Origin of the sequence: Pedobacter sp. CAN_A7 (assembly GCF_015752175.1) — a bacterium.
GTDB lineage: Bacteria > Bacteroidota > Bacteroidia > Sphingobacteriales > Sphingobacteriaceae > Pedobacter.
On sequence record NZ_JADOUW010000001.1, the window covers coordinates 1 to 115,343 of the forward strand.

Sequence of the window (115,343 nt, forward strand, 5' to 3'; positions counted from 1 at the left end):
TTCCGCTTATGGGGTTGGTTCTCTTTGTTAATCATCGGTTTTCTACCTTTAGCACGAGGTTCCAATCCTACCAATCCAAACTTATCCAGTTTTTTCCGCCAACCAAGGATCATGGCATCACTGGAAAGGTCAAAGCGTATGCGAGCCTCCCTTAAAGATAAGTTTTCTTCTCGAACTACCTGAAGTACATTCAACTTAAAGGATGAGCTAAAATTCCGTTTCCCTCTTCTTGGAAGCAAACCCAATGCCCCAAGATGTTTGTGTGCCAGAAGCCAATCTTCAATCAAAGAGGATGATATTCCGTATTCTTCAGCGATTGAGTTTGCGGAACGATGGTGTTCCATCATTTGTTTTAAGCAATCTAATTTGAATTCAAAACTGTGTTTCTTTTTCTTTATCATAAAAATGCCCCCAGAAAGTGTCTAACTTTTTGGGGGCATTGCAATTCGACGCTGTAGCCTTTTTTGTTTTAATACTTTGTGGTAAAGGTGGAAAGTACCTATTTCACGGTCCGTATATACACTCTATTTTCATAAAACCGTTCGTTTCTTTAAACCTTTTCCTCCGCTAACTCCTTATTAGTAAAGTTGTTTAACAATTAACGAATCGCCATTTTTCATTAATAAGCGGTGATTGTAAACGTTTAATTAAATCAGTCAGCAGATGGAAACGTTAATAGGTTTAAGCGAAATTTAAAGGATCTTTTATGTTAAGTACGCTAAGCCGACCAAAACTTCGTGTCTTTACCTGGCATATTCATGGTAGCTATCTGTTTTACCTGTCGCAGGGAAATTATGATCTTTACATTCCGGTTAAGGATGAAAAATCAACGGGTTATTATGGACGCGGGGAAACATTTCCATTTGGTGATAACGTTGTGGAGGTTCCTGCTGCTGAGGTTAAAAATATGGAGTTCGATTTGATCCTTTTTCAGACCGATGAGAATTATTTTGAAGACCAGTATGAAATTCTTTCGGAAAGTCAGCGTAAACTTCCCAGGGTTTACCTGGAACATGACCCACCATGGGGGCATCCTACCAATAGCCGCCATCCTTTAAATGATCCTGATGTTATCCTTGTTCACGTAACACATTTTAACCAACTCATGTGGGATAACCATCACCTCACCGCTCGTGTAATTATGCATGGTGTGACTATGCCAGCGCAAACCTATACTGGAACCTTGAACCGCGGCCTGGTGGTCATCAACAATTTGCCAACCAGAGGCCGCTTGCTCGGACTGGATATATTTAACGAAGTACGTAAGCATATTCCTTTAGACGTGGTTGGTATGGGGGCAGAAGAATATGGTATCGGCGAAGTGTTACATCCCAATTTGCCTGCATTTATGAGTCAGTACCGCTTTCTGTTTAACCCCATCCGCTATACAAGCTTAGGTTTAGCGGTTTGTGAAGCCATGGCACTGGGCATGCCTATTGTTGGCCTGGCGACTACGGAGATGGCTGTTGCTATAAAAGATGGGCACTCGGGATTTATTCACACCGACGTCGATTACCTTATTGAACGGATGAAATTCTTATTAGACGATCATTCTGCAGCAATGGCGATGAGCAAACACGCCAGAGAAATTGCACTGGAAAAGTTTAATATTAATCGGTTTACACAAGAATGGGAAGCCTTGTTCCAGCATGTGATCGATGGCGACTATGCTTCTGAATACACGAAAATATTGCCCTGACCGCTAAATCAAATGATGATGAAAAAGAAAATTGCAATGATCAGCGAACATGCCTCGCCACTAGCATCTTTAGGTGGGACAGATGCTGGCGGACAAAATGTGTATGTTGGGCAATTGGCCATTCAGCTTGCTCATCAAGAATATGATATTGATATCTATACCCGATGGGAAGATGCTAATTTACCCAGGGTGGTCAACTATCATCCAGGCGTTCGGGTTATCCATGTTCAGGCTGGACCAGTGAAATGGATTGCCAAGGAAGAACTTCTAGGATTGATGGAAGAGTTTAAACAAGATATGCTGGCATTTATCGCAAGTCAGCAACTGGAATATCAACTTATTCATGCTAATTTCTGGATGTCGGGCCTGGTGGCCATGCGGCTTAAAACACTGTTAAATATTCCATTTGTAATTACCTTTCACGCTCTCGGGCATATCCGGATGCGCTATCAAAAAGAACAAGATAAATTTCCTCCAGAGAGATTGGTTATTGAAGAGGCAATAGTTAGGGAGGCTGACCGTATCATCGCAGAATGTCCACAAGATTTTGAAGACCTGCTCCATGAATACCACGCTGATCCTGCAAAACTGGCGATTATTCCATGCGGCTTTAATCCAAATGAATTTTTCCCGGGGGATAAAAACATGGCTAAACTACGGCTAAACCTGCAGCAACAGGATGTTTTGATTTTACAACTGGGACGTATGGTACCACGTAAAGGAATTGACAACGTTATCCGAGCCCTGCCATTACTACATACGCCCGGTAAAAAGGTGAAGCTGATGGTTGTAGGAGGTGAGGCTGGAGAACCACATGATGAATTATGCCGTTTAAAAACGCTAGTAAGCCAGTTGGGACTGGAGGAACAGGTTATTTTTTACGGCCGTCAGGACAGGGCAGTGCTCCAAAATTTTTATGCTGCTGCAGATGTCTTTATCACTACCCCCTGGTATGAGCCTTTTGGTATTACCCCATTAGAGGCTATGGCCTGTGGTACACCCGTGATCGGATCCAATGTAGGTGGCATAAAACATACCGTTGTTGATGGAAAAACAGGGTTTTTAGTGCCCCCAAAACAGCCGGCACTGCTTGCTGACCGTATTTCACTGCTGGTAAATAACCAACGTCTGGTAGTACACATGAGTAAACTGGCCTTAGAACATGTTCATCAACATTTTACTTGGGAAAAGGTAGCGGCAAAGATGCTGGATTTATACCAGGGTTTGATTGTCAAAGAGGAGGACAGCCAACGCGAAGCAGAACTGCAGGTGATCAACCAGGCCTTCGAAGATGCTGCTGCCACTTTTAACAGGTCTGCTGCTAGCTTGAGTAATCAGGTATGTGAAGCTGCGGCAATGATGAGTAAAGCCCTGCAGGATGGCGGCAAGATTTTGGTTTGCGGCAATGGTGGGAGTGCTGCTGAAAGTCAGCATTTCTCTGCAGAATTACTCGGCAGGTTTGAAATACCTTACCGAAAGGCACTACCAGTTATTGCTTTAACATCCGACAATGCGTTGCTAACGGCTTGGGCAAATGATTTCGGCTTTGAAGAGATTTTTGCCCGTCAGGTTCAGGCTTATGGAAATGAAGGTGATGTTTTATTATGTTTAAGCACCAGTGGCCAATCACCTAATATTATCAAAGCACTCCATACAGCACGAAAACAAGGTATGTTTTGCATCAACATGCTGGGAAAAGATGGAGGCGAGGCTGCAGGCCTGGGTCATGTGAATTTAATTGTTCCTTCTCCTAGTACCCAACGTATTCAGGAAGTTCATTTGCACCTGGTTCATCTGCTTTGCGGCTTGATTGAGAAAAGGATGTTTGGCGAACAACCAGTACAGAAACCAGCTGCCAGCGAAAGTTTTCCATTTAAAGTAATTATTAACAACAAAGTTCAACAGCACTATGGCAGTTAGAAAAGCCATATTTCTGGATAAAGATGGGACTTTGATCCCTGATCGGCCCTATAACGTTGACCCCGATAAAATTTCATTGTCGGCCAATACCATCGATGGTTTAATTGCCCTGCAAGAAGAAGGTTTTATGTTGTTGATCATATCGAACCAATCGGGTATTGCCAGAGGTTTTTTTGATCATGATGACTTGTTACACGTGGAGCATAAAATTAGAAGCTTATTACAAGCTAAGGGTTTGAGTTTAGCTGGTTTTTATTATTGTCCTCATCATCCGGAAAGTGAAATCGCGGAATACAGGCAAGATTGCTCCTGCCGTAAACCTAAACCTGGACTTCTTTTAGAAGCAGGACTTGATCACCAGATTGACCTATCCCAATCCTGGATGATTGGTGATATTCTGCATGACATTGAAGCTGGGCATAGGGCAGGTTGCAGAGCCATATTGATTAACAACGGTAATGAAACTGTCTGGGAAATGAATGCAGCGCGTATACCTGATGCGTTGGTTGACAACATTGATGCGGCGGCCAAGTACATTTTAAACAAAATTAAAAGAACGGATGAAGATGAGAAAGGATTACCAGCAGCTCAGCGCTAGATTTAAGAACCACCAGGTATTGGTGATAGGCGATTTTATGTTGGATGCTTATTTTGAAGGCAGTTGTACCAGGGTTGCCCCCGAGGCACCTGTACCCGTTATTGATATACATCATAAACATTATTGCCTAGGAGGTGCCGCTAATGTGGCAGCTAATCTTTGCGCTATGGGTTGTGAAGTGATATTTTGCACCGTAATTGGGAGTGATGAGCATGGCGAAATGGGACGGCAATTGTTAATAAAAGCAGGTTTGCCTGATAGGCTAGTGATTTCAGATCTCCAACGAACGACCTTACTGAAAACCCGGATTTCTACGCCCCGACAAACATTGTTACGCTATGATGAAGGTACAATCACACCACTGACTGCAGATACAGAAACCATATACCTTGATCACATTAAATATGTATATGATCAGTGTGATGCTATTATCATCGCTGATTACGGGAAAGGCATCATCACCAGTGGCGTTATCAATTGTCTGGGAAACCTGAAAGCAGGAAAGCAAAAAATTATAGCTGTAGATTCGAAGCGGATTGAAGCTTTCTCAGGTTTAAAACCCGATCTGATCAAGCCAAATTATGAAGAAGCCATAAAACTTTTGGGTTTATCTTTTGAGGCTGATCATAGAAAAGCGCAGTTAAGGCCTTATGGCCAGGAATTGTTTCGTTTGGGGCAGGCGAAGGTTACGGCACTGACTCTTGATAGTGAGGGTTCCATGTTGTTTAACGGCGCTGATTGCGTTTACGAAAGTGTTGCACCTGCGGTGATGAGCCGGCAGCAGGTTAGTGGGGCTGGCGACACTTATATCAGTGCCGCTTTATTGGCCCTGCTCAGCGGTGCAACAATGGAACAGTTGGCAGAATTGGCAACCATGGCCGCCAGCATTGGGATAGAAAAAGAGCATACTTCGATATGCACGTTGTCAGAATTGCAGGAAGTTTACGGTGAGGCAGATAAATTTATGGTGTCCGCAACACTGGTGCGAGAGACTTTTAAAAAGTATAAAGCACAGGGAAAACGAATTGTATTTACGAACGGCTGTTTTGATATTCTGCACAGCGGACATGTAAGTTACCTCCATCAGGCTAAACAATTGGGTGATATTCTGGTGGTTGGCTTGAATAAGGATGAGAGCATCAGGCGATTAAAAGGAAATAACCGACCGGTTAATACCTTGCCAAACAGGACCGCTGTGCTTGCCGCTTTAGCCTGCGTAGATCATGTTATCCCTTTTGGGTCCGTAAAAGACGATACCCCTATTTCGCTCTTAAAAATGATACAGCCGGATGTATTTGTCAAAGGAGGAGATTATGAAAACAGGTTGCTTCCGGAAGCGGAAACCCTCCGCAAACTTGGGTGTGAAATAGCCTTTCTTCCTTATGTTTCAAATCAATCTACTACAGAGGTAATTAGCCGGATGGATGATCAGGCACGCCGGAAGTTATCCTTATTGAATTAATATGGAGGGGTGGAAGGCTTGTCGCAACATCCTTGTGGTAAGGGCAGATAACATGGGCGACGTATTGCTTTCCACGCCGGCAATCAGGGCGCTAAAAGAAACATTTTCCGCTAAAATTACTCTGCTAACATCAACGAAGGCGCAAGGGCTTAACACTTTATTGCCCGAAATAGATGAATTTTTGGTGGTGGATGTGCCATGGGTACAAAATGATGAAGCGCATGACCCGGGGGCTTACCTAAATTTATTGGTTAAGCTACGGGAGCGGACCTTTGATGGCTGTGTTATTTTCACCGTGTACAGTCAGAATCCTATGCCCGCCATTTTGCTAGCTTATCTATCGGCCATTCCACTGTGTCTGGCATATTGCCGCGAAAATCCTTATCACCTGCTAAGCCATTGGATTCCAGATCCTGAACCTTACCAATTAATTAAACACCAGGTGACAAGAGATTTAGACCTTGTGGCCGCCATTTCTGCATACACAACGGATGAGCGGCTGAAGATTAAGCTGCAACCTGGCCTCTTTGAACAAGTACAAATGAAAATGAAGCAAACTGGGGTTGCCATTACAGCAAAGAACTATTATGTGTTACATCCCGGCGTAAGCGAAGAAAAAAGGAAATATCCCAAGGAACGGTGGATCGCCTTGGCAAGAAAGTTAAGTGCGCAAGAATCGCTGCCCGTCCTTCTTAGTGGCAATAAGTCGGAAGCAGGGTTGGTCTGGGCTATTGCCGAAGCTACGGGGTGTACACCCATTGCCGGACTGCTGGCACTAGATGAATTTGCAGCTTTGCTTGAAAATGCAAAAGCGGCAGTTTCTGTAAATACCGGCACTGTACACCTGGCTAGTGCAGTGCAAACACCAGTAGTGGTTTTATATGCGCAGACCAATCCACAGCATATTCCCTGGTTAGTGGATCATAAGGTATTGCCATACGGTGTACCTGCCCATTTAAAAAGCAGGAATGAAGTGCTGCGGTGGGTTGATCAACAGCTTTATTCGGCAGCGGCTCCTTTTCCCGAGCCTGATGAAATACTTTTAGCATTGAAAACTATAACCGGAAAAACAACGCAGTAACCTCTTTTAACACGGCATGATAATCTGTAGTTTTCGTCCAGTCGATGGTGGCATGTAGGTTTTTGTCAAGAGGAGCCCAACGTTCTGTTTCCCCATCCATGCTGATGATCACACTTTGAGTGGCCAGCGCTGATGCCAGATGAGAGACACCGGTACAATTAGCAATTAAAGCATAAGCATGATCGATTAAAACGGCTACTGAACCGATGGTGGTTTTGCCAGCGGCAACGATGGGTGGATATTTCATGAGTTTAATCACTTCATTAATGATTGGAATTTCATCTTTAGTGCCTGTAATAACCACCTGATAACCAGATTTCTGGCAATAGTCGCCCAACGACGCAAAATAAAGTGAGGGCCATTGTCGCCAGTTACCCCTCGACCCGGGATGGATAACTATATAGCGTCCATTATTTACTGGTAATTTAAGTTGATGAAAATCATCTTCATCTTGTTTGGTTGTTGGAAATTCCAGGTCTGTACCTGTTGAAGGTATACCCAGAAAAGCCATGAGCTCCAGGTGTCTGTTAATTTCGTGTCCATGGTTTGGGTAAGGCATGAAAAATAAACCAGGGTTTAATGGCTGAGGAGTTGGAGAAAATCCTGCGACATACCGTGCACCGAAAGTTTGGAGTAATTGGTTAACAATGGTGCCGTTTCCTTGCATTTGCAACACCATATCAAATTGATGTGCTTGTACACGTTTTAAGAAAGTATCAAATAATGTTTGGTTAAAGTTCTGTTCTGGTAAACCCGGGTAACCTGGAAAGGCGATGAAATCATCAAAATAATTAGGAAAACGTGGTATTAATTCTTTTGCCCAGGGTAACCCGATTAAGGTAATATGTACCGAAGGATGTGCTTTACGTAAAGACCGGATAGCTGGAATAGCGCATAACATATCCCCCAATTGTAGGGCTCGGAAAATTGCGATTGTTTTTACTGTTGAATCTATCATATTATATAAAGACTATGCGATATTTTACAGATCCATATACCCGCCAGAAAATGGAAAGAAAAGGGATGAAAAAAGAGGTGATGATCATTTCTGTAACCTGACTAAAAGATTTATGCCGGTTTTGCAGCCGTAAGCCAATGAATTGACCAACAAGCAGTGTAAATAACAATGCATTGATGACAGCTAAGTATTGATGTTGCTGTATGATGCACCACAGGAGTAAACTTAAAAAAAGCAGCATGAAGTAATATCGGCCAATGGAAGAGTGTATTTTCTGGCGGTATAAATCTGGATATTTTTTGAAAAGCAGCGCATCGTACAAGCCTTTTTTTTGTTCTTTTAGGCTGATGCCCCATGGAACTGCCCTTACGGGATGTATAACCAGGGCCTGATCTACTTTCACAATTTCTACCAGGTTACGGATGAATTTAAATTGAAGATCACTGTCTTCACGCCAGGCCATCTTAAACCTTTCATCAAACCCACCAACTCGTAGTAAAGCAGCTCGTGTGCAGGCACAATTGGCTGTAATAAATTCTGCCTGCGTTAAGTGCGCAAGGTTAATGGCAAAGTCGGTTTTCTTTGCTGGTAAAGGAACGCGGGTTTGTCCGGTGTAAGCGATAAATGTTTGACCCTGTTCAGCATGCAGGAAGGCAGCAAGCCAATGAGGCGAGGGAACGCAATCGTCGTCTGTAAAGGCAATAATGCGCGATTTTGCCTGTTTCCAGCCATGATTCCGTGCTGCTGCCGGGCCTCCTTTTTCGATCTGCAGGAAGTTAAGGTGGAGGTTTACAGAAGTCAACCAGTTTTCGATAATATTTTTTGTAATTAAATCAGGGCCATCGCTCACCACGATGACCTTATAATCATTTTTATTGATCGATTGTGCTTCAAGTGCTTGCAAACACCTAATCAATAGCCTGGGTCTTTTGTAAGTAGGAATGATCACTGTGATTTTTTCGATCATGATATTTTTCAATTAAAAAAGAACCCATAACCAGGGCATCAAAAGGTGAACTCCAAAAACAAGCGATGGCATCACGGGGACTGCATACGATGGGTTGACCCAGGGTATTAAAAGAAGTATTGACTAAAACAGGAACTCCGGTTTTCTCTTTAAAAGCTTTTAACAGCTTATAATAAGCAGGATGTTGAGTTTCGTTGATGGTTTGAATGCGTGCCGTGCCATCCACATGAGTGACGGCGGGAATTTGTCCGGCTTTGTGTTCAGAAACATCATAAATAAAAAGCATAAATGGAGAACTTTGGGCGTGATTAAACCATTCAGCGGCATCCTCTTCCAATACAACGGGAGCCACGGGACGGAAATCTTCGCGATCTTTCACTTCATTTAAGCGGCTTTGCATTTCCATATCAATCGGGGAGGCAAGGATAGAACGGCTTCCCAATGCCCGGGGCCCAAACTCCATGCGGCCCTGGAACCATCCAACAATCTTATTTTCTGATAAAAGCTGTGCCGTTTCCACAGCAATGTCAGCCATTTTGTGATAGGGTACTTTGGCCCAGTTAAGAAATTTTTCAATCTCCTGGTCTGTAAATTCAGGCCCCCAGTAGGCATGGTTCATGGTGAATGATCTGGCAGCATGTTTACGTTCTTTAGTATCCACCCAAAGGGCAGCACCCAAGGCAGTTCCTGAATCACCGGCAGCTGGTTGTACCCAAATGTTCTTAAATCGACTGCGGTCCCGAATACGGCCGTTTAACACGCAGTTAAGTGCTACACCACCAGCGAGGCACAAATTATCTTCTCGTGTGGTTTCCTGAAGCCAGTTGCATATTTCTACAACACTTTCTTCCAGAACCACTTGCAGCGAATGGGCAAGGTTAAAATGGTGGCTGGTAAAGGCGTCATCTCTGTTGCGTGCAGGGCCAAACCATTCTTCAAAAGGCTCTTGTTTGATGCTATACTGCCCATGGTTGCCTAGTTGGATAATTTCTCTGAAGTCATTTACAAACGCTGGTTTTCCATAAGAAGCAAGTGACATGACTTTGTATTCATCTGATGAATGCAGAAAACCTAAATAGGTGGTTAGTTTCTCATAGAGAAGTCCGAATGAATGAGGCAGGTTAACCTGACCTAATCTATCGAGCGTAGTACCATGACCAACATTATAGGTAGTAGTGGCAATTTCACCCCTGCCATCTAAAGTAATTACTGCTGCATCCGGATACGGTGAAGGAAGGAAAGCACTGGCTGCATGCGCAATATGATGTTCTACAAAATGCCACTGCCAGTCATTTTCTGTAGTTCCTTTAAATCTGTTTTGCAAATGGTGAGGGTAGCCATCTACCAATTGCGCAGGCGCATTCAGGATGGAGGATAGAAAAAGGTTATCCCATGAATTATCTACAACCTGATTCTCTAGTGAAGGATAAAATGGAATCTTAATCGAAGTAGCATTCACCTGCGATTTAGGTATCACTAAGTAAGGGTTAAAGGAATAGGCAATATGGTCAACATCTTTCAGGTGTATGCCAGCAACCTGCAGACAATAGTCAATGGCATGGAAAGGTAGTTCGTAAGTGGAAAAAGGAACCGGACGTTTTCCATGTTTGATATGTGTGAATCTTTCGTCCTCTACAGCAGCCAGAAGCTGGCCATCTTTAATAATGCATGCGGAAGAATCATGAAAAACCGCGTTAATTCCAAGTGTATACATTTAAAGTGATTTTTGATGGGCATGTGATAGTTAAACGAACCACATATACAATTGATTTGGAAAGTTTAAAATCAGGTATTATCACTGTATATTGAGTATTTCTACTCATTTAATTTTGATTTAACGCATACAAAATGAGTAGTTTATGTGAAAAACAATGTTAGCTATTGGCTTGTTGAAAAAGCAGTAATCATCAATTGTCACTGATTGTTACTATAGACCATATAGCGTAAACAAAATGAAAAATAATATGTCTTCACCACCTCGCCACCTCCTTTGTTTTTCCCATTTAAGATGGGATTTTGTATTTCAAAGACCACAACACCTACTATCCAGATTTGCTAAAGACATGCAGGTCTACTTTTTTGAAGAGCCCATATTCGACACCGTGGGTGATGCATACCTGGATATTTCTAGCAGAGCAAAGCAGCTGGACATAGTCGTACCCCATCTTCCACAGGGTTTAGACGGAAAAACCATTAATCAGATACTTGTGCAATTATTAGATGATTTTCTTGGTGCCGGAGTTCTTGACGATTGGACTTTTTGGTATTACACGCCAATGGCATTAGCTTTTACTGAAAAATATAAGCCGAGAATGGTTATTTACGATTGTATGGACGAGCTTTCTGCTTTTGATTTTGCACCTCCGGAGCTCATCGGGCTTGAGAAAAAACTCATGGCTAAAGCAGATTTAGTTTTTACTGGGGGTTATTCTCTTTATGAAGCTAAAAAGCAACAACATGCCAATATCTATCCATTTCCAAGCAGCATAGAAAAAGAACATTTTGCTAAAGCGAGATCTTGTCAGGTGGCTCCAGCTGATCAAGCCGATATCGCGGGCATCAAGTTGGGGTTTTTCGGTGTTATTGATGAACGTTTTGATATTGAACTCATCAGGGATATTGCAATACGGCGCCCGGACTGGCAGATAATACTCATTGGACCAGTGGTCAAAATTGCAGAAGATGTGTTACCTAGAAACAAAAATATACACTATCTGGGGCAGAAAAGTTATCAGGAACTTCCCGATTATTTATCAGGATGGGATGTGGCATTGATTCCTTTTCAACTTAATGAGTCAACGCGGTTTATTAGTCCGACCAAAACGCCAGAATATCTGGCCGCCGGGGTTCCTGTGGTATCCACACCTATTAGGGATGTGGTGAAGCCGTATGGAATTAGAAAATTAGTTCATATCGGTGAAAATGCTGGGGAATTTATCGAAGCCATAACATCCGAATTGTCGCATACGGGACGTAAAAAATGGTTAAAAAGTGTAGATAATTTTTTATACACCATATCCTGGGATGACACTTATAAGAGAATGAACAGACACATTCAGAATCAAATTAATGATCATAGTATTTCCATAGCAAGTTAAATATATGTACGACTATCTAATTGTTGGCGCCGGATTTGCCGGTAGTGTGTTAGCAGAGCGCCTCGCTAACCAATCGAATAAAAAAGTCCTGATCATTGACAAGCGTAACCACATTGCTGGAAATGCTTATGACCATTACGATGATCACGGGATTTTGGTTCATAAATACGGACCGCATATTTTCCATACCAATAGTAAAGAAGTATTTAACTATTTGTCAAGGTTTACGGAGTGGCGTAATTATCAGCATCGTGTATTGGCTAATGTTGACGGACAACTATTACCGATTCCAATAAACCTGAATACCATCAATAAACTGTATGGTTTAAACCTGAATAGCACTGAGGTGAAGGAGTTTTTTGAATCAAAAGCAGAAAAGAAAAATGAAGTATTGACTTCTGAAGATGTGGTGGTATCAGTGGTGGGAAGAGAATTATATGAAAAGTTTTTCCGTGGATATACCAGAAAACAATGGGCACTTGACCCCTCAGAACTTCATGCATCAGTCACTGCAAGAGTGCCTACAAGAACCAATCTTGATGATCGATACTTTACGGATACTTTTCAGGCCATGCCGCAACATGGCTATACACGAATGTTTGAGAAAATGTTAAACCATCCAAATATTCATGTGATGCTCAATACTGATTACCGTGATGTGGTGGGCGACCTTGTCTTTAAAGAACTGATTTTTACCGGTCCTATAGATGAATTTTTCGACTACAAATACGGGAAACTGCCTTACCGCTCGATTGATTTTAAGTTTGAAACACTGGATCAGGAGGTATTTCAGGAAACCGGAACCATTAATTATCCAAACGATTATGCCTTTACCCGGATTACGGAATTTAAACACCTTACCGGGCAAAAACATCATAAAACCTCGCTGGTGTATGAGTTTCCAACAGCAGTAGGAGATCCGTATTATCCAATTCCAAAGGCCGAAAACCAAGCTATTTATCAAAAATACCATAACCTAGCCTCAAAGATGAAAGCAACTCATTTTGTGGGCAGGCTGGCCACTTATAAATATTATAACATGGACCAGGTGGTTGCCCAGGCCTTGACTGTTTATAAAAAAATAATCAATCAAGAGATCCTGGTTAATTAAAGTCTACAGTTTAGCATAAATGTACAGACATGGAGTTATGGGGTGGAATTGAATGTACCATAAACAGGGTTGGTGATCAATATTTTAACCAGCTGCACTATCAGGGGCATTATGATCGAAAAAACGATCTGGTATTGCTGGACGATTTAGGCATTAAAAAGTTAAGGTACCCGATATTATGGGAGTACCACCAACTACAGCAGCACCAACCGCCACAGTGGGGGGTGATCGAAGCAAATTTACTGGAGCTGAAAGCACGGAACATAGAGGTGATTGCCGGATTGGTTCATCATGGCAGTGGGCCGTCATTTGTTAACCTGCAAGAGGTTAATTTTGCTGAGGGTTTAGCAGCCTTTGCGGCGGAGGTTGCGAGGCGCTTCCCATGGATAACTTATTATACGCCTATTAATGAGCCACTTACTACAGCGCGGTTCTGTGGTTTATATGGCCTGTGGCATCCGCATGAAAGTAATGATGTTTCGTTTCTACGTATTCTCTATCAGGAGTGTAAGGCGACGATCATGGCAATGGAAGCCATTAGAAAAGTGAACCCCAATGCCAGATTGATCCATACCGAAGATCTGGGGAAGGTACATAGCACAAAGAACCTAAAATACCAGGCTGATTTTGAAAATGAAAGGCGTTGGTTAGGTATAGACTTATTATGTGGTCGCCTAACGCCTGTGCATCCCTTATGGCGCTATTGCATGGACAACGGATTGACAGCAATGGAGCTTCAGTTTTTTATTGATCATGCCATGCCACCAGACATTCTTGGTTTTAACTATTATGTTACTTCCGAGCGTTACCTGGATGAAAGATTAGAACAATATCCTGTATCTAGTCATGGTGGCAATAGCAGACAGGCTTATGCGGATGTAGAAGCAGTACGGACAGGCGATATCACTTTGGATGGCTTGCCAAATTTATTGCGTGAGGCCTGGAATAGGTTCCACTTACCACTAGCTGTAACAGAAGCACATTTATATTGTGGCCGCGAAGATCAGTTACGTTGGATTAAATCAAGCTGGGACGCCGTAAAAAAACTTAAATCTGAGGGTATAGCTATTCAGGCATTTACCATTTGGTCTATTTTTGGCGCCTATGGTTGGGACCGGTTGTTAACACAGGCACATGGTAATTATGAGAGCGGTGTGTATGATATTCGCTCCCTGGAACCCAGACCTACAGCACTTAAAAATCTGGTTAAAAGTTTAGCCGCTGGAGAGGATTTTAAACATCCCTTAATGCAGGGAAAAGGTTGGTGGGAACGGCAAGGTCGGCTGCTATATCCGCAAGCTATAAATTTTTCGGTATTGCAGCCGCAAGTTACTTCACCTGTACTCATTATTGGCGCTACAGGTACCTTAGGTAAAGCATTTTCCAAAATTTGTGTGCAGCGAAATATCTTTCATATCTCCTTAACCAGAGCTGAATTAAACCTTGTTAATCCAACTCAAATTGCGGAAACGATTGAAATGTATAAACCCTGGGCGATAATTAATGCCGCTGGTTTCGTTAGGGTCGATGATGCTGAGATTGAGTTTGAAGACTGCTTTCTAAGTAATACAGAAGGGCCGGTTAAACTGGCAAAAGCCTGTCGTCAATACGGAATTAAGTTTTTGACCTTTTCATCAGATCTGGTATTTGATGGGGAGAAAAAGGAAGCTTATGTAGAGAACGACCCTGTGAATCCTTTAAATGTTTATGGCGCAAGCAAGGCTATTGCCGAACAGGAAGTCCTGGCAAATGATCCCCATGCATTGGTCATCAGAACAAGTGCTTTCTTTAGTCCCTGGGACAATTATAATTTCGTATCTCATATACTTGATTTTCTGGGTAAAGGCGAGCAGGTCAAAGTAGCTTCCGACGTCTATGTTTCACCAACTTATGTGCCTGATCTGGTTAATGCTAGTTTAGATCTATTAATTGATGATGAGAAAGGCATCTGGCATCTGGTAAACGATGGAACGGTAAGTTGGTCCGATTTAGCGAAGGACGTCGCATTCCGTGCAAATTATAATGCTTCTTTATTGCAGCCCATCCCTATTGCTGAATTAGGCTATCCAGCGATGCGGCCAAACTTTAGCGCATTAACCAGCAGGCATGGCTTGATTTTACCCACCTTAGACCATGCTTTAAGTCGTTTTTTTTCTGAAAAATATGCATCCTGATACTTATGACATTAAAAGATCCAGTCTTAAAAATATTAAATAAAGTATACGAACCTTCCACAATGGTCGAAACCACATTCGGGCGCTATGACTTATCCTTTAAAACAGATGCTGAAGGCAGACCCATACTTTTATTTATGGGTCAAAAAGATGAAAAGGGAAATGTCAAAGGAGAACGTTATGCCCGTCGTTTAAAAGTTTCAACCGATGGCCAAGTCATCAAAGACCATTGGGAACATAAAGGGAAAGCCACATAAGCTTTAGTATAAATACCTGATATGATTAATTTATAAACAAAAAATAGTATTGTACTGTCATACAGTTAGTTAATTCATCTATAATTAAAATTAAATAAAATGGACGCAACGGAAAATTCAAAACACAAAGAAGGGCCGATAGCCAGAAACATTGAGGAACAAACGGCCAAAATACCTTCAGATTTATTTTTATGGGCAGCTTTAGCCTCTATGGGTGTATCCTTAACGCTAAAGTGTCTGGGAAAGAAACATAATGCCTTATTTGTTGGCCAGTGGGCGGCACCCTTTCTACTTTTAGGCGTTTACAATAAAATTGTAAAAACTGAAGGGCACGATCAAGCAGAATAACTAGACCTTAAACTGTAACATTATGTTTTATCACGCTAAAGAATTACAATTTAATGCCAGGGTATCTCAACCAGACCCTCGGTTTGCACGCCTGTTGCTGGAGCAGTTTGGCGGTGCCAATGGCGAATTAAAGGCAGCCATGCAATATTTTACCCAAGCTTTTACCTGCAAACAACCCTTTCCTGATAAGTACGATATGCTGATGGATATTGCTACAGAGGAATTTAGCCACCTTGAAATTGTTGGTGCAACCATTCAGATGTTATTGACTGGAATAAACGGTGAGTTAAAAGATGCTTCTGAGCAAGACGATATTTCTACTTTGCTGGATGGTAAAGCTTCTAAAGAAAGTTACATCCATGAAGCGATGATTAATCCGCATTTTTTTGCCGTATCCGGTGGCGGTCCTACGGTAACAGATTCAAATGGGTATCCATGGTCTGGGCAATACGTAGATGCAAATGGAGATCCCACGGTAGACATGCGTTCAAACATGGCGGCAGAGTCACGTGCGAAAATTGTTTATGAATATTTGATGAAATACACTGACGATCCTTATGTGAAGGATACGTTAAGGTTCCTGATGACCAGGGAGGTAGCACATTATCAAATGTTTGAGGCTGCATTGGCCACTATTCAGCCAAACTTTCCTCCAGGCATTTTACAAAGTGATCCCCGTCACAGCAATACCTATTATAACCTGTCTAAAGGTCAGGAAGCTCGCGGTCCCTGGAATGAGGGAACCAGTTCTCAATTAGGTGAAGGATGGCAATATATTGCCGATCCATTATCCTTAGTCAAAGAAACCGATGGCTTAACGACCCTTGAAGCTAAAGGTACAGACCGTACCATGAATACGGTGGCTGATGCTGATGAAATGCTTGCTGCAGAACGCAGTGGGGAGATTAAAGCGGCTACACCTCCAGGTGCTAACCAGTGGAGCGAGTACGACAAATTATAATAATTCTCTTTCTATATTCCCTCTACAAATTGATATGTTTTGTCTGTTTGTTAATTTGAAAACAGGCAAAATATATCGTCTATTTTACCTTACTTTAGCGCAAACATCGTAGATTAAAGCATGGTATCATCAAGTAAAACACAAGGACAAATATTCCCAATTATTGGAATGGGCGGCTCAGCAGGTTCATTTCATGCATTTGAGACTTTCTTTTTGCATTTGCCGGTTCCGAGTGGGTTCGCCTATGTTATCATTATGCATTTAGATCCCAGTCAGCATATGGACGTGGCTGGATTATTACAAACGGCAACACCCATGCCAATTGTGGAAGCGGAAGATGGCATGGAGGTGCAGCCAGACCACGTATACGTTATTCCATCTGGGAAGGATATGGGAATCCATAAAGGTCAGTTGTTATTAATGCAAGCCACACGAAAAAGGGGGGCACATATGGCAATTGACTATTTTTTGCAGAGTTTAGCTGAGGACAGGAATAACATGGCTGTGGCGATCATATTCTCTGGCATGGGTTCCGACGGTGAAACCGGCGTCCGGATGATTAAAGAAAAGCTTGGCATGACCATGACCCAAGATCCCGAAAGTGCTGAATATAGCAGTATGCCTTTAGCAGCTATTAAGACAAATATGGTCGATTATGTGCTTCTGCCGCAAAATATGCCTTTGAAATTGATACAATATTTAACTCATCCTGCTATCAATTCTTTAAATGGGGGTTCGTTTGATTCTGAACGTAATCAGGCAACACAATTCCAAAAAATACTAATGATGTTACGGTCGCATACTGGCCACGATTTCAGTCTATATAAAAAAAATACCATTACAAGAAGATTGGAACGGCGTATTGCCTTTCATCAACTTCCTGATTATACTTCTTACGTGAACTATTTGCGTGAAAACCCCGACGAAGTATCCCTTTTATTTAATGAGTTATTGATAGGCGTAACCAAATTTTTTAGGGATTATCAGGCTTTCGATACCTTAAAAACATACCTTCAGCAGTTATTTAAAATCAAAGCTCAGGCAGATCCAATCCGGGTTTGGGTTGCTGGGTGTTCTACAGGGGAAGAGGCCTATTCTATCGCCATTTATGTTCTTGAATACCTGGATAGCCTGCAGATCAAACAAAAACCTAGAGTACAAATTTTTGCCACAGATTTAGATGCAAATGCCATAGAGCATGCTCGTGCAGGCTACTATTTTGGTAATATCGTTTCAGAAGTTTCCACTGCGCGGCTGGAGCGTTTCTTCATCAAAAAAGACGAAGGTTATGTGGTTAAAAAGGAGGTAAGGGAAGTAGTGGTTTTTGCACAGCACAACCTGATTAAAGACGCTCCTTTTACTAAGCTAGATCTGATCTGTTGCCGCAACGTGATGATCTATTTGACCATAGAATTACAGAAGAAGATAATCCCTATATTTCATTATTCGTTGTTAAACAGAGGACTGCTATTTCTCGGCCCAGCTGAATCACTTGGCGTGTATAGTGACGCATTTGTAACCTTAGATGCTAAATGGAAAATATATGAAAAAAAAGAAGGTTCATCAGTGGCCAATAAAATTGCGGACTTTCCATTTGACATTTCCAATCAAACTAAAAATATCAAATTGGAGTTGCAACAAAAACAGAAAAGTCCAATTTCAGAAACTTTTAACAAACTTATATTAGCTAAGTACACCCCGGCATCCTTATTACTTACAGATAAGGGAGAAATTTTATACATCAGCGGACAGGTAGGCAAGTATTTGCAAATCAATTCGGGCGAAGCAGTCATGAATATTCATCGGATGATCAGGGAAGAACTCAAACATGTATTAGGGAATGCGATTTATCAGGCACATGAGCGAAGACAAAACATCTCCGTTAATAAGGTAAAGTTTAATTTGGATTCCAAAATAGAATTAGTAACCATTACGGTCGATTACCTCACCGATATTCATTTACAAGGCCTGCTGTTGGTCACTTTCCAGGATTTGGGCCCTTACAAAAAATTACGGAATACTTCAAAATCTACCGAATACGCTAATGGCGGCGCATTGGATGAATTGGAAAAAGAATTAATTTATACTAAACAGCAATTACATACCACTATTGAGCAGATGGAAACCTCTTTAGCAGAACTAAAATCGACCAATGAAGAGTTACAGAGTACGAATGAAGAGTTGCAAAGTACTAATGAGGAGGCCTTGACTACCAAAGAAGAAATGCAGTCGCTCAATGAGGAGTTAATGACGATTAACCTGCAATACCAGATCAAAGCAGAAGAAAGTACGCAACTCAACAACGACATGAAAAACTTGTTGGACAGCACTGAAATTGGAACAATATTTTTAGATCATCAACTTAATATTTTACGATTTACACCACAGGTATCTAAGTTGTTTAATTTAATACCCACAGATGTGGGGCGGTCGATCATGCATATCGTAACTAATTTTGATTATCCTGACCTGGATAAAAAGATTGCTGAGGTCATTGAGAAATTAAATGGCAGACAAATACAGGTTAAAACAAAAGAAAAAGAGTGGTATAATTTACGAATTATGCCCTATCGTACCATAGATAATTTCATTGGCGGTGCGGTGCTCACATTCACAAAAATTACGTCTAATAAAAAGATGGAGCTTCAGCTGTCGACGTTAAAAAGTTTTGCACAGCAAATTATTGATCAGCGCAGTGAAGGTGTCCTCATTCTGGATCAGGAAAGTAAGATTATGGTTGTTAATCAGCTATTTTTACAAACTTTTCAAATGCAGGAAGTGCAGTTGATCGAACAGTTTTTTACAGACATTTGCCATAAAAAATGGCGTACAAACAAATTTGATAAATTACTGTTAAACAATAAGCCACAAGCGTTTGAAACGCTCATACAACAGGAAACTGCTGGAAAAGGATTAGCCTTGTTTACGGTTCGGATAGAACCATTTTACGCTATCGAGGAGCAAAGTTTTCAAGCCATGATGGTAACATTTAAAGCTCAACATCGTGAAGGATTGGAATGAGTTTGCTAAACGTAGCACAACTTCCTCAATAGGCAAACAGGCTGAAAAAATATTACGCAAATTTGATGCTTCCGCTGATGTTTCTATATCTAGGGATGAGGTAAAGGTGTTGCTTAATGAGCTTCAGGTTTTTCGTCTGGAACTCGAAATGCAGAATGATGAGTTAAAAGTATCCTACCAGTCTTTAGAAGAAGAGCGTGCAAAATTTGTCAGTTTATACGACCTGGCCCCGGTAGGCTATTTCATACTGGATTACTTAGGACATATTACTGATGTAAACCAACGTGGCTTAGACCTGTTAAAAATTTCGAAAAATCAGGTGATCATGAAACGCTTTCAAAGTTTTATTACAACAGATTCCTGGGAAGATTTTTACAGTTTCCTCTACAAAATGCAGAACTCTGATTCCCGACAATCGATCGAGATGAAACTACAATTGGGAAACAATGAGTTTACCTACGCTCGTGTGGAAGGAATTATCGTGCAAAATATAGTTCCTTCCCAGGTAAAGTATTACATCGCCGTAATTGATATTAAGGAAAGCCGTGATGCGCAGATTAATCTTCTGGCCACCAAGGATAGGCTGGAAATGACTTTAAAAGCATCCTCAACTGGCACCTGGACAGTTGATACTTCGAAAGATAAAGTTTATTTTGATGATTATAGTTATGCCATTTTCGGCTTAAAACCATGGGAATTTGATGGGCACCTCAGTTCATTTTATAAATTAGTACACCCTGAAGATCTGGATGAGATTAAAGAAAGCTTAAGAACGCATGGCAAAGAAAAAGAGATTAATGTGGAGTTTAAGGTTTTTACTAAAGCAGGACAATTAAAGCACATCCTATCTCGAGGCCACGAAGTGGATAATGCCAATAAAGATGAAAAATGTTTCGCAGGGATATTGATGGATATTACCGAACGGAAACGTTTAAGTCAGGAGGCAGATGATTTACGTAATGGTCAGCAACGTCTTATTTTATCTGCCACCCTCATGGCACAAGAAAACGAACGCTCGGCTATCAGTAATGCACTTCATGATAGCGTCTGCCAGATTCTATATGGCATCAAATTAAATCTTCAAAACATTCAGCTTAAAAACGACCTTAACAATGCTTTCGTAAACATTAATCAATTGCTTGATCAGGCTATTCAGGAAACACGACAGATTTCTTATGAACTGACCCCATCCGTACTTAAAGATTTTGGCTTTACCGCAGGCATTAAAGAAATGGCCCAACGATTAACGACATCAAGTTTCGAGGTTAAAACTAATATAAAGACTACCGCCGACTTATTGCACCCCAAAGTGCAGTTGTATTTGTTTCGTATTATACAGGAATTGGTTAATAATTCTATTAAACACGCTAATGCCAGTCGGGCAGAAATAAAAGTTCATATTGATCAGCATTTGGTAAAGATTATTGTTTCTGATGATGGTGGAGGTTTTCAGGGTAATCTTGACGACCTGCTGAGAAAAGGATCAGGTTTAAGAGGTATTAAAAACCGTGTTTTCCTTTTAGATGGGGAAATGGACATGAACAGCACGGTAAGTGGAACCAAAATAACCATTGTTTTTAGAAACGATAAGGGCTTATCTGATATTGACAGCATCTAACCAATTATGTATGAAAGCGGAAACAGTAAAAAATATTATCGTGATCGGCGCTTCCGCTGGAGGTATTGCTGCTGTATCCCGTTTGGCTTCCACTTTTAAATCAGATCTGGACGCTGCTATTTTTGTGGTCATCCACTTGTCTCCCTTGTCAAAATCAGATGTAATTTTAAACTTTATCCAAAAGCAAACGTTTCTAAAATGTAAAATAGCTAAAGAAGGGGAAAGGATGGAATTAGGAACTATCTACCTGGCGCCAACAGATTACCACATGATGGTAGAACGGAACTACATACGCGTTAGAAAAGGAGGTTATGAAAACCATTGGAGACCTGCTATAGACGTTTTATTTCGTTCTGCGGCTTTAGCTTACAACTCCTGCGTAACGGGAATTATACTTTCTGGTCTTTTAGATGATGGAACATCGGGTATGCTGGCCATTAAAAGGTGTGGGGGCAAATGCATGGTTCAGAATCCTGATGAAGCTGAATTTCCAGATATGGCTCAAAATGTGCTTCAGCAAGTGGAGGTTGATTACAATGTGTCCATTGATGAAATGATTTATATATTGCTAGACCTGTATGCACAAGGCGCATGTGTGCCAGCACCTGTGCCAGATGACATTAAATTAGAAACGTCAATTGCGCTGCAAATGACCAGCAGTTTTGATGACCTGGTTAAGTTAGGTGATCTTACTCCGTTTACTTGTCCGGATTGTGGTGGTATCCTGGCTAAAATTACGGATGGTAGTTTTATACGTTACCGTTGTTATACTGGGCATGCTTTTACACTAAAGAGTCTGGAATTGAAGCAGATCAAAGCAGTGGAAGAATCGTTATGGGTAGCGATAAGAATTATGGAAGAACGTAAAAATTTGTTAAATAAAATGGCCTCAGGCAGCTCCAGGTCTCAGGAAATCGATATACAAATTGATCGCTTAAAATTGCTCCTGTTGGAAGTAGGTAAAAACACGGAAATTAACTAACCAATATAAAGATGTTGAATGTAATATTAGCTGAGGATCATAATATCGTTCGCAATGGCATTAAGATGCTGTTGGAAATGGATAAGAGTATAAACGTGGTTGGTGAAGCCATGAATGGACTTGAGGCATTAGAGATGGTCCAAAAAGGAATGGTCGTAGACATTGTTCTTGCCGATATCAATATGCCCGAAATTGATGGAATCGCGTTGATTAGTAAAATCAAGTCGATAAATCAGAACATCAAAGTCATGATTTTATCCATGATGGATAATGAAAAATATGTGGCACAGTCCTTTATGGAAGGAGCTTCTGCTTATTTGCTGAAGAGCGTAAGCGCAGATGAGCTGATTTTTTCCATTAAACATGTGGCCAGCGGAAATAAATACCTTTGTACCGAATTATCCATCAGGCAGCTGGATCGTTTAATTCAAAAATCGAACATGGAATACGGCGGCGTAGATATTAGTAAAAACTTCTCCATGAGAGAAATTGATGTATTACACCTTATTGCAGAGGGTCTAACCAATTCTGAAATGTCGGATCGGCTATTTATTAGTAAGCGGACAGTAGAGGGGCACCGCCAAAGCCTGATTGAGAAAACAGGATCACGCAATACTGCAGCTTTGATTAAATATGCCGTTTTAAACGGCATTGTTCAATAAAATCTTTATTAGTATTTCACGCAAGATTATTACGTAATTGTACCTTTTATTATATTAGAAACTTTGTTATATTTACTCATCAGATATGGATGTTAATTTAATATTCATTTAGAGTGCATTTAAACGATATCGCTATGAATAAAGTACTGTTAATAGATGATGATGTAGCTATGCTGGATGTCATGGAATCTACCTTGACCTACTATGGTTATCAGGTAGTCACAAGTACCTATACAGACGACATATTCGCCATGGTGTATGTACATCAACCCGATCTTGTTATTTTAGATTATTTAATTGGCGGCTTAAATGGGGGAGAACTCTGTGCGGCACTCAAGCGAAATCAGGCAACCCGTTCTCTGCCGGTCATTATTATTTCAGCTTACGAGCGAATCATTCAATCTTTAGGGAATTATGGCTGCGACGCCTTTATTTCTAAACCATTTGACATGACTCATTTATTAAACGTCATTCAAAAGACGATCAAAAACTCACCCGTTCCTTATCAAAGCTTAAAAGAATCCTATCCCCGATACCGACAGGAATAGGCGATTAGGCCTTACTAATCACTAAACTATAGCTATACAAAGAAGCGTAAGGGGAAAAGCCCTTACGCTTCTTTTGTTTTAACCAATCCATTAACCAGGCTTTTCCATTGTGGAAAGGATAAACCCAGTTTAGCCGACCAGCCGACCAGGGTATTTCTAATATTATCTGTCAGTTGTTCTGTATTGGTATTTGCTTTTTCATTCCGGCCATGTACTTCCGCATGTACACTTGTTCCTATTCTTTTCACTTGAAAGGTAGAAGTGGCGCTATCTTCAAAAAAGTGCGCTGTATCATCATCTACGTTTAGCGGATTAGAGGCAGGCCTTACCGTGATGGAGGTGACATCCGTATCCAGAGTTGATTCTTCCAAAACAGATTCTACTTTTACCCAGTCGTAACCTTCACCTGTAGATGTGCCCGGCCCAGGGATATCAATCTTTAGGTAATCACCTTCCTGCGCCCACCGTTTTACTTCCTCCCCTGTGCTGTCTGTAAGCATAAAAGTAGAAACAGGCACTTCGCATACTTCATACCATCGGTATACTTCCATTAACTTGTTTTTAGCTATGGCATAATACGCCTTCGCTGCTGCGGTGCTATCAAAATCTGTTTGGGCATAAATATCCATTTTGCTGCCTTCTTGTTGTTCGGGAATATGGCTTTCCATAGGTCTAATTTTAGGTTTTCTGATTAAAGTATTTCAGATAAGGAAAACTGTTTATAATAGATATTGTTTTTTCTTTTTAAGCTCAGCAACATGGAAAATAATAAAGTAAAACAAATACACGACTATGGCCAAAGTATCTGGCTTGATTTTATTGACCGGGAGATTATCAAATCCGGCGCCTTACAACGGTTAATCGACGAGGATGGGGTGCGGGGTGTAACGTCTAATCCTGCAATCTTTGAAAAAGCCATTACCGGAAGTTCAGATTATGATGCGGATATTCAACAGTTATCGGCAGAGCAAGCCGACCTTGAACTACTTTTTTATCAATTAGCCATTGCTGATATTAAAAAGGCCGCTGACTTATTTAAACCATTGTACAACCAAGAAGAAGTGGAAGGTGCCGACGGTTATGTGAGCCTGGAAGTTTCGCCTCGTCTCGCCCTGGATACCCAAAGTACCATTGCACAGGCCCTTCGGTTATGGAAAGAAGTAGATCGTGAAAATGTGATGATTAAAATTCCAGGTACAGAAGAAGGCCTGGAAGCCATCCGTTACTGCATTGAACAGGGAATTAATATTAATGTCACCTTATTATTTGGACTAGATCGTTATCAGGCGGTCACCGAAGCCTATATTTCTGGATTGGAGTCCCGCCATAACCAGGGACTACCGATTAATAATATTGCTTCTGTGGCCAGCTTTTTCCTCAGCCGGATTGATGTGCTCGTTGATCCCATGTTAGATGAAAAAGGTTTAGGCGAATTAAAAGGAGAAGTGGCCATAGCTTCTGCAAAAACCGCATACCAGCTTTATAAAGATATTTTTAGTACGGAGCGCTGGCGTAGGCTGGAAGCTGCAGGTGCTAAACCCCAACGCCTGCTTTGGGCTAGTACCAGTAGCAAAAATCCCGCTTTTAAGGCCACAAAATATGTAGATGCCTTAATTGGTCCGGATACGGTGAATACCGTGCCATTGGAAACCATCGAGGCTTTCCGAAAAGAAGGTACACTGGCAAATACCCTGGAGTTTGACGTGGATAAAGCTACCGACACCCTGCAGCGTATAAAAGCCGCCGGCATTAACCTCGATGATATTACCAGACAACTCGAAGAAGAAGGTATACAAAAATTTATAGCCCCTTATAACAAGTTAATTGATGCGATTGAACAACAAATAAAACGTTTATAAAACCTAGCTTATGGAAAACAAGAATTCAAATCCCCACACTAAATATCCTGTTCCACCATTTCCGCAACAAGACCAGGAAACCCCAGGAACTGAAGAACAATTGATGCCTACCGCTGATCATGGCGAAACTAGCTATAAAGGTTCAGGAAAACTTACTGGTAAAAAAGCAATCATTACTGGTGGCGATTCTGGAATTGGCCGGGCTGTAGCGATAGCTTTTGCCCGTGAAGGGGCCGATGTGCTTATTTCTTACCTTGATGATGTGGAAGATGAGGATGCCAACGATACCGCTAACTATATTCGAGAGGCCGGTCGCAAAGCTGTGCTGGTTAAAGGCGACATTAGTAAGGAGGATCATTGCAAAACCCTGGTAGAAAAAGCAGTGGAAGAATTTGGACAGCTGGATATCCTGGTCAATAATGCAGCCTTTCAAATGGCTAGAGAGACCCTGCAGGACATTCCAGCAGAAGAATGGCGCTACACCTTCGATACCAATATCCATGCTATGTTTTACCTGTGTAAAGCAGCAGAACCACACCTTAAACCGGGAAGCAGTATTATTAACACCACATCAGTTAATGCTTATTCACCATCCGCACAATTATTACCTTATGCGGCTACAAAAGGTGCCATCCAAAACTTTACGGCTAATTTAAGTCAGATTTTATTGGATGCAGGCAAGGGCATCCGGGTAAACTGTGTGGCCCCAGGGCCGATCTGGACACCTTTGATTCCGTCGACCATGCCTGATCCCGAAACTTTCGGCCAGGATACGCCAATGGGGCGACCGGGACAACCTGTTGAAGTGGCACCAGCCTATGTATTCCTGGCTTCCGATGAAGCCAGTTATATAGCCGGCGCTACCATACCCGTAACCGGGGGTAGGGTTACCATATAAACTCCTTAAGTTTTACGCCAGGGGCGCTGTTACAAACAGCTTAAGCTTATTGCAATTTAAAGCATTGTATAAAGCTTAAGAAGGTTTGTAACAGCGCCTTTTTTATGTTTGAGATAGTAGTGCCAGTTCCTTAAACAATTCTGTCTGTTTAGGACTTAATTTATCAGGTATCTGGATTTGAAAGGTCACGTATAGATCACCAAATTCACCCTCTTTTTTATATACAGGGAAACCTTTGCCCTTCAAACGTACTTTAGTGCCATATTGAGTACCCGCTGCCACCTTTAATTTCACCTTACCATTCAAGGTATCCACCGTCGTATCGCCACCCAACACCGCAGTATAAAGGTCAAGGTTAGCCGTCATCATCAAATCACTCTGTACGCGTTTAAAAACGGGATCTTCTCCAATCACCATGGTAATAAATAAATCGCCTGATGGGCCACCTGCCTGACTTGGCGCTCCCTGGCCTTTCAATTTAATGACCTGGCCATGGGCTATGCCTGCCGGAATGGTAATCCTGATCTGTTTACCATTTACCGTTAACGTTCTTTGATGCGAAGAATAGGCTTCCCGTAGACTCAATTTAAGTTCGGCCTGGTAATCCTGCCCTTTAGCTCTGCCATTGCCGCGAGCAGAGCGCCCACCAGAAGGTTTGCCAAAAAGCGATTCAAAGAAATCGGAGAAACCACCACCACCGAAATCAGTTTCCGTTTGGTAGCCTCCACCATATGGGTTTCCGCTGCTATTAAAAGGGCTGCGTCCGGAATATTGCCTGCCTTGAGATTTTCTTTGCTGTTCAAACTGATCGGCCTGTTTCCAGTTCTCGCCGTATTCATCATACTTGCGGCGTTTTTCAGGATCACTCAAGGCCTCATTGGCTTCATTGACCAACTGAAACTGTTTGTTAGCTTCATTGTCGTCAGGATTCACATCAGGATGATACTTCCGGGCAAGCTTTCGATAAGCTTTTTTGATGTCTTCCTGCGAAGCCTTTTTATCAATTCCAAGAATTTTATAATAGTCGATAAATGCCATAGCGTGTTGTTTCTGCCAGTAAATTTAAACAATTGAAATCACAAATTAGTGCACAAAAAAGCCGTCTTAAATCAAAATTTAAGACGGCCAATAAGCTATTTTAGATTATAAATTCACAATCAATTGTGCGCCTAATGGGTGGTCCGTATTGCCAGGATTCACCATCCCTCTTACCAATACAGAGTAGTATTTTCCAGCACCTAAAGTGACATCAGTTAAGGTAGCTTTAACGGCACCAGTGCTTTTTTCTACAACAGTTAAGGTGTAAACCTTAGGCTCCATGGCTACGAAAGCACTAACTGACTTATAAAATTGGTTGGTAATTACCGTAGCACCGCCTTTTACCACCAGGTCTAATGCAGTTGCATCAGGAGATAGGTTTACTAAACGTATTGCACCCTGCGTAGTTACACCAGAGATTTCATCTTTAACTAAAATACCTTCCAGTTTATCGGCCTGGCCAGCTAGAAAATAAGTATATACGCCACTAGAACTTAAAGTAATGCTTTTGGATAATAAACTTTCAGTGGTACTTGCCGAAGTGAATTTTGAGGCATAAGTAGCCGATTTCACCTGTACATAGGGAACGGTACCGCCCAATGGTAATGCTGCCGTGTTCATTTTTACATCGTCCATGTAGTAATTATAGGTAGCCAGACTTGGCGAAGCATTTACGACACTAATGAAACTGGTCCCACTATCAGGTGTAGTCGTATCTGTATCATCATCTTTTTTACAAGACGAAAATGCCAATGTAAAAAGCAGACCAAAAGAAAGAATTGTGTTCGTAGAAAATTTCATCATAAATTGTTTTAATATGTAATTCAAATATCGCCCTAATCTAGGTAAATCACTGTTAAAAAATGTTAAAAACAAAAAAGCGGCCATTATGATGAATAAAGGCCGCTCTTTGAGTTACAAATATTTGTTAAGCTTGTAGATCCTCCATGATATGGTGGATTTTTTTTCCAAGTAATTCATTTACCTCATGGAAAGCCGCTTTATCCACTAAAGGAGTATTTACACTGCAGTAAAACTTAATCTTAGGTTCTGTACCCGACGGACGTGCAGAAATAATGCTGCCATCAATGGTTACAAATTGTAAAACATCTGATTTAGGGAGTTCCAGAGCCTTGGTTGTTCCGGTTGTCAGGTCAGTCTCCATACCCAATTCGTAATCTTTCAACGTAATTACTTTAGCACCACCCAATTGCGCAGGTGGGTTACTTCTAAACTGCTCCATCATCGCTTTAATCTCTTCAGCACCAGTTTTACCTTTTTTAGTTAAGGAAACTAATTCTTCTTTATACAAACCGTAGGTAGCATACATTTCAATTAAAGCGTCATATAAACTGCTGCCTTTATCTTTATAATAGGCCGTCATTTCTGCTATAAAAGCACATGCAATAACCGCATCTTTATCTCTCACCAATTCGCCAACAGAATAACCATAACTTTCTTCACCACCCACAATAAAGGTTTTATCGCCTTGCAATTGCGTAATTAACTGGCCAATCCACTTAAATCCTGTTAAGGTATTGTAGCAGGTTACGTTTTTAGCTTTTGCTATGGCTTCAATTAAATTAGTGGTTACAATGGTCTTTACAATGTATTGGTTACCATCTAGTTTTCCTTTTTCTTCCCAGGCGGTTAACAAATAGTGGATCAACAAAGCACCAGTTTGATTACCATTAAGCAATTCAAAGTCACCTTGTTTATTTTTAACAGCTATACCCACGCGATCCGCGTCAGGATCAGTGGCTAATACTAAATCAGCATCAATTTCTGTCGCTTTTTTCAAGGCCAGGGTCATCGCTTCTTTTTCTTCGGGGTTTGGATAAACCACCGTTGGGAAATTACCATCTGGTGTGCTTTGTTCTTCTACCAGGGTCAGGTTGGTGAAACCAAACTGTGCCAATGCCTGAGGAACCAGGGTAATTCCTGTTCCGTGAATAGGAGAGAAGACGATCTTTAAGTCTTTCTGACGTGCAATAGCCTCCGGAGAAACGGAAAGTTTAGTAATCTCGTCTAAATATAATTTATCAATTTCCTCACCGATGGACTCGATCAGGGCTTCATTACGTTCAAATTTAACCTCATCAATGCTGCTGATAGCGGCTACCTCATTCATCACTTCAGTATCATCGGGCGCCGTAAATTGTCCGCCATTGGCGTCATATGCTTTGTAGCCGTTATACTCTTTTGGGTTATGCGATGCGGTAAGCATCACCCCACTTTTACAACCCAGGTGCCTGATGGCAAAAGATAATTCAGGTGTAGGGCGTAAAGCGCTGAAGAAATAGACACGGATACCGTTTGCAGAGAAAACATCTGCAGTAGTTTTAGCAAAAAGATCAGAGTTATTACGACTGTCGTGCGCAATGGCTACTGAAATCTCTTCACCCGGGTATTTCTTTAATAAGTAATTACTTAAGCCTTGTGTAGCTGTCCCAATGGTGTATTTATTAATCCGGTTAGAACCTGCGCCCATGATCCCTCTCAACCCACCAGTACCAAATTCCAGATTCCTGTAAAAAGCATCTGTAAGTGAAGTATAGGCCTCCTCGTTAACTAATTTTTGGATTTCTTCTTTTGTTTGCTGGTCGTAATTGCCATTTAACCACTGGTTGATGGTGTCTAAAGTTGAAGGTTCTAATTGCATATGAGCTAAATATCTTTTTAAAGTTTTTATGTAAACAATGTAATTTACCTCCTGTTTCGTGAAATACGATGAAATTTTAATTATTTTCACCGCGAGAACGGGAGCGTTGGCCCAAAAATATGAATTAAACCTACATATTAATGGGCTACATTTCTAAATAGCATAATTTAAACGACAAAAACAATTAAACAAATGAAGATATTAAAGTTTGGCGGAACTTCTGTCGGAAGCCCTGAGCGGATGACCAAATTGCTGGATATTATTAATCCTGCAGAAGAACAAATTGTGGTATTATCGGCCGTGTCTGGTACTACCAATAGTTTAGTAGAAATTTCTGGCAAGCTTTTAAAGGAAGATAAGGAATCGGCGTTAACTTTAATTAACGCCCTGCACCAACAATACAATACCTTTATCGAAGAGCTGTTGCCATCGACAGAATACCGTGAACAAGGACAGGAAGTTGTGGATTACCACTTGAACTTTATTGCCACCTTAGTGAACGATATTTTCACACCCATTGAGGAACGTGTGGTATTGGCACAAGGCGAATTGTTATCAACCACTTTATACCATATTTATTTAAAATCCATCAATGTGCCTTCCGTATTATTACCGGCCCTTGATTTCATGAAGATCGATGAGGATAACGAACCTGATGTTCCTTTCATTACCCATCACCTTAAACCATTATTAGCACAACATGCGGGTAACAAGTTGTTCATTACCCAGGGATTTATCTGCCGCAACAGCTTTGGTGAAGTAGATAACCTGCGCAGGGGAGGTAGTGATTATACGGCCTCGTTAATTGGTGCAGCCATTACGGCCGAAGAAGTACAAATCTGGACCGACATTGACGGAATGCATAACAATGATCCTAGAATTGTAAAAGGTACCAAACCAATTTCTCACTTGTCATTTGATGAAGCAGCAGAGTTGGCTTATTTCGGAGCAAAAATCTTACATCCGCAGTCGGTATTCCCGGCACAGAAATATAAAATTCCGGTCCGTTTATTAAATACCATGGAGCCAAAGGCCATGGGTACTTTAATATCCACAGAAAGTGAGAAAGGTAAAATCAAGTCTATCGCTGCCAAAGATGGCATTACTGCCATTAAGATCCATTCGAGCAGAATGCTGTTGGCCTATGGTTTCTTAAGGCGTGTATTTGAAATCTTCGAGCGTTATAAAACACCAATCGATATGATTACCACTTCTGAAGTGGCAGTGTCGGTAACAATTGATTATACAGTTAACCTGGACAAAATTGTGGAAGAGTTACATGCTTTCGGAAGTGTGGAAATTGATACAGACCAAAGTATAGTTTGTGTAGTAGGTGATTTTAATGCTGAAATACATGGTTTTGCTTATCGGGTTTTAGATGCCGTAAAACACCTTCCTATCCGCATGATTTCTTACGGAGGCAGTAATTACAACATCTCCCTGCTCATCAATTCGAAAGACAAGGTAGAAGCTTTAAGAAGTTTACATAACCGCATATTTGAATAGCAAGGCTGTTGCCTACTTTTTTCTCATGTAAAGAAGAATAGCAATAACGATAAATACGAGTACAACAAAGAAGCGGTTTCTTCTATTGTACTCTTTTCTGTTGATCTTGTTCCGATGTAAATCGAAACGATTGCCGGCAAAAATCAACAGTAATCCGATTAAAACAAATATTATAAGATATTTAAACATTATGTTTTCTAATAAAGATTTAGGCCGCTTTGAGCAGCTAGAAACGCCTTTTTACTATTACGACCTTGCCTTGTTGCAAAATACACTAGCTGCCTGCGCCTCTGCAGCAAAGGTGTATAATTTTCATGTTCATTATGCCATGAAAGCTAACTTTAATCAGCGTGTACTGGAAAAAATTAAAGCCACAGGTTTTGGTGCCGACTGTGTAAGTGGTGGCGAAGTGAATAAAGCCATTGAACTTGGCTTTGATAAAAACCAGGTGGTGTTTGCAGGGGTCGGTAAATCGGATAAAGAAATTAAGGATGCGCTGGACCATGATATTTTCTGCTTCAACGTGGAGTCGATCCAGGAACTAGGTGTCATTAATGATTTGGCAGCCCATAAGGGTAAAAAGGCAAAAGTGGCCATCCGTATTAACCCGAATGTAGATGCGCATACGCACCACAACATCACCACAGGGTTAGATGAAAATAAGTTCGGAATCAATTCCTGGGATTTAACGGATTGCGCAGAGATGTTAAAGCAGTGTGATCACCTGGAATTCATTGGTATACACTTCCACATCGGATCACAAATTACCAACCTGGATGTGTATAAAAACCTGTGTGTACGCGTAAATGAATTCGCTACCTGGTTTGAGGACCGTGGTTTTATGATCAAAGTGTTAAATGTTGGCGGTGGCCTTGGTATTGATTACCATCACCCTGATCAGCAAATCCCTGACTTCACAGCTTACTTCAACATCTTCCATGAGTTTTTACAGGTGCGTCCTAACCAGGAAGTTCATTTTGAACTGGGCAGAGCGCTTGTAGGGCAATGCTCGTCGTTGATTAGCTCGGTGCTGTATGTGAAAAATGGTAAGAAAAAGAACTTTATTATTCTGGATGCGGGAATGACGGAGCTGATGCGTCCGGCTTTGTATCAGGCGTATCATAAAATCGACAATATAAGTAAGGATAGCGTATATAATACAGATTTCGTAGATAAAGACGTGAAGTATGACGTGGTAGGACCTATTTGCGAGAGCACGGATTGTTTTGGGAAGGAAGTGGAATTGCAGAAGACGCATAGGGGGGATTTGATTGCGATAAGGAGTACGGGGGCGTATGGCGAAGTCATGGCGTCGCGGTACAATTTGCGCGAAGCGGTTAATGTTGTTTTTAGCGAGGGCCAGTAAGGAAAAACACACGTCCTGTTTTCATCCTCGTTCTCGAAGGGGAGAACGTATGTCTTCAAACAGGACGTGTATTTTTCTTTGTGCAGGGGACTCGGGAAAAGCAGCATGAATCCTAGTTCGGGAAAATTGTAGATTATGCTATCCGTGGTTAGGGGCGGAGAAGTTTAAAGTAGCACAGGTCAATTTTAGCTAGCACAAGCAGATTTAAGTTAGCTAGCACAAACAGAGATTTTAAGTTAGCTAGCGACAACAGATTTTAAAAGTGGTAGCAGATCGTACAGGCGTACTTAAATAGTACAAGCCATTTTCAAAATAGCTAGCACAGGATACAGGGACAGTGTTGAAAGTGGCCTGTCAACACTGTAAACAAAAAGAGCCCAGATTCTTACGAATTGGGCTCTTTTTGTTTGTTAAAGGATTTATTTGTTTTTTGAGGTCACTAATACTACAATTCCTGCGACTAGAATGATTCCACCAGCGTAGGGCGACCAGTTTACAGATTTTTCACGATCTGCAGAGATCTGGATGGGGCCGGCATCCACAATTTTTTCTTTCTTAGTGTACGTAAAGCCTGTCCAGATTAACAGGACGGCGCCAATGGCGATTAGAATAAGTCCTACGGTTTTGTTCATATCAGTGTTTATTAGGTGAATGTTCACATTTTTTAAAGGGCACCCAATGTTAGGTTATTCCTCTTCGAAGAAATCCTGTAAACCTCCAAAATAGTGCTCATCTAGTCCTGCTGTAAATTCCTCATAGTCCTCGTCTGGGATATTGGTTTGGACGAATTCCAGGGAAGTTCCTTTTTTATCGGCATGCAATTTAATGGTCACAATGGAAGGTTCTGTGTCTTCTCCGAAGTACCATTGCTGTACAATTTTTTTGCCAAAGTCGAATTCCAGGTTTTTACCTACAATGTCACCGTCCCAGAAAGAGAATTCTGTGCCGGGTTCATCAATAAATTGTACTTCAGCGCCTGTCCACAGTTGTATGCTCATTTCTTTGGTCATCGCCAGGTACACTTCTTCTGGTGGGGCCGGGAAGGCGTAATATTTTTTAAATGTCTTCATTTTAGATCCTTTTGTTCCTATATACAGTCTGTTTTCCGTAAAAGGTTAATTTATTACAGCTTATTTTTACTACTGATGGTTTGTATTACAACAGTTTATTAATACTACAAAGTTTGTTCTTACTACAGTTTATTATAATTACTCGAGGTTGCTTTAACTACAGCTTATTATCACTACTAAAGCTAAATTCCGACTACTTTATGATCGCTGCAATTTTCTTATTTAAAAGCGTTTATGCCAGTTACATCCATACCAGTGATGAGTAAATGCACATCATGAGTACCCTCGTAAGTCACCACGGACTCCAGGTTCATCATGTGGCGCATAATGGAATATTCTCCAGTGATGCCCATGCCACCTAACATTTGTCGCGCGTTGCGGGCAATGTCGAGGGCAATTTCCACGCTGTTTCTTTTGGCCATGGAAATCTGTTCGGCAGTGGCGCGGTTTTCCGATTTTAATACGCCCAATCGCCAGACCATCAGTTGGGCTTTGGTAATTTCGGTCACCATTTCCGCAAGTTTCTTTTGCTGCAGCTGGAAACCACCAATGGGTTTGCCAAATTGAATCCGCTCTTTAGAGTAACGCAGGGCAGTATCATAACAATCCATTGCTGCCCCTAAAGCACCCCAGGCAATGCCATAACGCGCCTGGTTCAGGCAGCCTAAGGGACCTTTTAAGCCCCTGATTTCAGGGAATACGTTGGCTTTTGGCACCTTGACATTGTCAAATACCAGTTCGCCTGTAGCTGAAGCCCTCAAACTCCATTTATTATGGGTTTCCGGAGTGGAAAAACCCTCCATGCCGCGTTCTACCACTAAACCACGAATTTTACCGGTCTCATCCTTTGCCCAAACCACTGCGATATCAGCGAAGGGGGCATTGGAAATCCACATTTTGGCACCATTTAATAGGTAATGATCACCATCTTCTTTAATATTAGTCACCATGCTGCTTGGATCAGAGCCATGGTCAGGTTCCGTTAGGCCGAAACAACCCATGAGTTCGCCGGTAGCCAGCTTAGGCAAGTATTTCTCCCGTTGTTCTTCAGTGCCATAAGTGAATATCGGATACATCACCAAAGAGCCCTGTACCGAGGCGGTAGAGCGGATGCCTGAATCACCACGTTCCAATTCTTGCATGAGGATACCGTAAGCAATGTAATCTAAACCAGCACCGCCATAAGCAGCAGGAATCGTAGGACCAAAAGCACCTATTTCTCCCAAACCTTTGATCAGGTGTGATGGGAAGGCCGCCCTTTGGGCAAAATCTTCAATTATCGGACTTACCTCTTTTTTCACCCAGTCGCGAGCCGCAGAACGGATCAGGCGGTGTTCTTCAGATAATAATTCATCCAAAAGGTAGTAATCAGGCGCTTCGTAAAGGTCTTTTTTTCCAGATTTGCTCATTGCTTTTTATTTGGTTTACTTTGGTCGTATATAGGTTTTGGGTCAAAATCATTACTGTATTACCAGTCAGCATTACTATTTTACCAATCGCTTGTGGTCATGTTTGTTCAATCATTTAGATATAAACTCATTGATAGGTATTGGTCAATATCATTTCTTTATTATCAGTCACCATAACTGTTTAACCAGTCGCTTGTGGTTAATAGATGCTTAATCATCAACATTAAACCTGATTATTAACTGTTTAACCAGTCACTCGTGGTTATGTTTGTGTTCAATTATCACAACTCAACCTAATTGATTATTATTTTACCAACCGTTCTTGTGGCCATGCTTGTATACAATCATCACCATTCAACCAATTTGATGACATTTTAAACCGATCAGGTGAAGTTATAAAATCAAATTTCACACAACATGCAACAGGTCGTTTTAATCAACATTAGTCAAGCCAGCATAAGCCTTTTCAAATAAACACCAATTTAAAATTTAATTAGGTTGAATTGTAACGTTTGTTACGATCAAAGTTAATAATTTAGCGTGATGGGCCGCAAAAACCCTTCAAAAATATAAATTTGCAGAAAGAATCAGGGAAATGTTAATTCAAACCGTCGCACTTAAAGATGTTAAATTCTTCGCCTTACATGGTTACTATCCTGAGGAACAGGTAGCAGGTAATCATTTTATGGTGAGTATTTGTGTTACCTTTCTGCCATCCGAGGATACAGAAGCCTTACAACATACCGTTAATTATGAGGTATTGAATCACATCATGCAGGAAGAAATGCAGCGTACACAGAAACTGCTGGAAACTGTAGTCAAAAATATGCTAAATAGCACCCTGAGCAACTTCCCATTTCTGCTTACTGCAGAAGTAGGCATTAAAAAGCTTAACCCATGTATGGGCGGTGAAGTAGGCCATTCTTTTGTGCAATTACATTATACAGCGCCTATACAAAGTGCATCTTATTTCACGTCGTTCTAAAATTAAATAATACAGCGCACAGCATTGACGCTTATCAAAGCTTAGACCGAAAACATAGAATTCTAATATTAATAAATTTAAAATGCTAAAACGGAAGCTTGTAACTAGCTCAGATCAAAAACATGAAGATGCTAAATTTAAAACCGGCAACCAATAAGATCAAAATGCTTACAAAGACTAGGTTTCAATGGGAAGCATCATCATCATCTAAAATTATAAATTAAAACTACATAGATCAAAGACTTAGTAAATCAAATGCTTACTAAGATCAACATATTTACAAAGACCAAATTTTACACTAGCTAACATCATAACGATTACCAAAACATGCCTTATACTAAAATTACTTCAGCCTTGCTGGCACAAATTGAGGATGCTGTAGGTTCTTCCAACGTTTTTATTGACGATGAATCTCTGGCTAACTACGCCCATGATGAGACTGAAGATTTAATGTACTACCCCGAAGTGGTGGTTAAACCCTTAGAGACTGCGGCAATTTCTGCCTTATTAAAGCTATGCTCAGAAAACCATATCCCTGTAACCCCAAGAGGCGGCGGTACAGGTTTAAGTGGAGCAGCTTTACCAGTATTTGGGGGCGTATTACTGTCTATGGAGAAGTTTAAAGCCATTATTGACATCGACACAGAAAACCTGCAGGCCACGGTAGAACCAGGTGTAATCACCGAAGAATTTATTAATGCGGTAGGCGAACGCGGTTTATTGTACCCTGTAGATCCTTCCAGTAAAGGTTCCTGTTTTATTGGTGGCAATGTGGCCCATTGCTCCGGTGGCCCAAGGGTAGTTAAATATGGTACCATTCGCGAATATATTCTAAATTTAGAAGTGGTGTTGCCAACTGGCGAAGTGATCTGGACCGGTGCCAATACCTTAAAATATTCCTCAGGTTATAATTTAACCCAACTGATGATCGGTTCGGAAGGTACATTGGGGGTGGTTACAAAAATTGTAACCAAACTGATCCCAAAACCATCACAAAGTGTATTGATGCTAGCTTCCTTTTCAGAAAATGAAGCAGCCTGTGCAGCTGTTTCCGCTATTTTCAGGGCAGGGGTAACCCCATCTGCCTTAGAATTTATGGAGCGCAAAGGTGTAGCCTGGGTAATTGAACATGATGACATCAGGTTCGACCTCAAGGATGGTGTAAATGCCTTCCTGATGATTGAATTTGATGGCGATGATATGGATGTTATTTTTAACGACTGTGAAAAAACCAATGTTGTTTTAGAGCAATTCGGCTGTACTGATGTTTTATTAGCCGATACTGCCGGTCAGAAAGAAGAGCTTTGGCGCATGCGCAGAACCATGGCCGAATCAGTGAAATCCAACTCTGTTTATAAAGAAGAAGATACAGTGGTCCCAAGGGCAGCATTGCCTAAACTGATCAATGGCATCAAAGAAATAGGGGCGAGGTATGGTTTCGATAGCGTATGTTATGGCCATGCGGGCGATGGCAACCTGCATATCAATATTATCAAAGCAGGCATGAGCGATGAGGACTGGAAAAACAGACTGAAAGACGGCATTGTCGAGATTTTTGAACTCACCGCTGCCCTGGGCGGTACCATCTCCGGAGAACACGGCATCGGATTAGTGCAAAAAGACTTTATGTCGATTAAATATAGCGAGGTTAACCTAAATTTAATGCGCAGCATCAAAAAGGTATTTGATCCGGCTTGCATTTTAAACCCAGGCAAAATCTTCAACCTATAAAGACTTTTTATAAAACTGATATTAAACAGCAAAGCAGCCCTAGGGATCTCCAGCTTTGCTGTTTTTTTATTGATTTATAGGCGAAATAACAGGAATTCTGTCACCTGAAAAATGGACAGCACTTCAGTGCCCCTGGAAAAATTGTCAGTGTACTGATGATCTCTATTTAATTTGTTGTGATCAGGTAACCAGTTGTCATCTGTACCAAGTTGTATTCAGGTAACCAGTTGAACTCAGTAATTCTGTTATGATCAGAAAATCGAATGCTAATTAACTGGATATTTGTTCCCTGCCCAGAAGCTGTTCAAAAGCAATCATTTTGCTGCGTTCTGTATCGGGGATTCTCGTAGGAGTTTTGGTGGTATAATCAAAAGCCACACAAACCGTTTTGCCTTTACTGCAAACCACTTCCTGGTCACCCACTTTTTTCACAATCAGGTATTCCAGGTCGAAACTCGTGCTACCAATCCGGGAAGTGCGTACATAAATAATAATCTTATCTTCTAAAAAAATGGGGGCCATGTAGTCAAGGGAGGCCTTGGCAATGACAACGCCTGTTTTTTTCCAATCCCAATTTATAGCGTGGTGCCAGTATTTGGTGCGGGCTACTTCCAGGTAAGTAAAATACACTGAATTATTAGCATGACCCATCATATCGAAATCTATAAAACGGGTGTCAACGGAGGTTTTATACTTAAAACTGTCTAAAGGGATGATGACATCTGCCCTTTTGTCTGGTTGTTTTGTAATTGTACGCCAAAATGTCTTAAAATTCATAGAATATGGGCTTGGTATAAGAGTTGAATAAGCTGAATCAAATAAGCAATTAAAATATTAACATAAAAATAGGAGAAATAACCATGACACTTGTAAAATTCAACAACAGAACCCGGAACACTGCACCTTATTTTAACACTGTATTTGATTCTTTGTTTAACGAAGCGTTAAATAAAAACTTAACCGTTAATAAAGTTCCTGGTGTAAACATCCTGGAAAGTGCTAACGATTACCAGATTGAAGTCGCAGCACCAGGTTTAACAAAAGAGGATTTCCAGATCAACTTAAAGAAAGATAACCTTTCTATCTGGGCGGAGAAAAAAGTAGCCGAAGGAGAAGAAAAAGACTATAGCCGCAAAGAATTCGATTATTATTCTTTCGCCAGGTCATTCGTTTTGCCAGAAAGCATTGATGCCGAAAAAATCAGCGCCGAATATGTAAACGGAATTTTAACCATCACCATTGGTAAAAAAGACGAAAGCAAAGTGCAAAATAGAGAGATCAAAGTATCTTAATCAACGCGCAGAATAACAACATCAGCCCGCTGAATAACAGCAAAAAGACCGGACATCCTTAGGATGATCCGGTCTTTTTTGTGAATTAGGGTTAATAAAATACATAAATTTTCAGCTGCAAGAAGCAGCAGCCCACCACTCCTCATGCTTCTAAAACAATGCATATCACATGAACCAATGTTCTAATTCCAAATCAGGTTTTGCGTCACGCATGGTGATTTTTCTTAAACTCGCTAGGGGTACAATCAAACTTCGCTTTAAATACGGTGGAGAAATAATTAGGTGTAGAAAACCCAACCATATAGGTAATTTCAGAAATGGTGTAATTTTCATTAATCAATAAATACCTGGCTTTTTTTAGCCTTCTGCTCAATATATAGTCTGTAATACTACAATCTAAAAGTGCTTTTACTTTCCGGTAAAGTTGAACCCTCGATACACCAATAGACTTACAAATATCATCTACACTAAAATTTTCATTTGCCAGGTTCTCTTCCACAATGCCGGCAAAATCATTGATAAACTTTTTATCAAGCGTTTTAGAGATGGGTAATTTGCTCGAAGAACTTACGTCACTAATATAGTGTGCTTTGAGCAGTACCCTGTTTTTTAGCAGGTTGTTAATACTCGCCAATAAATGGTCAGCCTGGAAAGGCTTAACCAGATAAGCGTCGGCCATACTTTCTAAACCTTGAATCTGCTGTTCCATGCTTCCTCTAGCCGTCAGTAAAATGACGGGGATGTGCGATGTTCGTATATCTGACTTCAGTTTTTCCGTTAATTCCTTTCCAGAGAGTCCCGGCATCACCACATCTGATATAATCAAATCTGGCACCTGCTCATAAGCCGCATCTAATCCATCTGTGCCTGTATTGGCTGTGAAAACTTCATAATGTTCACTTAACTTATCGCTTAAGTAATTCAGCAAATCTAAATTGTCTTCAACAATCAATATTGACTTTTCTTGTAGCTTAATTGGGCTAGGCAAGCGGTCTTTCTCTAATGGGCCATCGAGTTCTGAAGTATAGATCTTTGCTGTTTCATACAATTCTTTTTTGTCAGTCGTCGAATATGTTTTTTCATCAGCATCAAAGTGTTCATTTCCTGTTAACAGCTTTAAAGAAAATGCGGTGCCATGTCCTTTTTTACTGTTAACGGCGATATGACCATGATGTAGCAGCATGATTTCTTTTGATAGCGATAAACCTAAGCCTGATCCTTTGGTCGCATTGGTATCTACCTGGTAAAAATGCTCAAACACATGTGCCGCTTCATCGTCAGTCATACCCATTCCATTATCTTTTACTTCGATATAAATGGCGTCCTGTTCCTTTTTCACCGTTACATGAATGATTCCATTCGTCGTGGTAAACTTGAAGGCGTTAGATAACAAGTTAAAAAACACTTTATCCAGCAAATTAGCGTCAAACCAAACCATAAGGTTTTGCTCTTTAGTAATGAGCCTAAGGTCGATGTTGAGTTTTCTGGCACTGTGCTGAAAGCTGTCCATGATGTCCTTGATAAATTCAATGAGGTTATTCGGAGCCGCATGAATCGTCATTTTTTCAATTTCTATTTTCCTGTAAGTGATCAGCTGATTAATTAATCGCAGCAAGCGGAAAACATTTTTATGAATATGATTAAGGTTACGTCCAGCAATCGATTTTAGTTTTTCATTTTGCATTAAGTCTTCTAAAGGCGACAGGATTAGCGTTAATGGCGTACGGAATTCGTGAGATATATTGGTGAAGAAGTTAAGTTTAGCCTCTGTTGCCCGTTCTGCTTTCGCAGATAGTTCTATCAGCTGATTTCGTTGATTTAAAATCTCCACGTTTTTAGCTTCTAACCTTTTGTTTATTTTTCTGTTTTCCTGTAAAGAATAAAAGGCTAATCCTCCAAAAACTACAGCCAGCACAAGGGTAGTTACCGTAATGTTAAGCACCACTTGTTGATTATTGAATAAAGTGTCTTGTTCTTCTAATAGGGCTTGCTGGCGTTCAATATCCTTGTACTGACTACTAATTTTATTCCATTGCAGTTTCATCAATTGTACGTTCGATGAGTCGATCACCAATGATGGCAAGCTGGTTTCTTTGTTAAAAGCTTCTTTATTTAATATTTTAAAGGCCGTCACTATGGCCTCTTTTCCACCGGTAGGGTAAAGTAAACTGGCATCAAGTACCTTATCTGTCACCATTTGCAGGCCACCACCACTACCTGGAAGGGCATCTATGCCAAACACTTTTATGGGACGGTTAACCTTCACTTGCTTTAACACCTGTTTAGCGCCACTGGCCATCACATCATTATGTGCAAAAATAGCATCGACAGTACTTAAAGATGATTGTACTTTCAGCATTTGGCTTTTAGCCTTTGATTTTAGCCAGTCGCCATAAAGTTGGTGACTAATTTTGATGTTATTGAATTTTTTCAAGCCTTCCGTAAAACCTCTTTGGCGTTCAATGGCAGGAGATGACCCTGGTAAACCCATTATTTCTATAATATTCCCTTTGCCTTCAAGTGCTGCCCCCACATATTGCCCTGCCATTTTTCCAATCTGGTAGTTGTCGGCACCTACATACGCTGTATACGCGTTAGAAGAGGTTTTTCTATCAATAATGATAACGGGTATACCTTTATGGTAAGTTTCTTCAACCACTGGCGTAAGTGGTTGCGCTTCATTGGGCGAAATGATGAGCAAATTAATACCCTGCTCCAGCATCCGTTTCACCTGAGCCACCTGGGTTTTACTATCTCCGTTGGCATCTGCATAAATTAGCTTGGCACCAGGGTGCAGGGAAAGCTCCATATTGATTTCTTCTAACATGGTTTTACGCCATAAATCAGAGCCAATACATTGCGAAAAGCCAATGAGGTATTCAGGTTCTTGTTTTTTCTGACTGCATCCCTGAAGGAGACTTCCTATTAATAAGAAAAGTACAAGCTTCATGAAACGCAACAGTTGTAGTTTCATGAAGAATGCCTTTTTAAGATTGATCATTAGGGCTTGCATTTTAGGTGATGAAAGGACTGTCTTACCAACAATCGGAATTTAAAGTTATAAAAAAATGTAGGGTTGTAGAATACGGCCGGTTTATGAAGGTGAAATGTCGACGAACGATGTATCAAAATTAAAGATACGGTGTTTTAAAATTGTAAGTGTGCTCAAATAAATCTTCCTAATTAAATTTATAAGCTTAATAATCAGGTGATTGAGATATATTTCAATTTTAAAAACTTTTGAAACAATTATAGCAGGCAAAATTTTGTGCTTGCCCTACTTTGCAATCTCTAACCAATAACTAAACGTATGAAACAACATTCCGTCCTGGCATGGTCCATGGTCGTAGCCCTGGGAGGCTTTTTATTTGGATTTGATACCGCTGTAATTTCAGGTGCAGAAAAGTCCATTCAACAATTTTGGCAACTGTCAGTTTTTGAACACGGCTTTACCATCTCTATCGCTTTAATAGGAACTGTAATTGGATCATTGATTGGCTCGCGGCCATCCGATCATTTTGGCCGTAAAAACACCCTTTATTTTGTCGCTATTGCATACTTACTATCTTCATTGGGTACTGCGCTGGCCGATAACTGGTCTGTATTTTTAATCTTTCGCTTTTTAGGTGGTTTAGGTGTAGGCATTTCTTCGGTAACCGCACCAATTTATATCTCAGAAGTGTCACCTGCCGACCGAAGAGGCCGTTTGGTAGGGCTTTTCCAATTTAACGTGGTGTTGGGAATTTTAATATCCTATTTATCAAATTACCTGCTAAGTCAGGGAGGGGAATCTTCCTGGCGATGGATGTTAGGTGTACAAGCTTTTCCATCCTTACTTTTTCTGGTCCTCATTTATTTTATCCCAGAAAGTCCACGTTGGTTAATCCTCAAAAAAGGTGCATATGATCGTGCTTTAGAGATTTTGCGCATCATTAATCCGTTGAATTGCGAAGAAGAACTTGTCGCCATTAAAAACTCCGCGGAGGACCATCAGCAATCGAAGAAAAATAAAGACAGCCTGTTTTCTAAAAAATACAAGACACCGGTGATGCTGGCCGTGCTTTTTGCTTTCTTCAACCAGGTTTCAGGCATCAACGCCATCATTTATTACGCACCACGCATATTTGAAATGGCAGGATTGGGGGCGCATTCTTCCTTATTGTCTACCGTAGGTATAGGCCTCATCAATTTTATGTTCACCTTGCTGGCCATTAATTTTATTGATAAAGTTGGAAGAAGAGTACTGATGCTCATCGGCTCCGTAGGCTTAATTGTATCGCTGTTTTTGGTGAGTTACACTTTTTACACCGGAGATTTCAGTGGTTTTGTGATTCCCATTTACATGATGATTTTCATCGCCTTTTTCGCCTTCTCCCAAGGCGCAGTGATCTGGGTATTTATTTCAGAGATTTTCCCTAATGAAATGCGTGCAAAAGGACAAACTTTAGGAAGTTCTACACACTGGATCATGGCTGCCATCATTGCGTTTGGTTTTCCATACCTGGCAGAAACGTTCGGTGGGGCCACTACTTTCTTCTTTTTCGGGAGTATGATGGTGCTTCAATTGCTATTTGTATGGCGTTTAATGCCAGAAACTAAAGGCAAGTCTTTAGAGCAAATAGGATCTAACCTAATTATGCATTAAGCTGATGAAAAATATGAAGTCTAAAAAATCGGTCGTGTGTTTTGGAGAAATCCTTTGGGATAATCTTCCAACAGGTAAAAAACCAGGTGGTGCACCAATGAACGTCGCCTATCACTTACATAAACTAGGCATTGATAGCCAGCTCATCAGCAGCATTGGTGATGAGCAGTCGGGCGTGGAGTTGATGGGTTTTTTAAAGGAGATTGGGTTGAAAACTGATCTCGTGCAGATCGATCGTGCGCATGACACCAGTGAAGTTCAGGCCAGTGTAAACCCAGATAATCATGAGGTGACTTACGAGATTATTTCTCCCGTGGCCTGGGATTTTATTAGCTGGCAGCCAAACTTTGAGACGCTATTAAAGGAGGCCCAGGCATTTGTTTTCGGAACGTTAAGCACCAGGAACCCCGCTACAAGAAATACCTTGTATCAAATGTTGGAACATAGTGCTTATCGTGTGTTTGATGTCAATCTTCGTGCACCTCACTATTCTCCTGAAGTGATTGAAGCCCTGCTTAAAAAATCAAACCTGGTTAAGCTCAATAGCAGCGAATTATTGCTCATCGCACAATGGTATAATCAAGCTTGCGTCAAAGAAGCAGATTGTGTCGAAGTACTTTTTGATCGATTCAATATAGAGGAGGTCATCATTACCAAAGGGAGCCAGGGGGCCACTTATTATACCTCATTGTTCCGCTATGATTATCCGGCTTATTCGGTCCATGTAGCCGATACTATTGGGAGTGGAGATTCTTTTCTTGCCGCATTTTTAGCGATGAAACTAGGCGATGAGCCCGTAGAAATAACATTAGATTATGCAGTGGCCATGGGTGCTTTTATCACTTCGCAAGCAGGCGCCTGTCCTCAATATTCCAAGTTCGATCTGGAAAGATTTATCTGGAAAAAAAAATTAGGGATCTATGATAAGACTTAATTTTTCACCGCCTTAAGGTTGAATCAAATTCAACAGTAACGCAACTGTAAATAATTACCCATTAATAGAAATAGATTTTTTTCTACAGGCCCTGCTATGGCTGGTGTTTCCGGAAAATTGAGCGCTACGACCTCCCATCCGAATCACAAAATGGCTTAACAAACGAACAAAAACAAACCAAATATTAAATCTTAAACCAAATTGTTATGAGAAAATTTCTCTTATCCTTTATCCTCTGGCTTACCGCCATAGGATGGAGTTACGGGCAAACCAGGCCAATTAGTGGCACGGTGACAGACAGCGGTACCAGTCCGCTTGATGCAGTGACAGTAAATGTCGTTGGAACACAGAAATCTACAGTGACCGATCAGAAAGGGCAGTTTAGTATTGAAGCGGCTACCGGCCAAACCCTAAAGTTTTTCTACATGGGCGCAGAACCTGGCATCTTTGTCATTACTGCCGACACCAAAATTGTAAATATCAAACTTGATATCTCGGTTAATAAATTAAATGAGGTGGTAGTCACCGGTTATCAAACGGAACGTAAGAAGGATATCACCGGTGCAGTCAATGTGGTTGATGTGGCCGAGATTAAGGATATCCCCACCGGCAATCCAATCAAATCTTTGCAGGGAAGAGTTCCCGGTGTACTCATTACCACAGATGGTTCTCCAACAGGTGGGGCAACAGTAAGAATACGTGGAATTGGAACCTTAGGCAACAATGACCCACTCTATGTCATAGACGGCGTACCTACCAAAAGTGGTTTGGAACAATTAAACCAAAATGATATTGAATCTATTCAGGTGTTAAAAGATGCATCGTCAGCAACCATTTACGGATCAAGGGCTGCCAATGGGGTCATCATCATCACCACCAAAAAAGCTAAAAATGGCTATTCAAAAATAGACGTCAATGCCAGCACCTCCATCCAGAATTATGCAACCAAGCTGAATACGCTTAATGCAGAAGAAAGAGGAAGGGCTTATTGGCAAGGTGCGGTTAACGACCGCGCTAACCCAAATAATAACCAGATTTACCAATACGACTGGAACAATGATTTTACCAATCCGGTGCTTAACAGTGTCATCTTACCTGAATTTATAGATGCGGCACAAACCATGAGACCAGCAGATACCTATTGGTTTGATGAGATTTCACAGAACTCCATTATCCAATCTTATGATATATCCATGTCTAATGGTGGTGAAAAGGGTAATTCCTTGTTTTCTTTGGGTTACTATGACAATAAAGGTATCGTTAAGGAATCCCACAGTCAAAAATATACGGCAAGATTCAATGCAGATTATAGTTTCCTAAACAACAAACTTAAAATAGGAGAGAATTTCTCTGGAAGTTATATCAAGAATGCGCTCATTCCAGCGAGTGATGTGCTGTTTGCATCCCTCGTTCAGCAGCCTATTGTACCCGTTTACACTGTTGATGGTGGTTGGGGTGGACCGGCGTCGGGCATGACGGACAGACAAAATCCAGTCAGGCTGATTGAAGATAATATTCAAAACCAATTTCATTTCTTCCGGCTTTTTGGAAATGCGTATGCTGACTATGAAATTATTCCAAAACTTAATTTCAGAACTAGTTTCGGTATAGATTACAATGGTACCTATCAAAGGTTGCTTAAGAAATCTTATACCTCAGGGTTTCTTGCTGATCCGGCTAACCAGGTATCCAATAACCAGGTATACCAGGGAAATGTGATCTGGCAGAATACCTTAAACTACAAAGTATCCCAAGGAAAACATAGTGGAGAAGTGCTTTTGGGACAGGAATATGTGAGAAACATTAACCAGGAGTTTTCTGCAAGCAGACAAGGCCTTGCGCTCGAAAACATCAACTATGCTTACCTGAATGCAGGAACTACCAATACGTTAAACGGTGGTAGTGGTGCAGCTTACTCCTTGCTTTCCTATTTTGCAAAGGTGAATTATGTTTATGCTGATAAATATATCGCCTCAGTAACCCTAAGAAGAGATGGTTCTTCGCGTTTTGGTAAAGAAAATCGTTATGGAACTTTCCCAGCATTTTCATTGGGATGGAGGATGAGTGAGGAGCAATTCATCAAAGACCTTGGATTTATTTCTGACCTTAAGTTGCGTTACGGATGGGGTAAGTCGGGTAACCAGGATATTCCAAACAATGCGAGTCGTTCTCTTTATTCAGCAATTTATGGTACTGATCCGACATGGGATTTCGACCGCGGTGGTGCCTATGATATCGGTGGGGCAGGCTCAGGCCAACTGGCATCAGGTTTTACCATGATCCAGCAGGGAAATGATGCCTTAAAATGGGAGTCCCTGCAGGAGTCGAATTTCGGTCTGGACTTCGGCTTATTCAACAATAAGATTACCGGTTCAGTAGATTATTTTATCAAGAACACGGATGATATCCTGATCAGTCCTGCTTTCTTAGCTGTTTTAGGAGATGGCGGCAATAGTTACCGTAATGGTGCTTCGCTACAGAACAAAGGATTGGATGCCATTGTGAATTATGATGGAAAAATAGGTAATGACTTTTCATTTAATGTTGGTGCTAACTTCTCCCTATACCGTAATAAGGTGACTTACCTTCCAAATGATGTATTGGCTTCTTATCCAGGTAACGGTACCGATAAAACAATCCTGGGTAGACCCATCAATTCCTACTTTGGTTATATCGCAGATGGATTATTTAACTCCCAGGAAGAGGTTGACGGTTCAGCTGCTCAGCCAGGTAAAGGACTTGGAAGAATTAAATACCGGGATTTAAACAATGATGATGTAATCAATGACCTGGACAGGGATTATATAGGACATAACAGCCCGAAATATTCCGCTGGTCTTAATGTCTCGCTGAGTTATAAAAACTTCGATATGAGTTTCTTTATCCAGGCTATCAATGTAGATGTGGTCAATGATTTCAAGACTTACACAGATTTCTCTTCCCTATGGACAGGAACAAACTGGGGCAGCAGAACCTTAGATGCCTGGTCTCCGTCGAATATGTCGTCGAGCATTCCTGCACTCACCTTAGTAGACAGGAATAACGAAGGAAGATTCTCCACTTATTTCATCGAAAACGGATCATACGTTAAACTGAGAAACCTGCAGATAGGCTACAACCTTAAAAATGCATTGAAACTTAACATTCCGAATGCAAGGATTTTTGTTCAGGGCAGTAACCTGTTTACCATCAAGAGCAAAGGCTTTACAGGACCTGATCCAGAAATTCCTAACTATGGTTTCCCGGTGCCAGTTATCGGTACAGTTGGGGTAAATATTACACTTTAATTAATAAATGAATTCAAGATGAAAAAGCTAAATTATATAATCCTGATTTTATGTTTTGTTTTCGCGTCCTGCGAAAAGACATTAGATGAACCGGCACAAGGTGTTGTCTCTTCAGAAGAGTTGAATACGCCAGAAAATATCGATAAAATGGTTATTGCGGCATATTCCGCATTGGGTAATGATCATTATACTTCCCCTTATTCCAGCATGTGGCCTTATGGCAGTGTAAGAGGTGGTGATACTTATAAAGGTGGAGATGGCCCGGGCGATCTCTCCGAATTCCACTTGTTTGAGACCTTCTCGCTAAACAGGCCTGATAATCCGCTTTTAGATCAGGTATGGTTTCGGCTATATGTTGGCGTTGGACGGGCAAATGATGCCTTAAGAAGGGTGAATGCCATTTCTGAGGAGGCTTATCCACAAAAAACTGCGCGACAGGCAGAACTGCGTTTCTTAAGAGGGCACTTTTATTTTCTCTTAAAAATCCTGTTTAAGTATGTTCCTTACATAGATGAGAACGTGGAGAAAGCAGATTACCCTACCATCACCAACAACGCACTCACAAATGATGCTTTGTGGACTAAGATTGCAGAAGATTTCAGGGCTGCAGCAAATGGACTACCTGAAAGTCAGAATGAATTGGGTAGAATCAGTAAATTCGCAGGTAAAGCCTACCTGGCCAAAGTGCTTTTATACCAGGCTTATGAGCAGGGAGAAAATCATGCTGTTACCGCCATCAATTCACAACTGTTGACTGAAGTGAATACCTTGTGTGATGAGGTGATCAATTCGGGAAAATTTTCTTTGAGTGCAGACTATGCCAGTAATTTCCAGTCGGCGACAGAGAATGGACCTGAATCTGTGTTTGCCATCCAATACTCTAAAGATGATGGTACGCCAAAAGGAAGATTAGATTATGGCCACGCCCTAAATTACCCAATGAACCAGGAATATGGTTGCTGTGGTTTTAATGTGCCTAGTCACGACCTGATCAATGCCTATAAAACAGATGCGAGCGGTTTGCCAATGTTTACCACGTATAACAATACTGATGTGGCTGCGGCGCTAAATTTCCAGACTTCTACTTTTGATCCCCGTTTAGATCATACCGTGGCCAAGCCAGGAGCACCCTTTAAATATAAAACCAGCTTTCTATACCAACGCACCTGGTCAAGAGCACCTGCAATTTATGATGCTTTCGCTAGTATGAAGGAAGCGGTTACTCCAGACGATGCTTCCTTCCAGAAAATCCCACCATTCATTGGAAGTTCCAAAAATTGGCAGATTATCCGCTTTGCCGATGTATTACTTTGGAAAGCCGAAGCATTGATCGAACTCAACAGGTCCTTAGAAGCAGTTCCATTAATTAATCAGGTGAGGGCAAGGGCAAATAACAGCAAAGCCTTGCTTAAAACGGCTAATGGAAACCCTACGTCAAACTATAACATACAACTCTATCAGCCAGGTATAAATTGCGATTGGACACCAGCATACGCCAGGCAGGCCATGCGGTTTGAGCGCCGATTAGAATTTGCTACGGAAGGTTACCACTTTTTTGACCTGGTGAGATGGGGAATTGCGGCCAAGACCATGAACGACTATTTTAATACGGAAAAGACCAGGGTGGCACACCTTGCAGATGCCCGATTTACACAGGGTCGTGATGAGTATTTTCCGATTCCATTGAACCAGATCAACTTCAGTTCGGGTTTATACAAACAAAATAATAACTGGTAAAATTAATCGATTTTAATAATTTAAATTGCTAATATGAAAAGGAACAACGTTTATTACCTGATCACACTGCTATTGATGGTCTGCAGCTTTAATGCTGCAGCACAACAACCCTATACTGAAAAACATCGTCCGCAGTTTCATTTTTCTCCAGCTGCCAAATGGATGAATGATCCCAATGGGATGGTTTATCACAAAGGGGTTTATCATCTTTTTTATCAATATTTCCCTGACGGCACTAAATGGGGACCGATGCATTGGGGCCACGCCACCAGTAAAGATTTGGTATCGTGGCAGCATAAACCTACGGCCTTATTCCCTGATAGTTTAGGTTACATCTTTTCAGGAAGTGCAGTGGTCGATTCGCTCAATACCGCAGGATTTGCTAAAAATGGAGAAACACCTTTAGTGGCCATTTTCACCCACCACAGTCCTAAACCTGAGTTGGAAAAGATAAAGAAAAACCAGTACCAAAGTCTTGCTTATAGCTTGGACGACGGAGAAACCTGGACTAAATATGAGGGCAATCCAGTATTGGAAAATCCAGGGATTATAGATTTCAGGGATCCAAAGGTGATGTGGCATGAAGCCTCTAAAAAATGGATCATGACGCTGGCTACCAAAGACAGGATTACTTTTTACAGTTCCCCGAATTTAAAGGACTGGCAGAAAGAAAGTGAATTTGGAAGCAAACTTGGTGCACATGGTGGGGTGTGGGAATGTCCGGACTTATTTCCACTTGATATCAATGGGAAACAAGTTTGGGTACTTCTGGTGAGCATTAACCCAGGCGCGCCAAATGGGGGCTCAGGAACACAGTATTTTACCGGAGCCTTTGATGGAAAGACCTTTGTGCCAGATTCAGCGCAAACGAAGTTTATCGATTATGGTACGGATAATTATGCCGGTATTACCTGGTCGAATACAGGAGATCGGAAGATTTTTCTGGGTTGGATGAACAACTGGCAATATGCAAATGAAGTTCCAACCGAAGCATGGCGAGGTGCGGCAACGCTGCCAAGAGATTTGAAATTAGTGCAGGTCAATGGTCAGCACTATTTAAGCGCTAGCCCGGTTAAGGAATTAGATCGCATTACACAGACCGTGTTTGAAAAAAGTAAGCTTAACCTTAATAAGGAAATAGACTTATCTTCACACATCGCTAATGCTAAAGGACAGTTCAGGCTAGATCTAACTTTTAATGCAGAGGAGAGTTTCAACATCCTGTTAAGCAATAAGTCGGGACAAAAACTAACCATCGGCTATGATAAAGAAGCAAAACAATATTTCATTGATAGAACCCAGGCTGGTCAATCTGATTTTGAAGCGGGTTTTGCCAAGAAACATCTAGCACCACGGATCAGCGTCGATAAGCGCATCCAGCTTACGCTTATTGCAGATGCAGCTTCGGTTGAGCTGTTTGCAGATCAAGGCTTAACGGTAATGACAGATGTATTTTTCCCTGCTGAAACGATTTCTATATTAAAGATCAATGGTCCTAAGAAGAATAAGCTTACGGAGTTAACGGTGTCCAAGATCGCATCTATATATTAATCAACTATAAGACTCCTGTATACCTCCTCTATATCCGGTTCGGTAAAACGTACACTAGATATAGAAGAGATATACAGAAAGTAACCTACTCGCACAAGCTTAGCTGCATCCTTGGTCAAGCCATGGTGCATCGAATAGGTAGTCATAAAAAAAGCCTGCTTCATTTTAGATGAGCAGGCTTTTGTATGTTAGTCGGAAATTACGAGGTATAACCCAGAATTTTCAACACTTGTTTACTGTTTTGTTCCTCGCCAAAGACCTCAAAGTTGAACGTCTCATCGCGATTGCGGCGAATGATTACGTGTTTAGGACTAGGCAATAGGCAATGGTGAATACCACCATAACCACTCAAAACTTCCTGGTACGCACCAGTGTTAAAGAAGCCCAGGTATTGCACTTTACGCGTTTTCGGCATAAATACACTGTTCATGTGCGCTTCCTGGTTGTAATAATCCTGGCCATCACAGGTGATACCACCTAAGTTGACCCTTTCATATTCGGCATCCCAGTTGTTTACCGGTAGCAACACATATTTCTGGTTCAAGGCCCAGACATCAGGTAAGTTGGTAATGAAAGAACCATCCAGCATTAACCATTTTTCCCTGTCGTTTTGTTGTTTACGACCCAATACCTTGTAAAGAATACCAGATGCTTCAGCCACAGTGTATTTACCAAATTCAGTAATGATATCTGGTTCAATCACGTCATGCTCTGCACAGATTTCTTTAATCCTTTTCACAATTTCGTTCACCATGTATTCGTAATCGAAATCAAATACCAAAGAGTCTTTGAAAGGCATTCCACCACCGATATCTAAAGTATCAAGTTCCGGATTAATCTTTTTAAACTTGCAATACAAGGTTACATATTTCTCCAGCTCGTTCCAGTAGTAAGGGCTATCCGTAATACCCGAGTTGATGAAGAAATGTAATAGTTTCACCCTGAAATTAGGGTTAACGGAGATCTTGTTGTTATAAAATTCGATCACGTCTTCCATTCTTACGCCTAAACGCGAAGTATAGAACTGTGAATCAGGTTGTTCCTCAGCAGCAATCCTGATACCCAGGTTACATGGAGTATCCAATTCAATCTCGTCGTCATACAAGTTGAACTCTTCTTTGTTATCTAATACAGGAATGATGTTTTTATAACCATCATGCAGCATATCGATAATATATTGCTTGTATTGGTAGGTTTTAAAGCCATTACAGATGACCGTAATGTTTTTGTCTACAGCACCTTTTTTCTCCAGTGCTTCAATCATGGGCATATCAAATGCCGATGACGTTTCCAGGTGGATGCCGTTTTTCAAGGCTTCTTCCACAATGTGACGGAAGTGGGAACTTTTGGTACAATAGCAATATTTATAATCACCTCTGTAATTGTTTTTCAAGATGGCGGTTTGAAATAGTATTTTCGCCTGTTGAATCTTTTTACTGATCATGGGTAAATAGGTGAAACGTAATGGTGTACCATAAGTTTCAATCATTTCCATTAAGTTGAGGTCCTGAAAGTACAATTCATCGTCTATGATGCTATAGCCTTCTTGCGGAAAACCTACACTTAGATCAAGAAATTCGGAGTAACTCTGCATTTTTTATATTTTTGAACAATTATTAAAGGTATAGCTAATTAAAATGAGTTAATTTTGGGGCAAATATAAACCTTTTATAAAACAACAGCCGTAATTTTTTTTATGACAAAAATTTTAAGGGTAATAGAAGTAAAATCAGAGATCGGAGCAGGTACCCGAGGCGCAAGTCTGGGCGTAGATGCGATTAAGATTGCGGCGTTAGATTATGGAAGCAGGTTTTTTAAGAAACATAAAACCGTAGAGGTTCCCAATGAGAACCATTTGTTGCTGGAAAGCACTGGCAGCCCCTTTGCAAAGCGTATTTCAGGAATCCTGACCATGGTAGAAAGGGTGCACGATGAGGTGAAGGACACCCTGGAGCGCAAAGAATTTCCTATGGTATTGGCTGGTGACCACAGTACGGCGGCGGGCACCATTTCGGGCATCAAATCAGCTTTTCCGAAATCAAAGTTAGGGGTAATCTGGATTGATGCACATGCAGACCTCCATTCGCCTTATACCACACCTTCGGGAAACATGCATGGCATGCCCCTGGCTATGGTGCTGGATGAGGACAATTTGAATGAAAAAGTAAACAAGCTGGACCAGGAGACCATTAACTATTGGTTTCAGTTAAAAAACGTAGGCAATATTGCACCAAAGATCACTTATCAGGACCTGGTATTGATTTCTGCACGTGATATGGAGAAACCAGAAGAGAACCTGGTGACGAAGAATAATGTAAAAAACATCACCACGGCCGACTTGAGAAAGCGGGGTGTGGAGCGGGTAGTGATCGAAACGATGATGTATCTGGATCATTGCGACCTTATTTATGTATCATTTGATGTGGATTCGCTGGATCCAAGTTCATCACGCGGTACAGGTACACCCGTAGCACAAGGCATTACTGAAAAGGAAGCCGGCATGCTGATTTCTAAAATAATTACGAATAAAAAAGTATGTTGCTTTGAAATAGTGGAAGTGAACCCCACTTTAGACCGTGAAAATAAGATGGCAGAAAATGCCTTCGAGATTTTGGTTAAAGCAACCAATGCGTTAAGAAACGAATAGACTATGAACATTGAAAGAAATCTAATTACAGCAACAGTAGCTGCTGTAAAACAACTATACAACCAGGATATGCCCGAAGAGCAGGTGAACCTGCAGGATACGCGCGCTGAATTTGACGGTCAAATTACGGTAGTGGTATTTCCGGTGGTCCGTTTCTCTAAGAAATCGCCGGAAGCAACGGCGACTGATTTAGGCGAATACCTGGTGGAAAATGTGGAAGAGGTGACCGCATTCAATGTCATTAAAGGCTTTTTAAACCTGAGCATTGCAGAATACTACTGGTTAAACCTGTTGAATACCGATTTGCTGGACCCTTCCTTTGGTTCCTTTAAACCAAACGGTAACAAGGTGATGGTGGAATACTCTTCGCCAAATACCAATAAACCCCTGCATTTAGGACACGTCCGCAATAACTTATTGGGTTATTCGGTGGCCGAACTGTTAAAAGCAGCGGGAAATGAAGTGTATAAAGTAAACCTAGTTAACGACAGGGGGATACACATCTGTAAATCGATGCTGGCCTGGCAGAAATTCGGGAATGGAGAAACACCAGAAAGTACCGGTTTAAAAGGCGATCACCTGGTGGGAAAATACTATGTGATTTTCGATAAGGAATACAAAAAAGAAATCGAGGCGTTAAAACTAGCCGGCCAGACGGAAGAGGAAGCTAAGAAAAACGCACCGCTCATCAGAGAAGCACAAGACATGTTATTGGCCTGGGAAAAGGGTGATGCGGCTACCATAGACCTTTGGAAAACGATGAACACCTGGGTATATGCAGGATTTGACATCAGCTATAAAAACCTGGGTGTAGATTTCGATAAATACTATTACGAAAGCAATACCTATTTGCTGGGAAAAGATACAGTAGAAGAAGGCCTGAACAAAGGTGTTTTCTTTCAAAAACCAGATGGTTCGGTATGGATCGACCTGACTGCCGACGGACTGGATGAGAAACTGGTGTTACGTGCCGATGGAACTTCAGTGTACATCACACAAGATTTAGGTACTGCCCAGATGAAATATGATGATTTCGAAATGGATGAGTCTATTTATGTGGTAGGAAATGAGCAGGATTACCACTTTAAGGTATTGTTCCTGATTTTAAAGAAAATGGGTAAAACCTGGGCACAAGGCTTACACCATTTATCGTATGGCATGGTTGATTTGCCAAGCGGGAAAATGAAATCGAGAGAAGGAACCGTAGTGGATGCCGATGACCTGGTTGCTGAAATGATTGAGACCGCTAAACAGAAAACAGAAGCCCTGGGCAAGGTAAACGACTTTTCAGAAGAGGAAAAACAACAGCTGTACTATAACATTGGGATGGGTGCCCTTAAATACTTCCTGTTAAAGGTAGAGCCTAAAAAACGCCTGTTATTTGACCCTGCAGAATCGATCGATTTCCAGGGAAATACAGGTCCGTTTATCCAATACACCCATGCACGTATTAAATCATTATTGAATAAAGCAGGTTATAAAAGTGGGGTAGACAGTGATATCAAGATTGTGCTTACCGCAACTGAACTGGATATGATCATCTTACTTTCTAAATACCCTGTGGAAATTGCTGCAGCAGCCAAAGGCTACAGTCCGGCTACCTTAGCCAACTACTTATACGAAGTGGCGAAGATGTTCAACAAGTTTTACCATGAGGTGCCACCGATCATTAAAGAAGAAAGTGAGGCTGTGAAACAGCACCGCTTGAACCTGAGTGCTTTAACGGCAAACATATTAAAATCGGGTATGAAATTATTAGGTATCACCGTTCCCGAAAGAATGTAATTGATGTTTAAAAAGTGCTTTAACACCTTAGTAGGTAAGGCTGATGAATTTACGATGGCCGGCAGGATGTTTCATGCCATGTCGGTATTCATTGGCCTTACTTTATTTATTAAAGCACTTTTTTACCAATTCACCAGTTTGCAGCTGGCCTCTACGGTTTGCGCCCTGGCCTTACTGCTGGAAATAGGCTTTTATTACCTGAGCCGTGTGAAAAGGCAATCCTTGCTGGCCGCCATGCTCAGCTCCATTAAACTCACTTTCATGCTGATCCTGATCTACCTGTATAACGGTGGATTAAGCGGTAACATGCTGTTGCTTTCGGCCATCAGCCTGTTCCTGGTATTGCTGATTACTCCCCAAAAACAAGGCTGGATCTGGCTAACGGCCATTACTACGTTGGTGCTTGTGATGATCACGCTGGAATACCTGGATCCAGTAGTTGTACAGCAACATTATAGCAGTCGGGCAGAGCGTTTCATAGATATGGGGATGACCTATTTGACCATCACGTTGATTCTATATGGTGGCCTTACCGTGTTGCGCAAGAGTTATGAACAGCAAAAAGAACTTGCGGCTTTGCAGACCAGTAAGTTGCAAGGATTAAATGATGAAAAGGATAAAGTCCTGTCTATCCTGTCTAAAGAGTTAAATGCACCTATGTTATCCGTCAAACGATACCTTCATGTGGCGCAAAGCATTGATGTCAATCCTGGGGAACGATTGGAGATGGAGAAAGAGCTGAACCGTACCCTGGATGATGCACAGTACCTGTTACACAATGTGCTGTTGTGGGCTAGGACACAAATGGACGTCAATCATGTAGTGCTGGAACCTGTACCGGTGGCCGATCTGCTTAAGCGGGTTGTTGGTTTATTTGAACCAAAGGCGTTAAAAAAGGGCATAGAGATCACCTTAGACCTCGCTGAAGAGGTGGCTATCCTGGCAGATCCAAAGATGTTAAAAGTAGTGCTGCGGAACCTGATTTCGAATGCCATCAAATTCACTAACCTGGAAGGAGAAATCGGGATCAGTGTTACGGTAGCAGCTGGCCATTGTATCATCGCGGTAAGGGACAATGGCATCGGTTTAACCAAAGAAAAACAAGCGGTCATCTTTAGCTTAAACATTGCGCCTAATTACGGCACAGCGAACGAAAAAGGCACGGGTTTAGGCTTAGTGCTGTGTAAGGATTATGTAGAGCGGCAAGGCGGCAACATATGGTTTACAAGTATACCGTGGGAAGGAACAACATTCTTTGTGTCCCTTCCGCTAGTAGCTCTACCAGTATCTGTAACACCTCAGGAAAGTAACGAGGTCTAGGCATCTTTCTGCGCACCCTCTTTGGTAGTCACCAAAGTTTTCTTTCTGAAAATAGGGAAGGTCATCGGACTTTTCGCAGGTCGCTCATCGCCAAATAAAACACCCCATTGTTTAAACATTTCAGTACGGTCGAAGACCACTTTTAATACCGCAATGAGTGGCATGGAAAGGAACATTCCGGATACGCCGGCAATACTTCCACCGACGACGACCCCGATAATGGAGACCAGTGCGTTAATCTTAATTTTAGAACCTACAATCCTTGGCATCAGAATATTATTATCCAGGAATTGTACCACCGCAATCACAATTAATACTGTTAATACTGGCCATATTTCAGTAGAGGAAGTCAGGGTAAGTAATACCCCTATGATGTTTCCAAACAGGGCCCCTACATAAGGAATCAGGTTGAGGATGGCAAAGATTACTCCGATTAACAAAGCATGTTTAATACCAAATAATAACAATACGCCTCCTAAAAGGATGGTCATATAGGTCACCTGGATCAGCAATCCCATCAGGTAACTTTTAATAATCGATTCTGTTTGGTAAATGGCGTCTTTCACGCGAGGGTGATCATCTTGTTTAAACCACATGAAGATGAAACGCAGCAAAATATCTTTATAAAACAAGATCAGGTAAACGTAAATAGGCAATAGGCCGACGAAGATGAATATGTTACTTAAGGTAAGGGCAGCACCACTGGCTAAACCACCTGCAAAATTAAGCAGATCGGCACTTTTATCGCTGATAAACTTGGTTTGTTCTGTGGTTGAATATGGAGAAATGCGGCCAATCCATTCGCTGAGGGAATGTAAGTGTATGGAAACATTCTTTTTTATCTGCGGGAAATCCTGGATAAGTGTGCCCATCTGTGAGGAGAAGAACCAGCCGATTAAACCGACGAATATCGCCACGAGCAAAATAGGAAGGATGATGGCTAAAATTTCAGGCACATGCCACCTGCGCAATAGACGAAATGCAGGAAAGAGCAGTAAACTCATGAAAAACGCAGTCAGGATGGGCATGATTATGCCACTTCCGATCACGAAAATGGCGCCTACTAAAACAATGCCTAATAATTCAATAGATCTCTTTACGGTAAGCGGCATTTCTGACATAGTATTGTTTTAAATTTACACAACAAACACGGGAAGGTAAGAAATGTTTGGCTAGTTTTGCGCTTTACCCGATAATTCGCAAAAGATGATTACAAATGAGACTATAGTTGCTTTATCTACACCTCCAGGTATTGGTGCGATTGGTATTATCCGCTTATCCGGAAAAGATGCCATCGTGCTAGCCAACTCGGTTTTTTCGGGGAAGGATTTAGAGAAGCAGGATTCGCATACGCTACATTTCGGCTTGATTAAAGACGGCGAAAAGGTGATTGATGAGGTGGTAGTGAGTTTGTTTGTTGCCCCGAAATCGTATACCAAAGAAAATGTAGTTGAAATCTCTTGCCATGGGTCAAATTACATCATCCAGCAAATTATCCAATTGTTAATTAAGAAAGGGGCCAGTGCAGCCAAGCCTGGTGAATTTACCTTACGTGCCTTTTTAAACGGTGGTTTAGACCTTTCCCAAGCTGAAGCGGTATCTGATTTGATTTCTTCGGATTCTGCAGCCGCGCACCAGGTGGCCATGAATCAGCTTCGTGGTGGTTTCAGCACGGAACTGCAGGTGTTAAGGGAGCAGTTGATCCATTTTGCTTCGATGATTGAGCTGGAGCTTGATTTCGCAGAGGAGGATGTGGAGTTTGCTAACAGAGACCAACTGCAAGCGTTGATTGATAAGATTACGGTGGTGTTGAACAAGCTGATCCGTTCTTTTGAATTGGGGAACGTGATTAAGGAGGGGATAAACACGGTGATTGCGGGTAGACCGAATGCCGGGAAATCAACTTTGTTGAATGCGTTACTGAATGAGGAACGTGCGATTGTGAGTGAAATTGCAGGGACGACAAGGGATACGATTGAGGAGGTGTTGAACATTAACGGGATTAACTTCCGTTTGATTGATACGGCTGGTATTCGTGAAGCGAAGGATACGATTGAGGCGATCGGGGTGGAGAAGACGATGCAGAAGATTGACCAGAGTGCGGTGTTGGTTTATTTGTTTGACGTTGCTTCTTTAACTAAGGAGGAGATTAAGGAAGATATATTGAAACTGTACAAGGACGGAATGGCGTTTTTGGCGGTAGCAAATAAGATAGATATCGCTTCGGGGTTTGACTTTTCTGGTTTAGATTTACCTGAATCAATTAGGTTCATATCCATTTCTGCGAAGGAGAACCAGTATGTGGAGGAATTGAAAGAAACTTTGTATGAGATTGCGGTTGGCGACCAGCTGACGGACAACCATACGATGGTGACGAATATCAGACATGTGGAAGCACTTCAGAAGACGCGTGCGGCATTGGATAGTGTTGCATATGGTTTAGCGAATCCGGTGACTTCGGAATTCCTGTCGGTTGATATTAAGCAGGCGTTGCATTACTTGGGCGAGATCACAGGGCAGGTGACGACCGATGACTTGTTAGAGAATATATTTAGCAAGTTTTGTATTGGCAAATAATTTAATTATAAAGACATATTATGTTGATTATCAGTTGTTTATGATTTTTATTTTACAACATAGCCAAGCATAACTAAAACGCTCCTTATTTCTTGATTCTCAGTCATGATCGTTCATTGTTGTTTGCGGTTGCGTGTGGTCGATTATTATATTAAGCCGTTGTTAGATACTGTAAGCGCTTGGATCTTTGGTGTTGCCATCTATGATCACTACAACCTGTCGTGGAGGAAATTCCATTTCGGCTGCTTTGAAGCCATGTACTTCAGGAATAATCAGTTTAATGTTATTTCTGGGCGGGGCCGGTGGTGAGTTTTTTTCTGTGAGCTCCAGGATGCACAGTATAGAAAGTTGCTTCCCGTTGCCTGATGAGTAGGCGACTGGCTGTTTGCCGTATTTGGCGATCAGCTGCTGTCGATCTGAGATTTTAGATTCCGATTTCAGTTCGGCAATGATGCCTTTATAGCCAATTTCTACACGGCCTCCTGCCAGGTGCGCTTCTTTAATAATTTGTTCTCCGAGGTAGGGTATTCCCACCAGGTGCTGAATTAGCTGGTCTCTGAAGACGCTTTCCAAAACTTTATTTTTACTTTTATAGGTACCATGCTGAAGACAGAACCCCTGGTAATTCAATATGCCGCGAAGAAGAAGCAGGAAGTCTTTCAGCTCTGTCTGATCCAGGTTGGGCAGTTCTGTTCTTAGTTTGGTGTGGATGTCTGCGATCGCGCTGTTCATGGAACTGAATCCTGTCATAAATTCATGGGAATTGGGATCCAGCACTTTTGCAATCAGCTGATCGTAGCCGATAACTACTGGCACGAGCTTCTTGCCATCCGTTTTTTGAAAGTAACAAAGCAGTTTGATGACCATATTGTCATCGAAATTATGCTGGGGGTATCTGAACACAACGTAACCCGAAATTTCTGTGCTGGAAGTCTTAAAGGGATCAATTGGAGGCAGGCTCAGTTCATAGGTATTTTGATTCTGGGAGGAGACAGGCACCAAGAACATTTGTTCGCAGTCCTTCGGCCACTGGTTGATTCTGATCCTTCCCTTGATCACATACATTTTATCCGGCTGAAGGATCTGGGGATTAGCCCAGGGTTCTCCGTCAACCTGGAATTCAATGGATACCACTGTCTCCTTGGGTTCTTGCTTTGTTTCAGGTGTGCTGACAGCATTGCTGTCCCTTTTGAAACTGGCCATCGGATCGGTTTCGATGCAATAGAGGTAGGGGAACGGAAGCTTTGCCAGGCCTTCAAAAATATTTTTTACTACACTGATGTCGTTTCCTAGATCGTTTATTTCTTGCTTGAACCGGGTGATCCCATCTCTGAAATTTTCCGGATAAGGGTAGGTGTTCAAATCAATCAGGCTGCTGTTGGCCTTGGCTGCCTGCAGGTTAGCCTGCGCTTCCGCTGCGCCGGACAGAGTGGCCTTTATCCAGCGGATCAGGTGGAAAATAGTTTTTGCCTGATAGCGGTAATGATTAAAAAAGGTTTCATCAGCGGAGCCTTCAATTTGCTCCTTTATCTGCTCAAATAACGCTTCTACACCGGGCTCCTGCTTCAGGTAAGCTGCTGCCTTCGTGAAGTCGAAACCATAATAAATGGTTAGAAGTTCATTCCGAAGGAATTCTTCCCTATTGAGCAACTCTGGTACGTATTTTTTATAGTTGTGCATGAATAAGCTGTTGAATGTGAGAACGGTCGAGACTTGCTGAAGCTACTTTATGCTCAGTAACAGAGATCCTTTCAGCTTGCTGGTTAAATTTATGCGCATACGCAAGTGGTTTGGTATCAGGTACAGTTTTTTTGAAGAACCGGGTCAGTTCCAGCAGTTCCTCCCAGAGGCAGAAATAGGCGAGGATGGCATAAATATCAACCAGATCGATCATTACCCGGTCTTTCAGTCTGCTGATCTTATCTCTGGCAAAGGCTAACAATAGCTCTTTGTTTTTGCGGATCAGATCTTCCGGTAAGGTATAAAAAAAGTCTATGAATTCTTTACGTTCGTCATTGCCCGAAGAGTTAGGGGCAGGTTGTGATCTGGTCAGAAAACCGGTCGCTTCTTTGATCCAGATATCTGCCAGCGCCTGGTTTTTTCTGGCCAGGCTGGTCAGTTCCGTCAGAGCGTCACGATCAGTGTGGTAGTCTTTGGTGTCACAATATTTGATCAGGATTTGCTGCGTTATGTTTTTGCAGGTAGCTGCAAGCTTCCCACTCAAAAACAGCAGGATTCTGGTCAGTTCCAGGCCGTACGATAGGTCTTTCTCTTTGTAGTAATGATGTTCCAGGGTAAGTATGTCATTCATCCAGTTCATAAGGTCATTTTTCTCCAGAAACGGATAAGCGTTATAGGCAAAATCAGCGGCGGCATGGTGAACGAAAACATATTTGTCGAACAGCAGCGACCGGATGTGTTCAAAACAATCAACTTCCACGTACTCCGGGAACTCGCGGATGATAAGTCCGTAAGCGGCTATTGCCCTGCCGCGTACGCCAACAGAAAGGTCCTTCAGAAAAATCTTGACCAGATCAACGAATGTTTGGGTGGCCAGCTGAGGGAAGTGGATAAGGATATGAATAACGTAGGTCATGCCACTTCCCCGTACTTCTTCAGAATCGGGATCCTGTAAATACCCATAAATAGCTGGCAATAGCTTGCTGACGCTCACAATGTCTTTTAAGCCCTTCTGTAAGATCTCTATGATCTTAGATTTAAAGGCCCCCTCAGTTTTACTATCCAGTTTCTCCAAAACTGCCGCCATTCCCTCAAAATGTTTATCAGGCTGGCGGGTTATAGATTTGGTAATTAGATTGGCTGTTCCACGAAAACAATTATGCATGTCCTGTTCTATGTGTTGAATGTCCAGGAATGATTTGCCGACAAGCGGATTGAAGGAAGCAGCAGGCCGGGCCGGGTTTGCCGCGTCTTCCCGGTACCATTTGAATTGCGTCCGGTCAGAATTCAACAGGATTAGGTGCCCGACAAACGATTCAAAATAGGGGTCAAGTAATTCTGTCCGGCTTTGCTGAATCCTTTCAATTGCATGCATCGAAGCTTCTTTGAGCTCCTGTGAAGACTTTGAGTGCATCAGGTATTCAATGAGACGTTCAAGAAAAATTCCGGCGCATGCTGCATTGACCTTATAAAGCTCATCTTCTATGATCACCTCTTCGTAAAGTCTTACCAGTTCTGCTTTTCCCCAGCCCGATAAATTCAGGGCTTCATTTCCGGAGATTTCCTGTATGCGTACAGGATGAACTTTGTAAAGTGCTATCAGGGTTTTTATCGTTCTGTAGTCTGCCGAATCGCCGCTGCGTGAGCTGTCGCTAAATTCCAGCGAGCGGATCAGTAAAGGTGCAAATAGCAGCAGGACACATTTTCCGGACTCTATCAGGTCCGTCAGTAAACCGTTAATGTTGATCCGCGTTTCTCTGTCCTTATTTTTGAGCCGGCCGGTAATTATGCTTTCGAATTTTGGCTGATCGGTTTGATAAAACCGCTCCAGGATAGTGATGGTTTGCGGATAAGATCCTGCTTTATCGGGATGAAAGCCGTATATCCTACGGTAATCACAATTGCTAATTACCGCTTCCATTAGTGTTTCGCTGGCCACCAGTTCGGCATCAGTGATTGCATGAGCCCAAATCCCCGCGGAAATGTCTGTCTGAATTTCATTTTCTATTGCGGAGATAATCAGCTTTATTGTAAAAGGTGACAACTGTTGCCCATTTTGCTGAAGAATGGCGATGGTCTCAAAAATTGTTTTTTCAAGCTGCTTATTTTTAGTGAAAATTGCGAGATAACCGATCGCTGCCTCGCTGAAAAATTCAGGAGAAATCTTGGCAGCTTCTAGGAGCCTGGTCGCTGTTTCTGCGGCTTGTTCAGGATCATTTAGTTTTTGCACCAGGTTTATAATCGACAAGATCTTAACCTCCGCGGAAGTCTTCACTTTTTTAATCAGTGTTTCCGCATCATTAAGCAACCTTAACCTCAAATCTTCTTCAACCAGCACGTCCGCCTCTTGCTGCCTCGTGCGCTCATAATATTCATTCGCTGTTTTCAGGCCGAAATTGTTTCCTGAAAGCGGCTCGTGCTTTGGGCATTCCAAGCAATTCTCGATAATAAAATCTCTGGCATTCCATTCTAGGTTTGGACCCTCGTATGCTTCATTCTTTGCATGACGGCAGCCAATTGAAGTTGACATTGGGATGTTCATCATTTGCCCCATCATACTCGCGAGCCGACCGGATACAGCAATGTGTTTGCACCATTGCTTAACAGAGGGAATAAGTTCCTTATTCTTTTCCCCAAGGTGTGTCGCCTCCAAAAAATGCATTTCTTTATCGCCTTCTTTTGACATGTTCCGGTTTAATTTGGTATGATAAAGATAAGGTTAAAAAATTTTTCTTTATCACCGAATTGAAACCTGTTGTCCGAGGTCATGCTGGCATTTCAGTGAAGGTGATTTCCATGATTCTGCCGCTGGTTTGCATGTAAAAGAGACCAAATACTTCATTAAACAGTACATCTGGATTGTGCTCCAGATTGCGTTTCAGTCTGTTCAGCTTCTCGTCCTGTCCAACTTCGTTTAGAATTACCATCTTGTCATTTGTTCCGGTATTAAAAATTATTTTACCGCAATGGTATGCAGGTCTGGGATTGGTGAAGGTGGGGTCTGCCCTTCGGCATCTACCGAGAACGGGACCAGCGGGTTCCTGTCATATTCTAAATGCAGATGGATTACTTACTTTAAAGTAACCTGATAAGTATCGGTGACGGAAACATTTGATATTTTAGAATGCTTCGGATTGCACATTTCAGTAAAAGTAACCCCTCCATTTCGGGGCAAAGTGGCCGCAAATTAGATTGCCAAGTAAGTTAAAAAAGTCCCCTTCTCTCTGAACGAATATAACCAACACTCTGGACTTATCATCCACAGCTGCAAAAGCTCATCCAACTTTATTTCAGCTCGATTGTCCCCGGAAAACGTTCTCCAGACCGTATTAAACGCCAGATCCAAGCCGCGGCCTCAAATAAGACGATATAAATGATCCAGGACTGTCAAGTAGATAAGACCCTCACTGGGGAGGAGTAGCGCTTTTTAAAGCCTCGATTCTGCCTCATCCAGCAAGAATAATCCTTGAAATTTTAGATGGAAATATGGATTATTGCCCTAATAACGGCCACCTTGTCCCGAAATAAGGTGGTCAGTTTGGAGTGAAAAAGAGCGTCAGTTTAAATGCGGAATAAGTGGCCACTTTTGGCGAAATACCCACCTATATTGCTGTATTCCTTAAGAACAACGCTTTGGCAAATAAGTGATTGGACTGGCTTAAGCGGTTACACAGTTTATCACCGATTATCTTCTGTTGATGATTGTAAAGGAACTGGATCATTTGCTCGAGTTGTTGCTGATCATCATCCATCAGGTAGTTCCCAAAATTCATCACTTCTAGTATTTCAGCAAGGTGAACTGCGGTTTGCATGGGTTCACCTTTATCTAACAGGTTAAACAGTTTTTCAAATAAATCAGTATAATGGTATTGTGTGGAGTTGAGCAGTATGGCAGTTTTAATGACCTCGGTGTTTTGGGAATTCAGTTTTTCGATTAGGTAGAGGATGTTGACCGTTTCTCTTCTCATTTCAAGGAATTCTGTTTCCGTGGAAGTTGCATACAATTCGTGGATACGGTTGATTAAGGCGATGATCCGTCGTTCAAGTGTTTCCTTCCCCTCTGGATTTAGCGATTCCAGATAACTGTCGTTGAACCAAATCGAATGCAAAAGATCCTTAATGGCATCTACGGGCATTTGTTGGATGAAAAGCAGTGTAATGCTCTTTTCTTCAAGTTCTTCCATTTCCCAGAAGTACAAGGTGGTCACATGGGTAGCAAGGCCATTGTGTCCAGTGTTTTTCATAGATAACCTGGTTTGGATTGCCCTGTGGTAATGCGGATAGAATAGTTCGTATACCTCCCTGGTTGCAGGAGTTCTGGAGAAAAGGAAACCGCCCATAAAGGCTTTCCAGGTTTTTTCATCCAGGTTTTGGAAATCTTTGATTTTCATATGTATCCAGCTCTGGTTGAGATAGCTGAACTGGGGCCAGTAAAATCCTATGATGGTAAAGGTGTCCAAATCCCCGGCAAGGATGTATTTGTTGTAGATGGAGGCAGTGGCCTGATCCCATTCTGGAGGCTGTTGCATAGATGCCCTGGCCTGGGCCAAATCATAATCCATACATGCACGAAAGAATTTACCGGAATCTGAATTGACCGAGCTGCTTAAATAGTCATCATTGTCCGGTGGTTTACTATTTTGATCTGGATCGAGTATCGTATCGATATATAGTAGGGCCTTTCTGCACACTGGAAGTAGTTTGTGATCGGCGAGGTGGTCATCGTGTCTACAAACTTCGCCGATGATGACCGATACCACCGCCAGGATCCAGTTCTTGTTGGCACTCCATCTGTCCTGATTTAAACTTCTCTGTGGAGACATGAAGTCATCTTGGTGTATATAATCGCTGCAGAAATGAAGAAGCTTAGTCCAATTGAAATTTTCCGGATTTTTTTGGCCTTCCGAAAGCAGGGTGTAAAGTAGGTGGTGGATATAAATGTAAGGCGCGGGCAGGTAAATGTCTATAGAGGCTAAGAATCGCGTTGGATTTTCTGTGACCGATTTTTCGAATATACTGGCCAGTCCGCTTATGTTGGGTTCTTCCCAGTCGTCTGTTGGACGAAAGGAAATCATATATTTAACAATGGCTTGGTCGTCCATATTGGACAGCTCAGCGGCGCTCATGGGGGCAACCGACGCACTGCGAAATCCAAACGTATCTGTAGGGTCGACATATTTGTCCTTCAGTTTTAACTCATTCTTTAGCTTTTGGTACAGCGCGTCAAACGGCGGGGTCTGGTTCATGGCAAGAGCCCATCTCGCCTGCCAGTGGGCTTTCGCTTCGGGATCATCCGGGTTTTCCTTCGGGCCTGCGTTAAGGGTCTGTTCCAGTATTTTACGTTCTTTGGCGTTTAACTCGGACTGGTTGTTTCTCAGCAGTTCGAACATTTCTTTGCGATAGAGGTAATCTGAAAAAAGACTGTACCGATCATTTCCTTCGATTAATGCGAAGAAGGTATTTTTCCGCTTTTTAAAATTGATGGAGATGTGATGTAATACGATCCTTCTGAAAATCGGAAGCTTATACAAAGGGTCGTCAAATAGCTGATGCAACATTTCACTTGTTTTGACGGGCTGGTGTTTATCAGCAACAAGTAAATACCTGCTGAGGATGACGCTGTAGACATTGATCATCTTAGAAGGATAGTGTGACCTTGCAGTCAGTTCGCGGACGGATTGTGAACCTGCCATGGATTGCTTGTCCACCGTCAGTGCATACAGCAGGCCACGCATCATATCAGGATCTTCTAGACTGCTATCGGGAAGGAGATCTGTAATTGCCTTGCAGATTTTTTCTTCCAAGACTTCGCGCTCAAGGGCCTCGTAGTCCTTGATGATTATAATGAGCTCGTTTTTTTCAGATTGCACGAGGGATAAGATCAGGACGGGCAATTCAACCTGGATGAGTACAGTAAATAGCTCTTCTTTGGATTTTATTTTCAGATGCATTCCTTTTGGAAAGTCGAGTAAAAGCACTTTAAGGTTCCTGGCCAATTGGTAAAAAGGAAGCAGGGAACAGTGTTTGGCAATAGGTTCGATTAGTTTATCGGTGAGCAGGTTATTGGCTAAAATGCTTGGATAGGCATTTGGGAAATAGCTGTGTTCCCCTTTTTCTATCGTATGATCGATCCAAATGCCCGATCTGGAAATACCAAACAGGTGAACTAGGATCCGCTCCGCTTTTTGGCTGTCGGCTGGACTCCCGCTTTCCAGGAATTTAGGCAGCAGTTTTGAACAGATGGCCGAAGTTGACATCATCCGGTTACAATTGGTGGTGAGCCAGATCTGGGCTTTATCCAGCAGTTCGATATCGATTTGTGCATTGGGCAAATTATTCAGTATATTAATTAGGCCTGCAAAGGTGAGGTCGTTATTTAAGCTGATCTGGGATGCGTCGGCGATAAATTGCAGTAATGGACTGACCGTTTCGAGGCTTTGCCCCTGGCTAATAGTGACAGACAATCGCTCCAGGTAAGGGATAACCTCCCAGCGACTGACAAAAGTGCCTTCCGGGGTAACTTCGGGCAGTGGATGGGTGGCCGGATTTAGGTAATTGTGCTGCTGTAGGAACGAGAACCAAAAGCTGGAAGTGATCTTTGAAAAAAAGTATTTCCTGCAATTCAAGTCATTTTCAATCAGTTCTTTGATGGTTTTTTGCTGGAATAAGGTTGGCTTTGCCTGCTCCAAGATGTGATCTATGGTGAGTGTATTGCCTATAAAATCCTGATCGGCATTGGCCAAATTTGTTTGGGCGGCCTGGATTTTTTTTAGGTTCTCTTTGGCGCGGTTTGCCCTTTGCTGTTCAAGATGCTGATTGAAGTTAGGCAGTAAAGGCCTTAATCTTTTGCCAAACAGGTAATCGGTATCGTATATATATTCTAATCCTATGCTATCAAACAATTCGATCAACTGCGGATGAGGCGTTTGCCTGCTAAGTGGGTCTGAGTAGTCCTTGTAGTTTTTTGTAGTTAAAATTATGGGGGAAAGCGATTCCATGCGTGCATATTCAATCAACGAAAGCATATTCACCGCATCGCTAAAGCTATCCTTGTCGTGACTTGGGGCCAATCTTTCAAGGGTTCTGTCGGCAGCCAGTAGCTTGATCTGGTCATTTAACGGGGCAACATCGGCGTACTTCTTGAATATTTCTTCAACCCTTTCGATCCTAGTGTTGGCAAAAGCCTCGAATTTGTCTGCTTTATAGACGGTATTTAAAAACTTTGGGTCACGAAAAAGATCTTTATTCAACTGGGCTGCCCGGCTGAGTTCGCGTTTGATAAAGCTAACCTTGGATTGTTTGTTGCGCTCCCATTCCCTAATGATATTCTCTGGCACGATACAGCGAAGCTCTCCGCTCTGGAGCCAGAATAAGAGTTCGTCGAAATAATTCTCATCGCTGTCTATGCGGTGGTAGCTCAGCCACAACCAGACGTCGGTATCAATTGCTAAATAGATCATAATGGTTCGCTGGAAGATTATCCGATCTGCTAAAGTAGGGAATTATTCAGTTAAGTTCTTACCGGTCATGTCCTACAGTTTTCCACATTTGGTATTTTAATAACCCGGATGTTTTATCTTTATACTTTAGGTAAATTCAGAACATGACAACAGGCGCTCAAATAGCTACCCCCAAACAAACCGGTGGTGGGGGATTCAATTACGAAGACAAAGTCGGTGCATACTTTTTATGCTGTATGTTGCTACAACGGAATCCTTTTTCAGCTGACCTGGGTCTGATCAAAAGGATCGATATGCAAAAGGGTGCCGGAGGATGGGCGCTTGATGATTACCTGGTCACTCTTGAGCACAGTGGCACAGAATATCGGGTCGGTGTTTCGGTGAAAAGTAACCAGCAGTTCTCGGCAAATGTCATTTATGGCGCTGCGCGTGATCTGTTGTGGGAGCAGCGTTTGCAGTTGAACGGCCGCGAGTTCGATGCTGATCGTGATTATTTCTGTTTTGCCCAGCCTCCGCTAACCGGTACGGTTTTTCCTGATCTCAATACGCTGATTCATCTTGCCCGGGAACAAGATTCAGCCGATCTGGAAGTAAACCTGAATACCCCAAAGTATACCTCAAAGGAAAAGCTGGCACTATATAACAGTTTTACCTGTCCTATCGGTTTGGACGATGCTGCGGGAAATCCATCACTTTTGCCGGGCGAGGTGCTTTCACGGTTGATCGTACTTGAATTTGATTTTGAATTAGTGGTCTCTAGCTCGGAGAATGACCTGTTGCAGTTTGCAGCCCAGCTGCTTGGTGAAAACCCGGTCTCCCAGGCTGCACAACTATATGAAAAACTACAACAGATTTGCAGGGACCTGCGTCCTAAGGGCGGCTTTATCATCCTGCCAGAGTTGCTCAGCGAACTGAAAGTCTCGTTTGAACTTCGCGAATTTCCATCTTTCGCCTCCGATCTGGAAAAAATTGCCTCGACCACGCAGCGAAATTTATCGATAATCAAGACCACCATCGGACAGGCGTATTCGATCGATCGATCTGCGCTGATTGCGGACATCACTACAGGTTTCCAGACCAGCGCATGCATTAGTATACTTTCCCCCTCGGGCCATGGGAAAACGGCATTGGCCAAATTGTATGTTGAATCGATTTTCGCTGCCAATACCGTACTGTGGTTGAATTCGAGCTATTTTGAGGTTGATCTTCAATCCAGACTGGCTCTGCGCCATAGCGTTGGAGCGCTTATCGACGGCAACACCAAAGGCAGTTTCTTTATTGTAATCGATGGGCTGGAGCGGTTTTATGCGGATGAACAGTTGCAACATCTAGCCATGCTTTTAAAAGACGTGGAGGCGGCAAAAGGTGAATTTAAATTGCTGTTCACTTGCATCGATGAAGACTTTGATGAGGTATTGCTCCGCTTATACGGCTACGGCATACTGCAACTGGATTTTGCGAAGATCGAAATACGCAACAGCGGAATCAATCTAATAGGCCTGGCTGTGCATTTCCCCAATATGATGGACCTGCTGCGCAATTCCGATCTCAAAGGGCTGCTTTCCAATATCAAAATCCTTGATTCACTGAGCTACGCGGTGACTAAAAGCAATGCGAGCGAACTTGCGCAGATCAGTGAGTCCGAAATAATCGATTTTTTATGGAAGAAAATTGTGGAGTCGGGAAACAATGGAATGCTTTACAGCCATGTTGCCAAATCGATCGCCAAGTTACAGGCGGAGCAATTGCGCATGGGCGTAAGCAATTCAATGATCGATCCTGCCTCTGCATCGGCATTAACGGCACTGGGTGCCCTTGATGTGATTTACGAATATGAAGATTATCTTTATTTCCAGCATGATCTGTACGGAGACTGGGCGAGGTATAAGATCATTCGATCTCATAGCCATGAGATCAAGTCTTTTTTGCTCTCCATTGATATTGTTTCTCCACTTTGGACCAAAGCGATCAGGCAGTACGGAATCTATCTGCTGGAAGTCAAGGGGAGTGAGCAAGGATGGTTAAATCTGTACAGCTTATTTGATGATCAGGAGGCGAAAGAGAAGATTATTAAAAATATTTTATTGGAGTCGGTCATTTTCGGTACCGGGGCTAAAAATAACCTTCAACTCCTTAAAGATCATCTTTTATCGAATAGTTGCGTATTGCTTCAGCGGTTGCTGGAGGTGTTCCTTATTAAGGCAACAACGGTTAATCCCAATATACTCAAGATTGCTTCGACGCTAAAGAAAATTTCATTGACACAGGCTTCAGTGTATAACAGGATTCCTGCCTATGCTTATTGGCTTGCTGTCCTTGACTTCCTGTTTGAGCATCGGGAAATGATTATAAAAGATGATTTTTACCATTGTGCCAGGATAGCAAGGGACTGGCTGTTATTCACGCCCGAGAAAACACCTGGCCGAAAGAAAATGGCTATACTCGCTACTGATCTTTCCAGCATCATATCTAACGAAAAGCGTTATTCTTATGCCAACAAAGAGTGGAAAGAAAAGGCTTTTGAAGGGCTGCTTCTGGGTTATAGCGAAGTGCCGGAGCTAACCGGCGAAGTGATTCAAAAACTGGCCGGCCGGGTGGAACCTCCAATGCGTAAAACAGAACCTTCACCGGAAATGCCAAGAAAAAGTTACCGGTTCAGGGAGGCGAAGAAATGGCCAGATGGGCCGTTTGTATATCCGGATGATGAATTTATCGAGGTTTGCCTAAATAGGGGAATGCTGCAAAAGGTTTTTGAAGTTAATTCCCAATTGGCAAATGAGGTGATGCTGGCTATATTGATCAAGGCACCTGTTGATGATTATTACCAATACAGGGGAAGGGAGGACTTCGACCTGAATGTGCCACGTAACTGGAGTCCTGCATTCTATCGAAGGGGTCCGTTTTTTGATTTCCTGAACCTGGATCCCATAGCTGCGCTTAACGGAATTATCAAGCTAGTGGATTTTGCGACCATGCAATGGTGTTCGCAGTTTGAAGATGGCCAGCAAATTCCATTTGTAACCCTTGAGTTTAACGGGGTTTCAAAAAAGTACTATGGGGACGTCTCACTGTTTTTTTGGTACCGCGGAATTGGTGTTCCACCAGATTCGCTCGTTAGTGCGCTAATGGCAGTTGAACGTTATTTGTATGAAACGAACGAAGACAGCGCTAAGGTGGAGCAGTGTATAGAGTTGATTTTAGACCGGTCCGAATCCCTTGCATTTATCGGAATGCTGATGTCTTGTGGAAAAGCTTACCCGGCACTCTTCCAAGGTGTTTTACGGTCCATGCTAGATGTCATGCAGTTCTATATTTGGGAGCGGCACAACATTGTATCCTTTCATCTTGAACAATACGGACTAAACAGTCTTCCAATGGAGCAGGCTGAAGAAGCTAATGAGTGGAACAAGATCTTTCATCGCGTCACTGCCCTAGACGATTTGATGATCAACCAACTTTTAAATCATCAGGGGTTTCGCCCGATTTATGAACAGATAACAACCAAATGGGAGGAGACTCTCAGCAAAGTGCGCCATCGAAAAAATTATGACTTATTTCAGGATAGGCTAATGTCATTTTTTAAGCCTGAAAACTATGTGGTTAAGCCATATAAGGAAGGACTATTCTACTATGAGTATGTAGAGCCAGGAGAGCTTACTGAAAGGATGGCACCCGCCAGGAAGGCAATAGATGATCGTGAAATCAGCCCGAGCGCATTCACTCTATCTCAAGTCCTGGAAAAGGATCAGCAAATGGCCTTGACGGATGCAGAAAATTTATGGGAATTGCTGGAAAAACTAAAAGACAGAAACGTTAAGGACTGGTTTAATACGCTTCAGACCCCACTGGACAGCATCTTGGGAGGCTATGTGTTGATGCTAAAGTTCAAGAAGGTTTGGATAGATTCACATCCGGATTATTATCAAACGATTCTGGACTATACTGCTTTGACTTTTGGACGGATTGAAAAGGAAGAAGTAAAGGTTTCTAATTTCTCGGTACAGTACAGCTGGAATATATTTGTCTCCGATCTGATTGCCTATTTATGGAAGGATGGAGATTCTCTACTGATTAGGAAATGGATTACAACGGTTTATACCAATCTTCATCCAGAGTCGGTAAGCAGGCTTTTTGGTACGCTGGGTAAACAGTTAGGCTGGAACCATGAGCTTTTTGTTGAGCTTCAGAATTTTACCTTAGTCTATGCCAAAATTGATAATCTTGACCCACATGATGACCGGTCTGATCTTAAAGCTGCGCTTGATGATTTGAGCGTGCGTTTTGTTGCAGGTAAGTTGGGCAAAATGGCCCAAAAATGGGAGTCTTTAAGGACAGTTCAGCTAGAGAAAAAACAGGGTCGAAGAAGGTACGGCAAGAAGGAGGATGATTTGGAAGTGCTCAGACCGGGACTAGACCTTGGTCTGCTTAAATTTGCCTACAAACAGTTACCTGCTGGAAAACTGGAAGAATATAGCGTAGTGGAACGGGCCCACATTGTTTTCATATGGCAACAGGCGTTCGATCAGGTGATTTACCAATTCGGCACGACTGAAGATGAGGCCGGAGAATTTGATGATTTCCCAGGAGAGTTTGATATCTGGGTGATCCGTGCGGTGCCCGGCCTGATGACAGAAGAACTAGGCATGGATTTTTTTAATCATTTCGCTGAGCCGCTATTGAAATTTGGATACACATGCCCCCATTGGGTAGAAATATACTGTGCAAGCATGTTCCATGCGCATTTGGATCACGAAGACCGTTACGATCGTTTTATTCCACAGTGGCAACGCATTGTTAAGTACTGCCTGCCTCATAAAAACTGGAAGTATAGGGGCGGCAGAAGTGATCGGTATCTTCCGTTAAGTTTGTTTTTTCTAGAACCTGGAAATATGCAGGTTTGGGACTATGATTACAGTAAGTTCGTTATTCAAGCATCCCCGGCTTATAAAGCGTTCTTTGGGCAGAAATGGAATGTACCACCCGTAATCAAATCTTGCTGTAGGTTCGTTAAGACCCCTTCTGGCAAATCGTTGCTGAAAATAGGGTTACTTAGTATTGGCCTTGCTGTCAAATATTTTCAGGAGATCTCCAAAACGTCCATACCAGATGGGGCTGTGCGCCAGCCCTTTTACGCATTGGATGAATTGGTTGCTTTTCTGAGCAAGATTTGGGAAACCGATCAGGCGAATATTCGCGCTGATGAAGCCATGTTTAAAAGTTACAAGGAACTTGTGGAATTTTTGGTCAGTCTGCACGATCCTGTCGGAATCGAATTGCAGGGATTACTACTCGCAAAATAACCAAACTATAATTATTCAAATTTAAATCTATGTTACACTTCAATGGAACGCTGGTAGAGGAAAAGATCATTTGGGAACTGATGAGGTATGATGATGATTATATCGATGATGGGGTGACCATCAGCTTTCCACTGCCCATGCAACTCAATGAGCGGGAGGCCATCAACTTTCTGAAAACCCACCTTCCGGATCAGGAGCGGGGGTGGCTGAGCTTCGACAAGAAAAAATGGATCATTAATCTTACTGGCTTTAGGGAGATCTTTAAGGAAGGGATAGTTAATATGATCGAGAGAAAAAAGGGAATGCGTCAAGAGCAAGAAGGAATCTTCAGTGGATCTTTTTATAATCCAACAAGCCTAAAATTGGAGTTGTTTGATGGAACTATTGTGATCGCTCCTGAAGTGTTCCATAGAGATGTTTTCAAGGGGACCAGAACAACTGTAAATTTTATTTTTAATTACGATATGTTGATAGATAACCAGCCCAAACGCATTTTTTTGAGCCACAAGTCGGCTGATAAGCCTATGGTTAGGACCTATAGGGATATGCTGAAAGCCCTCGGTTTTGATCCCTGGATGGATGAAGATGATCTTATCGCAGGCGACAAGCTTCACCGGGGCATCGAAAAAGGCTTTCGGGATTCCTGCGCCGTGGTCTTTTTTGTAACCAAGAACTATGTCGATGAAAAGTACCTGGCCACAGAAGTAGATTATGCTCTCTCCCAAAAATACGATAAAGCAGATCGGTTCAGCATCATCACCTTGGTGATCAGTGACGGTGATGTGCAGCCGGTGGTTCCCAGGCTGCTTGAGCAGTATGTATTTAAGCATCCTAAATCACAGTTTGAGGGGCTAACGCAGATTTTAAAAGCACTACCATTGAAGTTAGATAGTATTTCATTCAAAGACTAGCTAGCTGAAAGGGGTATGAAAAATAAGAAAGAAGAACGAAATCAAAAAGGAGATGTGGAATTGGGAAAGTTCGATTATGCGAAATTTCGAAAATCGACTTATACGTATGTATTTAATTATTTCGATAACGAAAAACAGCATTTTTTTCCTTTTTTCGGGCAATTGAGTTTGTCGGATGAACGCTTGAAAAAGGCAGCGGGCGATCCTAGTTATTTTGAAGTTGAGCTGTTCCGGTCACCTGAAACGCCGCCATATGATTTCCATATTCAACATACTAACCAACAGCTTGGGATGCTGATTGATTTTTTCAAAGAAGTGTTTCAGGAACAATCTTTTGCGCAGGGGCACATGCCCAGCCATAAATTTTTTAAGGTGATCCTTCCGCGTGAGACGTATTTGCTAATAATCAATACTATCAACGATTTTGAGCTGCTGCCCATAAAGGATTTGATCTTTGAGGTGATCGCTATGGCCCAGCGAATCTATACAGTGGAAATAGCATCCTGGGAAAGGCCCGAAAAGCAAAAGCTCATTACCAATGCGGCGAGAGAAACGGCGAAGGCGTTGAAGATTTTAGAAAAATTGGACGAGACGGCATATCATCAGGGGGATTCAAAGGCAAAGCCTTCTGAATTGCTGCGGATCAATTTTATTTTCAATGATGAGACGATTCGGCTTGAACATCCATGGCTGAGTCGGGAATTTATTGATCAGTTTAGACGGCACTATGATGGGATGCACTTCAAGAACTGGAGGAGAGATTTGGCAAGATTCCCGCTGGTGTTTACTGAAGAAATTGAAGGCCAGAAGTTCAAGTATAAGTTAACGCTTAATCTATATAATTTATTGACCAAGACCGGCCTTTTTGTAGTTGATAAGAAAACACCGACACCCAATAGGTTGATGCTTTGCATTGCGAAGTTGCTTGAATTCTGTTTGATCAAAGTAGCAGAGCCCGGGGAAGTGGATGCCGTAAAGGAAAAACAGGTGCGCAACTGGATCGGCCGGAACAAGATAAAACCAGCCTTGACGCATGCACAGGTGCCTTTTGACCAAGATCGCTTGCTGAATTATTTTGAACCCGAGTTTTTAGCCCTAGGTGAAGAGGTCAAACGTTTGGACGCCATCAACATTGGCTACTTGATCGCCGAGAGATTTAACCTGCAAAGGCTAGAAGGTGATATGATCCATATTGCACAATGCCTTCAGCAAATCAATTTTTTTATTGGTCATCAGATCAGCAGGTAAGGCGACACCGGAGAAAGCATGCCAAAGGAGTTTGAGAGCTTTAAGAAGTTATTGAACGGGGTTAATTCCGGAAAAAAAATAACGTCGTTAAAATTTATGCTTGAAGGTGATCCCCTTGAACATGAATTTAGCCAGCGCCTGCCGTTATATGAACTGGAAGAAGCCATTAAATATTACATGGAAGATCAGCGGGTAGAGATCGACACCGACCTGTTGCTTACCTCTGTTCAAAGAAATGCCAATACCTTTACTACGAAAAAATCAAGCGATTTCTCGCTTCCCGAAAAGCGTTTCATGGTCCGTTTTGTAAAGTCTTTCTATGATTATCTGCTGGTAGAATCCCCTCCTGGTCAATTTGACCTCTTTCCTTCACTCAGGTATTATGAAATCATTGGTGTCATGCTGATCAGGTCTGGCTTTTTTTATAATCAAATGATCGAAGAACGTTTTGCTACCGAGAAAGTAAAGCAATGGCACGAGCTGTCATTGAAGACGTAGTGCTTAAGTGATTGTAAATCAGTAGGTACAAGGGCGGGTAAAAATAGAGGTGTCCTGTTCCTTTCTCCTCTCTGAAAGAGCTAGACCTTTACATTGTTTAAAGACCTCTAGTATATGAAACATTGTAAGAAAACAGAACAGTTTAAGATTGAATTTTTCGGGTTCAAACTTGATTGTACTAATCCAGGAATAAAGTCGATCTTCATTTTAGTTATCATATTGATTTTTTTTATCGGCATCTTATTTGCGTTCCGGCATAGTATCCTGGGCCTTGTAGCTATTGGAGGGGCTAAATCCATAAGCCAAGCCATACAGCTGAAGCTGCCGTTTTTGAGAAACATAAGCGCGATTTGAATTAAGCAGACATCTAGGTGTGTTTTGCGTAGTTTTGTACAAAACTATTATATGGCCAAATATACTGTTACACTTGACGCTGCCAAAAGAGCCGCATTGGGTGACCAAAGAAGCGATTTTTTAATAAAGGCTTTTGAAAGATTTTTAACGATACAAGAAAAAATAAAGGATGATTCCGTTTCTCCAGCAATTAAACTATTGTGCTTGAAGGAGATTTTTGCAATATTTTCGGAGATTGAGCAATTTTCGGATGTCAGCGCAACATTTCAGCCAACAAATATCATTGTGCCTGTCTTTGCGTTTGTAACGTTTCTAAGGAATGTACTTCTCCATTTTCCCATCTATAATTCTTGGAATGACATCCAGATCTCGGCAGATCTTGCAAACGATTTGTCTCCTAATCATAAAGGTAGCTCTATTTCTAAGTACTTAAATGCAAATGTTGGGATGCAAGATTTGGATATGACTCTTGTAACAGAATTTGGTGAGCTACCTGCGACTCTTCGATTTTCCGCTATAAAAAATCCTGTAGACCTCATTTTTTTAAAGGATATCATCACAGAAGATGAAGTGGTAAATGTGCTATTGGGAATACTGTTATTCGTTTATACCACTAAGGTGGTCTAGTACCTAATTAGTTCGGGCATATTGGATTTTGTATCTTTAACCTAGAGAAAGGCGAGTGGAATGTCAATCATTCTATTTAGCTAACAATAAACTAGTGTCTTATGCCGCGTATTTACCTGGATTCAAATGTCTTTAGTAATCTGAGAGATCCAAAAGATCCTGCGCATTTGCTGCTGAAAGAGCTTTTGGAAAAGTATAGAGACAATGTCACATAGTTTTTTTCAAATGCGCATATCCGGGACAAGAAAAATGATTCCAGTGACATGAAATTTGAGGACTTTAGCTTCATGGAAACACTTGTTGGTGATAATTATCTGTCCTATCATGCCATCAATCAGCATTCCTCGTTTTATTTGGCTACGCCAAAAATGGTGTTTGATGATGAAGTAGATGAATCGCTCGATGAACTATTGAATTTTTTTGAGCCTTCAGACGACGATGACCATCAGATCGTTGCTTTTAAAAAACATCTTTCAGCAACCTTAGACATGACTGAAATACAGGTTGAACGAGCCATGTTAGAGTCGGGTGTCGAGAAAGAAATGATCGATCGATTTTTCAATGGTAAAGATGGCAACCCTTCGTTTTTGGATATTACCAAGGGGTTAGCAAACCTGACGAAGGACATGATGACCGATGGGATGACCTACAAGAACCTTCGTAATCTTATCGAAACAGGGCTGGGGCACCAATTAGATGAAATGAAGCAGAATAAATTCACCTTAAATGATGACTTCAAAGATTCCTTCTTTCAGAAGACTTTTGTAGAATTCATTAAAGACTCGGTTCATGTGAAGGATAAAAGCAAGGTTCCATATTATGAATTCTATACTTTATCCTATCATGTGCTAGATATGCTAGGAATTAGTAAGGAGAAACTAGGAAAGAAAAACAGATATGGAAATCTGTTAAATGATGCTCTTCATTCCTATTACGCTAGGTACTGTGATGTCTTGGTTACTAACGATAAGGGGCTTCGGGATAAATCAGCCATTCTTTACCATATGTATGATGTCTCCACGCACATTGTCAGTGTTCAGGAGTGTAATGAACTGCTGGAGGATATTGGGATCGACACCGATGTGGATCATTCTCATCTTTTCACTAAGGTCAACTATGATGCGAAAAATTCCGAGCGAAAATACCTAGGGACACTGGATGATGGGGGCGAAGTCTATCGTTTGGAAGAAATGTCCCGATATTTTAACTTTTTTGACGCTTTCCTTTTAGAGATTTCTGAAAAGGCAACTCGTTATATCTTGTGCAAAAGTGATACATCCTACCTTTCTGAGCCCAACTATCGGGAAATGGGAAAGATTATTGATAGGATGGTTAACATATTCGGTCCCGATAGTAATGAAAGAGTTTTTTTTGACTTTGAATCTGAGATTAAAGCTGAAAATGAACACATACATCGAACTTGGGAATTTAAAACTATAACTATTGACTTGGGAAGGGAAAGCTTAAACGAAAAATTTTCCCTGGTTATAACAGTACCTAATTCTTGAAGTAATCTTCTAAATTCCAATTCTTATGATTTGTAAGAAAAAATTGAAAGGATACAAGCTAGGTTCCTGCAATGGCTTATATTTACCAAAGTTTTCCACATAACTGGCGAGAAGACGACGGATGTTAAATTTGAATCTATTTTTGTTTCATATTTTTCGAAATCAATTGGTGTTTAGTTGTTTGTAATTTCTGTATTGGTAAGTAAGTAAAATGGTAAGCAATTTTCTTTTCATTTGTAGTCGAAATAAATGGCGAAGCAAAACAGCAGAAGATATCTTTAAAAATATTGAAGGTTTCAACGTTCGGTCGGCTGGTACTTCAAGTTCTGCTCGAATTAAGGTAAATGAAAAACTTGTGAATTGGGCAGATTTGATATTTGTGATGGAAAAGCATCATAAACAATGGTTGAATCAAAAATATTCTTTTTTGTTAAATGGTAAACAGATTGTTGTATTGGACATACCTGATGAATATCAATATATGGATACTGACTTGGTTAATATGCTTGAAACAACGTTGGCGCCTTATCTTTATCCTCGACCATAGCTCTTATAATGGCAATTAATTATAGCCATTTCTTCTTTCTTATTCAAACCATTTGTACATCTATCATATTTAAATTGTTTAAACGTACATCTATTAGTGATCTATATCTAATTTCTGAATATGAGAATAGCAATGAAATTATGGATGAACTGAAGATTCGCATTGATAATCATATATTTTGTCAGGTTATAGCCTGATATTTTACTTGTATATGTCAGGTAATAGCCTTACTTTTAAGTACTGCTTGTCAGGTTATAACCTTACATTATGAATAAGAAAAAATTACAAATCGCACAATTAGACAATAAATTAAAGGGATTTAGAGCAGCTATTCAAATTCCACATCCAGATATTGGCTGGCTAAAAACGGTGAGAATTTCCCTTGGGATGTCATTACAACAAGTAGCAGACAAATTAGCTATTACCAAACAAAGTGTCCAAGAAATTGAAACCAGGGAAAAAGAAGGCAGCATTACTTTAAACAATCTAAAGGAAACCGCTAATGCGCTTGATATGCAGCTAGTATATGGATTGGTGCCTAAAGATGGCACTATAGAGGATTTAATTGAACGTAAAGCTAAAGAACTAGCACTGCGCATTGTTTCTAGAACATCCAACACAATGAAGTTGGAAGATCAAGAAAACTCCAAGCAACGACTTCAAAAAGCTATCGAAGAACGAACAGCCATCATTAAAAACGAAATGCCTAAATCTTTATGGGATTAGATTTAGAATATATCGAGGGACAAACCCCTATTGATGAGGAGGAAAAAGAGGGCCTATTAATTGAGACGATCAGCACTAAGGCCGAATTAGACGAATTTGAACAGCTAAATATAGAGGAAGCTTTACAGTGGGTAATGGGGAAGAAATTCAAACCCAAACAGGTATTTACTGAAAAATTTATCTGTAACCTGCATAACCGTATGTATGGCAATATATGGAGTTGAGCAGGGACTTTTAGAAGAACGGATAAAAATTTAGGGGTGGATAAATATCAAATTCCTATGCAACTTAAAGTCCTTTGTGATGATGTTTTGTATTGGATAGAAAACGATACTTACCCATCCGAAGAAATAGCTATACGTTTCAAACATCGACTGGTAAGTATTCATTGCTTCCCTAACGGTAACGGGCGACACAGCAGGTTAATGGCAGATATTATTATAGAAAAGCTATATGGTATGCTGCCATTTTCCTGGGGAGCTGCCAACCTCTCTGAAGCAGGCAATACCCGAACAGTTTATATAAAGGCAGTCAAGCGAGCAGATCAGCACGAATATCTACCTCTGCTGGACTTTGCCCGATCCTGATCTTCCTAAGGCTTAATATTCAACTATCAAAATAGACTTACTAAAGGAATATTTCATAGCATATTTATTTTTAATATTTTATAATATAAAACAGTACTTTAAATTTGTTTTAATGGCCTGATTTTCATTTTTTTAGTGTAAAAACAATGAAATATGGCAGTAAAAAGACCTACGATGTTTCAGCAGGAAATTTTTTATATTTAGATAACGAGTCGGACAGTTTTAAAAAGCATCCTATTGTCAGATCAAGTAGTGGCTAGTACATATTTCGATAAATTGTTTTAAAATGCTCACAAATGATAATCATATCTTCTGTAAAATTTTCCCCATAAGGTTCCATTTCTCTTGTATAATATGCTAGATGAACTTTTTTCCAATATTCTAAAGATTTGTCGCCCTCTCCCTCAATCCTTACAAATTCTGTCGTTATTTCATTGTAAGGTGTAAGTGTTATTCTAGTTGTTTCAATTATTGCTCTCGCATTTCCGTTCCAATCGGTTATTATGTATTGGTCTCCTACTTTTGGTAATCTTTCATTATTCTTTTCATACCACCAAAGTGAAGTTGCTGTTGCCTGTTTAATCCCTTTAACAACTAATTCAGCACATTCATTTGCATCATTCTCATTGTCACAGAAATAAAAAGAAATCGGTTCTTTTTTTAATTTATTTTCTGGATTTTCTTTAAGAAAGGTTTTCCATAATAATTCAACAGAATTTTTAATATTGTCGTTTGTCATTTATAATTCTATTTTTTGTTAAAATGCATTACAACTTGCAGATCCGTGAAGTGAATATAATTTGGTTATATTTTTTATTAACAGCTAAATTATGAAAAAGCCAATGCAAATAGCATTGACTTTCTTCACTCGCTTTAATTTGGTCTAGTCATTAAAGGATTGTGAAAATTAATTCCGATAACATAAAGAAAAATGAAAGGGTTATATTGCACAATGAATAATTGGAATGATCTTCAAAAAGCACTTGTCGATTTTCGTGACGAAAGAGATTGGGAGCAATTTCATAACCCAAAGGATCTAGCTCTGGCATTATCTATTGAAGCAGCAGAATTAAACGAATTATTCCTTTGGAAGAAATCAGAGGAAGCAGACGTCCAAAAAGTCAAAGATGAATTAGCTGATGTTCTAGCGTACGCCTTGTTATTAGCTGATAGCTACAAGTTTGATATTAATGAAATTGTCCTAAATAAAATAAAAAAGAACGCCGAAAAGTACCCGGTTGATAAATCAAAAGGTACCTCTAAGAAATATAACGAACTCGAATGATCATATACCAAGCTACCAAGGCTGGTTTCCTTTATGATATCCTTTCAAACGATATAGAGAATATTGTAAAGGAAGAAATGATGACCTATGGAAATAAAAAAGTCGGTTTAGGAGAACTAAATTCCTGGCGTAATTCTTTGCAATTTATGAGTAATGTTCTTCAGGACACAGCTATTCCTGATAATTGCAGTGTGGCCATTGAATATCATATTCCACAAACCTCTAAACGTCTAGATTTTATTTTAACCGGTCAGGATGCTAATCGGGTTGATCACGCTGTACTCATTGAACTAAAACAGTGGTCTGTTGCAGAATTAACTGAAAAGGATAGTATCGTTAAAACATATTTCCAAAACAGGATTACAGAAACACCACATCCAAGTTACCAAGTCTGGTCTTATGCAGCCCTGTTAAACGGGTTCAACGAAACTGTATATGAAGATCATATTCAGCTTAAACCCTGCGCTTACCTCCATAATTATGTAGATGACGGGGTAATCACTCATCCATTTTATGGGGAGTATATCAATAAGGCACCCCTGTTCTTGAAACCTGATGCCATAAAGCTTAGGGATTTCATCAAGCAATTTGTGAAATATGGTGACGAGAACAATATCATGTATCGTATTGACCATGGTCGAATCAAACCCTCTAAAAGTTTAGCGGATGGCTTGGCTTCAATGCTGAAAGGCAATCAGGAGTTTATTCTCATAGATGACCAAAAGCTGGTTTATGAAACTGCTTTGGCTTTAACTACCCAATCTTCATCATCAAATAAAAACGTGCTTATTGTTGAGGGGGGACCTGGTACAGGCAAATCGGTGGTAGCCGTTAACTTACTGGTTGCACTCACTAAAAAAGGCCTGCTTGCCCAATACGTGACTAAGAATGCAGCTCCGCGAAGTGTTTATGAAAGCAAATTGACGGGAACGCTTAGAAAGACAGTGATCTCAAATTTATTCAAGGGATCTGGCGCGTATGTAGATGTTCCAGAAAACACATTTGATGCCTTATTAGTTGATGAAGCCCACCGGCTAAATGCAAAGTCTGGGATGTTTAAAAACCTTGGTGAAAATCAAATTAAAGAAATAATAAAGTCATCGCAATTTTCGGTATTCTTTATTGATGAGGATCAAAAAGTAACACTACATGATATTGGTGAGAAAAAAGAAATTATCAATTGGGCATCAGCGCTTGGTGCAAAAGTTCATCAATTAGATTTAAGTTCTCAGTTTCGTTGTAATGGTTCAGATGGCTATTTGGCATGGTTAGATCATTCCTTACAAATAAAAGAAACAGCAAACCCAGTCTTGAATCATAAGGATTATGACTTTAAAGTATGTGACTCGCCAACTGAATTGCGGGATTTGATCTTTGATAAAAATAAAGCTAAAAACAAAGCAAGAATGGTCGCTGGCTACTGCTGGGATTGGAAAAGTCAGAAAAACCCTAACGAATATGATATCGTATTCCAGGATTTTGATTTTGCAATGCGTTGGAACTTGACTACAGATGGAAGCCTTTGGATTTTAAGCCCAAATTCTGTAAATGAAATTGGCTGTATCCATACTTGCCAAGGTTTGGAAGTTGACTATATAGGTGTGATCATAGGAGATGACTTAGTCATCAGGGATGGTATGGTGGTGACTAATCCAACAAAGCGCTCTAAAAATGATTCATCGGTAAGAGGCTATAAGAAGATGTTGAAAGAAGATCCAAAGGGTTCTCTCAAAATTCTAGATAAAATTATTAAAAACACCTATCGTACCTTAATGACCCGTGGAATGAAAGGCTGTTATATCTATTGTACGGATCAAGAGACGAGTGATTATTTTAAAGCTAGTATAGTTTAAAAAAGAGTCTATGCCATTACAAGAAGGAATCTACGAACAACTAATTACCAAGATCGTCAGTAGTAAGCTACAGGAACTTCAACAAGATACCTTCTATGTGAGCAGCGTAGCCTTAGACAAAGCCGAGGCATCCAGATACTTAAGTCAGTACTTATCCGAAACCATCAACTTCGCTTTAAACTCTATTAAGGGCGATGGTGACATTCTCAAGAAGATTGAAATTTCGAATAAAATAGTGCAGGTCCTGATTCGCGAATTACCAGACCTCACGCTATCAGAAAATCTAATTGAGAATGAAGGCAAGCTCCTGCAAGCGGTATTTAATAAAGTAGATTTTCCTTATCCCGACCTAGCGGAAAGGATAAAACAAATCATGCCATATACCAGGTTAAGTCAAAGTGAGCTCTTCACAGGAAGCAACTCTGGCATATCCTTAGAAAGCGAAATAAAAAAGGAAATCCTATCTTCTGATGAGATCTGTTGGCTCGTTAGCTTTATAAAGTTTTCCGGGATCCGCATTTTTAAGCAAGAATTGGAAGAGTTTACAAATAGTGGGCGGAAATTGCGAATCATAACCACCACCTATATGGGGGCAACGGATGTGAAGGCTGTCGAATTCCTGGCCGGATTAAAAAACACGGAAATCAAGGTGTCGTACAACACTGCACATGAGCGTCTTCACGCCAAGGCATACCTGTTTTTAAGAGACTCCAGTTTTGATACTGGTTATATTGGTTCTTCGAATATTTCCAGATCAGCATTAACGAATGGGTTGGAGTGGAATCTAAAAGTTACCACCAAAGAAGTAGGACATATCATTGATAAGTTTAAAAAGACGTTTGATACTTACTGGGAAGATAAAGAATTTGAATATTATAAATCTGGAGTCGATAAGGAACGTTTACACCGTGCCATTACAAAAGAAAGCAGCAATGCTATAGGTATTACTACTTTTTTTGACCTCAAACCATATCCTTACCAGATTGAGATTTTAGATAAGTTGGCAACAGAGCGGTTTGTTCATCAACGCTTTAGAAATTTACTTGTTGCAGCTACAGGGACTGGTAAAACAGTCATTTCAGCATTTGACTACAAAAGATTTAAAGACAAATCTAGCCGTGCAAGACTTCTATTCGTCGCACATAAAAAGGAGATTTTAATTCAGGCTCAAGAGACTTTTCGACATGTATTGAGAGATGCGAATTTCGGTGAACTATGGGTAGATGGCCTAGAGCCAGCATCATATGACCATGTGTTTGCATCAGTTCAAACCTTAAATAATCGAATAGCAGAACTCGATTTGTCAGCTTCCTTTTTCGACTTTATCATCATAGATGAGGTGCATCACATTTCGGCTACTAGCTACAGACCAATTTTGGAGAAATTTGCTCCTCAGCTTTTACTTGGACTAACAGCCACACCAGAAAGGATGGATGGCGACAACATCTTAAAAGACTTCTGTAATGTTATTGCTGCAGAGATCAGACTTCCAGAGGCAATGAATAGAAAATTGCTTTGCCCATTCCAATATTTTGCTTTATCGGATACCATAGATCTAGATACCGTTGCTTGGAGAAATGGGCGTTATGAAAGTAAGGAGCTTACCAAAATCTATACTAAAGATGATCGTCGTGTTACAGACATCCTGACCAACTGTGATAAGTACCTCACCGATATAAATGATGTAAGGGCACTAGGCTTTTGCGTGAGCACAGCGCATGCCCGATATATGGCCGAGAAGTTCATTTTTGCAGGGTTAAAAGCAGACTATTTAACCAGTGAAAACGCAAAAGAACAACGCGCATCCGCCAAATCACGTTTACGAAATAAAGAAATCAACTACCTGTTTGTCGTAGATATTTTTAATGAAGGGGTGGATGTTCCTGAATTAGATACTGTGTTGTTTTTAAGGCCTACAGAGAGTTTAACGATCTTCTTGCAGCAATTGGGTAGGGGATTGAGGTTAGCGGATAATAAAGACTGCCTAACGGTTTTAGACTTTGTGGGCCAGGCCAGAGCGGAATACGATTTTGAACATAAGTTCAGGTCTTTAGTAGGGAAAACTCATACATCAATTATAAAGGAAATTGAAGATGATTTTCCTCATCTTCCGCTTGGTTGTTCGATTATTTTGGAGAAAAAGGCAAAGGATGTCATTATTCAGAACATCAAAAAGGCAATCAATTTAAACAGGAACCAATTGGCGACCAAGATTATTAACTTCGGTCATCAATCTACGTTAGCGCTCACCCTTGCTAATTTTTGTGCTTTCTATCAACTGGAATTGGCACAGGTATATAAAAGAAGTAGCTGGAAAAAGTTATGCGCCGAAGCAGGTGTGATAGCTGATTTTAATGAGCCTTATGAAAAGGAAATAGGGCGTTGCATTAAGCGATTAATGCAAGGTAATTCCATCAGTTACTTTAGTTTCATACAAAAACTGATTGCTAAAAACTTCATCTTATCAAACCCTAGCCAAGAAGAACAGTTATTTCAACTGATGTTTCATTATGATATGTGGCTTGATGCGGGAACGAAGTTACAGTTTGGTTCCATCGATGAAAGCCTAACAGCCTTGCTGACATGTCCTGTGATGATTTCAGAACTTGAAGAGGTGATTGCCATCTTGATCAATAAAGTTGATTTTATAGAGAAAGAGATCGAGTTAGATTACGAAATGCCTCTACGAATGCACAGCAGGTATAACCGCGATGAAATTTTAGCGGCTTTACAGTTCCATCGATTCGATAAAAAGTCGTCGAATAGGGAAGGAGTTGCCTTGAATAAACAACTAAATACAGAAGCGCTATTCGTTACGTTAAAGAAGTCAGAAAAGGAATATTCACCAACTACCTTATATGACAATTATGCCATTAGCGAATCGCTTTTCCATTGGCAGTCTCAAAACAGGGCATCGCCAGATAACGCATCCGGTAAAGCTTATATTACTCAACGTATCCTTGGTAGAAACATCTTAATATTTGTGAGGGAACAGAATGAGGACGAGTTTGGGAATACGATGTCTTATGTGTTTTTGGGTAAGGCTGATTTTATCAAAACCAGTGGGGAAAAGCCAATGAATGTGGAGTGGAAGCTTCAGGAGCCAATGCCTGCTTACATTTGGAAAGAGAGTGGGAAGTTGGCAGTAGGTTAAATACACAAGGACTTGGAAGAATTATTACAAAAATACATGAATGCATTTTCTCGACTAAAACGGGGAAATACGAAATATGGGATTGCACCTCATAAGCCTATCTTATTATTAAGCATCATCGAATTAGTTGATAAGGGCCTGGTAGTTAGAAATGCCATCGAAGTAAATGCTAATTTAGTGGGCACTTTCAAAGAGAACTGGCAATTACTCGTGCCAACCTTGCATCATGCGGATTTTACGCAACCTTTTTATTATTTACAAAGCGAGAAAGTAGCTGGAGTTCCGTTTTGGTTTCTGCAGGCTTACCCTGGCTGTCAGATTAATGCCCATATCAAATCTGTTAACACCTTAGCTGCGGTTTGTGCTTATGGCTATTTTGCGGAGGACTTGTTTTTACTGTTAATGAATAAGCAGTCGAGAATTAGCCTTAAACATTTATTGTTGGATGATTACTTCCCAGAACATAAGGCCAATTACTTATCAATGAAACAGACTGGCGAAGGCTATCTGCATGATCAGATTATCGATGTGCTCAATGAGCCTGAAGCACAATATAGACGTGTAAGTATTCACACAGAAGAAGATATGTTTGTTCATAGCGGTCTCTTCAAACAGTTAGTTCCAAAGACTTATAACAACCAATGTAGTTTCACTGGGATGAAATTAACGAGTACATTTAATTATAATTTTATCGATGCTTGCCACATTGTTCCTTTCAGCTATTCGCATAACGATAAGGTTAATAATGGTATAGCGCTTTGCCCGAACCTGCATAGGGCATTTGATAGGGGATTAGTAAGTGTAAGTAATGATTACCGAATCTTGGTTTCCACACATGTAATTGAAGATGATGCCCATCCCTATGGGCTCAAGCAATTAGCAGGAAAGGATATGTTGTTACCTGTTAATGAAAACCACTATCCAGCTGTAGCTGGTTTGATTTGGCACCGGCAGAATGTGTTTAAGGGTTAGGATGCCTGAGTCGTTTATTATTTGCAAATTTCAGCATTTCTTCCCTTTCCAGTAGTCCACAATCTTTTGGATCAAGATAGCTTTACGATCTAAGATACTTTTAATCTGTACGTCTGCCGCCTCAATTCCTTCCAACGGATCTCGTACCTGCAGGTTTTCAATCCATTTTGGGTCAAGGTTTTCAAAACGTTCATACTGTGACATGAATTCTTCCGGTGTCCACCACCTTTTAACTTTAGGTTCAAATATCCATAACCGTTTGGCATTTGCCTTGTTCACAACAATCCTAATCAGATCAATAGACCTGGGACCGGATTCAATATAGTTTGGTATATATCCTAATAATGGTTTGTGCGGTTTTTCTGGTCTTCCTCCCATAAAGGCAAAAATACTAAAAATTTTAGTATTTCAAATTATAGATCACTCTCTTGGTTTTTTTTAAAAACGACTTTTTACAAAAAACGAAAAAACAATTTATATTATGTTTCTATCTCCTTATTTATCATCTAAATAGATTTTTTTAAGAACGTTTCTTCTTGAGGCAAATAAGGTTGGAGATGGCTTGTTCGGTTACACCGAAGAAACTCCCAATGTGCTTTCTGGCCACGACCTCCATAATGCCGGGGTGCAGTCCGGTAAGTTGATCCACTTTGTGCTCAGTTTCGCCCGTTCTATAGATGATGGATTCGCTTTCGAATTTTATCATTCGCTGATGTAAAAGGTTCCTGGATAATTCCAAAAACATAGAATTTTCGTCACAAAGTAACTGCCAGTCAAGTTGCCTTATTTTCACCCCATTGCCCTTTGCATGGCATATCACGCCAATTTCATTGAATTTGCTATCCTGAAAACCTTGCCCGGTACCTATGAATTGGTTAGGACCGGTAAAGGCCATAGTTTCTTCTAGGCCTTCGTTTTTACGGAACGTTCTGAATAGACCTTCATTAACAAAATGAATGTATTTCGAAAGATGGCCTGGCTCAATGATCACAGTTCTTTCCGCCACACTAAAGTGTTCACAGCGATTGAGCAGGTCACTTTCCAACGTTTTTGGCAAACCACCATGGGCTTTCAGATAGCTAATAAATTTTTCAGGATTCATAACGATAATTATAATATTAATTGGTTTTTATTTAGGTATAACTAATTTATTATTGTTTAGAAATTTATTTGTAATAAAGAAACTTAATTAATTAATAATTTATGATGACGGTCTTATGCTTTTAAAAATATATAACCTACTTGTTGAGATTTTAAAAATCGTTAGCGAGACTCAAGATCGTTTACAAATTAATCAGGTAATCATTGAAAGTTGTCCAAATGATGATTTGCTAGATAATGCTGATGCCAAACGTCTTTTACAGATCAGTGATAAGACATTATTTAGATGGAGAAAGGAAAAACTTATCGAATATCAGATAATTGGGAATAAACACTATTACCGGAAATCTGATTTAAAACGGTTTCTGTAGCTACAGGGATTGTAGCCTTGATTAATAGAGTATTCATGAGCGTTAATATTTGGTTATTAATCTTCTCAAGGTAAGTAAATTATTTAATTTGTGAAATAAATTACCAAAAATCTTTTTTTAGTTAAAAACATGCTGGCTATATACCGGTCAAATCCGGTCATATCCAGTCAAATCCGGTCATTACCCTTTGCTGACTAGGTTTCTTCCATGCTATCATATACTTTCGATTTCTAATCCAAAAGAAAATGAATAACATAATGAAGAGAATAACTCGCATACGGCTTATAAAATATGCCGTTCACAGGGCTACCCGCCTTGCACCTCCTTCGCACCTTGTTTCACAAAACCGAAGCGAGGTGCATATGAGGCCGGTACTAGCAAAGGACACCAATGCCAATCACAATAAGGTCTGGTTAAGGTACAGCACAGCTACGCCCCAAATAAATTTATTTCACTCAAACAACTAACTATTATGGCAATTTTAAAACAAGGGCTATTTGGCCCCGTTACCGGAAAAATAGGCAATTTAGTAACAGCAACCTGGAAAGGCATCAACTATGTGCGACAGGCTCCACATAAAAGCAATAAGCCGCCTACTGCTGCACAGCTTGCGATACGAGAGAAATTCAAGTTCGTCCATAAGCTCAACAAACCGCTCAATCCTTTTTTTAAAGCAGGATTTAACGAGTTGGCAATCCACAAATCGGAACTTAATGTCGCTTTCGCCCGGACCTCCGATAGGGTCGTTTCTGGCACTTACCCTGATTTACAGGTAGACTTAAGTGAGCTGACGATAAGTGCGGGCCGTTTATCCCAACTTGATGAGGTAGAGATCACACAGACAGTATCCCAAGTCTTAGCGATTTCCTGGTCCGTGGAGTATTGGAAAAGTAACTGCGCCTATGATGACCAGGTAATGGTCGCCATTTTATGTCCTGAAATTGAATTGGCAGATGGCTTTATAGGGGCTACGGAGCGTTCTGATCTGCATTGTACCATAAATTTTAGCTCGAAATTTATAGGAAAGGAGATTGCCGTTTATATTGGGCTGTACTCCCTAAATAGGCGAATGGCGTCGCATAGCCAGTTCCTCGGTAAATTTATTGCCCTATGAACCGCCATATGACACAATTGAAAGCGCTGGTACAGGAATCGATGGTTGCTGAACAAGTTGCAGCGCTGACTGCGCCGCTGGTAAAAAAACGTTTACTGGAAATCACGCAAATTAGTGACGGTCTGTTTCAGGCGATACGGGAAGAAGTGTTTAGCCAGGAAACGGATCAGCTGGTGAAGCGGCATCTTCAGCAGACCCAATATGAATGTCTCCTGCTGCTCAACCTATTGGAGCAGCAGGAGCATAGCAACTGCCCGCTGCAAATAGCTATGGTGAATTTACTGGTAGCCGTTTTAGCTTATCTTGAAACGCACCACTGCCAATTCTTCTGCTTAAAAGCCCAGGTGCCAAATCGCCAGTTGAAGCAAGTGTTGTTGGAGATGGAAGACCAGATGAAGTTATTGAGTACGGGTTTCAAAAGAAAATCGGTTGATTTGCCTTTACAGGAATTAATGTTAAAGTGTTTTAATGCTTTCCTAAAATCTGGAAAGGCCAGTTATGAAAGCCTGGTCTACATGAAGCACATGCAGCTGTCATTGATCAACCTTTGCCGGGATGTGCAGGCAGAAGATTTTACCCGGATTGTGATGGAACATCTATTGTATTTGCGTTTTAATGCGGCAAGTTATGAGGGTTATTACAAATCACGGTTGTTGGAAAATCTTGATAAGGTATATAATGGCAATGACAAATTTGAGCTATTGTACCACCTGGAGAAGGTGATCAAAGGCCAGCAGGAGCGCGGTGCCGCTAGTTTTGACCCCCAAAGCCCGAGTTTGGTAGCTGTTTTATCTTCCTTTATTAAAGCGGAGATTCGATACTTACAAAAGAAACAGGGGATCGCTTTACTCGGGCAACCGCCATTAACGAAAAAAGGTTTGATTGCGACACCACAATTACCTGAATATCGGATCAAGGTTTCTTTATCTGCCGATGCTTTAGCCTACCTGCTGAGGCTGCTTATTGAGGCGGAGGTGATTATCGCTTGTCCACGATCGGAGTTGCTGCTGTTTATTGCAAGGCATTTTCAGACGCCAGGGATCGGCAATGCTTATTTGTCGGCTAATAGTTTGGGGTCTAAGTATAGGCAAGTGGTGCAATCCACAGCGAAGAATGTGAATGCGGCTTTAGGTAGGATGCAACGGATAGTGGGTAAGGAGTTTAACTTACAATAACCTTCTTATGATTAATTCCCCATTCTTTTAAGGCATAGATGATAGGTGTTAGTGTTGCCGCATATTCTTCAGATTTATAGACGATCTTGACAGGATAATCCTCGATCACGATTCGTTTAATCAATTTGTGCTGTTCCAATTCTTTCAACTCTTTTGCCAATACTTTTGGGCTAATGCCAGGAATGCTATCTTGAATGTCTGTGAAACGCTCATTTCCTACGCCTACGGAAATGATAATCGAAAGCTTCCACTTTCCGTTGATCACTTCAAGTGCATCTCTAACTGGTTTAACCGTATTGAAGCAGTCGTTGTAAGGTTTTTTCTTTGCCATTATATAAAGTTGATTGCTTAAAGCTTTTGAATAGGTTGTTCATCATTAATCTCATTGATGATCTCTGCAAATAGTTTTGCTGATTTCACACGATCTTCTAGTGCAAAGATATTGGAAACCATAATAAGTTCATCAACCTTCGTCGCTTCAATAAAATCCCGCACCTGTTCTTTTACGACTTCTTTACTTCCAACAAAGGAATATTTTAACATTTGCTGCACTGTGGGGTGCTTTAAGATCTCCTTTAAATCACTGGTCATTGCTGTTGGAGGCTGCAGTGGTTGCGAGTTCCCCGTCAGTACGCCAACAAACATTTTGATCAAAGAAGTAAAGGACCTTTCAGCTTCTTCATCTGTATCAGCGACGATGACATTGACCCCAGCGATGGTGTAGGGTTTTTCTAAACCGTCTGCAGGCTGAAACTCTTCTTGATAAATAGCTAAAGCCGCATGTAAATGAGTAGATGCAAAATGACTGGCAAAAGCATAGGGCAATCCTTTTTTAGCAGAAAGATGGGCACTATCGGTACTTGACCCTAATATATAAATAGGTACGCTGACACCTTCAGCGATTGGAACTCTTACTTTTGAGTTTTTGTTATCAACTGAAAAGTAATTTTCAATTTTCTCCACTTCTAAAGGAAAAGATTGGGCAGCGTTCATAAAATCAGACCTGATCGCTTGCGCAGTAGGTATATCTGTACCAGGAGCTCTTCCAAGGCCTAAATCTATTCTGTTAGGGTATAATTGCGCTAATGTTCCAAATTGTTCTGCAATAACCAACGGCGAATGGTTTGGAAGCATAATGCCACCTGATCCGACTCTTATTTTTGTTGTATTTTCTGCTACATAGCCGATCAGAATAGACGTGGCACAACTTCCAACCGCATCGGAATTGTGATGTTCAGCAAACCAATATCTTGTGTAATTATTTTCTTCAGCAACTTTCGCCAGGGTGAGCGAATTGTTTAATGTTTCCTTAAAACTACTGCCTTCTGAAACTATGGCAAGTTCTAAAATTGAATACGCTATTTTTCTGTTCATTATGATTTCTTCTTTGCAAGTGATCGATTGAAACAATATAAATCACATTTCAATTGTACTTTACAAAGTAAAGTAATTATTATTCAGAAACTGTATTTAATGGTCATTTATGAGATGTATAAGACAATATTGGCTTCTTTTTGCTTTCCTTTAGGTAAGCGCTATCAAAAGGAAAGGTATTTTTATCTAACTTTGCATTTTGTGATATGATATGAAGAAATTAAAATTAGGAGCCGTATTAGATGGGTTGGGATGGAACTTTATGGCCTGGCAACATCCTGATATTCCTGCTGATGCCAGCGAAAACATTGATTACTTTATTCAACAGGCGCAGCTCGCAGAATCGGCTAAGTTTGATACCTTATTTTTGGTTGATGTCAGTCACGTGGGCCCAGGAAATATACCTCACTATTTGAGTATGTTTGAAGGCGTCAGCTTAATGTCTGCGCTTAGTATGAAGACCAAAAACATCGGTCTTTCTGCTACCATTGCTTCATCTTATGGCGATCCTTACAGTGCAGCAAGGCAGATTCTATCGTTAGACAAACTCAGTAAAGGCCGGGCTTCTCTTAATGCCATTACTTCAAACCCTGGAGGAATGGTCAATTTTAGTCGGGGACATTTGGGTAAAGCAGACCAGTATCCCATGAATAAGGAATTTATAGAGATTGTGCTAGGCTTATGGGATACGTATGAAGACGACGCCTTTATTCGTGATAAAGAAAGTGGAATTTTTTTTAATCATCATAAGATGCACAACATCAATTATCGTGGAGAATACTTTTCTGTAGATGGCCCTTTAAACCTGAGCCGTTCGGTTCAAGGCAGACCAGTTCTTTATACAGCAGGCACATCTGAAACCTTCATGGAAATTGCAACTAGTTATACTGATGGTGTTTTTACTCATGGACAAGACTTAAATGATACAGTGGCAGTGGCAGACAAAATTAGAGAAAAGCTGTCGCTAAAGGGCAGGCGTCGGGAAGATTTTATTATATCCATATCACAGAATCCAATCGTTGGTAAAACAGAGAATGAGGCTATAGAAAAATATTTAGAATTGATGAAACTTAGCCCCCGAAACAGTTTACCAAGGCCTCTGTTCTTCGGTTCGGCGGAGACAGTTGCTAATCAGATCCAAAAATGGTATGAAGCTGGAGCAATGGACATGCTATTATTGCGGCAGGATCATCCGCACGGCTTGCGGGACTTTATTGAATTAGTAGTTCCAATTTTACAGGAACGTGGGATATTCCGAACAGAATATGAAGCGGATACGCTAAGAGGGAACCTTGAAATTCCAAATCCGCCTTATAGAAAAATAAATTAAATATCGAGGTATTACTCAATATACTAACAGTTAAAGGATTGGATAAAGTACAGGCAGCGTCTATAGTATGTAAAAACTCCAATTCAAGATAAACCGGCTTTTCAAATCAATAATTGCCATCATATACATGAATCCCTTTTTCATGGGAATATAGGTGATATCCGGTTTGCCATACCTAGTTGACCCTGTCAATTTTAAGTCCTCTGTGAAAATGAGGCTTATAATAAATCCAGAGCGATGAAAAGTAAGCATTTCATATTGCTCGGTTCGAACGTGACCAAATTAAAATATAAATCCATTCATAAAAAAATATTTTCTTTTCTAACAGTAACTTATATATATTTACATATGTAGTACATATGTACAAATAAAATAAAGTAATATGAATAAAGAAGATTTATTTAAAGGCCTATGGCCAGCATTAATTACTCCTGTTGGTAATAATGAAAGGCCAGAATTAAAAGAACTAAGCAAGTTGTGTGAGGTTTTGGTAAAACAAGGTGTAGATGGGTTGTATGTCTTAGGTTCAACGGGGCAAGGTGTGTTGTTCGGTGAAGAGGATCGAAAAGAGGTATTGGAAGTTGTTTTAGATTGTGTTGGAGGAAGGATACCAGTAATGGCGCAACTTGGTTGTTTAACTACCAGGGAGTCGGTTCGATTGGCTGAACATGCGGCATTATCTGGTGCTGCAGCGGTTTCCTCAGTAGGGCCGATCTATTTCGCTGGAGGTCAGCAAATGGCAATTCATCATTATACAGAAATCGCAAAAGCGGCACAACTACCATTTTTTCCTTATCAATTGGGTGTAATTCCTGGGGATTTCGGCGAATTTATTCAATCTATTCTAAAAATTCCTTTTATCGAAGGTATGAAACTGACAACAGGAAATTTGCTGGAAATTAGTCGCGTACATAATATAGCTAAAGATCAGCTAAAATTATTTAGTGGGGCAGATGAATTATTCTGCCAGGCTTCGCTTTCTGGTACTGTTGGGGCAATTGGTACTTTTTATAACCTCTGGGGGCATGAATGTAGATATGTATTACATGAGTTTCAACAAGGTAATTTTCAGTTGGCGCGCAGATTTATGTTGAAGTTTCAGGAGATTATCGAACTGGTGTTGCCAAATATCTGGACTTTTCTTAAAGAAGCAATGCTAATTAAGCACCAGGTTAATATAGGAAATACAATATCTCCTTTAGGTCGTGGCCAACTAGGTTGGACAGAAAGTCAGGTTTCCGCTATTCTAGCTTCATTAGATCAGACTTTGCAAGATTAACAACGTTTATCAGCAATTAACCAAATATAAACCAATAAGTTATTAACCAAATAAGTATGAAATTGAATGAAAATTTTTACAAAGTATTATTAACCTTTTCAATGCTTCTTTTTGCCAGTGTTTCCTTTTCCCAGGTAAAATTAAAAGGAAAAGTTACTGATGAGCAAAAACAAGGTATTCCGGGGGTGATTGTTACGGAGAAAGGGACCACTAATTTAACTTCCACGGATAACGATGGGAATTTTGCTATGGAGGTTCGCTCTGAACAAAGCAATGTAACTTTTAATTACATAGGGAAAAAGACGCAAGAGTTAGTTGTAGGAGATAAAAGGGTATTTAATCTGGTTCTGGAAGAGGAGAGCAGGACGATGGAAGAAGTTCTTGTAATTGGATATGGAACACAATCCAGGGAAAAACTCACTACATCAGTTTCCAAGTTGGATATGAGTGTATTAGAGAATGTACCTCTTGCCAATGTGGCTACTGCCTTACAGGGGACATTGCCGGGGGTTCGCGTGCAAAGCACCTCTGGTCAGCCAGGAGCCGCACCACGGGTGATTATAAGAGGAGGAACTTCTATTAACAATCCAAACGGTGCTGCACCTTTGTATATCGTAGATGGTATTATACGCACTGATATTAATAATCTCAATTCCAACGATATTGAATCTTTACAGGTTTTAAAAGATGCCGCTTCAACTGCTATTTATGGTGCAAGGGGAGCTAATGGGGTTGTTTTGGTGACTACAAAATCAGGAAAAGCAGGTACTGTTCAGATCAATTATGGATATGACTTAGGGATATCAAGCCTACAAAGGAAATATAGTATGCTGAATGCCAGGGATTTCATTTACTATCAAAGAATGGGGATTGCTGCACGTGCTGATCAGGACCCAACTCAGCTGGTAAAATTAGGCCTCGCAACCAGCGGTGGTGCTGGAAATGATTTAACAAATAAATCAGCTTACACTACCCAATACCTAACCCCAGAAAATAGCTATAAATTAAATGAAGGCTGGGACAGTATGGTTGATCCTACAGATCCTACCAGAACGATAATTTTCAAAAATACGGATTTCCAGGATGTGTTGTTCAGTACTGGAAAATCCAACAACCATAACCTTTCTGTATCTGGAGGAAGTGAAAAAGCAAAATTCAATCTAGGTTTAGGTTACTTGGATAATGAAGGAATTGCGATTTCTACTGATTATAAGCGTTTGACTTTAAATATGAACGGTGAGTTGCAGGCTACTGATAACCTTAGTGTTTTTGGCCGTGTATTATACTCTAACATGCGCAATACACAAGTGTTCGGAAAAGAAAGTGATATGTTTGGCAGATCTTTAGCTTTAGCGCCAACTGCAAAATATACGTATGAGGATGGTAGTTTAGCACCTGGTTTGGGGGCTACAATTGGTAATCCGCTTTATTATGAGTCAACAATTGACGCCAAGAACAGTACAGATAACCTAACCGTTTCTGTTGGTGGAAAGTGGAATATCGCCAAAGATTTGAATTTTACACCACAAGTATCCATTTATCAGGTAACAGATGACAATCGTTCGTTTCAAGGGGCTTATTATAACGGACCAGCCAGTTATATCGATTCAAGAGTAGCCAGTGCAGGGTACAACAAAACGCTTCAACATCAGGCAGAAGGTGTATTTTCTTATAATAAAACATTTTTCGAAAAACACGAGTTAGAGGCAAAATTAGGCTTTTCTTACTTTCAGACAGAGAAATCCAGTCTTTTAGCTTCAGGAAGAGGGGCAGCTTCGGATCTAATACCAACATTAAATGGATCTGCGATGCCGGTTTCGGTGAGCGGCTTGGAAAGTCAACTTAGGATAATGGGTTATTTTTCGAGAATAAATTATAACTATTTAGAAAAATATCTGCTTTCCTTTAATCTTCGCTATGATGGTGCTTCGAATTTGGGAGATAAAAAGTGGGGCTTTTTTCCTGGTATTTCCGCCGGTTGGAATGTGCATAAGGAAGCTTTCTGGAGCGGTGTTTCGGATAAAGTATCACAATTTAAGCTTAGAGCGAGTTATGGTGTGAATGGAAATATAGGCCAGTTAGGTTATTATGATGCGCAAGGGCAATACACCGTAGGGGCGCAGTATAACGGTGCTGCAGCGGTACAAAATACAGCTTTATCAAACCCTGCTCTAACTTGGGAGCAATCTAAAACTTTAAACTTTGGTACGGACTTAGGTTTCTTTAACGGCAGGCTAAACCTGATGTTGGATGTGTATCGTCGTGTAACTGATAATTTGCTGACCAATATGTCTATGCCGCATTCAACCGGATTTGCAAGTATACTGACCAATCTGGGTAGCTTAGAAAATAAAGGGATAGAACTGGAGTTGTCAGCGCGCGTGTTTCCTCAAAGCTCAACTTTTGGATGGAATGTTTCATTTAACGCAGCAAAAGTCAAAAACAAAATTCTGGAATTGCCAAATAATGGTATCGCGTTTAATCGTATTGGTGGCGATTATGTCTATGATCCTAAAATTGGCGATTATGCCTGGATGGGGGGATTACAGGAAGGCGGAAAACCGGGAGATATTTATGCCTATAAACAAGCAGGAATTTATGCTACCGATGCAGAGGCTGCTAAAGGGCCAACAGATACTATGGTTCCTCTAGCTGATAAGACTAAATATGGTGGAGATGTAAATTGGGAAGATGTGGACGGCAATGGTTTGATTGATTCTCGTGACCGTGTTTATGTAGGTAATATTTATCCTAAATGGACTGGTGGTTTTACCAATAATTTCAATTATAAAAATTTCGGCTTGTTAGTGCGTTTAGACTATACTGCTGGACATGTCATCTACAATTACACAGAAGCAGCTAGTGTAGGGCAATTCCAGGGTGAAAATGGTCTTTCTTCCACTGTACTGCGATCATGGAAAAAACAAGGTGATATAACCGATGTTCCAAGATTTTACTGGGCCGACCAGCAGGCAAGGAGCAATATATTTAGAGGGAATTCACATTACTATGAAAAAGGTGATTATTTAGCATTGAGAGAAGTGACATTAAGTTATGTAGTGCCTCAGGAGATGTTAAATAAGTTGAAAATCAGTCAGTTGAGACTGAATCTTTCGGGAAGTAACTTACATTATTTTACAAATTATGTAGGGCAGAATCCTGAAGATGGTGGTACGGATAATGGTCGTTATCCAGTGCCGAGAACAATTGTATTAGGTGCAAATTTGACATTTTAGGTTAATTAAGATTATGAAAAAGATAAATATATTTTTTACGTTAGCGGCTATTACAGTAGGCCTTACTTCTTGTACGAAAACACTGGAACTGAATCCCATCAGTCAGATCTCTAATCAATCCTTCTGGAAAACGGAAAATGATGCAACTGGAGCATTAAATGGTATGTATGTTAAATTGCGTACAGAAGCTGCTGGTAATTTGTTTGCCTGGGGTGAAGCGCGTTCAGAGGTGTTGGACCGTAGTCTAGGTGGTACGGCAGGCTTACAAGTTTTCTTTCTTAATGAACTGAATAGGTCGAATGTGGGCGTGTCGGCAGCCAATAATAAAATAAATTCTACCTGGCAAGGAATGTATGCAGCAGTGCATGCTGCAAATTTATTGATTAATAAGACGCCACAGATTTCTTTCTCTTCTGAGACCACTAAGAATCAGATCTTGGCAGAAGCTTATGCCATGCGTGCTTATGCTTATTTTGTTATGACTAAGACCTGGGGCGACTTGCCACTGGTTCTCGAACCTACAGAAGGAAGTAATCCTGATGTAATTATGAAGGAAAGGTCTTCAAAAGCTGTCATATTGACGCAGATTAAAGCAGATATTGATATGGCACTAGGTTTATTTCCAGACAATGCTTTTAAAAATGGAAGGAATATGTGGTCAAGACCCGCTGTCAATGCTTTGAAAGCAGAGGTATATCTTTGGACTGGAAAGGTAATGCAAGGTGGGCAAGATGATTTTCGTACCTCATTAAAAGCTGTAGAGGAGGTTGAAAAGAGCGATGTTGTCCTGTTAGATAATTACAGTGCTGTTTTTGATTACACGAATAAAGGCAATAAAGAGATTCTGATGGCTGTTCGCTTCCAGGATATTGAAGCAACCGATAACGTGTTTATGAATATGTATATCGATAATGCTTATATGAATAAAAATACAGATCAGACCACTAAAGATTTGATTGGTGTACTTGGAGGTCTACCTGCCGTTACTGTTAGTAAGCTGGTTCGGGATCAGTTTTCTGCCGATGATCAACGTCGTAATGCTACCTTTATTGAAATCTATGCAACAGTAAATGGTGCGAATACTTTCTATGGATCAGTTGTTTCCAAATTTAGTGGAACGGTGATTGGTGGTGCCAGAAAGTTTTATGACGACATGGTTTTGTTTAGATATGCGGATGTATTGTTGATGAAAGCCGAAGCTCAAAATGCTTTAAGTTTAGATCCTACTGACGCGATAAACGCGGTTCGTAAGCGTGCCTACGGTGTTAATTTCCCAGCTCACACTTATGTTAATCAATCAGTTGTTGAAAATGATAAAGCCATTTTGAAGGAACGATTATTGGAGTTAACCCTAGAAGGAAAGCGCTGGTGGGATTTGGTACGTTTCAATAAAGCTTTCGAATTGGTTCCTTCCTTAGCTAGCAAGCCAGTTGATAACAACCTTTTGCTATTCCCAATAGCAGAAAGTACGCTAAGTCTTGAGCCAAAAGTTAAACAGAATTTAGGCTATAACTAAGCAAGGTGTTTAATAAAAAAGGCTGCATTCTACTCTAGAATGTAGCCTTTTTTATTGCTTTATAGATTAGTTAAATCTATATTTTTACTTTATTTGTTCAAAATATTGTATTAAATGTTTGTGCATATTTATTCTAAATTCCTCTGCTTTACCATTTTCCAGGATTTTCAACAAAACACGGTGTGATATGTAGTCCTCGTTTTCTTCTTGACTCCTGATATGTAAGTCATGATTCATGTAGTCAAATATTGGCATCAGAATTTTCTGAAAACGTTCAATGGTATAGTTGCCTGAAATCTGGTAAAGTGTCGAATGAAACTCAATATCTAATTTTAGTTTGTCAGATTTACTCTTTGCAGCTTCTTCTTTTTCAATAATATCTTCCAGTTTTTTCAGATCATTATTGGTCTTCCTTATGAATAACAAATCAACAATGCCCATTTCAATAACCAGACGGAGTTCAAAAAAATCCTGCATGGTTTCTTTGGTTAATAAACGTGGGTTCAGTACCCGGTTCATGTTTTGAAAAAAATCAGGTCGGGTGATGGACATTCCCCTGTTTTTTTTGGATTCTATAATGCCCAAAGTTTTAAATCTCGTCAATGCTTCACGCATGGCTGTGCGGCTTACACCCATGGCTTCTGCTAGTTCAACTTCTTTGGGAATTGAATCACCTGGTATAAAATTCTCGTTGCGAAAATATTCATAAAGATTAATTTCAATACGATCAACCTGAGACATGGTTTCTATTGGCTTTATTCCTTGAAGCTGTAGTTTTTTCATAGTCTGCAAATATAAGTAATACTTATTTATTGGTGAAGAGGTTATTTGGGTTATGTAATGCTACTTATGGGTTTATTTTTAAATAATTGAAATTATTTAAAAATATTATTTAGCTTTATATCTATATATGTAGTACATATGTATTTGTTGTATTATTTTAAACTTTTATAATTATGATGAAGACAAAATGTGTTATTTGCTTTTGCCTGGCCGTTGTGGGATTACAAATATGTAATATATTCCAGGCTGTTGCTCAGTTGACACCGGTAATGAAGAATAATGTCGTACTTAAAATTAAACCTGGAGTTGGGAATCCCAGGAATAGTGAGGGGTCATTTATAACCTTAAAAAATGGCAACATTTTATTCGTTTATTCCAGGTATACTTCCGGAACCGGAGATGATCATGATCCAGCTTTTTTGGCTAGTAGATTTTCATCAGATGGCGGGCGCACCTGGACAGATAAAGATAATGTTGTATTGAATAATGAGGGTGGTCTGAATGTAATGTCTGTATCGCTGTTGCGCTTAAGAAATGGGGAAATCGCCATGTTTTATTTGAAAAAAAATACAACAAAGGATTGCCTCCCTTATTTGCGGATTTCAAAAGATGAAGCTAAGACCTGGTCTGAGCCAATCTCTTGTATAACCGATCAAACTGGCTATTTTGTTTTAAATAACGACCGGGTTATACAATTGAATAGCGGTAGGCTGTTATTCGCTGTTGCCTTACATAAGAATCTCAATGCATACATGGGAGGGTCAGGAAATTTGTTTAGTTATTATTCAGATGATAATGGCAGAACATGGAAGACCGGACAAGAAGTAAAGGGACCGAAAGATAGGTTAACACAAGAGCCCGGAGTAGTGGAATTGAAAAACGGGGATGTAATGATGTTTATCCGGGCGACTGGTGGAACGCAACTCGTGTCCTATTCAAAAGATAAAGGAGAAACCTGGACTAATGCCGTTCCTTATAACCTAAAGTCGCCTTTATCTCCGGCTAGTATTGAGCGTATTCCAGGTACTGGCGATCTTTTTGCCATTTGGAATAATATTGATGATCGTCATCCTAAAGCGAAAGATCAGCGGACCCCCTTAACAATTGCAATTTCTAAAGATGATGGTAAAAGTTGGGTACACGTTAAAAATATAGAAACAGATCCGGATGGATGGTATTGTTATATGGCAATCCATTTTGATAAAAACAATGTACTGTTAAGTTATTGTGCAGGAAGCCAAAAACAAAAAACACATCTTTCTGTGACAGATATTGCTTTGCTTGATCTTAAAACTATTTATAAGAATTATTAAGGGCTCGTATTATAATTAATATATGGAAACGTGTGAAATAGAAATTCAATCAGATCAAGAGGGGCCAAAATTACTGATCCTTGCAGGGGTGCATGGTGATGAATATGAACCGATATTGGCTGCAATTGAACTTTCAGTTATTTTAAAAGAGAAATTAAAAAAGGGGACTGTGCAGATCGTTCCAGTGGTGAATAAGTCGGCCTATAAAGCTGGAACCCGCTGTGGAACTGATGAATTGGATCTAGCCAGAAGCTGTCCTGGACATTTATCAGGTTCATCCACTATGCAGGATGCCGCAAACGTATCGAATATGATTCTGGAATGTGACTATTTGATTGATTTGCATACCGGGGGACAGCTATTTGATTTATTTCCTCTAGCAGGATATATGCTTCATCCGAATAAACCAGTGTTAGTTGAGCAACGGAAAATGGCAAAGGCTTTTGGTTTACCCTTGGTTTGGGGTACAGACCCTTTGCCTGAGGGCCGTACTTTGTCGGTAGCCAGAGATGCGAATATCCCGGCGATTTATGTTGAATATGGCGGACCGGGGCCGGTTAGGGAATTAATAGTAGATTCTTATATCAATGGCTGTTTGAACGTTCTAGCACATTTTGACATGTTAACTGATTACAACCCGGAAGGGAAAGACATAAAGTACACAGTTGAAGATAATGAGCCTGACAGTGGCTTTCTGCAGCAAAAAATGCTTTCCCCTGCAGATGGCATTTTTGTGCCAAAGGTTTCGGTGGGCGAAATTGTGAAAAAGGATCAGTTGTGGGGTCTAATATATACTTGGCCACTTAACGAAATTCACAAGGTGTATGCTGATGCAGATGGATTGGTTCTTTTTATACGGAACCAGCCAAGGGTAAATAAAGATGAATCGCTAGGCGGTATTTTATCAGTTTAGAATTGAAGTAGATGATGAAAGAAGAATGTCAGGTTGCCATAGTAACCGGTGCTGCCGGAGGAATCGGTAGGGCAATAGCGGATAAATTTACAAATGAAGGCTATGCCGTTGTTTGGGTAGATATTGACTGCAGTCAAATAGAAAGAAGAAGAAGCTTATTAGAAAATGCCGAATCACATCATCTGTTTCTGGAAGGTAATTTAGAAGATATAAACTTTTTACAAGCCATTGTGGATCAAAGTATGGCAAAATGGGGACAAATTGATGTGCTGGTGAATAATGCAGCCTGGCGGAAACCGGAGAGTTTAACGCATACCAGTTTGGAGGATTGGAATCGGACTTTAGCTGTAAACATTACTGCTCCGGCCTTTCTATCCAAATTTGTTGCTAAAGCACTTTTGCTAAACAAGAAAAATTGCGTCTTTGTAAATATGTCGAGCATCATGGCACAGATGGTATCCGGTTATGCAACGGCATATACCGTATGCAAAGGTGCCGTAGAAAGTCTGACCTATGAATTGGCAACCTTATATGGTCCTCATGGGTTTAGATCTGTGGCCTTGAGACCGGGAAGTGTAACAACGAGCTTAAGCAATGATTATACTGATCCAGATGGTGAAAACATCAGCCATGCTATTCTGACAGAAATTGAAGGACGTACGCCTTTGGGCAGATCTGCAAATCCGAAAGAAATTGCTGAAGCTGTATTTTGGCTGTCTTCGCCACAAGCCAGCTTTATTACAGCCACAACTTTAGATATAGATGGAGGCTTGCTTCGTAATTTTAATTCTTACGCGTTAAAGAAACGCCTTAAACCGAATGAATTTTGAAAGGAATTTGGAAATATAAAAACTTATTGCCTACAATACAAGATATAAATCAAATCACATTAGGTGAAGGAAATACCCCGCTTTTGCGCTCTAGGAATATTGGTCCTTCGCTTGGACTGGAGAATTTATACTTTAAACTAGAGAACTTAAATCCTTCTGGTTCTTATAAGGACCGTTTTGCAGCGATGGTTGTTTCAAATTGCCTGCAACAAAGGAAACGTGGTATCCTGGCTACCTCAAGTGGAAATACTGGTGCGGCTCTGGCAGCTTATTCGGCTGCTGCAGACTTGAAAAGCCTTGTTGCTTTAGTTGATGGTGCCCCCTTTGGAAAGATTCAGCAAATGGGCGTGTACGGTTCAGAATTGTTGATGATCAAAGGGTTTGGACTCCAGGACTTGCGAACAAAAGAGGTAATGGATCATTTGAAAGAACTAGCTGTAACCAGAGACTATAATTTAGAGATAAGTGCCTATAAATTTTCACCAGTGGGAATGGAGGGCGTGCAAACCATAGCTTTCGAAATTGCAGATGCGCTGCCTGAGGTAAAGCATGTCTTTGTACCTGCCGGTGGCGGAGGCCTATTCCTATCTATCCTGCTTGGCTTTTCAAAATGGCAAACAAATGAAAATGAGCAGGTCAAGCCAATGATGTATTGTGTACAACCTTCAGGTAATGATACAATTGCATCTGTTTTAATGGGAAAGAAAGAGATGATAAAAGCATTGGTCGAGAGTGCAACCCGTATTAGTGGATTGCAGGTTCCATCTCTTTTAGATGCTCAGGCTATTTATGATTTATCATTAAACCATTCTTGTAATGGAGCCATTGTGGAAGATGAGGAGGTTTTTTTATATCAGAAGTTACTGGCTCAAAAAGAAGGGATATTTTGTGAACCTGCCGGAGCCGTGGCCTTAGCTGGTTTGATAAAAGCCATGGAAAGAGGAGAAGTTCGTGCTCAGGATCCCGTGGTTTGTTTGGTTACAGGGAATGGTCCAAAGGATTTAAAGGCGCTGGATCAAATTTACACAAAAGAAGATTGTGAGTATGCAGAGGATATGTTGCAAACAACGACAATAATTGAGAATAAATTAAATAAATAAGATAAAATTATGAAAAAAGAAGTTGTTCAGGGTGAAAAAGTACCAAATAGTCATTTACCCTTTTCCGCGGGTGTTAAATGTGGTCAATTCCTTTTTATTTCTGGTCAGGCATCGGTTGATTTGGAAGGAAAAATTATCAGTGGAACATTTGAAGAAGAATGTAGACGTTCTTTTGATAATTTAAAAAATATTGTAAATGCTGCAGGATTAGAAATGTCTGACGTGATGCAAGTACGGAATTATGTGGCTGAAGATAAAGACTTACCGGCCTTTAATGCAATCTATAGAGAGTATTTTTCTGCTCCATTTCCAGCGCGTACTACTTTGGTGGCTTGTATTGGTTCGGTGCTTAAGTTTGAGGTGGATGCAATGGCATTTTTCAAATAGAAATTATGAAAAAACGTGTTGCCATATTGGGTATCTATCATGAGTCAAATACTTTTAGCCTAGGTACAACCAGCTGGTCTGATTTTGCTGACGGACATCTTTTTTATGGTAGCGAAATTATAGCCCGATACGAGCAGGCACATCATGAGATTGGTGGATTTATTGAAGGTATGGCTTCAGCTGATGTCGAATTAATTCCGATCTTCTTCGCAGATATCATTCCTGGAGGAAGAATCGATAAATTGACATATGAGCGATTGAAAGCAGAGCTTTTTAAAACGCTGGAACCCGTTTTGCCTGTAGATGCAATTTACGTTGCTGCACATGGAGCAGCCGTAAGTGAAGAAATCAGAGATGTAGATGGAGATTGGCTGCAAGCATTAAGGAAAAAAGTAGGTCAGGAAACCCCAATAATTGGCTCATTAGACCCTCACGCGAATGTAAGTATAGCCATGCAAAATGCTACAGACGGATTGATCGCTTATGCTACAAATCCTCATTTGGATCAGAGAATGACAGGTGAAAAAGGGGCTGACTTACTTAAAAAAATCCTGTTTGATCATATCTGGATTAAACAGGAGCTGATTCAATTTCCAGCCTCTATTAGTATTGAACAACAAGAGACGGATGTAAATCCTTGTCGTTCTCTTTATCGTGAAGTACAGGAATTGCTACATCAGGACGAAATAATCAGTCATAGTATTACACTTGGATTTCCATATGCTGATGTAGAGGAGATGGGTACAGCTTTGATTTTAATCAGTGAAGCTTCATTCGATACGACTGGTTTGAAGACTGAAATCATGAAGCTGTTTCAACGCTATTTTCCGCAATTTATTGGGACTAAAATTGAGATTTCCGATGTATTGGCGAAGAAAGACAATTATGAAAAACCTGTGTTGTTGCTGGATATGGGCGACAATGTTGGGGGTGGGGCTCAAGGCAACAGTAGTTTTCTTTTGGATGCTATTGAAGCTGCAGGTTTGAGTAATGCCTGTATTTGTATCAATGACGCTTCTCTGGTTGCTAAAGTAGTTAAGTATACACCGGGCGACTGGCTTCTACTTGATCTGAATGCAGCTAATTCCGCTAATCGGAAAGCAGCTTATGATGTGTGTGTACAAGAAATAATACAGGGGAAATTTACAGAGCTGACACCCAGACATGGTGGACAAGTTGATTATGACATGGGACAAACTGTATTGGTCAAAACCAGATCTGGCAATGTCATTGTGCTCACTTCTATACGTGTACCGCCTTTTAGTAGTGAGCAATTGCGAATTTTTAATATCGCTCTGGAAGAGTTTGATTGGATCATTGCAAAAGGAGTAAATGCACCAATCGCTGCTTACAGGGAAATTTGTCCGACTTATATTAAGGTGCATACACCTGGTGAGTGCAATGCTGATGCAACACAATTTAAATATCAATATCGAAGAAAACCAATGTTTCCTTTCGAACAAATCGACAACTATGCTTAACATACTCCAGCTAGACAAATTTAAAAAAGATGTATTAATCGATACCCCTTTTTATACGGAAGGACCTGTGGTGGACAGCCAGGGGAATGTTTTCGTTACCAACCTATTGGGAGGGCAAATTCTGAAGATTGATGATCAATATATGGAAGAGTGGGCAGCATGTAAAAGCCCAAATGGACAATTTATCGCGGCAAATGGATATCATTTTATATGCAATAGTTTAGCCGGGTCATTAGAGTGCTTTGCGCCGAATGGTGAGTTCTTAAAAACCTGGCGTATAGCAGAAGTTGACAATCATCTTATTCAATGTCCGAATGACTTATGGATAGAGCCAGATCATACTATTTTCTTTACAGATTCTGTACGGCATGATGGTGCAGTGGTGTGTATTGATAAGGAAGGGCAAGCCCGGCTTATTGCGAGAAATCTGGATTACCCTAATGGTATTGTTTATGATGCAAAAAAGAAATGTTTGTATGTAGCCGAGAGTTTTAAAAACCGGATATTAATGATTGACCTTCATTTGGGTCCTCCCCTGGTTCAAGTATTGGTGGATCTTCCCGAAAATCCTTCCGGAAGAGAAACTGATAATTTGCCAGATGGTTTAGCCTTTGACGAAAGCGGTAATTTGTGGATAGCACACCATGGGATGGGATTAGTGCATTGCTTCGATTTCCAGCAAAACCAACTCTTTTCCCTGGAGAGTTTAATTCCATTGACAAGTAATATTCACGTAGATAATAACAGAATTATTATAACCGGAGGGGTTCGGGAGCCTGGTCCAGGCAGAGTACGTATCATTAACCGATAGTGCCATGAAATATTTAACATTTGGAAGAATATTATTGTTAACCATTATGATATTACAAAATACAACTATTTATGCTCAGAATAAATCCGCTTATGTCGGAAATAATTTTCCCGAATTGCCCGATAAAACTGGATTTTCAGCCATGTATGCAGGCCTGATCAATGGTAAGGTCATAGCGGCCGGTGGGGCTAATTTTTTGGATAAGATGCCTTGGGATGGTGGGGTTAAATTCTTTTCTGATGCGATCTATATCTTTAAACCCGAGGTAGGGGAATGGAAAAAACAGATTCAAAGGTTACCCCTTAAAATGGCCTACGGTGTATCGGTTTCTTATGGCAATGGAATGATATTAGCCGGCGGCTGCACTGAGGGGAATAAAAATATTAACGATGTGTTCCTGCTGAGGGAAAAAGATGGGGCAGTCAGCATCAAAAAACTGGCCTCCATGCCTGTCGCATTAGCAAATATGTGCGGTGATTTAGTTGGTGATTATTTATTTATTGCTGGTGGATCGGAAAACACCGCTGGATTGCCTACACAAAATTTCCTGGCTTATGATATTAAAGGAGATAAATGGGAAGTTCTGGAAGACATTCCGGGTCCGGCCCGAATAAATGCCGTGAGCGCTTCGTCAAAAGGGAAGTTTTACCTATTTACAGGTATTCAGATTACTCCTACAGCACAAGGGAGCCAGCGTAAGATATTGACCGATGCCTATTCTTTTTCTCCTTTACTTCTTGCAGGAAAATTAAGTGGAGGAACCTGGAGAAAATTAGCTGAAATGCCAAGAGGAATGGCGGCGGGACCTAGCCCTGCTCCGGTTGTTAATGAGGAGCATATTGTACTGTTTGGCGGATTGGATCAGGAAACGGCTCAGTATGCAGATCCTAAAACCCATCCTGGCTTCTTACCAGATGTTTTTCAGTATAATCTGAGTAACAATACCTGGGAAGCTGCAGGGCGATTGCCTAAACAGGAAGTTCGCCTAACCGTACCGACAGTCATATACCAGGGACAATGTTTACTTATAAACGGTGAGATTGGGCCGGGAGCCAGAACCAATAAAATATATGCTATCGATTTAAAGAACTCAAAATAACAAATACTAAACCTAACTAAATATGAACCAATATAATGAATCTCAAAGACTTTTAGAAAGAGCAAGTAACGTCTTAGCGGGAGGAGTGTCTTCGGAATTCCGTAAATATAATCATCCACATGCCTTATTTTATAAGGACGGCAATGGCTCCAGAATTACTGATGTTGATGATAACGAGTATTTAGATTTTACTTTAAGTCAGGGCCCCTTGATCTTAGGGCACTCTCATCCAAAAGTTTTAGATGCGGTACAATCTTATTCGACATTGGGACAGCTGTACGCTGGTCAACATATCCAGGAAGTCGAGCTGGCTGAAAAACTTTGCCGGCATATCCCTTCAGCAGAACTGGTACGTTTTTGTTTAGATGGATCTGAAGCGGTGCAAACGGCCTTTAGAGTTGCCCGCGCCAAAACTGGTAAAAATAAATTTTTACGTTTTGAAGGGCATTATCACGGTTGGTTAGATAATGTAGCATGGGGAATTTCAAGCCCTGGACTGGAAGCACTCGGAGATGAAAATCAGCCAAATTGTTATCCTTGGTCAAAAGGTATTTCGCCAAACAGCAGGGAAGAATTTATTATTTTACCCTGGAATAATTTAGCGTTATTAGAGCAAACAGTTGAGCGATACAAAGATGAGCTTGCTGCCATTATTACAGAACCTATTATGTGTAACAATGGTTGTATACTCCCAAAAGAGGGCTTTTTGGAAGGAATCAGAACTATTTGTGATCGTCACGGCATAGCCTTGATTTTCGATGAGGTGATCACTGGCTTTAGATTGGGCTTAGGTGGAGCACAAACTTATTTTAAGGTTACTCCTGATCTTTCCATTTTTGCCAAAGCAATGGGCAGTGGCTATCCAATAAGTGCAATCGTAGGTAAAGCGTCATGGATGGACTGCATTTCCAAATCTGAAGTGATCCATGCCGGTACAATGAATTCCAGTAATCCGACAATTGCTGCAGCCTTAGCCACCATAACCGTTCTGGAAGAAGAGCAGCCTTACCCGCGAATGTTTAAACTGGGTGATAAGCTAATGAAGGCGCTTGAATATGCTGGGAAAGAAGCCAATCAAAATCTAAAAGTATATGGGATAGGGCCTGTATTAGTAACCTCTTTCTCTGATTTGGATGGTGTATTTAATTATCGGGACACGTTGCAAGCTGATAAATTAAAACTAAATGAATTCATTATAGGTATGCAAAATCAAGGAGTCAGGATCATAGGTCGTGGTTTATGGTACATTAGTGCCGTACATTCAGAAAAAGATATTGATTTTGCCATTGAAAAAGCAAAATATGTGCTTTCACATATGGGACAAAACAGGGCGTAATGAAGTTAGCTACCACAAATACATCGGTGAACACTTTTAAACCCTGGCTTATTGTAGGGTTATTATTTATCATTGCTATGCTCAATTATATTGACAGAACAATGATTACAACCATGCGGGGGTCAATTGTAGGCTCAATTCCTATGACAGACGCTCATTTTGGCTTGCTAACTGCAGTATTCCTATGGGTGTATGGGTTATTTAGCCCTTTAGCAGGATTTTTAGCAGATCGTTATAGCAAGAGTAAAATAATACTTCTTAGTCTTTTTATTTGGTCGCTGGTAACCTGGATGACTTCTTATGCAAGTAGTTTTGAGGAATTATTGATTACAAGAGCCTTAATGGGAATCAGTGAAGCTTGTTATATTCCAGCAGCACTTTCTTTAATTATGGACTACCATAAGGGACCCACACGGTCGTTGGCAACAGGAATCCATATGGCAGGTATTATGGCTGGACAGAGTTTGGGCTTTCTGGGTGGTTGGCTGGCAGAAAACCATACCTGGAATTACGCCTTTGCTATTTTAGGGATATTCGGGATCTGTTATGCTTTGATCATCTTCTTTTTCCTTAAAGATGCGCCAGATAAAGAAGCAGTAATTGAGGAAGAAAAGGTGCCTAAGGTCAGTTTCGGACAGTCATTACGTGCGCTGTTTAGTAATTTCTCTTTTATTTGTATTGTTTTATTCTTTGGGTTAATTAGTATTGTTTCCTGGCTCATTGTCGGATGGCTACCCACTTATTTCCAGGAGAGATTTCAATTAAGTCAGACCCAGGCAGGGATCTACTCCACAGGGTATGTTTTTACTTCGGCAATTGTGGGTGTTCTGGTAGGCGGTTTTTTAACCGACTTATGGAGCAGGAAAAATTCTAAAGCAAGAATTTATGTGCCTTTTATCGGCTTATGTATTGCTGCACCGGCAATCTTTTTGGCCAATTATTCCCATTTGCTTTCTATTTCTTTACTCTGTTTTATGCTGTACACCTTTTGTAAGTCTTTTGTAGATACCAATACAATGCCCATATTAAGTATGACCGTCGACAGCCGTTATAGAGCTACAGGATATGGAATTTTGAATTTCTTTGGCACTTTGGTTGGTGGATTCGGATTGTATTTTGGCGGTGCATTGAGAGATTTAGATATTGAACTAAGTACCATCTTCAAATTTGCTTCTGTCTTAATTGTACTTGCTGCAATCGCATTGTTTTTGGTTCGGCCGGAAAAAAAAGAGTTAAAAAAACCCTTATAACATAAAACTAATTCTAAATACATGAAATTTAACGTCATTATAAATAAACTGGGATTATTTTTAATATCCATCAGTTTAATAGCGGTATTATCGTCAGCAGAACAAGCTGATTACAAATCAAAACCTCCAAAATTCAGGATCATCCATAATAATGACGGTACCGATGCACTGGCTAATATGTGGTTTAATAGAAAACCAGATTTGACAAGAGAAGACATCAACAATTATGTCGACCTGGTTGCTGAAAGCAAAGTCGTAACCACATTCATGATGTGTACTGGCAGCGATTTTGTTTATTATCGCTCTAAATATGAGCGGCCATTTGGGGATGATCTGAATGATTCGCTCGATTGTAAGGGAAGCGAATCTGAGCGTAAAGCTTTTAAGCAATATTTTAAAAATTTCAAGAGCTTAGAAGCCCAGGGTACTGATATCATTGATGCTTCTTTAACACGGGCGAAGCAACGTGGTATGGAAGCATTTATCACATTTAGGGTTAATGATCTTCATTTTGCAGATACAGCAACGCATTGTAGAGTATCGTATCCCGATTTTTGGTTTAATAACCCGCAATATTGGATAGGTGAGGATAATCAGGGAATGAATAGCTCAAGAGCATTGGATTTTACGCATCAAGGTGTGCGTGATCATAAGCTTGCGCTGATTCGGGAACAGTTGGAGAAATATGAAATGATTGATGGATTTGATTTAGATTTCATGCGTTTTATTGTGCTGTTTAAGGCTGGTGAAGGTCCTTCTAAAGCTCATTTAATGACCTCTTTTGTAAAAACAGTGAAGTCGATGGTCGATTCTGTTTCTAAGGTTCGCGGAAAAAAAATCTTATTGTCTGTACGTGTTCCTATTACAGTTGAGGGCACTTTATGGAAAGGATTGGATGTAAAAGAATGGGTAAAGCAAGATCTTGTTGATTTTATCTCTATTGGAGCTCATTGGAGAGGAGAGACTGCTATGCCTATCGCAAAATTTAAACAAGACTTATTTGGTAAATCAAATAAAAGGATCCCTGTATATGGATCAATAGATGATGGAGGATATTTACCGAGAGAACCTTTTTCAGATGGGATGTACAAAGGAATGGCTTCGCACATACTTGGTCAGGGTGGTGATGGATTATATTTATTCAACTTTTATTTCGCCAACTACGGCAAAGTTGATTACCAAAAAGCCCTGAATCCTAGCGGCTTGGTTTGCCGTACAAGATCTACACGTTTGCTTAATGTGCTTGGGACTATAGATAAACTGAACACAGCGAATAAAATTTTTTGTGCTTCGGATGGTGTTACCGACTCTTATGGGGTATTACAGGTTGCTGATCTTCCAATGGCTTGTGGAGTCGGGAAAAAAAGTACTGCGTCCATTTTTATTGGAGATCCCATAGATAAAAAATATCCAAAAGAAAGCATCCTGTTTCTCCGTACAGACCGTGCCGCTAGAATGGAAATTGAGGTGAATGGCTTGAAGATTACAGGTGTACAGGCTAAATATCCGGAGGATTATGATAGAAATCATGGTCTGAAGGAAGGTGAGAAAACGATTGCCTATGTGCTTCCAAAAAATTGCCTGATTAAAGGCGAGAACAAAGTGAGCATTGTTGCCAGGACACCTAATACTTTTGTGGTTAAACGGTTAGAGATTGCCTTAAACTATGGTGATGTGGCTGTAAATGGATATTTTTAATTTAAAAATTTCAGCTAACATGTACAGGATTTTAATAGCACCTAATAGTTTCAAGGGAAGTCTTACAGCGGATGAAGTTGCTAATGCTATTGAACGGGGATTAAATCAAAGTAAACTAAAGTTTCAGTCTAACAAATTTCCGATAGGTGATGGCGGCGATCATACTGCTTTTTTACTAACAAATCATCTGAAAGGTGATTTTAACCATTACCTGGTTTTTGGTGCCTATGAAGATTTAGTAGATGCCTGTTTTGGACTTACAAACAACGGAAAAACAGCTATAATTGAAGTGGCAGAAACCTCAGGATTTAAAACTATTCAAGGGGAAACCAGACGGGTTTTACGTGCAGACACAAAAGGGCTGGGACAGTTAATTGATCATGTTTTAAGTCTTGGTGTCTGTGAAATAATACTTTGTCTGGGAGGTTCGGCCACAATAGATGGTGGCATAGGGATGTTAACTGCATTAGGTGTTAGATTTTTAGATGCAGCTCATCACATCGTCGATGTATATCCCGAAAATTTTTCGCAGGTAAGTAGTATAGATGCCAGTGCACTAAAGCAAAAAACAAATCACTGTAAGTTTACTGTATTATGTGACGTAGATAATCCTTTACTGGGGGAACGTGGTGCTGCAAAGGTGTTTGGTCCGCAAAAAGGGGCTACTGAAAAAGAAGTAATTTTACTAGAACAGTTTTTGTCGGGATTTAATGAGCTAACCATAAAAACACTCGGTAAATCTTTAGATAAAGTTAAATTCGGTGGCGCTGCCGGCGGTTTATCCGCAACATTAAGTGTCTATTTAAATGCAGATTTGCTGGAAGGAGCTGAGTATTTTTGTAAAATTACCGGCTTTAAAGAAGCTTTATCCAATGTTGATTTATTGATTACAGGAGAAGGAAGTATCGATTATCAATCTTTAAATGGAAAAGCGCCTTATGTTGTGGCAAAATATGCGTTGGGTGAAAATATTCCTGTAATTGGCTTAGCTGGAAATGTACCAAGGGAAGTAACCGCAGACCTGCAGCAGCATTTTACTATGTTATTAAGTATTGGAAGCAAACCCGAATCTCTCCTGGAAGCCATTGACAACACCTATGAAAATTTAGTTCGGACCTCCAAACAGATAGGTAATATTTTGTCTGTTTATAATAATGAATAAGAATCAATATCAAATTATTAAAGTAAAGATTATGAGAACTATAAGAGGCATCATGCTAATTACAATGCTAACCATTTCTATAAATGTTCAGGCACAATATCAGCCTACATGGGAATCGCTGGATAAGAGGCCTGTTCCCGAATGGTGGAATGATGCGAAATTTGGCATTTTCATCCATTGGGGCCTATATTCTGTCCCCGCATATGCGCC

At 40.8% G+C, this 115,343-nt stretch carries 90 protein-coding genes and 1 pseudogene (1 of these 91 running past the window's edge); 66 read left to right on the top strand and 25 right to left on the bottom strand.

All coding sequences use genetic code 11. The annotated features are described in order from the left end of the window. Nucleotides 1-347 (bottom strand): helix-turn-helix domain-containing protein (locus IWX76_RS00005; protein WP_196857806.1); only part of this gene is annotated, 347 nt, incomplete at its 3' end. Nucleotides 348-706: 359 nt separating this feature from the next. On the opposite strand from IWX76_RS00005, the gene IWX76_RS00010 reads away from it, so the two are divergent. From IWX76_RS00010 to IWX76_RS00030, 5 genes are read left to right on the top strand one after another with little or no spacing between them, the layout of a single operon-like run. Continuing rightward, on the top strand, nucleotides 707-1,699 hold the full coding sequence (locus IWX76_RS00010) for a glycosyltransferase family 4 protein (protein WP_196857807.1): 993 nt from the start codon (nucleotides 707-709) through the stop codon (nucleotides 1,697-1,699). 12 nt (nucleotides 1,700-1,711) lie between these two features. Next, nucleotides 1,712-3,619, top strand: coding sequence for a glycosyltransferase (locus tag IWX76_RS00015; RefSeq protein WP_196857808.1), 1,908 nt, complete (start codon nucleotides 1,712-1,714; stop codon nucleotides 3,617-3,619). Further along, on the top strand, nucleotides 3,609-4,217 hold the full coding sequence (locus IWX76_RS00020; protein ID WP_196857809.1) for a D-glycero-alpha-D-manno-heptose-1,7-bisphosphate 7-phosphatase: 609 nt from the start codon (nucleotides 3,609-3,611) through the stop codon (nucleotides 4,215-4,217). The genes IWX76_RS00015 and IWX76_RS00020 overlap by 11 nt, the downstream gene beginning before the upstream one ends. Then, nucleotides 4,180-5,679 (top strand): D-glycero-beta-D-manno-heptose 1-phosphate adenylyltransferase, encoded by a 1,500-nt coding sequence (rfaE2, locus tag IWX76_RS00025; RefSeq protein WP_196857810.1) that lies wholly within the window; start codon nucleotides 4,180-4,182, stop codon nucleotides 5,677-5,679. Before IWX76_RS00020 ends, rfaE2 begins: the two co-directional genes overlap by 38 nt. A 1-nt stretch (nucleotide 5,680) precedes the next feature. Continuing rightward, the gene (locus IWX76_RS00030) at nucleotides 5,681-6,760 is read left to right on the top strand and encodes a glycosyltransferase family 9 protein (RefSeq protein WP_196857811.1); all 1,080 of its coding nucleotides are present in this window, start codon (nucleotides 5,681-5,683) and stop codon (nucleotides 6,758-6,760) included. Here IWX76_RS00030 and IWX76_RS00035 read toward each other — a convergent pair. From IWX76_RS00035 to IWX76_RS00045, 3 genes are read right to left on the bottom strand one after another with little or no spacing between them, the layout of a single operon-like run. Beyond that, entirely contained in the window at nucleotides 6,735-7,718 is a 984-nt protein-coding gene (locus IWX76_RS00035) for a glycosyltransferase family 9 protein (RefSeq protein WP_334640803.1), read from the bottom strand. The two genes, IWX76_RS00030 and IWX76_RS00035, sit on opposite strands and share 26 nt — an antisense overlap. A gap of 1 nt (nucleotide 7,719) precedes the next feature. Continuing rightward, the gene (locus tag IWX76_RS00040) at nucleotides 7,720-8,685 is read right to left on the bottom strand and encodes a glycosyltransferase family 2 protein (protein ID WP_334640806.1); all 966 of its coding nucleotides are present in this window, start codon (nucleotides 8,683-8,685) and stop codon (nucleotides 7,720-7,722) included. Beyond that, entirely contained in the window at nucleotides 8,627-10,399 is a 1,773-nt protein-coding gene (locus IWX76_RS00045; RefSeq protein WP_196857812.1) for a carbamoyltransferase family protein, read from the bottom strand. Before IWX76_RS00045 ends, IWX76_RS00040 begins: the two co-directional genes overlap by 59 nt. A gap of 238 nt (nucleotides 10,400-10,637) precedes the next feature. Between IWX76_RS00045 and IWX76_RS00050 the strand changes: the two genes are divergently transcribed. From IWX76_RS00050 to IWX76_RS00100, 11 genes are all read left to right on the top strand, one after another. Beyond that, on the top strand, nucleotides 10,638-11,783 hold the full coding sequence (locus IWX76_RS00050; protein WP_196857813.1) for a glycosyltransferase family 1 protein: 1,146 nt from the start codon (nucleotides 10,638-10,640) through the stop codon (nucleotides 11,781-11,783). Between the two features lie 4 nt (nucleotides 11,784-11,787). Continuing rightward, nucleotides 11,788-12,894 carry a UDP-galactopyranose mutase gene (gene glf, locus IWX76_RS00055; protein WP_196857814.1) on the top strand — a complete coding sequence of 369 codons (1,107 nt, stop codon included), beginning with the start codon at nucleotides 11,788-11,790 and terminating at the stop codon, nucleotides 12,892-12,894. Nucleotides 12,895-12,923: 29 nt separating this feature from the next. Next, complete coding sequence (locus IWX76_RS00060; protein WP_196857815.1) at nucleotides 12,924-15,068, top strand: family 1 glycosylhydrolase; 2,145 nt, start codon at nucleotides 12,924-12,926, stop codon at nucleotides 15,066-15,068. A gap of 5 nt (nucleotides 15,069-15,073) precedes the next feature. Further along, the gene (locus IWX76_RS00065; RefSeq protein ID WP_196857816.1) at nucleotides 15,074-15,325 is read left to right on the top strand and encodes a hypothetical protein; all 252 of its coding nucleotides are present in this window, start codon (nucleotides 15,074-15,076) and stop codon (nucleotides 15,323-15,325) included. 99 nt (nucleotides 15,326-15,424) lie between these two features. Further along, nucleotides 15,425-15,673: a hypothetical protein gene (locus tag IWX76_RS00070; protein WP_196857817.1), complete on the top strand. Its 249-nt coding sequence runs from the start codon at nucleotides 15,425-15,427 to the stop codon at nucleotides 15,671-15,673. A 22-nt stretch (nucleotides 15,674-15,695) separates the two neighbouring features. Next, entirely contained in the window at nucleotides 15,696-16,634 is a 939-nt protein-coding gene (locus IWX76_RS00075) for a manganese catalase family protein (RefSeq protein ID WP_196857818.1), read from the top strand. Nucleotides 16,635-16,754: 120 nt separating this feature from the next. Beyond that, a complete protein-coding gene (locus IWX76_RS00080) occupies nucleotides 16,755-19,655 on the top strand; it encodes a CheR family methyltransferase (protein ID WP_196857819.1) in 2,901 nt (966 codons plus the stop codon). Continuing rightward, a complete protein-coding gene (locus IWX76_RS00085; RefSeq protein WP_196857820.1) occupies nucleotides 19,639-21,273 on the top strand; it encodes a PAS domain-containing sensor histidine kinase in 1,635 nt (544 codons plus the stop codon). The genes IWX76_RS00080 and IWX76_RS00085 overlap by 17 nt, the downstream gene beginning before the upstream one ends. A gap of 10 nt (nucleotides 21,274-21,283) precedes the next feature. Beyond that, nucleotides 21,284-22,255 (top strand): chemotaxis protein CheB, encoded by a 972-nt coding sequence (locus IWX76_RS00090; RefSeq protein WP_196857821.1) that lies wholly within the window; start codon nucleotides 21,284-21,286, stop codon nucleotides 22,253-22,255. Nucleotides 22,256-22,266: 11 nt separating this feature from the next. Beyond that, entirely contained in the window at nucleotides 22,267-22,917 is a 651-nt protein-coding gene (locus IWX76_RS00095) for a response regulator (RefSeq protein ID WP_196857822.1), read from the top strand. A 134-nt stretch (nucleotides 22,918-23,051) separates the two neighbouring features. After that, nucleotides 23,052-23,465, top strand: a complete 414-nt coding sequence (locus IWX76_RS00100) for a response regulator (protein ID WP_196857823.1) — start codon at nucleotides 23,052-23,054, stop codon at nucleotides 23,463-23,465. A 62-nt stretch (nucleotides 23,466-23,527) separates the two neighbouring features. Here IWX76_RS00100 and IWX76_RS00105 read toward each other — a convergent pair whose 3' ends face one another. Then, the gene (locus IWX76_RS00105; RefSeq protein ID WP_196857824.1) at nucleotides 23,528-24,133 is read right to left on the bottom strand and encodes a hypothetical protein; all 606 of its coding nucleotides are present in this window, start codon (nucleotides 24,131-24,133) and stop codon (nucleotides 23,528-23,530) included. Between the two features lie 90 nt (nucleotides 24,134-24,223). On the opposite strand from IWX76_RS00105, the gene tal reads away from it, so the two are divergent. Both tal and IWX76_RS00115 read left to right on the top strand, forming a co-directional pair. After that, entirely contained in the window at nucleotides 24,224-25,324 is a 1,101-nt protein-coding gene (tal, locus tag IWX76_RS00110; protein WP_196857825.1) for a transaldolase, read from the top strand. Between the two features lie 10 nt (nucleotides 25,325-25,334). Further along, nucleotides 25,335-26,222 carry an SDR family oxidoreductase gene (locus tag IWX76_RS00115; protein WP_196857826.1) on the top strand — a complete coding sequence of 296 codons (888 nt, stop codon included), beginning with the start codon at nucleotides 25,335-25,337 and terminating at the stop codon, nucleotides 26,220-26,222. 102 nt (nucleotides 26,223-26,324) lie between these two features. On the opposite strand, the gene IWX76_RS00120 is transcribed toward IWX76_RS00115, so the two are convergent. The 3 genes from IWX76_RS00120 to IWX76_RS00130 all read right to left on the bottom strand — a co-directional run bounded on the left by IWX76_RS00120 (nucleotide 26,325) and on the right by IWX76_RS00130 (nucleotide 29,922). After that, nucleotides 26,325-27,260 carry a DnaJ C-terminal domain-containing protein gene (locus IWX76_RS00120; RefSeq protein WP_196857827.1) on the bottom strand — a complete coding sequence of 312 codons (936 nt, stop codon included), beginning with the start codon at nucleotides 27,258-27,260 and terminating at the stop codon, nucleotides 26,325-26,327. 105 nt (nucleotides 27,261-27,365) lie between these two features. Then, entirely contained in the window at nucleotides 27,366-28,064 is a 699-nt protein-coding gene (locus IWX76_RS00125) for a DUF4397 domain-containing protein (protein WP_196857828.1), read from the bottom strand. A gap of 124 nt (nucleotides 28,065-28,188) precedes the next feature. Beyond that, nucleotides 28,189-29,922, bottom strand: coding sequence for a phospho-sugar mutase (locus IWX76_RS00130; RefSeq protein ID WP_196857829.1), 1,734 nt, complete (start codon nucleotides 29,920-29,922; stop codon nucleotides 28,189-28,191). Nucleotides 29,923-30,114: 192 nt separating this feature from the next. Here IWX76_RS00130 and IWX76_RS00135 point away from each other — a divergent pair, with 192 nt between their 5' ends. Further along, nucleotides 30,115-31,428: an aspartate kinase gene (locus tag IWX76_RS00135; RefSeq protein WP_196857830.1), complete on the top strand. Its 1,314-nt coding sequence runs from the start codon at nucleotides 30,115-30,117 to the stop codon at nucleotides 31,426-31,428. Between the two features lie 190 nt (nucleotides 31,429-31,618). Beyond that, the gene (gene lysA, locus IWX76_RS00140; RefSeq protein WP_196857831.1) at nucleotides 31,619-32,794 is read left to right on the top strand and encodes a diaminopimelate decarboxylase; all 1,176 of its coding nucleotides are present in this window, start codon (nucleotides 31,619-31,621) and stop codon (nucleotides 32,792-32,794) included. 419 nt (nucleotides 32,795-33,213) lie between these two features. On the opposite strand, the gene IWX76_RS00145 is transcribed toward lysA, so the two are convergent. The 3 genes from IWX76_RS00145 to IWX76_RS00155 all read right to left on the bottom strand — a co-directional run bounded on the left by IWX76_RS00145 (nucleotide 33,214) and on the right by IWX76_RS00155 (nucleotide 35,273). Beyond that, nucleotides 33,214-33,426: a hypothetical protein gene (locus IWX76_RS00145; protein WP_196857832.1), complete on the bottom strand. Its 213-nt coding sequence runs from the start codon at nucleotides 33,424-33,426 to the stop codon at nucleotides 33,214-33,216. Nucleotides 33,427-33,480: 54 nt separating this feature from the next. Further along, nucleotides 33,481-33,864 (bottom strand): SRPBCC domain-containing protein, encoded by a 384-nt coding sequence (locus IWX76_RS00150; protein ID WP_196857833.1) that lies wholly within the window; start codon nucleotides 33,862-33,864, stop codon nucleotides 33,481-33,483. Nucleotides 33,865-34,082: 218 nt separating this feature from the next. Next, nucleotides 34,083-35,273, bottom strand: coding sequence for an acyl-CoA dehydrogenase family protein (locus tag IWX76_RS00155; RefSeq protein ID WP_196857834.1), 1,191 nt, complete (start codon nucleotides 35,271-35,273; stop codon nucleotides 34,083-34,085). 595 nt (nucleotides 35,274-35,868) lie between these two features. Between IWX76_RS00155 and IWX76_RS00160 the strand changes: the two genes are divergently transcribed. Together IWX76_RS00160 and IWX76_RS00165 are read left to right on the top strand one after the other, a co-directional pair. Beyond that, nucleotides 35,869-36,258, top strand: coding sequence for a dihydroneopterin aldolase (locus IWX76_RS00160; RefSeq protein ID WP_196857835.1), 390 nt, complete (start codon nucleotides 35,869-35,871; stop codon nucleotides 36,256-36,258). Nucleotides 36,259-36,585: 327 nt separating this feature from the next. Next, nucleotides 36,586-37,989, top strand: coding sequence for an FAD-binding oxidoreductase (locus IWX76_RS00165; protein WP_196857836.1), 1,404 nt, complete (start codon nucleotides 36,586-36,588; stop codon nucleotides 37,987-37,989). A 270-nt stretch (nucleotides 37,990-38,259) separates the two neighbouring features. Here the strand turns inward: IWX76_RS00165 and IWX76_RS00170 are convergent, their stop codons facing one another. Then, nucleotides 38,260-38,766, bottom strand: coding sequence for an acyl-CoA thioesterase (locus IWX76_RS00170; protein ID WP_196857837.1), 507 nt, complete (start codon nucleotides 38,764-38,766; stop codon nucleotides 38,260-38,262). A gap of 83 nt (nucleotides 38,767-38,849) precedes the next feature. Between IWX76_RS00170 and IWX76_RS00175 the strand changes: the two genes are divergently transcribed. Then, nucleotides 38,850-39,281 carry an Hsp20/alpha crystallin family protein gene (locus tag IWX76_RS00175; RefSeq protein WP_196857838.1) on the top strand — a complete coding sequence of 144 codons (432 nt, stop codon included), beginning with the start codon at nucleotides 38,850-38,852 and terminating at the stop codon, nucleotides 39,279-39,281. 205 nt (nucleotides 39,282-39,486) lie between these two features. Here IWX76_RS00175 and IWX76_RS00180 read toward each other — a convergent pair whose 3' ends face one another. Further along, a complete protein-coding gene (locus IWX76_RS00180) occupies nucleotides 39,487-42,255 on the bottom strand; it encodes a hybrid sensor histidine kinase/response regulator transcription factor (protein WP_334640821.1) in 2,769 nt (922 codons plus the stop codon). A gap of 336 nt (nucleotides 42,256-42,591) precedes the next feature. On the opposite strand from IWX76_RS00180, the gene IWX76_RS00185 reads away from it, so the two are divergent. The 5 genes from IWX76_RS00185 (at nucleotide 42,592) to IWX76_RS00205 (ending at nucleotide 51,435) form a co-directional block, all read left to right on the top strand. Continuing rightward, a complete protein-coding gene (locus IWX76_RS00185) occupies nucleotides 42,592-43,926 on the top strand; it encodes a sugar porter family MFS transporter (RefSeq protein WP_196857839.1) in 1,335 nt (444 codons plus the stop codon). Nucleotides 43,927-43,939: 13 nt separating this feature from the next. Further along, nucleotides 43,940-44,860: a carbohydrate kinase family protein gene (locus IWX76_RS00190; protein WP_196857840.1), complete on the top strand. Its 921-nt coding sequence runs from the start codon at nucleotides 43,940-43,942 to the stop codon at nucleotides 44,858-44,860. A gap of 206 nt (nucleotides 44,861-45,066) precedes the next feature. After that, nucleotides 45,067-48,147 carry a SusC/RagA family TonB-linked outer membrane protein gene (locus IWX76_RS00195; protein ID WP_196857841.1) on the top strand — a complete coding sequence of 1,027 codons (3,081 nt, stop codon included), beginning with the start codon at nucleotides 45,067-45,069 and terminating at the stop codon, nucleotides 48,145-48,147. An 18-nt stretch (nucleotides 48,148-48,165) separates the two neighbouring features. Next, nucleotides 48,166-49,884, top strand: coding sequence for a RagB/SusD family nutrient uptake outer membrane protein (locus tag IWX76_RS00200; protein WP_196857842.1), 1,719 nt, complete (start codon nucleotides 48,166-48,168; stop codon nucleotides 49,882-49,884). Between the two features lie 33 nt (nucleotides 49,885-49,917). Beyond that, nucleotides 49,918-51,435, top strand: coding sequence for a glycoside hydrolase family 32 protein (locus tag IWX76_RS00205; protein ID WP_196857843.1), 1,518 nt, complete (start codon nucleotides 49,918-49,920; stop codon nucleotides 51,433-51,435). A 199-nt stretch (nucleotides 51,436-51,634) separates the two neighbouring features. Here the strand turns inward: IWX76_RS00205 and IWX76_RS00210 are convergent, their stop codons facing one another. Continuing rightward, a complete protein-coding gene (locus IWX76_RS00210; RefSeq protein ID WP_196857844.1) occupies nucleotides 51,635-53,029 on the bottom strand; it encodes an arginine decarboxylase in 1,395 nt (464 codons plus the stop codon). 102 nt (nucleotides 53,030-53,131) lie between these two features. Between IWX76_RS00210 and IWX76_RS00215 the strand changes: the two genes are divergently transcribed. From IWX76_RS00215 to IWX76_RS00225, 3 genes are read left to right on the top strand one after another with little or no spacing between them, the layout of a single operon-like run. Continuing rightward, nucleotides 53,132-54,082: an arginase gene (locus IWX76_RS00215; RefSeq protein WP_196857845.1), complete on the top strand. Its 951-nt coding sequence runs from the start codon at nucleotides 53,132-53,134 to the stop codon at nucleotides 54,080-54,082. A 3-nt stretch (nucleotides 54,083-54,085) separates the two neighbouring features. Beyond that, on the top strand, nucleotides 54,086-55,867 hold the full coding sequence (argS, locus tag IWX76_RS00220; RefSeq protein ID WP_196857846.1) for an arginine--tRNA ligase: 1,782 nt from the start codon (nucleotides 54,086-54,088) through the stop codon (nucleotides 55,865-55,867). 3 nt (nucleotides 55,868-55,870) lie between these two features. Then, the gene (locus IWX76_RS00225) at nucleotides 55,871-57,187 is read left to right on the top strand and encodes a sensor histidine kinase (protein ID WP_196857847.1); all 1,317 of its coding nucleotides are present in this window, start codon (nucleotides 55,871-55,873) and stop codon (nucleotides 57,185-57,187) included. Here the strand turns inward: IWX76_RS00225 and IWX76_RS00230 are convergent. Beyond that, the gene (locus IWX76_RS00230; RefSeq protein ID WP_196857848.1) at nucleotides 57,184-58,308 is read right to left on the bottom strand and encodes an AI-2E family transporter; all 1,125 of its coding nucleotides are present in this window, start codon (nucleotides 58,306-58,308) and stop codon (nucleotides 57,184-57,186) included. The genes IWX76_RS00225 and IWX76_RS00230 overlap by 4 nt on opposite strands. 85 nt (nucleotides 58,309-58,393) lie before the next feature. Between IWX76_RS00230 and mnmE the strand changes: the two genes are divergently transcribed. Continuing rightward, the gene (gene mnmE / locus IWX76_RS00235; RefSeq protein ID WP_196857849.1) at nucleotides 58,394-59,764 is read left to right on the top strand and encodes a tRNA uridine-5-carboxymethylaminomethyl(34) synthesis GTPase MnmE; all 1,371 of its coding nucleotides are present in this window, start codon (nucleotides 58,394-58,396) and stop codon (nucleotides 59,762-59,764) included. A gap of 162 nt (nucleotides 59,765-59,926) precedes the next feature. On the opposite strand, the gene IWX76_RS00240 is transcribed toward mnmE, so the two are convergent. The 4 genes from IWX76_RS00240 to IWX76_RS00255 all read right to left on the bottom strand — a co-directional run bounded on the left by IWX76_RS00240 (nucleotide 59,927) and on the right by IWX76_RS00255 (nucleotide 68,904). Continuing rightward, nucleotides 59,927-61,444: a hypothetical protein gene (locus IWX76_RS00240; protein ID WP_196857850.1), complete on the bottom strand. Its 1,518-nt coding sequence runs from the start codon at nucleotides 61,442-61,444 to the stop codon at nucleotides 59,927-59,929. Beyond that, nucleotides 61,431-64,106, bottom strand: a complete 2,676-nt coding sequence (locus IWX76_RS00245; RefSeq protein WP_196857851.1) for a hypothetical protein — start codon at nucleotides 64,104-64,106, stop codon at nucleotides 61,431-61,433. The genes IWX76_RS00240 and IWX76_RS00245 overlap by 14 nt, the downstream gene beginning before the upstream one ends. 103 nt (nucleotides 64,107-64,209) lie before the next feature. Beyond that, nucleotides 64,210-64,371, bottom strand: a complete 162-nt coding sequence (locus IWX76_RS00250) for a hypothetical protein (RefSeq protein ID WP_196857852.1) — start codon at nucleotides 64,369-64,371, stop codon at nucleotides 64,210-64,212. 675 nt (nucleotides 64,372-65,046) lie between these two features. Continuing rightward, nucleotides 65,047-68,904: a PIN domain-containing protein gene (locus IWX76_RS00255; RefSeq protein ID WP_196857853.1), complete on the bottom strand. Its 3,858-nt coding sequence runs from the start codon at nucleotides 68,902-68,904 to the stop codon at nucleotides 65,047-65,049. 143 nt (nucleotides 68,905-69,047) lie between these two features. On the opposite strand from IWX76_RS00255, the gene IWX76_RS00260 reads away from it, so the two are divergent. The 10 genes and pseudogenes from IWX76_RS00260 to IWX76_RS00305 form a co-directional block, all read left to right on the top strand. Beyond that, entirely contained in the window at nucleotides 69,048-74,204 is a 5,157-nt protein-coding gene (locus tag IWX76_RS00260) for a hypothetical protein (RefSeq protein WP_196857854.1), read from the top strand. A 29-nt stretch (nucleotides 74,205-74,233) separates the two neighbouring features. Further along, the gene (locus tag IWX76_RS00265; protein ID WP_196857855.1) at nucleotides 74,234-75,115 is read left to right on the top strand and encodes a toll/interleukin-1 receptor domain-containing protein; all 882 of its coding nucleotides are present in this window, start codon (nucleotides 74,234-74,236) and stop codon (nucleotides 75,113-75,115) included. A 15-nt stretch (nucleotides 75,116-75,130) separates the two neighbouring features. Beyond that, nucleotides 75,131-76,363 (top strand): hypothetical protein, encoded by a 1,233-nt coding sequence (locus IWX76_RS00270; RefSeq protein ID WP_196857856.1) that lies wholly within the window; start codon nucleotides 75,131-75,133, stop codon nucleotides 76,361-76,363. A 96-nt stretch (nucleotides 76,364-76,459) separates the two neighbouring features. After that, nucleotides 76,460-76,861 carry a hypothetical protein gene (locus tag IWX76_RS00275; RefSeq protein WP_196857857.1) on the top strand — a complete coding sequence of 134 codons (402 nt, stop codon included), beginning with the start codon at nucleotides 76,460-76,462 and terminating at the stop codon, nucleotides 76,859-76,861. Nucleotides 76,862-77,266: 405 nt separating this feature from the next. Next, complete coding sequence (locus IWX76_RS00280) at nucleotides 77,267-77,842, top strand: hypothetical protein (protein WP_196857858.1); 576 nt, start codon at nucleotides 77,267-77,269, stop codon at nucleotides 77,840-77,842. 287 nt (nucleotides 77,843-78,129) lie between these two features. Beyond that, entirely contained in the window at nucleotides 78,130-79,350 is a 1,221-nt protein-coding gene (locus tag IWX76_RS00285) for a hypothetical protein (RefSeq protein ID WP_196857859.1), read from the top strand. A gap of 211 nt (nucleotides 79,351-79,561) precedes the next feature. After that, nucleotides 79,562-79,897, top strand: a complete 336-nt coding sequence (locus IWX76_RS00290; protein ID WP_196857860.1) for a low molecular weight protein tyrosine phosphatase family protein — start codon at nucleotides 79,562-79,564, stop codon at nucleotides 79,895-79,897. A 267-nt stretch (nucleotides 79,898-80,164) separates the two neighbouring features. Further along, on the top strand, nucleotides 80,165-80,623 hold the full coding sequence (locus IWX76_RS00295) for a mobile mystery protein A (RefSeq protein ID WP_196857861.1): 459 nt from the start codon (nucleotides 80,165-80,167) through the stop codon (nucleotides 80,621-80,623). After that, nucleotides 80,614-80,847, top strand: a complete 234-nt coding sequence (locus tag IWX76_RS00300; RefSeq protein ID WP_196857862.1) for a hypothetical protein — start codon at nucleotides 80,614-80,616, stop codon at nucleotides 80,845-80,847. The genes IWX76_RS00295 and IWX76_RS00300 overlap by 10 nt, the downstream gene beginning before the upstream one ends. A 12-nt stretch (nucleotides 80,848-80,859) precedes the next feature. Then, a pseudogene (locus IWX76_RS00305) lies at nucleotides 80,860-81,210 on the top strand (mobile mystery protein B); the annotation flags it as partial. A 256-nt stretch (nucleotides 81,211-81,466) separates the two neighbouring features. Here the strand turns inward: IWX76_RS00305 and IWX76_RS00310 are convergent. After that, complete coding sequence (locus tag IWX76_RS00310) at nucleotides 81,467-81,949, bottom strand: ASCH domain-containing protein (RefSeq protein WP_196857864.1); 483 nt, start codon at nucleotides 81,947-81,949, stop codon at nucleotides 81,467-81,469. A gap of 213 nt (nucleotides 81,950-82,162) precedes the next feature. On the opposite strand from IWX76_RS00310, the gene IWX76_RS00315 reads away from it, so the two are divergent. The 4 genes from IWX76_RS00315 to IWX76_RS00330 are packed head-to-tail and all read left to right on the top strand — an operon-like array spanning nucleotide 82,163 to nucleotide 88,474. Further along, nucleotides 82,163-82,495, top strand: coding sequence for a nucleotide pyrophosphohydrolase (locus IWX76_RS00315; RefSeq protein ID WP_196857865.1), 333 nt, complete (start codon nucleotides 82,163-82,165; stop codon nucleotides 82,493-82,495). Further along, complete coding sequence (locus tag IWX76_RS00320; protein WP_196857866.1) at nucleotides 82,492-84,348, top strand: DNA/RNA helicase domain-containing protein; 1,857 nt, start codon at nucleotides 82,492-82,494, stop codon at nucleotides 84,346-84,348. Before IWX76_RS00315 ends, IWX76_RS00320 begins: the two co-directional genes overlap by 4 nt. Before the next feature lie 10 nt (nucleotides 84,349-84,358). Then, on the top strand, nucleotides 84,359-87,502 hold the full coding sequence (locus tag IWX76_RS00325; protein ID WP_196857867.1) for a DUF3427 domain-containing protein: 3,144 nt from the start codon (nucleotides 84,359-84,361) through the stop codon (nucleotides 87,500-87,502). Nucleotides 87,503-87,514: 12 nt separating this feature from the next. Then, entirely contained in the window at nucleotides 87,515-88,474 is a 960-nt protein-coding gene (locus tag IWX76_RS00330) for an HNH endonuclease (protein ID WP_196857868.1), read from the top strand. A 30-nt stretch (nucleotides 88,475-88,504) separates the two neighbouring features. Here the strand turns inward: IWX76_RS00330 and IWX76_RS00335 are convergent, their stop codons facing one another. Beyond that, the gene (locus tag IWX76_RS00335; protein ID WP_196857869.1) at nucleotides 88,505-88,852 is read right to left on the bottom strand and encodes a hypothetical protein; all 348 of its coding nucleotides are present in this window, start codon (nucleotides 88,850-88,852) and stop codon (nucleotides 88,505-88,507) included. 142 nt (nucleotides 88,853-88,994) lie between these two features. Beyond that, nucleotides 88,995-89,576 carry a Crp/Fnr family transcriptional regulator gene (locus IWX76_RS00340; RefSeq protein WP_196857870.1) on the bottom strand — a complete coding sequence of 194 codons (582 nt, stop codon included), beginning with the start codon at nucleotides 89,574-89,576 and terminating at the stop codon, nucleotides 88,995-88,997. Between the two features lie 115 nt (nucleotides 89,577-89,691). Here IWX76_RS00340 and IWX76_RS18115 point away from each other — a divergent pair, with 115 nt between their 5' ends. From IWX76_RS18115 to IWX76_RS00355, 3 genes are all read left to right on the top strand, one after another. After that, nucleotides 89,692-89,946 (top strand): helix-turn-helix domain-containing protein, encoded by a 255-nt coding sequence (locus IWX76_RS18115; RefSeq protein ID WP_196857871.1) that lies wholly within the window; start codon nucleotides 89,692-89,694, stop codon nucleotides 89,944-89,946. A gap of 472 nt (nucleotides 89,947-90,418) precedes the next feature. Further along, complete coding sequence (locus IWX76_RS00350) at nucleotides 90,419-91,060, top strand: DUF6266 family protein (protein ID WP_196857872.1); 642 nt, start codon at nucleotides 90,419-90,421, stop codon at nucleotides 91,058-91,060. An 8-nt stretch (nucleotides 91,061-91,068) separates the two neighbouring features. Then, a complete protein-coding gene (locus IWX76_RS00355) occupies nucleotides 91,069-92,235 on the top strand; it encodes a hypothetical protein (protein WP_196857873.1) in 1,167 nt (388 codons plus the stop codon). On the opposite strand, the gene IWX76_RS00360 is transcribed toward IWX76_RS00355, so the two are convergent. Both IWX76_RS00360 and IWX76_RS00365 read right to left on the bottom strand, forming a co-directional pair. Further along, a complete protein-coding gene (locus IWX76_RS00360; RefSeq protein WP_196857874.1) occupies nucleotides 92,222-92,566 on the bottom strand; it encodes a winged helix-turn-helix transcriptional regulator in 345 nt (114 codons plus the stop codon). The genes IWX76_RS00355 and IWX76_RS00360 overlap by 14 nt on opposite strands. A 17-nt stretch (nucleotides 92,567-92,583) precedes the next feature. Beyond that, nucleotides 92,584-93,609 (bottom strand): LLM class flavin-dependent oxidoreductase, encoded by a 1,026-nt coding sequence (locus IWX76_RS00365; protein ID WP_196857875.1) that lies wholly within the window; start codon nucleotides 93,607-93,609, stop codon nucleotides 92,584-92,586. A gap of 211 nt (nucleotides 93,610-93,820) precedes the next feature. Between IWX76_RS00365 and IWX76_RS00370 the strand changes: the two genes are divergently transcribed. The 4 genes from IWX76_RS00370 (at nucleotide 93,821) to IWX76_RS00385 (ending at nucleotide 100,970) form a co-directional block, all read left to right on the top strand. Then, entirely contained in the window at nucleotides 93,821-94,939 is a 1,119-nt protein-coding gene (locus IWX76_RS00370; RefSeq protein ID WP_196857876.1) for an NtaA/DmoA family FMN-dependent monooxygenase, read from the top strand. Nucleotides 94,940-95,321: 382 nt separating this feature from the next. Then, entirely contained in the window at nucleotides 95,322-96,218 is an 897-nt protein-coding gene (locus IWX76_RS00375) for a dihydrodipicolinate synthase family protein (protein ID WP_196857877.1), read from the top strand. A 56-nt stretch (nucleotides 96,219-96,274) separates the two neighbouring features. Beyond that, entirely contained in the window at nucleotides 96,275-99,454 is a 3,180-nt protein-coding gene (locus IWX76_RS00380) for a SusC/RagA family TonB-linked outer membrane protein (protein WP_196857878.1), read from the top strand. A 13-nt stretch (nucleotides 99,455-99,467) separates the two neighbouring features. After that, a complete protein-coding gene (locus IWX76_RS00385; protein ID WP_196857879.1) occupies nucleotides 99,468-100,970 on the top strand; it encodes a RagB/SusD family nutrient uptake outer membrane protein in 1,503 nt (500 codons plus the stop codon). Nucleotides 100,971-101,054: 84 nt separating this feature from the next. Here IWX76_RS00385 and IWX76_RS00390 read toward each other — a convergent pair whose 3' ends face one another. Beyond that, on the bottom strand, nucleotides 101,055-101,753 hold the full coding sequence (locus IWX76_RS00390) for a FadR/GntR family transcriptional regulator (protein WP_196857880.1): 699 nt from the start codon (nucleotides 101,751-101,753) through the stop codon (nucleotides 101,055-101,057). Between the two features lie 173 nt (nucleotides 101,754-101,926). Between IWX76_RS00390 and IWX76_RS00395 the strand changes: the two genes are divergently transcribed. The 13 genes in view from IWX76_RS00395 to IWX76_RS00455 are tightly spaced (at most 31 nt apart) and all read left to right on the top strand, a layout consistent with a single transcriptional unit that may run on beyond the window. Beyond that, nucleotides 101,927-103,066 carry a sialidase family protein gene (locus IWX76_RS00395; RefSeq protein ID WP_196857881.1) on the top strand — a complete coding sequence of 380 codons (1,140 nt, stop codon included), beginning with the start codon at nucleotides 101,927-101,929 and terminating at the stop codon, nucleotides 103,064-103,066. A gap of 22 nt (nucleotides 103,067-103,088) precedes the next feature. Further along, nucleotides 103,089-103,979 carry a succinylglutamate desuccinylase/aspartoacylase family protein gene (locus IWX76_RS00400; protein ID WP_196857882.1) on the top strand — a complete coding sequence of 297 codons (891 nt, stop codon included), beginning with the start codon at nucleotides 103,089-103,091 and terminating at the stop codon, nucleotides 103,977-103,979. Nucleotides 103,980-103,990: 11 nt separating this feature from the next. After that, nucleotides 103,991-104,809 carry an SDR family NAD(P)-dependent oxidoreductase gene (locus IWX76_RS00405; RefSeq protein ID WP_196857883.1) on the top strand — a complete coding sequence of 273 codons (819 nt, stop codon included), beginning with the start codon at nucleotides 103,991-103,993 and terminating at the stop codon, nucleotides 104,807-104,809. Beyond that, entirely contained in the window at nucleotides 104,806-105,909 is a 1,104-nt protein-coding gene (locus IWX76_RS00410; RefSeq protein WP_196857884.1) for a pyridoxal-phosphate dependent enzyme, read from the top strand. Before IWX76_RS00405 ends, IWX76_RS00410 begins: the two co-directional genes overlap by 4 nt. Before the next feature lie 9 nt (nucleotides 105,910-105,918). Then, nucleotides 105,919-106,296: a RidA family protein gene (locus tag IWX76_RS00415; RefSeq protein ID WP_196857885.1), complete on the top strand. Its 378-nt coding sequence runs from the start codon at nucleotides 105,919-105,921 to the stop codon at nucleotides 106,294-106,296. A 5-nt stretch (nucleotides 106,297-106,301) separates the two neighbouring features. Beyond that, the gene (locus tag IWX76_RS00420) at nucleotides 106,302-107,777 is read left to right on the top strand and encodes a M81 family metallopeptidase (protein WP_196857886.1); all 1,476 of its coding nucleotides are present in this window, start codon (nucleotides 106,302-106,304) and stop codon (nucleotides 107,775-107,777) included. Next, a complete protein-coding gene (locus tag IWX76_RS00425) occupies nucleotides 107,770-108,588 on the top strand; it encodes an SMP-30/gluconolactonase/LRE family protein (RefSeq protein WP_196857887.1) in 819 nt (272 codons plus the stop codon). Before IWX76_RS00420 ends, IWX76_RS00425 begins: the two co-directional genes overlap by 8 nt. A gap of 4 nt (nucleotides 108,589-108,592) precedes the next feature. After that, complete coding sequence (locus IWX76_RS00430; protein ID WP_196857888.1) at nucleotides 108,593-109,687, top strand: hypothetical protein; 1,095 nt, start codon at nucleotides 108,593-108,595, stop codon at nucleotides 109,685-109,687. A 22-nt stretch (nucleotides 109,688-109,709) separates the two neighbouring features. Next, nucleotides 109,710-111,023: an aspartate aminotransferase family protein gene (locus tag IWX76_RS00435; RefSeq protein ID WP_196857889.1), complete on the top strand. Its 1,314-nt coding sequence runs from the start codon at nucleotides 109,710-109,712 to the stop codon at nucleotides 111,021-111,023. Continuing rightward, on the top strand, nucleotides 111,023-112,273 hold the full coding sequence (locus tag IWX76_RS00440; RefSeq protein WP_196857890.1) for a spinster family MFS transporter: 1,251 nt from the start codon (nucleotides 111,023-111,025) through the stop codon (nucleotides 112,271-112,273). The genes IWX76_RS00435 and IWX76_RS00440 overlap by 1 nt, the downstream gene beginning before the upstream one ends. 21 nt (nucleotides 112,274-112,294) lie before the next feature. Then, the gene (locus IWX76_RS00445) at nucleotides 112,295-113,971 is read left to right on the top strand and encodes a hypothetical protein (RefSeq protein ID WP_196857891.1); all 1,677 of its coding nucleotides are present in this window, start codon (nucleotides 112,295-112,297) and stop codon (nucleotides 113,969-113,971) included. Beyond that, a complete protein-coding gene (locus tag IWX76_RS00450) occupies nucleotides 113,958-115,133 on the top strand; it encodes a glycerate kinase (protein ID WP_196857892.1) in 1,176 nt (391 codons plus the stop codon). The genes IWX76_RS00445 and IWX76_RS00450 overlap by 14 nt, the downstream gene beginning before the upstream one ends. Nucleotides 115,134-115,164: 31 nt before the next feature. Next, on the top strand, nucleotides 115,165-115,343 hold the beginning of the coding sequence (locus tag IWX76_RS00455; RefSeq protein WP_196857893.1) for an alpha-L-fucosidase. Its footprint extends 1,207 nt past the window's final position; 179 of the gene's 1,386 nt are visible here — the first part of the coding sequence; its start codon is at nucleotides 115,165-115,167; the stop codon falls past the right edge of the window.

Excerpts from the sequence above, each read along its gene's own strand:
- IWX76_RS00030 (WP_196857811.1), top strand. The coding sequence starts at position 5,681 with ATGGAGGGGTGGAAGGCTTGTCGCAACATCCTTGTGGTAAGGGCAGAT.
- IWX76_RS00435 (WP_196857889.1), top strand. The coding sequence starts at position 109,710 with ATGAACCAATATAATGAATCTCAAAGACTTTTAGAAAGAGCAAGTAAC.
- IWX76_RS00205 (WP_196857843.1), top strand. The coding sequence starts at position 49,918 with ATGAAAAGGAACAACGTTTATTACCTGATCACACTGCTATTGATGGTC.
- IWX76_RS00255 (WP_196857853.1), bottom strand. The coding sequence starts at position 68,904 with ATGATCTATTTAGCAATTGATACCGACGTCTGGTTGTGGCTGAGCTAC.
- IWX76_RS00060 (WP_196857815.1), top strand. The coding sequence starts at position 12,924 with ATGGAGTTATGGGGTGGAATTGAATGTACCATAAACAGGGTTGGTGAT.
- IWX76_RS00275 (WP_196857857.1), top strand. The coding sequence starts at position 76,460 with ATGCTTGAAGGTGATCCCCTTGAACATGAATTTAGCCAGCGCCTGCCG.
- IWX76_RS00405 (WP_196857883.1), top strand. The coding sequence starts at position 103,991 with ATGATGAAAGAAGAATGTCAGGTTGCCATAGTAACCGGTGCTGCCGGA.
- IWX76_RS00020 (WP_196857809.1), top strand. The coding sequence starts at position 3,609 with ATGGCAGTTAGAAAAGCCATATTTCTGGATAAAGATGGGACTTTGATC.
- IWX76_RS00040 (WP_334640806.1), bottom strand. The coding sequence starts at position 8,685 with ATGATCGAAAAAATCACAGTGATCATTCCTACTTACAAAAGACCCAGG.
- tal (WP_196857825.1), top strand. The coding sequence starts at position 24,224 with ATGGAAAATAATAAAGTAAAACAAATACACGACTATGGCCAAAGTATC.
- glf (WP_196857814.1), top strand. The coding sequence starts at position 11,788 with ATGTACGACTATCTAATTGTTGGCGCCGGATTTGCCGGTAGTGTGTTA.
- IWX76_RS00425 (WP_196857887.1), top strand. The coding sequence starts at position 107,770 with ATGCTTAACATACTCCAGCTAGACAAATTTAAAAAAGATGTATTAATC.
- IWX76_RS00080 (WP_196857819.1), top strand. The coding sequence starts at position 16,755 with ATGGTATCATCAAGTAAAACACAAGGACAAATATTCCCAATTATTGGA.
- IWX76_RS00170 (WP_196857837.1), bottom strand. The coding sequence starts at position 38,766 with ATGAATTTTAAGACATTTTGGCGTACAATTACAAAACAACCAGACAAA.
- IWX76_RS00395 (WP_196857881.1), top strand. The coding sequence starts at position 101,927 with ATGATGAAGACAAAATGTGTTATTTGCTTTTGCCTGGCCGTTGTGGGA.
- IWX76_RS00035 (WP_334640803.1), bottom strand. The coding sequence starts at position 7,718 with ATGATAGATTCAACAGTAAAAACAATCGCAATTTTCCGAGCCCTACAA.
- IWX76_RS00145 (WP_196857832.1), bottom strand. The coding sequence starts at position 33,426 with ATGAACAAAACCGTAGGACTTATTCTAATCGCCATTGGCGCCGTCCTG.
- IWX76_RS00185 (WP_196857839.1), top strand. The coding sequence starts at position 42,592 with ATGAAACAACATTCCGTCCTGGCATGGTCCATGGTCGTAGCCCTGGGA.
- IWX76_RS00160 (WP_196857835.1), top strand. The coding sequence starts at position 35,869 with ATGTTAATTCAAACCGTCGCACTTAAAGATGTTAAATTCTTCGCCTTA.
- IWX76_RS00370 (WP_196857876.1), top strand. The coding sequence starts at position 93,821 with ATGAAGAAATTAAAATTAGGAGCCGTATTAGATGGGTTGGGATGGAAC.
- IWX76_RS00180 (WP_334640821.1), bottom strand. The coding sequence starts at position 42,255 with ATGAAACTACAACTGTTGCGTTTCATGAAGCTTGTACTTTTCTTATTA.
- rfaE2 (WP_196857810.1), top strand. The coding sequence starts at position 4,180 with ATGAAGATGAGAAAGGATTACCAGCAGCTCAGCGCTAGATTTAAGAAC.
- IWX76_RS00045 (WP_196857812.1), bottom strand. The coding sequence starts at position 10,399 with ATGTATACACTTGGAATTAACGCGGTTTTTCATGATTCTTCCGCATGC.
- IWX76_RS00115 (WP_196857826.1), top strand. The coding sequence starts at position 25,335 with ATGGAAAACAAGAATTCAAATCCCCACACTAAATATCCTGTTCCACCA.
- IWX76_RS00120 (WP_196857827.1), bottom strand. The coding sequence starts at position 27,260 with ATGGCATTTATCGACTATTATAAAATTCTTGGAATTGATAAAAAGGCT.
- IWX76_RS00285 (WP_196857859.1), top strand. The coding sequence starts at position 78,130 with ATGGAAACACTTGTTGGTGATAATTATCTGTCCTATCATGCCATCAAT.
- IWX76_RS00165 (WP_196857836.1), top strand. The coding sequence starts at position 36,586 with ATGCCTTATACTAAAATTACTTCAGCCTTGCTGGCACAAATTGAGGAT.
- IWX76_RS00225 (WP_196857847.1), top strand. The coding sequence starts at position 55,871 with ATGTTTAAAAAGTGCTTTAACACCTTAGTAGGTAAGGCTGATGAATTT.
- IWX76_RS00065 (WP_196857816.1), top strand. The coding sequence starts at position 15,074 with ATGACATTAAAAGATCCAGTCTTAAAAATATTAAATAAAGTATACGAA.
- IWX76_RS00415 (WP_196857885.1), top strand. The coding sequence starts at position 105,919 with ATGAAAAAAGAAGTTGTTCAGGGTGAAAAAGTACCAAATAGTCATTTA.
- IWX76_RS00340 (WP_196857870.1), bottom strand. The coding sequence starts at position 89,576 with ATGAATCCTGAAAAATTTATTAGCTATCTGAAAGCCCATGGTGGTTTG.
- argS (WP_196857846.1), top strand. The coding sequence starts at position 54,086 with ATGAACATTGAAAGAAATCTAATTACAGCAACAGTAGCTGCTGTAAAA.
- IWX76_RS00385 (WP_196857879.1), top strand. The coding sequence starts at position 99,468 with ATGAAAAAGATAAATATATTTTTTACGTTAGCGGCTATTACAGTAGGC.
- IWX76_RS00300 (WP_196857862.1), top strand. The coding sequence starts at position 80,614 with ATGGGATTAGATTTAGAATATATCGAGGGACAAACCCCTATTGATGAG.
- IWX76_RS00125 (WP_196857828.1), bottom strand. The coding sequence starts at position 28,064 with ATGATGAAATTTTCTACGAACACAATTCTTTCTTTTGGTCTGCTTTTT.
- IWX76_RS00250 (WP_196857852.1), bottom strand. The coding sequence starts at position 64,371 with ATGGTAATTCTAAACGAAGTTGGACAGGACGAGAAGCTGAACAGACTG.
- IWX76_RS00010 (WP_196857807.1), top strand. The coding sequence starts at position 707 with ATGTTAAGTACGCTAAGCCGACCAAAACTTCGTGTCTTTACCTGGCAT.
- IWX76_RS00380 (WP_196857878.1), top strand. The coding sequence starts at position 96,275 with ATGAAATTGAATGAAAATTTTTACAAAGTATTATTAACCTTTTCAATG.
- IWX76_RS00270 (WP_196857856.1), top strand. The coding sequence starts at position 75,131 with ATGAAAAATAAGAAAGAAGAACGAAATCAAAAAGGAGATGTGGAATTG.
- IWX76_RS00360 (WP_196857874.1), bottom strand. The coding sequence starts at position 92,566 with ATGGCAAAGAAAAAACCTTACAACGACTGCTTCAATACGGTTAAACCA.
- IWX76_RS00015 (WP_196857808.1), top strand. The coding sequence starts at position 1,712 with ATGATGATGAAAAAGAAAATTGCAATGATCAGCGAACATGCCTCGCCA.
- IWX76_RS00335 (WP_196857869.1), bottom strand. The coding sequence starts at position 88,852 with ATGGGAGGAAGACCAGAAAAACCGCACAAACCATTATTAGGATATATA.
- IWX76_RS00430 (WP_196857888.1), top strand. The coding sequence starts at position 108,593 with ATGAAATATTTAACATTTGGAAGAATATTATTGTTAACCATTATGATA.
- IWX76_RS00325 (WP_196857867.1), top strand. The coding sequence starts at position 84,359 with ATGCCATTACAAGAAGGAATCTACGAACAACTAATTACCAAGATCGTC.
- IWX76_RS00260 (WP_196857854.1), top strand. The coding sequence starts at position 69,048 with ATGACAACAGGCGCTCAAATAGCTACCCCCAAACAAACCGGTGGTGGG.
- IWX76_RS00245 (WP_196857851.1), bottom strand. The coding sequence starts at position 64,106 with ATGCATTTTTTGGAGGCGACACACCTTGGGGAAAAGAATAAGGAACTT.
- IWX76_RS00355 (WP_196857873.1), top strand. The coding sequence starts at position 91,069 with ATGACACAATTGAAAGCGCTGGTACAGGAATCGATGGTTGCTGAACAA.
- IWX76_RS00135 (WP_196857830.1), top strand. The coding sequence starts at position 30,115 with ATGAAGATATTAAAGTTTGGCGGAACTTCTGTCGGAAGCCCTGAGCGG.
- IWX76_RS00350 (WP_196857872.1), top strand. The coding sequence starts at position 90,419 with ATGGCAATTTTAAAACAAGGGCTATTTGGCCCCGTTACCGGAAAAATA.
- IWX76_RS00445 (WP_196857891.1), top strand. The coding sequence starts at position 112,295 with ATGAAATTTAACGTCATTATAAATAAACTGGGATTATTTTTAATATCC.
- IWX76_RS00075 (WP_196857818.1), top strand. The coding sequence starts at position 15,696 with ATGTTTTATCACGCTAAAGAATTACAATTTAATGCCAGGGTATCTCAA.
- IWX76_RS00390 (WP_196857880.1), bottom strand. The coding sequence starts at position 101,753 with ATGAAAAAACTACAGCTTCAAGGAATAAAGCCAATAGAAACCATGTCT.
- mnmE (WP_196857849.1), top strand. The coding sequence starts at position 58,394 with ATGATTACAAATGAGACTATAGTTGCTTTATCTACACCTCCAGGTATT.
- IWX76_RS00215 (WP_196857845.1), top strand. The coding sequence starts at position 53,132 with ATGACAAAAATTTTAAGGGTAATAGAAGTAAAATCAGAGATCGGAGCA.
- IWX76_RS00200 (WP_196857842.1), top strand. The coding sequence starts at position 48,166 with ATGAAAAAGCTAAATTATATAATCCTGATTTTATGTTTTGTTTTCGCG.
- IWX76_RS18115 (WP_196857871.1), top strand. The coding sequence starts at position 89,692 with ATGCTTTTAAAAATATATAACCTACTTGTTGAGATTTTAAAAATCGTT.
- IWX76_RS00315 (WP_196857865.1), top strand. The coding sequence starts at position 82,163 with ATGAATAATTGGAATGATCTTCAAAAAGCACTTGTCGATTTTCGTGAC.
- IWX76_RS00290 (WP_196857860.1), top strand. The coding sequence starts at position 79,562 with ATGGTAAGCAATTTTCTTTTCATTTGTAGTCGAAATAAATGGCGAAGC.
- IWX76_RS00420 (WP_196857886.1), top strand. The coding sequence starts at position 106,302 with ATGAAAAAACGTGTTGCCATATTGGGTATCTATCATGAGTCAAATACT.
- IWX76_RS00365 (WP_196857875.1), bottom strand. The coding sequence starts at position 93,609 with ATGAACAGAAAAATAGCGTATTCAATTTTAGAACTTGCCATAGTTTCA.
- IWX76_RS00375 (WP_196857877.1), top strand. The coding sequence starts at position 95,322 with ATGAATAAAGAAGATTTATTTAAAGGCCTATGGCCAGCATTAATTACT.
- IWX76_RS00450 (WP_196857892.1), top strand. The coding sequence starts at position 113,958 with ATGGATATTTTTAATTTAAAAATTTCAGCTAACATGTACAGGATTTTA.
- IWX76_RS00090 (WP_196857821.1), top strand. The coding sequence starts at position 21,284 with ATGAAAGCGGAAACAGTAAAAAATATTATCGTGATCGGCGCTTCCGCT.
- IWX76_RS00400 (WP_196857882.1), top strand. The coding sequence starts at position 103,089 with ATGGAAACGTGTGAAATAGAAATTCAATCAGATCAAGAGGGGCCAAAA.
- IWX76_RS00240 (WP_196857850.1), bottom strand. The coding sequence starts at position 61,444 with ATGCACAACTATAAAAAATACGTACCAGAGTTGCTCAATAGGGAAGAA.
- IWX76_RS00100 (WP_196857823.1), top strand. The coding sequence starts at position 23,052 with ATGAATAAAGTACTGTTAATAGATGATGATGTAGCTATGCTGGATGTC.
- IWX76_RS00265 (WP_196857855.1), top strand. The coding sequence starts at position 74,234 with ATGTTACACTTCAATGGAACGCTGGTAGAGGAAAAGATCATTTGGGAA.
- IWX76_RS00230 (WP_196857848.1), bottom strand. The coding sequence starts at position 58,308 with ATGTCAGAAATGCCGCTTACCGTAAAGAGATCTATTGAATTATTAGGC.
- IWX76_RS00155 (WP_196857834.1), bottom strand. The coding sequence starts at position 35,273 with ATGAGCAAATCTGGAAAAAAAGACCTTTACGAAGCGCCTGATTACTAC.
- IWX76_RS00130 (WP_196857829.1), bottom strand. The coding sequence starts at position 29,922 with ATGCAATTAGAACCTTCAACTTTAGACACCATCAACCAGTGGTTAAAT.
- IWX76_RS00295 (WP_196857861.1), top strand. The coding sequence starts at position 80,165 with ATGAATAAGAAAAAATTACAAATCGCACAATTAGACAATAAATTAAAG.
- IWX76_RS00440 (WP_196857890.1), top strand. The coding sequence starts at position 111,023 with ATGAAGTTAGCTACCACAAATACATCGGTGAACACTTTTAAACCCTGG.
- IWX76_RS00095 (WP_196857822.1), top strand. The coding sequence starts at position 22,267 with ATGTTGAATGTAATATTAGCTGAGGATCATAATATCGTTCGCAATGGC.
- IWX76_RS00310 (WP_196857864.1), bottom strand. The coding sequence starts at position 81,949 with ATGACAAACGACAATATTAAAAATTCTGTTGAATTATTATGGAAAACC.
- IWX76_RS00150 (WP_196857833.1), bottom strand. The coding sequence starts at position 33,864 with ATGAAGACATTTAAAAAATATTACGCCTTCCCGGCCCCACCAGAAGAA.
- IWX76_RS00210 (WP_196857844.1), bottom strand. The coding sequence starts at position 53,029 with ATGCAGAGTTACTCCGAATTTCTTGATCTAAGTGTAGGTTTTCCGCAA.
- IWX76_RS00280 (WP_196857858.1), top strand. The coding sequence starts at position 77,267 with ATGGCCAAATATACTGTTACACTTGACGCTGCCAAAAGAGCCGCATTG.
- IWX76_RS00050 (WP_196857813.1), top strand. The coding sequence starts at position 10,638 with ATGAAAAATAATATGTCTTCACCACCTCGCCACCTCCTTTGTTTTTCC.
- IWX76_RS00175 (WP_196857838.1), top strand. The coding sequence starts at position 38,850 with ATGACACTTGTAAAATTCAACAACAGAACCCGGAACACTGCACCTTAT.
- IWX76_RS00070 (WP_196857817.1), top strand. The coding sequence starts at position 15,425 with ATGGACGCAACGGAAAATTCAAAACACAAAGAAGGGCCGATAGCCAGA.
- IWX76_RS00320 (WP_196857866.1), top strand. The coding sequence starts at position 82,492 with ATGATCATATACCAAGCTACCAAGGCTGGTTTCCTTTATGATATCCTT.
- IWX76_RS00105 (WP_196857824.1), bottom strand. The coding sequence starts at position 24,133 with ATGGAAAGCCATATTCCCGAACAACAAGAAGGCAGCAAAATGGATATT.
- IWX76_RS00190 (WP_196857840.1), top strand. The coding sequence starts at position 43,940 with ATGAAGTCTAAAAAATCGGTCGTGTGTTTTGGAGAAATCCTTTGGGAT.
- lysA (WP_196857831.1), top strand. The coding sequence starts at position 31,619 with ATGTTTTCTAATAAAGATTTAGGCCGCTTTGAGCAGCTAGAAACGCCT.
- IWX76_RS00195 (WP_196857841.1), top strand. The coding sequence starts at position 45,067 with ATGAGAAAATTTCTCTTATCCTTTATCCTCTGGCTTACCGCCATAGGA.